The sequence below is a fragment of the Aeromonas sp. WP2-W18-CRE-05 genome, from assembly GCF_014168615.1.
In the GTDB taxonomy this organism is placed as follows: domain Bacteria; phylum Pseudomonadota; class Gammaproteobacteria; order Enterobacterales; family Aeromonadaceae; genus Aeromonas; species Aeromonas caviae.
Genome location: NZ_AP021917.1, coordinates 1,288,449 through 1,401,443, shown reverse-complemented (window position 1 = coordinate 1,401,443; position 112,995 = coordinate 1,288,449). Strand labels below are relative to the sequence as shown.

Sequence of the window (112,995 nt, the reverse complement as noted above, 5' to 3'; positions counted from 1 at the left end):
GCCGCTGGTGCTGTTCGGTGACGTCGCTGGCAATCTTGAATACCCGGGTCACCCGGCCCTGGTGCTTCACCGGGAAATAGGTCGCCTCCAGCCAACGCGTCTCCCCCTGCCGGTTCACGCGCTCGAAGGTGCCTGACTGCACCTCCCCCTGGGCCAGGCGGCGCCAGAACTGGCGATAGTCACCGGACTCCCCCCAGGCCCTTGGACAGAGCTGGCTGTGGGGCTGCCCAATCAGTTCGGCGGCACCATATCCCATCAGGGCCAGGAAAGGGGTGCTCGCCTCCTGGATGATCCCCTCCGGGCTGAAGATGACGGTGGCGGCACCCGCCTTGATCGCCTCTATGATGCCCTGCTCCTCGTCGAGCCGGGTCTGGCATGCCTGCAACTGCGCTTTGAGCTTCTGATTGAACATGACACTTCTTCCTCGTTGACCATCCCCATGGGCACCACCGCCTCACCCACAGAGGGTATCGGCACCGCCAGCGCCGACATAAGTGGTCGGACGACTGAAACGAATGGGGCGCGCAGTGTATAGAAAAGCGGCGATGCCGCCAAGGGCTCCCAGTACGCAGCCCTTGTGAAAGAGGATCAGCCCGGTGCAGAAAAAGAGGAGGCTAACGGGCAGGTACGCACTCGAGACAGGCAGGATTGCCAGCAAAGCCGAACCGTTCGTAGATAGCGCGCCCATCACTGCTGGCATGGAGCCACAGCTTGCCCAGTTGCTGCTCGCGGGCATACGCCACCATGGCCACCAGCAGGGCGTTCGCCATTCCCCGTCTGCGCCAGGCCGGCCGGGTGTAGATGTTGAGCAGGTACCCTTCCCGCCCCGCCAGATTGCCCGGGTAGGGCGGGCGCACGAAGAGTGCCAGGGTGGCGCACGCCACCACCTCGCCCTCCTCTTCCACCACCCAGCTACGGGCGCTGCCCTCTTCCTGCGCCTGAATGAAGTAGGCCTGCGTCGCCTCCCTGAGGACCGGATCCTCATCGGGCCGGGCAAGTTCCCCCACCTCACAAAAGAGCGCCATGCGCAGTGTCGTCAGGGCGGGAATATCGGCTGCCAGGGCCTCGCGAACCTTCATCTCTTCTCCTTTGCATTCCTTTCCCCCCCCCCTCAGTCAGGCAGGGCTCGTGTGCGGCCACCTTACGCCGGAGGCGAGCGACGGGCAAGGCGCCAGCTGTCGAGCCCCAGGGGGCCCGCCCCCCACACAGCCAGGGTCAGCAGCATCCAGCCCCACAACTGGTGATCGTGAAAGCCCCCCGCCCAGAGGGCCGGGTAGGAGATGACCGCCATGACGTTGAAGCCAAACAGCAGCAAGGCGACCGGACGGGTGAAGAGGCCCGCCAGCAGGAAGAGGGGCAGCAACAGCTCGGTCGCCGTGCCCGCATAGGCCGCCCACTGCCAGGGCAGCAGGGGCACCTGATATTCAAACTCGAACAGATAGAGGGTGCTGTCCCAGGCCGTGAACTTGAGCCAGCCGGATCGCAGAAAAATGGTGGCGACCCAGAGCCTGGCAAGCAGCAACAGGCCACCGCTGCACCAGGGCAAGATGCGTTCAACAAGGGGGCCAAGGGGCCTGGCAAGGGTTTGCGTTGTCATGGGGCAAGCTCCAGATCGACCAGCAGGTCGAGGGTGATGAGGGGGGCCAAGTGTTCGGCCATGGCGGGATCCTGAGCCAGCAGGCTGGCCAACGGCCTGCCCTGCAGGCAGCCTTGCAGCAGACGCCAGGCGGCGGCATCCAGGGGAATGGGGTCGACCCGGTGTCCGGGGCGTTTCTTGAGTGCCAGGGAGCAGACAGCATCCAGTTCCCTGACCGTCTCACCGCCGTGCAGGGCCATCTGCCAGAGCGCCAGCACCGGATGGGGGCTCTCCAGGAGTTGCAGATCGCAGGCAGGATGCAGCACCAGCCGCTCCCAGTGCTCAGGGGTCATGGCGGCAAGCCGCTCGGCGGGCCAGCGCCGCGTCTCTGGTGCAAGCAGCGAGACCCGCTCCAGCCCCCACTCGAAGCGGGCCAGATCCCCGAGCCAGGGCAACGCGGCCGTGGTGGGCAAGCGTGCCAGCCAGTCGCCAAAGCCCTCCCCGTAGTCCATGACGCTCCCCTCCTCCAGAGGTGCCGCCAGCACGAACCCTCGTGCCGCCGCCTCAAAGAAAGTCTCGCCAACCATGGCGCGTACCGCGGGGTAGCTGCTGGCGAGCACCTCAGTGAGGCCGAGGATGAAGTTGTTGCGATAGATCTGCAACAGGGCGTCGGGGGCAAAGCGCCCCGGCTGGATGTGCCCGAGGATGGCATCATCCTGGCCGAGCAGACCGCTCGCAAAAGCGCGTTGCAGGGAACCAAGCTCACACATGGGCGGCCTCCCCGAGCAGACCGCTCACAAAAGTACCTTGCGGGAAAACTAGCTCAGACATGGGCGGCCTCCCTGGATGGTTGCTGTGCTGCGCTCAGGATCTCGCTGGCACGCTGCGCCTCTCCCAGCAGCACCGGCAGCGGGGGGATCGCCAGATCCCATTCAATCAGGGTGGGGATGGCGCGCTGCTGGCAAACCTGCTCGTAGAGCGCCCAGACGGGCTCGGCCACGGGGGTGCTGTGGGTATCGATATAGAGGGGCCCCTGAGGCAGGTGCTTCTCGGTAAAACCGGCCAGGTGAATTTCGCCGACCGTGTCGAGGTCGATAGTCGCCAGATAGTCGTCCACCTCCAGGCCGTGATTGACCGCGCTCACATGGAGGTTGTTGAGATCGAGCAGGACGCCGCAGCCGCTGCGCCCAGCCAGCTCGGCCAGAAACTCGGCCTCCCCCATCTCCCCCGCCAGTTGCAGGTAGGAGGAGGGATTCTCGATGAGCAGTTGTCTGCCCAGTGTCTGCTGCACCCGATCTATCTTGTCGCTCATGTGCAAAAGAGCGGCCCGGGTGTAGGGCATGGGCAGCAGATCGTTGAAATAGCGCCCGCCGATGCTGCCCCAGCTCAGGTGCTCCGACACCCGCACCGGCGAGATGGCCGCCACCAGGGCCGCCAGCTGGCGCAGGTGCCCGGCATCGAGAGGATCGGCGGAGCCCAGCGACATGCCGACTCCGTGAAGGCTCACGGGGTAGTGCCTCGCAAGCTCCGCCAGCACCTCGAAGCCCTGGCTGTGGCGCTCGAAGTAGTTTTCGCTGTGTACCTCAAGCCAGCCCACTCCGGGCAGGGTGTGGCGGATCTCGTTGTAGTGCGGGGGGCGTAAACCGATACCGATCAAGGGGTTCATGGCTGGGCTCTCAATAGATAGGGCCATGATGTGGCGGGCGCCACACCATGGCATGCGGCTTACTTGGGTTGCAGGGACCCGCCAGCGAGCTTCTCGCACAGCCCCTTGGGCACCACCACGAAGGCATCCCCCTGGGCATCCATCTTGGCGGTGCCGGCGCAGGATCCGCCCTTGGTGGCGCAGTCGTTCTTGCCCGCCTTGACCACGCCGTAGCACTTCTCCTTGTCATCCGCAGCCATGGCCGGCGCGGCGATGAACTGGGCACCCAGGGCCAGCAGACCCGTCATGGCAGAGGCGATGGCAGTACTTTTTTTCACATTCATGTCTCTATTCCTTGTTGTCGAGAGTGATGTCTCCGGCGCATCTCATCCGGCTACGTTCAATAGAACCGGACGAGGGGGGAAAAGATTTCCCAAAAAACGGCATCAACTCGCTATTAACAAACAAGAAATCGGTAACCATCTGATTTAATGGAATAAGTTACGATAAAAAAAACAGGACGACGAGTGCCTCCCCCACGGTGCTCATGGCCGTTGACCCCGTCACTCGCCGTCCACCCCTTGTCTGCTTTGCACCCGAGGGGCCTATAGTGTCTTGAGTCCTTCCACCCAAAGGTGTCCCATGAACGCTCCTCGCCCTCCCAGATGCACCCTGTCGCTGCCCATCTTCATCCCGGGTCTGCTCTTCATCCTGGCGCTGCTGGCCATCTGCTCCCTAGCCCCGGAGGCCGCCGCCCGCTTCTTCGGCAGCGGCCAGAGCTGGATAGCCCAGCACTTCAGCTGGTTCTATGTGCTGGTGGTCGGCATGTTCCTGATCCTGCTGCTGGTGATCGCCTTCAGCCACTTTGGCAACATTCGCCTCGGGCCGGACGATGCCCGCCCGGAGTTCAGCTTCACCTCCTGGCTCGCCATGCTGTTCGCCGCCGGCATGGGGATAGGGCTCATGTATTTCGGGGTGGGCGAGCCCATGAGCCACTTCGTCTCCCCGCCCCAGGCGACGCCCCTGACCCAGGTGGCCGCCCGCGAGGCCATGGTCACCACCTTCTTCCACTGGGGCTTTCACGCCTGGGCCATCTACGCCATCGTCGGCCTGGTGCTGGCCTACTTCGGCTTTCGCTACAACCTGCCCCTGACCATCCGCTCCGGCCTCTATCCCATCTTCAAGGAGAAGATCCACGGGCCGCTCGGCCACGCGGTGGACGTCTTCGCCCTGGTGGGCACCATCTTCGGCATCGCCACCACCCTGGGCTATGGCGTGATGCAACTCTCGGCGGGGATCACCCGCCTCACCGGCATGGACACCTCGGGGGAGCTGTTTCGCTTCGGCCTCATCGGGGTCGTCATCACCCTCGCCGGCATCTCGGCGGTCACCGGTCTCGACAAGGGGGTGAAGCGCCTCTCCGAGCTCAACCTCTTTCTCGCCATCGTGCTCCTGCTGTTCGTGCTGGTGGCCGGCCCCACCCAGTACCTGCTGGGAGCCCTCTCGGAGAACATTGGCAACTATGTCTCCTCTTTAAGCCAGCTCACCTTCCGCACCTTCACCTACAGCGAGACCCGCCAGGCGGGCTGGTTCGGCAACTGGACCCTGCTCTACTGGGCCTGGTGGATCTCCTGGTCCCCCTTCGTCGGCCTCTTCATCGCCCGCATCTCCCGCGGACGCACCCTGCGCGAATTCATCCTCGGCGTCCTGTTCGTGCCCACCGCCTTCAACCTGCTCTGGATGACGGTGTTCGGCAATGCCGCCATCTGGGCCAGCCAGCATGAGGGGGGCACAAGCCTCATCGACTCGGTCGGCAACATCGACACCCTGCTGTTCAACTTCTTTGACCTCTTGCCGGGAGCGGACATCACCTCGGCCCTCGCGGTGATCCTCATCAGCGTCTTCTTCGTCACCTCCGCCGACTCGGGAGCCTTCGTCATCGACAACATCGCCACCCAGGGCAAAGAGGGCTCACCGATCTGGCAGCGCCTGTTCTGGGCTCTGCTGCTCGGGGTCACCGCGGGTACCCTGATGAGCACAGGGGGGCTGGCGGCACTCCAGTCCATGACCCTCATCGCCGCCCTGCCGTTTGCCTTCATCATGGTGCTGCTCTGCCTCGGACTCTGCCGCGGCCTTGTCGCGGACAAGGAGCACTCGGCCAGGCGCCTCTCCCCCGCCACTGACTTCTGGAACGGCAAGCAGTGGCGCACCCGGATGGATCACCTGCTGCGCCCCTCCACCGAGCAGGAGGCCCGCGCCTTTGTGGACAAGGTCGCCCTGCCCGCCCTGACGGCCCTGAGTCAGGAGTTCGCTGCCCGGGGCATCACCAGCCGGGTCGAAGAGGATGGGCCGGATCAGTGCCATCTGCTGGTGCCCCAGCAGGGTCGCCGGGACTTCTGCTACGGGGTGCGCATCGAGGCCCGCCCCGCCCCCGCCTTCAACCCCCTGGAGGCGGCCCACAACCACGATCCCGAGGCCCGCATCTTCGAGCCCATCACCTATTTTGCCGATGGACGTGCCGGTTACGACATCCAGTACCTGACCCGGGACGAGCTGAGTGCCGACGTCTTACGCCAGTACGAGCGCTATCTGGTGCTGAGCCAGGACGAGGGGCAGGATCTGCTGAGCAGCGCCCCCGAACATACCCAGCCAACCCAGGGAGAGTGATGACCAGGCAGGGATCAAGTCAGCTCCCCGCCCAGAGCTTATGGCCGGGCACACTGGCGGCGAGGGCGGCCCCCACCACCCATCACAACAGAGAAAGGGGCCCCAGGCCCCTTTCTCGTCACTGCCTCAACCAGCGTTGATTTCAGAGCCTCAACCGGCTCAGGTGGTTTTCACGCACTTCTGGATAAAGCTGTTCTTGGCCGCCCCGGCGAGCTTCTTGTCCGCTGCCGCCTTCTCGCACTGGGTCGCCTTGTCGGCGGCCCCGTCCGTCTTCACGCACTTTTGCACGAAGCTGTTCTTGGCCGCGCCGGCCAGCTTCTTGTCGGCGGCCGCTTTCTCGCACTGGCTCGCCTTGGCACTGGCGGAGGCATCCTTGACGCACTTGCCCACAAAGCTGGTCTTGGCGGCGCCCGCCAGCTTCTTCACCGCCGCCTGGGCCTCGCACTCTTGCTGCGCGCCAGAGGTCGCGCTCTGGGCTACCCCCATTCCCATGCCCATGACCGTCACGCACAGACTCAACACCATCAGGATCCGCTTCATATGTCACACTCCCATCGTTCTATCCTTTGTGGTTGGCCCCCACTCACGCGGGCCAAACGAGGCACCCTTGCCACGCTGCACTATAGTCCCCCTCCCCCGTGACAACAAAATGCCCCTTCCTTGCCGACAACCCCCTCCTTGCCCCCGCTCCGGCCACCCGGCACCTTCGCTCAATTGTTGAGCTGGCGCAAAAATCCAGTCATTCCCTTCAGTTGCGTCAACTTTTGACTGGTTTGCGTATGAGGCTTGAGGATATGCTGACCATTCGGCGCCTACTGCACCATTCGGGCCCCGCCCGCTGGTTAATGGAGCGCATTGGAAGCTGTAATCCAGGGGCGGTAGCGTATTTTCAGATACTCAGTCTAATTATCTCCAGTGCTGCATGATAAAAATCGGCTCGGCCGCATCAGTTTTTTCATATTGCACATTGTCTGGCTGAATTCGTAGATGAACACTCCATGATTTTGTTATTGTCCATCTGAAGTAAGAACTAATGATGTGCAAAGCCCACAAATAAACGAGATTCATTTTTATGGAACTTTAATATGTTACTAGAAAGTATTCCCCCCAGAGAGCAATCAGGAAGAGACTCTTTTTCTAGGTATCGAGCACAAGTACGTTCAGCAGCCATCGCAGCATTACAAGTTTTATCCGGTGGAGATTTCGATCGCATCTATTGTGATCTTCACGATGATATCGTGGTCAGGAAAAAAGATGGCAACAACGTTAAATACATTTTCTACCAAGTAAAAACCAGAGCAAAGAAAAACCAAAACTGGACTTTATTAGAAGTTTTTGGGATGAAAAAAAGAGGTGTCATATCCGCTGATGAAATAAAGAAAAGCTTTGTAGGTAAAATGTTGATTCACACTATCACTTTCAATCAGAACTGTAATTCTGTAATATTTCAAACAAATATAAACAATGAGGATGATATTGACAATCTACTTTCTGATATTGAAGATGGAAAATTCACCGGTAAATTTAGTAAAACTCTTCTTGAAAAATTCAATGACATTTATAAGGATGAATTAAAACTCCCTCTGTCTAACGAAGATATAAAGGCTCGACTATCAAAGTTGAAATTTGAAAATGACGTTTACCATCTAAAAGATGATGCCTCATTTTTTGGACCACTTGCAAGAGCGAAAATATATGAATACAGTGAGATAGATTTAACTCACACTGAATCTACAGACATAATAATAAAATTACTTGAGTTAATATCCACAAAATCCTCTGGAGTAATTCGCGAATTCAACTTCGAAGTGCGACACTCGCCTATGCCGCCTGACGGTACTCTTCGAATACCTTGACAGGCTGCCTGAATCCGAGACATTTCCGAGGTCGTAGGTTGAGCCACTGCTCCGCTCTCCTGACATCCTCGTCCGTGACCTCTCTCAGGTCTGTTCCCTTTGGGATAAACTGCCTCAACAGCCCATTGCTGTTCTCGTTCAGACCGCGCTCCCACGAAGAGTAAGGGTGCGCAAAGTAAGTCTCGGCACCCAGCGCTTCCTCTATCGCCTTGTGTTCGGCAAACTCGCCGCCGTTGTCAAAGGTGATGGTATGCACCTGCTCGATGTAGGGCGTTAACATCTCGATTATCGCATCCCGCACCACCCCAGCCTGTTTGCTCGCGACCCGCTTGACCAGATAGAGCCGGCTCTTGCGCTCCACCAGGGTGACCAGTGCACCTGTGCCTTGCTTGCCCAGCACCGTGTCCGCCTCCCAATCACCGAGCCGCTCCCGGCTATCGACGATAGCCGGCCGTTCATCAATAGAGCGGGCTTCCTTGATGGGAGAACGCAGGCTGCTCGCCCCCTTGCGGTAGCGCTTGTGGCCCTGGCGCAGATGGCGGTACAACTGGCCACCCCGGGCTTTGTCGGCGGCCACATGGCGGTATATCCACTCGTGACTCACCATGAGGCCTATCTGCTTGCCCACCGCGCTTATCTGCTCCGGGCTCCACCACCAGGCGAGTGTCAGCTCGACAAACTGGATGACATCGGCAGATAGCCGAGATTTGGCCGCACTGGCCCGTCGGTGGGTGGCGTGCTGATGCGCATTGTCTGGCTGGTAGCCCTGCGGCCCGGCGTTACGACGCAGCTCCCGGTAGAGGGTGGAGCGATGAACGCCAATGGCGCGTGCGGTGGCAAGGATGGACATCCCCTGTGCGCGAAGCACCGATAACTGGTATCGTTGCCCCTCGGTCAACTGCTGATAGCTCATGGTGATACTGCTTTTACTTTGGCGAGCAGAAGGGTACCACCAATCAGCAGTTGGCCACCTCTCGCCATTCATCCATGAGTGTCGCACTTATTATCTGAATTCCCGCTTCAGTATCTATAAATGACCTTCTACCATTACTCAGCCTATCTAAAGATGCCTATGAGCAAATTCTCAGAGGCGAAGATCCCCAAGCAATAAAATCATTATCAATAATACAAAGAACCTTATTATCATCTGGAGCTAGTTTAGATGATGTAACCTTCTGCTCAAAATGCAAGACTGAGTGGGATATATGGTATCGAAACATTCGACATAACATATCCGAACTTGAACTGAGATATATTATCAGTTCTGTAAGAGATATAATTAATGCTGTTTCCGCAAAAAATAACAATTCACTAACCGTATCACGCCTTCATGCACCATTAAAAAAATTTCATGCTCACTTAAAAAGTGAAGTCAGATTGTACGGGCTTACGGAAGAAATGTTGCTGGGAGCTGTTTTCTCTGAAATAATAAAAGGTGGCATATGAACTTTGAGAGTTTTTTCCATCGCCTCCAAAATAATGTCATAACACTGCCACTATCCTCCCAAGAAAAATCAGAACAGTACAACCTCCTTGACAACGAAGCATTATTTCAACTCCCACTTATAAGCATAATAATATTAGTGCTAGCTAAAGATAAGAGAAAGCCGAAGGTAGCCGAGGTTGGACAATTAGTTGGTGAATGTATTGAAAGTAGCTTTTTAGGATTTAAAGGATCAACCCAACATATTGGTTGGTCAGCCAATCTAAGAATTCGAACTGTAAAATCAATGAGCTTTTTAGAAAACGCCGGTTTGATTACTATCAATAATAGAAAAGATCGGTTGCATATAACAGAGCTGGGCAAGAAAGTTATTGATAGAGCTAATGCTTGGGATGAAAATCTTGAATATAACCTCAGCTTAATATCCCGTTCATACCGGAACATTTGTGTTTCACGCCAATTAGACTCGGAGTTAGAATGAAGCTCATAAAAATACAGATTTTCCCTAAGGGAAAAGATGGCTGGATATCTGAAGAGTTATTTTTCGGAGAGCACATAACTCAAATATATGGTCCGAATGGCAGTGGTAAGACACCAATAGTTCAATCTATTTCGTACTGCTTAGGTTATCCAAATGTTTTTAGAAATGATATATATGACCGATGCAACCATGCCATTTTGCATGTGGAAATTGAAGATAAGATATATCAATTTAAGAGATTTTATAGTAAAGAAGAAATACATATCCATGTTATTGAGCCGAATGGTGTAACGCAGACATTTTATGATGAAGCATCACATTCAGCATTTATCTTTGAATTGCTTGGCTTTAGTTTAAAACAGCTTGTAACCGTGCAAAGTAAAGCAACTCCACCATATTTCTCATCTCTTTTGCCCATCTTTTATTTAGATCAAGACGAAGGATACGGAAAATTATATTCCCCACCAAGTAACTTTATCAAAGATCAGTTTTCTGAAATGATAAGATTGGCATTCCGCCTTCCACCTAAAAATTCCGTGGATGAAAAAAAAGCAAGAAGAGCTCTAAAGGACAAGTTAGATAGATTAGATAGAGAACACCAAGATATATCCAGAAAATTAACTATCGAAAAAACAAAAACAATTTATATAACTAAACAACCAGAGGATTTAAGAAGAGAAATTCAAGGGTTTGAAAGTGAACTGGAACAATTAAAAAACGTTGGTAATAGCTATGATGACTCCATAAATATCTATGATAAAGTTATATCTAAATAACTGATCCCAATAGTGCTACACCTTCGCTGTGCCATAGCCATTCCCCGGGAAAGGAGACACGGTATCCATGAAGTGTTTCACTCGGGCCAGCAGGTTTGCCATCCCTCTGCATTGATGATTGCGCGTGATGGTTTCATGTAACTTGTGCCATAGCCGTTCTATGTGATTAACCCAAGGGCTGTAAACTGGCTGGAACACCAGGCAGAACTTGGGATTCTTCTTCAACCATCGCTCGGTCTGTTTGCTTTTGTGAATGATGTAGTTATCGAGGATCAACGTGATGGTTTTGGCTCGTCGGTAGTGGTGGCGCAGCTTTTCCAGCATGGCAATAAACAGCGATGAGTTTTTCTTGATCCCGCTGACGTAAAGTACCCTTCCGTTGCCTGCGTGGAGAACGCCTGCCAGATAATGCTTGGCATTCTGCCCCGGTGTGACAACCCGCTTTTGCTGCGCTCTGAACATCCAGTCGGCTCCTAATTTGGGATTGAGGTCTATATCGACTTCATCCTCATAAAACACCGGATTATCGGCATCACAGCGGGCCAGCGCGGCGTCGATATTCGCCATTTTTTCCTGATAGGCTGGGTCTTTTATCCGCAAGGTCGGCACGGGCCTGCGCCAGACAATGCCCATACGAGGTAACCATCGGCGGAGCGTGGAGGCTGCCACATTTAGCCCTGTTAACCGATTGATTTTTATAGCCAATAGTTCAGTACACCAACGGCTGCGCTGATAACCAAAATCTTGCGGAGAAAACTGCATGAGCAGCACCAGTAAGGTGACAATCTTGGCGATAGGTAAGACTGGGGCACGGCCAGCCGGTAAGGCTTCTAGCGCATCTATGCCTTCATCTCGATACCACCGAAGCCAACGACCGATGGTCGAGCGCGCAGCGCCGGTAAGGTGATGAACATCGGTGATCGTGCGTCCTTCATGTAACAGCAAGATGGCCATCAAGCGACGAGCATGTCCTTTATCACGGGTGGCATGGATGATTTTGTGAATGCGGCGCCGTTGTGGTCGTGGCAGAGGTGGTAGGATAGGCATCAACTCAGTCCTTTGGGTGTGGCTTGTTTTGTTTAGCGACTAATCAGATCGCACAAACTGGACTGAGTTCCCTTCCTCCGGTGATCTACTATTCGGAACAGCTATTTAGACATAAAAAAGAGATAATGTTTTTGGATGAGCAAATAGAAGTCATAACCCAGAGAGGTAATGGATTACAAAAAATCATCTCTGACATAAACACAGAGATAGAAACATTAAGTCTAAATGAAGGCGCCAGAAGAATATTTATTTCGTTTGATGAGATATGTGGATCGTCAAACTGCCAACTTTTTTCTCAAAGTTCAAATGCATATAGTAAAAACCTTCTCTATTTAAAAGATCAACTAAAAGATCTAGAAAGAAATAGAATCACAGAGTTATCGACTCTAGACATGTTGATAACATCCAAGGAAAATCTTGAGTGGTCAATAAAAACCATTGTCGAAGAGAGAAATGAATCAATAAACAAACCTGAATTAGCAACTTTAGTAGATGCTATATCTAGAATTAAAAATCAAGTGTTTGAACTTCAAGCCCAACTCAGTGAACTTGAAAACATTGAACGTATTGAAAGTATTCTCTTTGATAAGGTCACTGTGAGAAATAGGGTGTATGATGAATACAGAGGACTATCTGAAACTAAAAATAAACTACCTGAAATAATTAAAATAAGACTAAAGTTAAAAGATCTTTTTGTTTATTGGCTTGACTCAATACACACAACAAACATCAGCAAAGACATAACATACACGGATGAGTTTGTTCCTGTTTTAGGGGTCGAAACCATCACGCAACTAAAAGGAAGCACACGTATAAGAAGTGTGCTTGCATATCATGCTGCTTTAGTAGAGTTAATTTCCGAAGCAAGTAAAAAAAGCCTGCGCTTTATGATACTCGACACGCCAAAGCAACATGACATAGAAAACAAAGATTTAGACGGATATATAAAATCATTAAAAGCCCTCTCTAAAAAAAATAATATTCAAATAATTTTTTCCACAACTGAGTATCACTACTCTGGTGACCAGCATGATATGTGTACAGATCTAGTTATCACCTGACACCGGCCTCAAACCGGTGTCTTGTTTACGCTACTTTAGTGCGCACTTCCTTCGGTATCAATTTCAGACCCTTTTTGAACATGCTGTAGGGGGTTTGACCCTCCATCATCCTGCCCTGATGTGGCCGCTGGGTGTTGTAGTGATCCAGATAGCTGTCCAGGTCTGTCTGCATCTGCTCCACTGATTCATACCAGGTCGTCCTCCCCTTGATACGGAAGTGTTCATCCAGCAGGGTGCGATGTAGCCGCTCGATAAAGCCGTTGCTCTGCGGCCTGCGTACCTTGGTGGTCCGGTGCGCAATCCCCTCCAGTTGCAGGAACAGCTCGTAGGGGTGATGGTCAGGGCGCCCGCAGAACTCGCGCCCGTTGTCCGACAGGATGGTATAGACCCGCGCCTCGTGAGCCTCGAAGAACGGCAGGACCGTTTCGTTGAGCACATGGACCGAGGTCACCGGCAGCTTGCTGGTGTAGAGCCGTCCCCAGGCGTGGCGGCTGTAGCAGTCCAGTACGGTTTGCAGATACACCTTGCCCACCCCCTTGAGTGCGCCGACGAAGAAGGTGTCGACCGCCACCAGTTCCCCGGTGTAGTGAACCTCAATTTGGCGTTCGCGAAACTCGGGGCTGAAGCGCTCGAGCAGGCGGATCTGCTCGTCATTGAGCTCAATCGTCTGTTCCCTGTGGGTTTTCTCGAGGCGCAACAAGCGGTCATGCTTGGAGAGCAAGTCGTGCCGTTGCCATACGCCACGCACACCGCCCGCACTGACGTTGATGCCTTGCAGAGCCAGTTCTTGCGCGACCCGCAGCGGGCCATGGGTTGGTCTGGTGAGAGAGTAATCGAGGATGGCCTGTTCAATCTCGGGAGCGACCCGGTTGGGATGAGCGCCTTTACAGCCGGGGAGTTTGTCGAGCAAGCCCTCGGCGCCATAGGTCTGATAGTTACGGCGAATTTCGTAGAACTGCTGACGGCTGTAGCCGATGAGCTTGCAGGCTTTGCTGACGTTATTGAGCTCTTTGGCGAGCTCTAGCAGGCTGAGTTTACGACGTGCTACTTTCTCGTTGGTGGTCATACGGTGACTCCGGATAACACGGTAGGGGTACCGTTTTGTTATCCGGTTTGAAGCCGTATGACCACTCCCTTTTGTGGGCAACTGTCAGGTGAATACCATCTCCATACATGATATGGAATGGAACCCAAAATTCCCTGGAGAGGACCATTTAATGTTTCTTAAGAAAAATGACCATGTCGACATAAAGAGCTAGTGCTCAGAGCTAGTGATCACAAGACCCCGGTCACAAAGTCGAGCCCATAAAAGTCCTTAGCATAAAATCTAGATAAAATATAGGACACCCACCTTTTTGAGCCAGCCGTTACCTGGCTGGCTATATCTCTCATCACACACTGATCTTCCTGGAACCCGATAAATACCTTGTACACCAGCGACATTTACCCAGTGGGGTCGCGTGTTCAGACATGGCAATGCCTGACACCAAACAAATGCCAAGGGAGTAAAACGGGATCTATCGGATTAACAAGGTGGCTGATGGCATCGCCGCTGACCACAGTGCCGGGCAAACTGCTGGCAAAAAGGTGGGAGTCCCAATTTGGAAGTCCAAAAACCATCCCTCCCGGGATGGTTTTTTATTGGATGGCTAGCAAGGCGAGGGCCCTCTTACCACCGTCCCTGGGGTGGCTGCTGGTTGCGCGACTCCACCATGGCAATGAGTATGGCCATCAGGCTCGATATCAGCATCAGCCCAATGGCGATGGGAAACGTCACCAGGATGTAAGAGAAACGCCCGATCTCTGCCGCCGGAGAGTCCGAAAGCATGATCATTGGCAGGGGGAATACCAATAACAGGGCCAGGTAAAACATGATCCTGGCGATCATCAGGGGGGTTTTGAGGGACTGGGTCACTATTTTTCGGTACGGCCACATGATGGTTTGCTCCCTGCACTGTGGTGTTGTTGTTGTCGATAAGCCGCGCCGTCGAGGCATCTGCGGCCCTGCTCGTCCATGAAGGGTGTCAAGCAGTCCCCTGATTAGCAGCCACGGCAGACCGGGTCAACGGGCCACGGGGGGCCGGAAATGACCCACAGACAGGGTTGTGCTGCCAGGGGGCGAGCATAACAACGAGAGTGCAAATCAAATGTGCAAAAACGTCGCAGCAATCACTGTCGGCGCACTTTCTGCCAGCAGGTTGTGAGGCACAACCAAAACGGGGAGTTGCGCCGTGGGCTGCGCTGTGATCCCCCTCCCAGGCAGAGCGGTGCCCTGCGTGCGGCTCGGGTTCTCCGGCCTGGATGGCTTGGCTCTTGCTACTCAATCTGGCTACTCAATCTGACTAACCGGTCTGGCTGCACGGCCTTGATGGTGAGCCTTGATTACGCACGCTATACACGCACTCTGGCTACGCCGAGCCAGTGTGACTGCGCTAGTCGGTTGCAGGCCGATCGCCGGGCTGCTGCGCCCCCAGCAGCGTGGTGCCGTAGGAGTTGTCCACCGTGCAGCGCCACTGCCCGCCGGGCTCTTTGCGAAACACATAGGTAGCGCGCCGGGTTTCAGCAATCCACCCCTCTCCGCCCGGATATCGCAGCCGGGTCTCCATGATCACCAGGGCATTGTCTGCCCCCTCGATCACCTCCATGGCCCCCTGGGTCACCTCAAGCTGACCGTCAAAGTAATCGGAGATGGCAGTGAAGGCGCGGCGGATGGCGGGAATGCCGCGCACCACCATGCCGGGTTTGACCACCAGGGCGGCGTCTTCGGCGTAGAAGGCCATCAGGGCGTCGAAGTCGCGCCGGGAGATGGCGGCGTCACAGGTCTCGATCAGGGTGCGAAGGGGATGCGGGCTCATGCCGTGCTCCTTGTTTCAGGGGGATCTGGGCGGGCTACCCGCCCAATACCGGACATAAAAAATCCCCCGCTTTCGTGAAAAAGCGGGGGATCGTCAGCGTCTCATGACGGCTTAACCGAGCAGGAAGGCCTTGAGGCGGCCAAAGTCAGCGGGCAGATCGTGGGACAGGAGCGGCAGCGCGGCGTGCTTGGCGAGCGGGCCCGGCAGCGGTACATCCAGATTCAGGATCTCGTCCACCGACTCTTTGAACTTGGCCGGATGGGCGGTGCAGAGGAAGACCCCGACCTCGTCTTGCCCAAGCTGCTCGTTCAGCAGATCCCAGGCAATCGCCCCGTGGGGCTCGCACAGGTAATCCAGCTGATGCAGGCGCTGCAACGCATCCCGGGTCTGGGCATCATCACGCATCCCTGAGCCCAAGGTTTCCAGCGCCCAGCCCTTGCGACGGCACAGCTCTTCCACCCGCGGCCAGTTGTTGGGGCGGCTCACGTCCATGGCGTTCGACAGGGTCGCGACCGTCTGGTGCGGCTCCCACTGGCCGGTTTTCAGGTAGCGCGGCACGGTGTCGTTGGCGTTGGTGGCGGCGATAAAGCGCTTCACCGGCAGCCCCAGCGCCTTGGCGATGAGACCCGCAGTGAGGTTGCCGAAGTTGCCGGACGGCACGCTGATGACCGCCTTGGCGCGATCGGCTTTCGGCAACTGGGCCACGGCTTCGAAGTAGTAGCAAACCTGGGCCAGCAGGCGGCTGATGTTGATGGAGTTGGCGGAGTTGAGGCCGATGGCGGTCTTGAGCCCTTCATCGTCGAAGGCATCCTTGACCAGCGCCTGACAGGCATCGAAGTCACCGTCGATGGCGAGGGTGCGGATATTGCCGCCTAAGGTGCAGAAGAGCGCCTCCTGCAAGGGGCTTATCTTGCCCTTGGGGTAGAGGATCACCACTTCAATCCCCTCCAGGCCGAAGAAGGCGTGGGCCACGGCAGCGCCGGTGTCGCCGGAGGTGGCGGTGAGAATGGTGATCTTGTCATTGGTTCTGAACGCAGCCAGACACTGGGCCATGAAGCGGCCGCCGAAATCCTTGAACGCCAGGGTCGGGCCGTGGAACAGCTCCAGGGCATAGGTGCCATCTTTGAGCTTCACCAGGGGCGCCGGGAAGGTGAAAGCAGCGTCGATAAGCTCGCTCACCTTGGCAGCCGGTACTTCGTCACCCAGCAGGTGGCTCAGGATGCGGGCCGAGCGCTCGGCCAGCGGCAGATCCAGCAGGGCATCCACGTCGGCCAGCGGCTCCAGGGTCTCTGGGAAGAACAGCCCCTGCTCGCGGCCCAGCCCCTGACGCACCGCCTGCGCGAAGCTCACCTGTTCACTCTTGTCCTTGATGTTGTAAAGATTCATAGCTCGCTTCCTGTTACCCGTGCCCCGGCCATGTCCAGTTTGCAGACCCGGGCAAATCCATCTTCATTGCGCACGAAGTGCGCTTCCATCCACTCTTTCATGCGTTCGGCCTGGGCCAGATCCTTCATCACCACGAACACGGTGGGACCGGACCCCGAGATGCCGGTGGCCAGCGCCCCGTTCTGGGCCCCCTGGGCCCGCACCTCGTTGAAGCCTTCAATCAGGGCCGCGCGATAAGGCTCGGCGATGACGTCTTTCAGGACGCTGGCGGCCAGCCCTTCCTGGCGGCTGTAGCTGGCATGCACGAAGGCGGCCAGCCGGCGGCCATAGGTGAGGCAGTCCTGGCGGCGATACTGGGCCGGCAGGATGGCACGGGCGGCGGCGGTGGAGACCACGGTGCCCGGGTAGCAGACCACCCAGTACCACTCGTCAAACACCGGGATGCCCTGGCTGATGACGCCTCCCTCCTCCAGCACCAGCTGCATGCCGCCCAGATAACAGGGCGCCACGTTGTCGTAATGGACGGAGCCGGAGATCTTCCCTTCCATCTCCCCCATCAACAGCAGCAGGTCGTGTTCATTCAGGGGCGCACCGTGGAAGGCGTTCAGCCCTTCCAGCGCCGCCACCACGCTGCAGGCGCTCGATCCCAGACCCGAGCCTACCGGCAGGTTCTTCTCCAGTACCATTTCCAGCGGCTTGAGACCCAGGCCGCGCTTCTCCAGCGCCTCGCCATAGGCGACCCAGCAGTCGTGGAGGATGTTCTTTTTCGGGTCGTCCGGCAACTTGTGGGCGTAACGGCCCACGGAAGAGAGAGCGAAAGGCACCTCTGCCGATTTGACCTGGACGCGGTCACCCAGCAGGGAGCCATCCACGGGGGCGAGCGCCGCCCCCAGGACGTCAAAGCCCACACTCAGGTTGGCGCTGGAGGCCGGGGCATAGGCCACCACGCTACCGCCGATTTCTACATTCGGGTTCATCTCTGAACTCATGTTACAGCTCCTGCTTCCAGTTCTGGGTGCGCAGCACGTCGGCGAAGACACCGGCGGCGGTCACTTCGGTACCTGCGCCATAGCCGCGCAGTACCAGGGGGATGGGCTGGTAATAGGTGGAGAAGAAGGCGAGCGCGTTCTCCCCGTCTTTTACCTTGAACAGGGGCTCGTCACCACCCACCGCCTTGATGGCCACCTTGCACTTGCCACCCTCGATGGAGCCGACGTAACGCAGCACCTTGCCTTCACGCTGGGCCGCCGCGAACTGGTCGCGGAACCAGCCGTCGGCCTCGGGCAGGCGGGCCATGAAGGCCTCCACGTCGCCGCTCACGTCAAAGCCCGGCGGCAGTGCCTGCTCCACCTCCACATCGGAGAGCTCCAGCGCCATGCCGGCCTCGCGGGCCAGAATGAGCAGCTTGCGAGCCACGTCCATGCCGTTCAGGTCATCGCGGGGATCCGGCTCGGTGAAGCCGTTGCAGCGGGCGATCTGGGTAGCCTCAGAGAAGGCCATCCCCTCGTCCAGCTTGCCGAAGATGAAGGAGAGCGACCCGGACAGGATGCCGTCGAAGGCGCGCAGCTTGTCACCGGCCTTGATGAGGTTTTGCAGGTTCTCGATGACCGGCAGGCCCGCGCCCACGTTGGTCTCGTACAGGAACTTGCGACGGGTCTGGCGGGCGGTGCGGCGCAGCGCCTTGTAGTAATCCAGCGACCCGGTGTTGGCCTTCTTGTTCGGGGTGACCACGTGGAAACCGGCCCCGAGGAAATCGGCGTACTGGACGGCCACGGCTTCGCTCGAGGTGCAGTCGACGATCACCGGGTTGATGAGGTGGCTCTCTTCCACCAGCTTCTTCACCGCCTCCAGGCTGAAACTGCCTTGTGCTTCCACCAGCTGTTCACGCCAGTTGGCGAGGGCCAGACCATCCTTGTTGACCGCCATCTGGCGGCTGTTGGCGATGCCCACTACACGCAGGCCGGTGCCCTGCTCGGCCAGTACCGGCTGCTGGCGGGCAATCTGATCCACCAGGGCCGCACCGACGCCACCCACCCCGACCACGAAGAGATCGATGAACTGCTGGCTGCCAAAGAAGTTCTGGTGGCACGCCTTGATGGCTTCCGCCACCTTGCCGGAGCGCACGACCGCGGAGATGGAGCGCTCGCTCGACCCTTGCGCGATGGCGACGATGTTGATGGAGGCCTGGGCCAGGGAGGTGAAGAAGCGCGCCGCCATCCCCTTGGAGGTACGCATGCCATCGCCGATGAGGGAGATGATGGCCAGATCGGTCATGATCTCGAGCGGGTCCAGCAACTGGTTTTTGAACTCCAGCTCGAACTCGCGCTCCAGCACCTTGCGGGTCTTGTCGCTGTCGTAGCTGTGGATACAGAAGCTGACGCTGTACTCGGAGGACGACTGGGTGATCAGCACGATGCTGACCCCGGCGCGGGAGACGGCGGAGAAGATGCGACCGGCCATGCCCACCATGCCCTTCATGCCGGGACCGGAGACGTTGAACATGCACATGCCGGAGAGATCCGAGATGGCCTTCACCTTCAGATCGTCATCCCCCTGATCGACCCCGATGAGGGTACCCGGACCCTGAGGGTTGAAGCTGTTCTTGATGAGGCAGGGGATGTGGAACTGGGCCACGGGGGCGATGGTCTTCGGGTGCAGCACCTTGGCACCGAAGTAGGAGAGTTCCATCGCCTCTTTATAGGAGAGGGTTTTGAGCAGGTAAGCGTCCGGCACCAGGCGCGGGTCGCAGTTGTAGCAGCCCTCGACGTCGGTCCAGATCTCGCAGCACTCGGCATCGACGCAGGCGGCCAGCACGGCGGCGGAATAGTCGGAGCCGTTGCGGCCCAGCAGCACGGTTTCACCCTTGTCGCTGCCACCGGTGAAGCCCGGCATCAGGTAGAGACAGTCGGAACGCAGGCCCTTGGCGGCGAAGCGCAGGCGGGAGGCTTCGATGTCGACGTGCGCCTCCAGGTAGCCGCCGTCGGTCACCAGCAGCTGCTCCGGTACTATGATGTCCAGCTCAAGGCTGCGCACCCGCAGCAGTTCGTGCATGAAGGCGATGGAGAGGTTCTCGCCCCGGCTCAGGATACGGGCCTGGACGTTGTCCGGGCACAGCCCCAGCAGGCGAATGCCCTGCATCAGCCGCTCCACCTGATCCAGCTCGGCGGTGAGACGGGCCTGCAGCGCCTTGTCATCCAGCGCGGGATAGGCGGCTTTGAGCCCCGCCAGCAGGCGGGAGAAGATGCCGTTGATCTCGAACAGGGTACTGCTTGCATCCATGCCGCGACTGGTCTGCTCCACCAGGGCGACCAGGTGATTGGTCACCTTGGCCGGTGCCGACAGCACCAGGGCCACCTGGGATTGGCCGTGGGTATTCACCGCGATATCGGCAACCCGCAAGAAACGCTCTGCGTCGGCCAGTGACGACCCGCCAAATTTCAACACTCTCATCGCTATCTCCCTGTATTCCCTGCAAATTGATCTGCTAATAGGTCTAAAAACAATCCAACAAAAAAGGCCCGTACTGGGTGGGTACGGGCCTTTTTCTGATTTCTGTGCTTGTTCGTCAGCGCATCAACCGGCCCCAGTGCCACCTGTGGTGGTACCGGTAATAATGGTGGTGGTGATGATGTTGGTGAATAGCTGCATGACGAACACTCTTGAACGAATCTGGTTGTTAGCAATACCGCGCCCGGCGAGGGGCTGTCAACCTAAACCTCCTTGCCAAACTTGCGGGCAAGGTCTTTGCAGAGCAGATGGAGCATATTGAGATCCCGCTGCGGCAGCATGGGCACTCGGTCCATCACCCATTGATGTAGTTTTTCATCCTGCGAAACTCCGAGTTCACCAAGCAATTCTGCTGTTTTTGATTTCAGCACGCGAACCTGCCCGGCACTCTCGAAATTTTCTGCTACGTCCTGCTCGTCGCTCACTTTCTGGTCATCGAGCAGCGGACTCAGCTCATAGGCATACAGCATGATCGCCTGACCCAGGTTCAGGGACGGGTATGAGACCTTGAGAGGCAGGTAGCTGATGAGATCCACCTGGGCGAGCTGTTCGTTGGAGAGTCCGGACTCCTCGCAGCCAAACACGATGGCCACCTTCTCGAGGGAGGGCTTGGCCCGGATCTGGTCGCGAATGTCCGCCGGGGTGAGGTAGTGCTGGTAGCGGCCGCGCTGCCGGGCGGTGGTGGCGACCACCAGATCCATGTCCGCCAGGGCCTCTTCCAGGGTGTCGAAGGCTTGCGCATCCGTCAGGATCTCCTGCGCCCCGTGGGCAACCCAGCTCGCCTCCTCCTCTTCGTGCACCCGGCTCCCCACCAGTCGCATGGCATCGAAGCCCATGGTCTTCATGGCGCGGGCAGCAGCCCCCACGTTGGCGGCACGGGCGGGCGACACCAGCACAAAATAGAGTTTCATCGGGTTCTCTCCAGGATGGGGCCGACGCCGCGAACTGCGGCGAACCGTCGGCAAAACAGGGGCGCAATCTACCGTTTATCCCGAAATATTGCCACTTGAACAGATGTTTGGATGTTGCCATAGTGGCCTTGGACGCGAGTCCGCCGCCTCAGGGCACTGACGCCATGGGCCCGACAGTTCACAAGGAAGAGAGAGATGCAGCAGCCATTGGAGCAGGCGGTCGCCGAGACGATCCTGCAACGTTTTGAGTCGTTTTACAGCCGCTTTCTCGAGATAACCCAGGGCAGCAAGAGCCGTTTCGAGAACAGCGACTGGCTGGGGGTGCAGCTCGCCGGTCGAGAGCGCATCCGCCTCTATGATCACCATGTCGGCGCCACCACGGCTCAGATCAAACAGATGATGGGGGAGCAGCTGCCGACCCAGGCCCTGCTCAAGCAGGTGAAAGGCGCCTTCAGCGATCTCCTGCCCCGCTGCGAGAACTTCGAGGTGGCGGAGTCTTTCTTCAATTCCGTCTATCGCCGCATCTTCCGCCATCGCAACATCCGCGACGAGAACCTTTATATCCACCCCTTCGTGAGCCGGGGCGACAAGCCTGACCTGGGATCCTTGCTGCGTATCTATCGCACCGATCTCTCCCACCTGCCCCAGACCCTGAGCCAGCTGCTCGGGGATTACAGCTTCACCCTCCCTTTCGAAGACAAGCAGCGGGACATCATGGACATCCACCGCCATCTGGCAGAGAGCGGCCCGGCCATCCTGCACGAGGAGCCCTTCGCCATCGAGCTGCTCAGGGAGGTGTTCTATCGCAACAAGGGAGCCTATCTGGTGGGGCTCATCCGGGTGAAGGGAGAAGTCTATCCCTTCATCCTGCCCTTGCTCAGCACCGGTCAGAGCATCTATGTGGACACCGTCATCTTCGAGCCGGAGCTTGCTTCCATCGTGTTCGGCTTCGCCCGCGCCTACTTCATGGTCTATGCCCCGGTACCGGCGCTCTTTGTGGCCTTCCTTCGCCAGATCATGCCCCGCAAGCCGGACTATGAAATCTACAACGCCATCGGCTGCCAGAAACACGGCAAGACCGAGCTCTATCGCCACTACCAGCAGCACTTGGCCCAGAGCCGGGAGCAGTTCGTCATTGCGCCCGGCATCAAGGGGATGGTGATGAGCGTGTTCACCCTCCCCTCCTACGATGTGGTGTTCAAGGTGATAAAAGACGAGTTCACCCCGCCCAAGGAGGTGAGCCACGAGCAGGTGAAGGAGAAATACCGGCTGGTAAAACAGCACGATAGAGTGGGCCGCATGGCAGATACCCAGGAGTTCACCAACTTCGAATTTCCCCTCGATCGCATCTCGCCGGAGCTGTTGACCGAGCTCAAGGCGGTGGCGCCTTCTGCGCTTACCCTCACCGCCGACAAGCTGGTGATCAAACACCTCTACACCGAGCGCAAGATGATCCCCCTGAACCTCTATCTGGATCAGGCGGACGAACAGCAGACCCGCCTCGCCCTGGAGGAGTACGGCAACGCCATCCGCCAGCTCGCGGCGGCCAACATCTTCCCCGGCGACATGCTGTTCAAGAACTTCGGGGTGACTCGCCACGGCCGGGTGGTCTTCTATGACTACGACGAGATCTGCTACATGACGGAGTGCAACTTCCGCCAGATCCCGCCGCCGCGCTACCCGGAGGACGAGTGGAGCGCCGAACCCTGGTATTCGGTGGCACCCAACGACATCTTCCCGGAGGAGTTCGCCACCTTCCTGCTGCAAAAACCCCAGGTGCGGGAGATCATGATGCAGTTGCACAAGGAGCTCTTCGATGCCAACTACTGGAAGATGCTGCAGAGCAACATCAAGGAGGGGATGTTCGAGGATGTCTATCCCTACCGGCGCAAGAAGCGGTTTCGCTTCCAGCGAGGGGGATGACCCGACATCAGGCACAAAAAGGGACGCCATGGCGTCCCTTTTCACATTCTTATGCACGCTGGCGCAGGGGTCGCCTGCGACAGCCTTTGACGAGATTCCGGCTTATTTCACGGCGTCAAAGGTCAGCAAGGTGGCCTTGTCGGCATCCTTGAGTACCAGCTGTTTGCCGCTGATCTGGAAGCTCGCCACCTTCTCCAGGGTCTGCAGGTAGTTCATCTCCTTGCCGGCCAGATCCCCCGCACACATCATGCGCGTCGAACCCATGGCGCCCAGCGTCAACACGCCGTCACCCTGCTCTGTGATGCCGCCAAAGTAGCGGTTGCAGCCGCCCTTGCCCGCCACCTTGTCACCGGCGACCTGCAGGGTGAAGGTATCACCGCTCGCCCCTTGCAGTTGCCAGGTCGATGCCTGCAATTGTGCCAGCGTAGAGCCCGTAGTCATGGCGCAGCCTCCCAGGGCCAGAGCGGCCAGCAGGATCAGTTTGTTGTTCATCAGTTCACCTCGTGATGGAGCGTGTCGTAACGACACGGAGTGAGGGGCCTGTGTACCATGACTGCGGCGTCAATCAAAACTCTTTTATTGTGATCGGGGTTCCCTTTACTCCCCGCTGGCATGTGCCATGCTTGTAGTCCTGTTCGGACCCAGGGAGGGGAAACGAATGGTCAAGTCTCTCGTCATCGCCATGGCATCCAGCCTCGTCTTTTCGGCTCAGGCCGCCGACTGGAGTTTTCTCCAGACCGAATCGGACAACCCGCTCTACGTCAAAAGCTATTCCGGCATACTGCTCGGCAACCAGAGCCATCTTGGCGACAACTTCGACCTCTGGCTCATCAATACCGGCTACCAATACCCGCTTCAGGATGACATCAGCCTCTACATGGAGGCCGGCCCCGCCATCGGCCCCCAGAGCGGGCAGGCCGGCTTCAATATCAGCTCTGGGGTGCGCTATCGCCTCTCCCCGTCACTCAACATCGGCAGCCAGCTCAAGCAACTGGAGGTGAGCAAGGCCAGCACCCTGGTTGAGCTCAACAGCAGCCTGCTGGTGACACCCTCCCTGGCCATCACCGCCAATTACGGACTCAGTGCCTTCAGCACGGAACACTTTCTCACTCTGGGCGTGGGCTTCAACTTCTGAGGTTCAGAGGAGCCTGGCGCCGCTCACCAGCACACCGTTGAGGTCGGCGTAGACATAGTCGCCGGGCGCTATGGTCACTCCGGCAAAAGAGACCACGGTATCCAGCGTGCCCAGGCCCCGTTTTTCGGTCTTGACCGGGCAGGGGGCCAGGGCCTTGACACCCAGCGCCAGGGTCGCCAGCGTCCCCACATCCCGCACGGCACCATTGATGAGGATCCCCTCCCACCCCTGCTCCACCGCCTTGATGGCCAGCTGATCCCCGAGCAGCGCCCGACGCAGGGAGCCGCCCCCGTCGATCACCATCACCTTGCCATGGCCGGGACGGTTGACCAGCTCACGCACCAGGCTGTTGTCTTCAAAGCAGGAGAGGGTCACGGCCTCGCCGTAAAACAGCGTCTTGCCGCCATAGTCCTGAAACAGGGGGTCAGCGATCCTAAGGGCATCGCCATGTTCATCGCAAAGGTCGGGCAGCAGGTCCAGCATGATCATCATCCTTCCATGGAGTGAAATGTGTCCGCTCATTCTTTCATCATGTCGGGGCGCTGACAATCCACCGGCCGGGTGCCCTGTCCGGATGGCGGGGGGTCATGTCAGCCCAAAGGCCTGAACCGCCAGCGGGACGCAAGCGCCCCCAGATGACAGGGCGGCCCTTCCAGCAACACGGGCACCAGCCAGAGCTCTCCTTCACGCACCCAATAGAGGGCATTCTGGCCAAATCGGGCGGCCAGCCGGATCGCTTCTGGCAGCGAAAGCGGCAACAATAGCGACGCCTCCTGCCAGCGCTCATCCTCATCGCTCCCCCAGACCTCTCCCATGACGGGACACTCGCCCACTTGCCGGACAAGGGCTCGCTGGCGACGGGCATTGCGGCGCAGCCCCACCCACCGGCTGGCCGGGTTCCAGGCCGTGACAATGGCATAGGCTGGGCAGCTGGGAGGCGCAAAGGGGGCGATGAAGCACACTTTTCTGTAGTTTTCCCACAAAGTCATGTCAACCACATGTTACATCCCATTACATTTATTAAGGGCGAAAAAGCGGGTCAGCCCAAGTATGATGCAGCGAACTCGGGGATTGACTTATATCAAAGCTGAGTTAAAAAGTTGCTATCTGACGGCAAAGAGTGTTGTTATGCGCCTGTTAACTGATAAAATGCAGCAACTTTTGTAATGGACTACCTCTCCGGGCTTCTCTTGTTCAGACTTGTTGAGAGCCCATGTACGGCACAGGGATGCTTGCCGACATAGTTACCAAATTCGCGATGATTCGACCTGATATTCATACCCAGGATGACGTAATAAATTTTCAGGACCGGTCGGATAACGCCAAAGAGTGTTAAAATTTCGATAATTAACTGATAAGAATCTGGGAATACTCATGCAAACACCACATATTCTGATCGTCGAAGACGAGCTGGTCACCCGCAACACCCTCAAGAGCATCTTCGAAGCCGAAGGCTACATCGTGCTGGAAGCCAACAACGGTGACGAGATGCACCAGGCCCTGACCAGCCACACCATCAACCTGGTGATCATGGACATCAACCTGCCGGGCAAGAACGGCCTGCTGCTGGCGCGCGAGCTGCGTGAAGATGACAACATCGCCCTGATGTTCCTGACCGGTCGCGACAACGAAGTGGACAAGATCCTGGGGCTGGAGATCGGTGCAGATGACTACATCACCAAGCCGTTCAATCCCCGTGAACTGACCATCCGTGCCCGCAACCTGCTGAGCCGCACCATGAACGTGGCCGCCGGTGGCGAAGAGAAGAAGCTGGTGGAACGTTATCTGTTCAATGGCTGGGCCCTGGACATCAACAGCCGCGCCCTGGTCAGCCCGGCTGGCGACATGTTCAAGCTGCCCCGCTCCGAGTTCCGCGCCATGCTGCATTTCTGCGAGAACCCGGGCCAGATCCAGACCCGTGCCGAGCTGCTCAAGAAGATGACGGGCCGCGAACTCAAGCCCCACGACCGCACCGTGGACGTGACCATCCGCCGTATTCGCAAGCACTTCGAGAGCGTGGGCGACACCCCGGAGATCATCGCCACCATCCATGGCGAAGGCTATCGCTTCTGCGGCGAGCTGGAGCAGGAGTAATCTTCCCCACTCCCGAGTTGAAAAGGCGCCCTTTGGCGCCTTTTCCATGTCTGCAAGGCCGCCCCCCAGGCAACTTGCCCCCTCGAAAAATGCACAACAAAAAGCCCACTCGCAGGAGTGGGCTTTTTGTGTGAAGACTGGAGCGGGCAGCGGGAATCGAACCCGCATCATCAGCTTGGAAGGCTGAGGTAATAGCCATTATACGATGCCCGCTAGGCATCAAAACGTACTTGGTGTGATGGGGAATCCCCACGACAGACAGCCATCTGGCTGATATGGACAACGGCGCGTGCCGCTATCTGGAATGTGGAGCGGGTGATGGGAATCGAACCCACGTATGCAGCTTGGGAAGCTACCGTTCTACCATTGAACTACACCCGCGTCAGTGGCCTCTACTATATGCATTTTGCCGCCGAGCGCAATCACCGACCTCGCATTTTTTGCCATAAATCAAGCTGTTCGGCCAACTAATGAGCATGAAGCCGATTTTTCACACAATGATGTTCATCCGCCCGGTTCTGCAAGGTTGCCAAGCCGTGGGGGCGACGATAGTCTTGCGCCACTCGTTTGAGGAGGGTGGTAATGGACAAGAACAGACAGAAACATCTCTATGGCTGGTTGCGCAAACAATCGGGCCATGGTCGGCGCTGGATCGGCATCTCCATCGCCTTCGGGCTGGGTCAGGGCGTCCTGATGGTGATGCAGGCCTGGTTGCTGGCGACCCTGCTGCACGGTTTCATCATCGAAGGCTCCACGCCGGAGCACTCCGCCCCCCTCTTCATCAGTCTGTTGCTGGTGACCCTGACCAAGGCGGCCCTGGCCTATGGCCGCGAGGTGGCGAGTTTCAAGGCGGGCAGTGCGGTGCGCCAGGCCATCCGCGAGCTGGTGCTCACCCGCCTCGCCAGGCTCGGCCCTGCCTATATCCAGCGTCGCCCCGCCGGTAGCTGGGCCAGCCTGCTGCTCGAGCAGATCGAAGAGATGCAGGACTTCTTCTCCCGTTATCTGCCCCAGATGGCCATCGCCGTCTTTATTCCCCTGGTGATCCTGGTCTCCGTGTTCCCGGTCAACTGGGCGGCGGGCCTCATTCTGCTCGGCACGGCCCCCCTCATTCCCCTCTTCATGATCCTGGTAGGGGTGGGCGCCGCCGATGCCAACCGCCGCAACTTCCAGTCGCTGGCACGCCTCTCAGGTCACTTCCTCGATCGCCTGAAGGGGCTGCGCACCCTGCAGCTTTTCATGCGCACCCGGGCGGAAGGGGAGGCAATCCGCGATGCATCGGAAGATTTTCGCGAGCGCACCATGGAGGTGCTGCGCCTCGCCTTCCTGAGCACGGCCGTGCTGGAGTTCTTCGCCGCCATCGCGGTGGCCCTGGTGGCCGTCTACTTCGGTTTCTCCTACATCGATCACCTCAACTTTGGCAGCTATGGCGTCAAGGTCACCCTCTTTACCGGCCTGTTCGTGCTCTTCCTCGCCCCCGAGTTCTACGCGCCGCTGCGGGAACTCGGTGCCCACTATCACGCCAAGGCACAGGCCATTGGCGCCGCCGAACAACTGCTGGAATTTCTCGAAGCCGACGTGAGCGAACCCGCCTCCGGGACGCTCCCCTTCCATGCGGATGGCCCCGTCAAGGTAGAAGCCCGCAGCCTGGAAGTGCTGAGCGCCGAAGGCAAGGTGCTGGTCGGTCCCCTCGATTTCACGCTGGAAGCCGGCACGCGCACCGCCCTGGTCGGCATCAGCGGCGCGGGCAAGAGCTCCCTGGTCAATGCCCTGCTCGGTTTTGCCCCCTATCGCGGTTCCCTGTGCGTCAACGGAGTGGAGCTTCGTACCCTGGACATCAGCCAGTGGCGCCAGCAGCTAGGCTGGCTCTCCCAGAATCCCCAACTCTTCCACAGCTCCCTGCGGGACAACCTGCTGCTGGCCAGACCATCCGCCAGCGACGCCGAACTGGAAGCCGCGCTCAAGCGCGCCCAGGCCTGGGAGTTCGTCAATGAGAAAGGGCTGGACTATCGGGTCGGGGATCAGGCGGGCGGCCTCTCCGTCGGCCAGGCCCAGCGCATCGCCCTTGCCCGCACCCTGCTCAAGACGACCCAGATGATGGTGCTGGATGAACCCACTGCCAGCCTGGATCGCCATTCTGAGCGGGCCGTCATGAGCGCCCTCGAACAGGCCGCACAAGGTCAGACCCTGCTGATGATCACCCACCGCCTCGATCAGCTCAGCCAGATGGACAACATCCTGGTGCTGGCGCACGGCAAGCTGGTGGAGCAGGGACGTTTTGCCGCACTCGGCGAGGCCCAGGGCCCCTTCGCCCGCCTCCTGTCGCAATCCCAAGGTTTCGGAGACTCTCTCGATGACTGATCTATTGCCGTTCCTGCGCCTTTATCGCCAGCACTGGCTCAGCCTCTCCATCGGCCTCCTGCTGGCCCTGGTCACCCTGGTGGCCGGCATGGGCCTGCTCTCCCTCTCCGGCTGGTTCCTCTCCGCCGCCGCCGTCGCCGGGCTGGCGGTCGCCACCCGAGACACCTTCAACTACATGACCCCTGCGGGGGGCGTGCGTTTCTTCTCCATCGTGCGCACCGCCAGTCGCTGGGGCGAGCGGGTCGTGAGCCACGACGCCACCTTCCGGGTGCTGACCCGGCTGCGGGTCTGGTTCTGGCAAAAGCTCTCCCCTCTCTCCCCCGGCTCCCTTGCCGGTTTTCGCCAGGCTGACCTGCTCAACCGTCTGGTGGCCGACATCGACGCCATGGATCACGTCTATCTGCGCCTCATCACCCCCATTGGGGCGGCACTGCTGAGCTGCGCCGGGCTGGTATTCTTCCTCTCCTTCTTCGATGGTCGCCTGGCGCTGACGCTGGGAGCCATTCTGCTCTTTGGCATGCTGGCTTTGCCCCTGGTCTTCTATTTTGCCGGGCGCGCGCCGGGCCGCCAGCTCATCGCCGAGAAGTCCAACCTGCGTACCCGCATGGTGGACTATCTGGATGGCCAGGCCGAACTGCAGATGTTCGCCGCCGCTCCCGAGGCGCTCACCGGATTGCAGCAGGCGGAGCAGGCCCTGATCCGGGCCCAGGCCCGCATGGCCCGCGTCAGCGGCCTGGCCGCCTTCTCGGTGCAGTTGCTGAGCGGCTGGACTCTGACCCTGATGCTCTGGCTGGCTGGTCACGGCGTCGGTGGCAGTGCCCCTGACCCCATCACCGCACTCATGGTGTTCGCTACCCTGGCGAGCTTCGAGGCGCTGCTGCCGCTGGCCGGTGCCTTCCAGCACCTCTCCACCAGCCTCACCTCCGCCCGCCGTCTCAACGAGATCCTGCAAGAGGCCAAGGCGCCGGAGTGGGGAGCACAGCAAGCCCCCGCTGCCCGGGGTGCCGTACAGATAAGCGGCCTGCATTTCACCTATCCAGGCCAGGATGCTCCCGTGCTGCAAGGGTGCACCCTGCAACTGCATGCCGGGGAGAAGCTGGCGCTGCTGGGGCAGACCGGCTGTGGCAAGTCCACCCTGATGGGGTTGCTGACCCGGGAGTGGACGGCCCTATCGGGGGAGATCCTGCTCGATGGCAAGCCCCTCACCGATTACAGCGAAGAGGCGCTGCGCGCCTCCTGCTCCGTGGTGAGCCAGCGGGTCCACCTGTTTGCCGATACCCTGCGTGGCAACCTCACCCTGGCCGCCCCCGGAGCCAGCGACGAACGGCTCATCGAGGTGCTCACCCAAGTGGGGCTCAGGACTCTGCTCCACGATGAGGGTGAGCAGGCAGAACAGGGGCTGGATGCCTGGCTCGGGGATGGCGGGCGTCCGCTCTCCGGCGGGGAGCGCCGCCGCATCGGCATCGCCCGCGCCCTGCTCCACGATGCACCGCTCTGGCTGCTGGACGAGCCCACCGAAGGGCTCGATACCCAGACCGAACGGGAGATCATGGATCTGCTGCTGACCCTGGGGGCGGATCGCACCCTGCTGCTCATCTCCCACCGCCTGCTGGGGCTGGAACGGATGGACAGGGTAGCCCTGATGGAAGAGGGTCGCATCCGTCTGTGTGCCCCCCACCAGGAGCTGCTGGAAGATGATCACTACCGCAGCCTGCACCGACGACTGGCCCCCGCTTGATCCGGGGTCGTCTCGCTACAATCCATTGATATGGCTAAAAATGGGGCTGGTCGCCATCGGCGACTGCCCCCTATAATGGCCCACTCGCCACCCAACAAGATGCCGATATGAAACGCCTGATCCTGATGATGCCCCTGATTGCCTCCGGTTGCGCCGACTTCGCCTTCAACAGCAATCTGGACAAGGAAAACTTCGACGAGTACTTCAAGCCGGGGAGCGTGCGGATCTACGAGCAGAGCGAGCTCGCCGACCTCAACTACCTCTATCTCGGCACCGTCGAGGGGGAATCCTGCCAGAGCGATGCCAATCAGGCGGTGCCCAATGCCGGTGAAGCCCGCACCCTGGCCCGCCGCCGCGTGGCGGACATGGGGGGCAACGGCGTCAGCTTCGACAAGTGCGCCGAGTTCAGCGACGTGCCCGGCTGCCTGAAACAGGTGATCTGCTACGGGCAGGCGCTGAAAGTGGCCGAAGAGAAGTAAGTCCTGCCATGGCGATCGCCATCGTGCGACTCGGCAGCCCCCGCCTCGAGGATGAGGGGCTTCGCATCGGTACCGTGCGTCGCCCCCCTCGCGGCGTGCCCAAAGCGGCGTTCGCCAGCCAGGATTGGTACGACGTCTGGTTCCCCAATCTGGCCCCCAGCGCCGAGACCATGAAACTCGGTCAGACTGCCGACACCCCGGCCCGGTGGACCGCCTTCTGCAAGCAGTACAAGGCCGAGATGGCCGCCCCGGCCGCGAGGCACGATCTGGCCCTGCTGGCTGCCCTCTCCCACACCACCCATTTCTCGGTGGGGTGCTACTGCGAACAGGAGTCCCGCTGCCATCGCAGTGTGCTGAGGACCCTGCTGGCCGACGCGGGGGCATTGCTGCACTGAGCCCCGTCATGGATGAACACCCCACATGAGAAGAGGGCACCCCGGGGTGCCCTCTTCTTTATGATGTCGGCTAATGCGCATTCGATGACAGGGGAAGCGCCCCCCGTCGTCGCAGGGCCTGTTCCTCATCAGGGGTCATGCCTGGCAGCGGCCCCCGGGGGTTGCTGGCAAGCCATACCACCAGATCGTCAACCGTCTCCTCCAGAGGGCGAAAGTTCAGGCCATGGACGATGGCGGCCTCGGCGCTGATGGTGCCATACCCAGCATACTCGGGCAGCTCGTTTGGCAGCAGTGTGGGATAGCTTTGCCAGGGCGCCACCCCTACCGCCATCAGGTCACGCCAGGGAGCCCACTCGAGCTGCAAGGGGGTCACTGGCGTCAGCCGGGCAGTGAGGCGTTCCACCCAGTCGTTCAGTGCGATGCCGGGCTTGATCAGGTTGAAGCACCCAGCGAGTCGCTGCTCGGCAGCCCGCAGCACGAACTCGGCGCAGTCGCGCACATCCAGGTATTGCAGCCTGTCCTCCCCCAGCCCCGGCAAGAGCCAGGGCCCGCCCCGCTGCACCCGCCTCACCCACCAGGCAAGACGAGCGGTCGGGTCAAAGGGGCCGCAGAGCACGCCGGGGCGCAGGGTGCACAGGCGATCTCCCCAGCGGGCGCGATACACCGACTCGCACAGCACCTTGAGGGGGCCGTAGTCGGTGGGCGCTCCTGCTATCTCGTGCAAGGGGGCCGACTCATCCATGCCGGGTTGGGAAAAATCGCGATAGACACTGATGGTGGAAATGAAGATGAGCCGATCACAGCGCCCCAGCAGGGCGTCAGAGAGTCCTTCGGCCTGTTCGGGGCGATAGCAGCAGGTGTCGATGACCAGATCCCAGTGCCGCCCCTCGCCCCGCAAGGGGGCCAGGTCCCCGTCTCTGTCCCCGTGAAGCTGGGTCAGCTCCCGCCAATCCGGGTGCTGGCGGTGACCACGATTGAACAGCGTTACCTCGTGCCCCCAATCCAGTGCCAGCGTGGTCAGGTGGCGACCCAGAAAGCCGGTGCCGCCGATAATCAACAATTTCATCCCTGTCTCTCCTCTATGGCGCCCTCTCCTTGCAGCCCCTCCACGGGCAGCCGAAACGGCCATGGCCTGGCATGGTGAGCACACGTCCCAGGCACGCCCTGATGCCGCCAGGCATATCGTCATGGTGCGGGCAGCAGGCTCCTTGCCCGCTCCCCCGCCACCCCTTTTGCCGCCCCACCCTACGCAAGTTGGCACCAGGACACAGCCCCCGGGCACCGGGTCTGGGATCGGGATCACAGGGGCCGCGTCCTGGTGCTCCCCCTGCGTTTTCGGCGTGCCTGTGCTACATTGCCCGGGTTTTCAGCCAGGATCCGCCATGAAGTTCGATATAGATACCCTAGGGATCATCCGCTCTCCCTACAAGGAGAAGTTCGCCATACCCCGCCAGCCCGGTCTGGTCAGCGCGGCTCGCGCCCGCCTCGAACTGCTTCCTCCCTATGATCAGCCCGATGTGCTGCGCGGCATCGAGCAATTCTCCCATCTCTGGATCAGCTTCGTGTTTCACCAGACCATGGATCAGGGCTGGCACCCGACGGTGCGCCCGCCGCGCCTCGGCGGCAACGAGCGGGTCGGGGTCTTTGCCACCCGCTCCACCTTCCGCCCCAACCCCCTCGGCCTCTCCGTGGTCGAACTGCACGGGGTGGGACGTGAGCGCGGCAAGCTCTGGCTCGAGCTGGGCGCCGTGGACTTGCTCGACGGCACCCCCGTTGTCGACATCAAGCCCTATGTCCCCTATGCCGACAGCCTGCCCCACGCCCGTGGCGGTTTCGCCCCCGATGCCCCTACCCCGCCGCTGGCGGTGAGCTTCAGCGCACAGGCCGAGCAACAGCTCGCCCCCTGGCTCAAGGCCCACCCGGAGCTGCGTGAACTGGTGAGGGAGGTGCTGGCTCAGGATCCCCGCCCTGCTTACAAGAAGGGCAAGCCGGATGACAAGGTGTACGGCGTCAGATTGTTCGATGTGAACGTGCGATTTCAGATAAAAGAACCGCAATGTCAGGTACTGGCCATCGAACCCGCTTGAAAAAAGCCTCTCTGGCAGCATGAAAAAAGCCACCCTCCCGGGTGGCTTTTTTATGGGCAAAACAGGGTGCTCAGCGCCGCTGCAGCAGCAGGCTGCCGATGGAGTAACCGGCCCCAAAGGAGCAGAGCACCCCGCGAGCCCCGCTCGGCAGATCCTGGTTGAAGAGGTGGAAGGCGATGATGGAACCCGCCGAGCTGGTGTTGCCGTAGCGGTCGAGGATGACAGGCGCCTCCTGCTGGCTGGCGTCATGGCCCAGCAACTTTCGGCCGATGAACTGGTTCATGGTAAGGTTGGCCTGATGAAGCCAGAGCCGGCTCAAGCCATCGGCCGCCCATCCCTGCTCCGCCAGCTGGGAGGCTATCTGATCGCACACCAGGGGCAGCACCTCCTTGAACACCTTGCGCCCCTGCTGGCGGAACAGCTTGTCGTCGCCGTAGCGGGTGCGCGGGCTGAGCCGGTTCAGGAAGCCGAAGTTGTTGCGGATGTTGTTGGAGTACTGGGTCACCAGCTTGCTGGCCACCAGTTGCCAGGGGTTGGCCACCTGGCAATCGGCCTCCCGTTCCAGCAGCACGGCGGTACAGGCGTCGCCGAAGATGAAGTGACTGTCCCGATCGCGGAAGTTGAGGTGACCCGAGCAGATCTCCGGATTGACCACCAGCGCCAGCCGGGCGGTACCTGCCGCCAGCATGTCTGCGGCGGTCTTGATCCCGAAGGTGGCGGAAGAGCAGGCCACGTTCATGTCGAATGCCAGGCCGCTCGCGCCGAGATAGTGCTGCAATTCGATGGCCAGCGCCGGGTAGGGGCGCGGCATGTTGGAGGCAGCGACGATGACAAGATCGATCTCCCCCGGTTCACGACCGGCGGCAATCAGCGCCTGCTCGGCGGCCGCCACCGCCATCTCCACCATGATGGAAGGCTGATCGTCCGGGCGCTCCGCCATGAGCGGTTGCATGATGTCGGGATCCAGCACCCCCTCGCTGCTCACCAGATAGCGGCTCTTGATGCCGGAGGCCTTCTCGATGAACTCGCAGCTCGAGTGCTGTTTGGCAGGCAGCTGCCCTGCATCGATGGCGGAGGCGTTCTCCTCGTTGTAGAGATCCACGTACTGGTTGAAGGCCGCCACCAGCGCTTCATTGCTGACGGCAAAGGGAGGGGTATAGAGGCCTGAGCCACTGATTACGATAGAGGTCATCTTTGCTCCTGGCCGGGTGCAATCCCGGCTTGTCTGTTTTTTAGGGTTCAGAGGGTCACAGCTGGTCGATGGCCGCAGCCAGACCCGCCAGGGTCAGCGGGTGCATCCGCCCGCCGATCAATTCGTTCATCAACTTGATGGAGGGGTGCCACAGCCACTCCTGCCTTGGCAGCGGATTGACCCACACCATCTTGGGGAAATGTTGTTGCAGGCGCCCGAGCCACACCTGGCCGGGCTCCTCGTTCCAGTACTCTACGCTGCCACCTGGCCAGGTGATTTCATAGGGGCCCATCTTCGCATCCCCCACCACCATCACCCTGTAGTCGCTGCCGTAGGTGCGCAGCAGCCGCAAGGTATCGAACCGATCATCATGGCGCCTGGCATTGTCCTGCCAGACGAAGTCGTAGAGGCAGTTGTGAAAATAGAAGAACACCAGGTGCTTGAACTCGTGGCGCAGGGCCGAGAAGAGGCGCTGCACCTCGGCCACGTGGGCATCCATGGAGCCCCCCACGTCGAAGAAGACCAGCAGTTTGACCCCGTTGTGGCGCTCGGGCCGCAGTTTCACATCGAGCCAGCCTTGCCTGGCCGAGCTTTGGATGGTGTCGTCGAGATCCAGCTCGTCGGGATTGCCCCGGCGCACCCAGCGCCTGAGCTTGCGCAGGGCGAGCTGGATGGCGCGCTGCCCCAGGGGCGAGTCGTCACTGAAGTTGCGAAAGTGGCGCGCCTCCCACACCTTGGTCGCCCGCCCGTGCTGGCCCTCTCCCCCCATGCGGATCCCTTCCGGGTGATAGCCGCCGTGACCGAACGGGCTGCTGCCCCCGGTGCCGACCCACTTGTTGCCGCCGGCGTGGCGCGCTTTCTGCTCGCTTAGCCGCTGGTTGAGGGTCGCAAGCAGCTGGTCAAGCCCGCCGAGGGATTGGAGCAACGCCTTCTCCTCCGGGCTTAACAGTCGCTCGAACTCCTGGCGCAGCCAGTCGTCAGGCAGGCTCTCCGGCAACAGGGGGATGGCGGTCAATCCTTCGTAATACTCGGCGAAGGCGCGATCGAAGCGATCGTAGTGCGCCTCATCCTTCACCAGCAGGCAGCGGGATAGCTGGTAAAACTCGTCCATGTCGAGGCTGGCCAGTCTGGCTGCCAGCGCCCCGTGCAGGTCGAGCAACTCCCGCAGGCTGCAAGGAAGCTTGTGGCGGCGCAGGTGAAGGAAGAAGTCGATGAGCATTCAGCCGCCGCGGCGCGCCAGGAAGGCGAGCTTCTCGAAGAGGTGCAAGTCCTGCTCCGTCTTGAGCAGGGCACCGTAGAGTGCGGGCACCAGCTTGCCGGGCTCACGGGTGCGCAGGGCCTCGGGGGCGATATCGTCCGCCAACAGCAGCCGGATCCAGTCCAGCAGCTCGGAGGTGGACGGTTTTTTGCGCAGCCCCTCTACCGCACGCAGCTCAAAGAAGAGCGTCATCGCCTCGTCGAGCAGCCGCTCCTTGAGGTTTGGGTAGTGGAGCTTGACGATGGCCTGCATCTCGGCCTTGTCGGGGAAGCGGATGTAGTGGAAGAAACAGCGGCGCAGGAAGGCGTCCGGCAGCTCTTTTTCGTTGTTGGAGGTGATGATGACCACGGGGCGCTGGCGCGCCTTCACGCGCTCGCCGGTCTCGTAGACATCGAACTCCATCCGATCCAGCTCCAGCAGCAGATCGTTGGGAAACTCGATGTCCGCCTTGTCGATTTCATCGATGAGCAGCACTGGCCGCCGCTCTGCGCTGAAGGCCTGCCACAGCTTGCCCCGGCGGATGTAGTGGCCAATCTCCCCTACCCTGGGGTCACCGAGCTGGGAGTCTCGCAGCCGGGCGACGGCATCGTATTCGTAGAGCCCCTGCTGGGCCTTGGTGGTGGACTTGATGTGCCAGCTGATGAGCTCGGCGCCCAGAGATTTGGCTACCGCCTCCGCCAGCACTGTCTTGCCCGTACCGGGCTCACCCTTGATGAGCAGCGGCTTCTCCAGCACGATGGCGGCATCGACGGCCATCTTCAGTGCCTGTGATGCGAGATAGCGATCGCTTCCTGCAAATCCCATGAGATCCCTTCCATTGGATGCCCAGGCAGCGGGAGCCCCCTCGGCAAGAGAGAATAAGTTCTATATGTTGTAATAACATATTGTTATAACGATTCGTCACTTCTCATTCAGAAACCACAGGGTAATCTTGTTTCATCGCCTTAACAAACACAGGGATAGCACCATGAGCAAAATTTTTGAGGACAACAGCCAGACCATAGGCAACACCCCGCTTGTTCGTCTCAACCGTGTTACCAAGGGCCGCGTGCTGGCCAAGATCGAGAGCCGCAACCCGAGCTTCAGCGTCAAGTGCCGGATCGGTGCCAACCTCATCTGGGATGCCGAGAAACGCGGCGTGCTGACCAAGGGCAAGGAGATCATCGAGCCCACCAGCGGCAACACGGGCATTGCCCTGGCATTCGTGGCTGCGGCCCGCGGCTATCCCATCACCCTGACCATGCCGGCTACCATGAGCCTGGAGCGCCGCAAACTGCTCAAGGCCCTGGGTGCCAACCTGGTGCTGACCGAAGGCCCCCTCGGCATGAAGGGTGCCATTGCCAAGGCCAACGAGATCCTCGAATCCGAGCCGGGCAAGTACGTGCTGCTGCAACAGTTTGAAAACCCGGCCAACCCGGAAATCCACGAGCAGACCACTGGCCCCGAGATCTGGGACGCCACCGATGGCGAGGTGGATGTGTTCGTGGCGGGCGTCGGCACCGGCGGCACCATCACCGGGGTCTCCCGCTACATCAAGAAGACCAAGGGCAAGGCCATCGTCTCCGTGGCGGTCGAGCCCAGCGAATCCCCCGTCATCAGCCAGAAACTGGCGGGTGAAGAGATAAAGCCCGGTCCCCACAAGATCCAGGGCATCGGCGCCGGCTTCATCCCGGGCAACCTGGATTTGAGCCTGCTGGACCGCGTCGAGCAGGTGAGCAGTGACGAAGCCATCGAGATGGCCCGCCGCCTGATGGAAGAGGAAGGGATCCTGGCCGGTATCAGCTCCGGCGCTGCCGTGGTCGCTGCCAACCGTCTGGCCGAGCTGCCGGAGTTCGAAGGGAAAACGATTGTCGTCATCCTGCCGAGCGCCGCCGAGCGTTACCTCTCCAGCGCCCTCTTCGCCGGTGTGTTCAGCGAGCAGGAATTGCAGCAGTAGTTGATCAGCCAACACCAAAACGACGGCGCTCCTCGGAGCGCCGTTTTCATTATGCGCTAAACTCTCTAGCCACCAGTGCCACTCGGCCCCTTATTTTTTGGGGTAAAATAACAAACTTGGATATGACAAAAAAAGCAGACATTCTGTGATAAATCTCATATCCTGTGCGGCGTCACGAGGTGTTTGCTGGCAAGGTATCACAAGGTAACAAAGTGTTATTTTTCGTTATAAAATAATTTCAGGCCAGGCCTGACGCGGCTTGCAGCCTGATAGCGAAAAAATACCTGGCCACGACGCCGAATACTGCACAGAAAATTGACCTGGATTAAACCATTGCAGGTCTGATTTCGTTACTTTACAACATATCCATACTGACACGGTGAGACAGGAAGCCTCGTTGGCGACCATCTCTCCAAACAATATCAATAATATGGGGTGAAACCATGTACGAGAAGTCTGTTGTTATTACTGCTGAAAACGGCCTGCACACCCGTCCTGCAGCTCAGTTCGTGAAAGAAGCCAAAGAATTCCAAAGCGAGATCACTGTGGTCTCCGGTGGCAAATCCGCCAGCGCCAAGAGCCTGTTCAAGCTCCAGACCCTGGGTCTGACCAAAGGCACCAACGTGACCATCCAGGCTGACGGCCCGGACGCTCAGAAAGCCGTTGAGAAGCTGGTTGCCCTGATGGACGAGCTGGAGTAATCCAGCTTTATTCCTCCCCCACAGTCGTTTTAATAGGAAGGATTATGATATCTGGCATTCTTGCGTCCCCCGGTATCGCATTCGGCAAGGCGCTTCTTCTGAAAGAAGATGAAATCGTTATCAATCAGGGCAAGATTCCCGCCGAACAGATTGATGCCGAGATCAACCGCTTCCTCGAAGCCCGCACCAAGTCAGCCGCACAGCTGGAAGCCATCAAAGAGATGGCCGGTCGCACCTTCGGTGAAGAAAAAGAGGCCATCTTCGAAGGCCACATCATGCTGCTCGAAGATGAAGAGCTGGAAGGGGATATCAGATCCTTCATCAAAGAACACAAAGCCTCTGCCGACAGAGCCGTTCACGAGGTGATCGAACAGTACGCCAAGATGATGGCCGATCTGGATGACCCCTATCTGCGTGAGCGCGCCACCGACTTCCGTGACATCGGCACCCGTCTGGTCAAGAACGTACTGGGCATCGCCGTTGTCAACCTGAGCACCATCGACGAAGAGGTCATCCTGGTCGCCAAAGACCTGACCCCGTCTGAAACCGCTCAGATCAACCTGAAATACGTGCTGGGCTTCGTCACCGACATAGGTGGCCGTACCTCCCACACCTCCATCATGGCACGCTCCCTGGAGCTGCCGGCCGTCGTGGGCACCAACGACATCACCGAGCGCGTCAAGAACGGTGACATGCTGGTGCTGGATGCGATCAACAACCAGGTCATCATCAACCCGACCGCCGACCAGTTGAACGAAGCCAAGAAGTTCCAGGCCCAGTTCCAGGCAGAGAAGGACGAGCTGGCCAAGCTCAAAGACCTGCCTGCCATTACTCTGGATGGCCACCAGGTCGAAGTGTGCGCCAACATCGGGACCGTCAAGGATACCGAGGGTGCCATCCGCAACGGCGCCGAAGGCGTGGGTCTGTACCGTACCGAGTTCCTGTTCATGGACCGTGACGCGCTGCCGACCGAAGACGAGCAGTTCAAGGCTTACAAGGAAGTGGCCGAAGCCATGCCGGATCAACCGATCATTGTCCGTACCATGGACATCGGCGGCGACAAAGAACTGCCCTACATGAATTTCCCGAAAGAGATGAACCCCTTCCTGGGCTGGCGTGCCGTGCGTATCTTCTTCGATCGCACCGACATCATGCACGCCCAGCTGCGGGCCATCCTGCGTGCGTCTGCCTTCGGCAAACTGCGCATCATGTTCCCGATGATCATCTCCGTCGAAGAGTTCCGCAGCCTGAAGGCTACCGTGGAGACGCTGAAAGCCGAACTGCGTGCCGAAGGCAAAGCCTTTGATGAATCCATCGAAGTGGGTATCATGATTGAGACCCCGGCCGCGGCCGTGATGGCTCATCATCTGGCCAAGGAAGTGGATTTCTTCAGTATCGGTACCAACGACCTGACCCAGTACACCCTGGCTGTCGACCGTGGTAACGAGATGATTTCCGCCATGTACAACCCGCTGTCACCCTCCGTCCTGACCCTGATCAAGATGGTGATCGACGCTTCCCATGACAATGGCAAGTGGACCGGTATGTGCGGTGAACTGGCTGGTGACGAACGCGCCACCCTGCTGCTGCTGGGTATGGGTCTGGATGAGTTCTCCATGAGCGCCATCTCTGTACCGCGTATCAAGAAGCTTATCCGCAACACCAACTTCGAAGATGTGAAGGCCATGGCCGACCAGGCGCTGAGCTTTGCCACCGCCGCCGAAATCGAAGCGTGCGTAGATAACTTTATTAAGCAGAAGGCAGTCTGCTAAGATCGGCTGCAAACAGCGACAATCATCTCTAGGAGCTTTTACTATGGGTCTGTTCGACAAACTGAAGAAACTGGTTTCCGACGACAGTTCTGACACTGGCGGCATCGAAATCTTTGCTCCGCTGTCCGGCGAAATCGTCCCCATCGAAGATGTGCCTGACGTCGTCTTCGCCGAGAAGATCGTCGGCGACGGCATCGCCATCAAGCCAGCCGGCAACAAGATGGTTGCTCCGTGCGACGGCACCATCGGCAAAATCTTCGAGACCAACCACGCGTTCTCTCTGGAGTCCGACTCTGGTATCGAGCTGTTCGTTCACTTCGGTATCGACACCGTCGAGCTGAAGGGTGAAGGTTTCACCCGTATCGCTCAGGAAGGTCAACAGGTCAAGCGCGGTGACACCATCATCGAGTTCGATCTGGCCGTTCTGGAAGCTAAAGCCAAGTCTACCCTGACACCTGTGGTCATCTCCAACATGGACGAGATCAAAGAGCTGGTGAAAATGACTGGCGCCGTGACCGTGGGCGAAACCCCGGTGATCCGCATCAAGAAATAATGCGCCCTGGCCTGACGCCAGTGACCGCCAAAAACCGAAGCCTGGTGCTTCGGTTTTTTTTTTGCCCCTTCCATCTCCCGATACTCCATGGGCTCCCGCACAGGTCAGCATGACGGCAAACAGGCAGAAATGTTATCGAGATCAACACGGGCATAAGCAAGCCGAGTACCCTCAAGAGGGATACCTGCGGGTCCTTTGGCTCGATATGAGACGGGATGAAAAGAGATAAGCCGCTTAAGTGGCGAGGAGACAACGATGCTGAGAAATACCGAACAACGTTATGGCAGCCTGAGCATAGGGCTGCACTGGTTGACCCTGCTGCTGATGATCGCCGTCTACGGCCTGATGGAGTTCAGGGACATCTTCCCCAAGGGGTCGGCTGGCCGCGACCTGATGAAGGAGTTTCACTTCATGGTGGGTCTGCTGATCCTGGCGCTGGTGGTCGTGCGCCTGCTGGTGCGCGTGGGTAGCCCTTCACCGCGTATCGTGCCCGAGCTCTCCCCCCTGATGCTCACGCTGGCCAAGCTCGCCCACCTGGCGCTCTATGGCTTCCTGATCCTCACCCCGCTGCTGGGCTGGCTGCTGTTGAGCGCAGAGGGCAAGCCCATTCCCTTCTTCGGCCTGGCGCTCCCCGCCCTCATCGCCCCCGACGACGGCCTGAAGGGTACCATCAAGGAGCTGCACGAGACGCTGGCCAACATAGGCTATGCGCTGATTGCCCTGCACGCGGCGGCAGCCATCTACCACCACCATGTGCTCAAGGACAATACCCTGACCAATATGCTGCCCGAGCGCAAATAACCAGCGACGGGTTGCACACCAACAAAAAGGCCCCTGTGACAGGGGCCTTTTTGTTCATGGAGGGTCATGGGCGACACGTCGTCAGCCGGGCAACACTACCCGGCTTTCGCCGCCGCCGAGGGCCTCCACCCGCACCTGCACGCCGATCCGCTCCACCAGGGTCTGCACGTGGGAGATGACCCCGATCTGGCGGCCGGCCGCCTGCAGGGAGTCGAGACTGGAGAGCGCCAGATCCAGACTGTCGGGATCCAGGGTGCCAAACCCCTCATCGATAAAGAGCGATTCGACCTGGGTCTGGCGCGACGACAGGCTGGAGAGGGCCAGCGCCAGTGCCAGCGACACCAGGAAGCTCTCGCCGCCGGAGAGGGAGTCCACCGAGCGCACCTCGTCCCCCATGTCGAGATCCACCACCTGCAGCGCCAGATCGGTGCCGGGCACCCGCTCCAGTCGATAGCGAGGGGAGAGCTCGGCAAGCTGGGCGTTGGCCTCCAGCAGCAGCCGCTCCAGCGTGAGGCTCTGGGCGAAGGTACGCAGCTTGGCGCCGCTGGCCGAACCGATAAGGTCACAGAGCCGCTGCCAGTGATCCGCCACCCCCTGCTGGGCGGCCAGTTCCTCCTGCAGGGTGCCCGCCTTGAGGGCCGCCGCCTCCGCCTGTGCCAGCGTGCTCTTGCACTGGAACAGCTGCTCGTCGAGGGCGCGGCAGTGCGCCTCCAGCGCCGTCAGCCGGCTGTCGAGTTCCTGGGGCGCCAACGCGGCCAGCTCGGGGTGATGCTCGCGGTAACGATCCCGCTTGCTCTCCTCCAGCGCCAGCGCCCGCTGCCGCTCGGTCAAACGGGTACGCGCCTCGGCGCGGGCATCCTCCAGCGCCTGCAAGGCGGCGCGGCGCCCCTTGAGCTCATCCGGGCTCATGGCCAGCAGGCGGCGCAGATCATATTCGGCGATGCCGAGGCTGCTGGCGTGGGCAGCCCAGCGCCCCAGCACCTCCCGTCGCCGCCGGCTGCTCACCTGCTTCTCCTGCTCCAGATGGCTGAGACGGGTCTTGAGCTCGGTCTGGCGCTCGCGCAGGGTGCGGGCCGCCCCCTGCATCGTCTCCAGCTCGCTGGCCAGTTGTTGCAGCCGCTGCAGCCAGCGGCTCTCGACCAGGGCAATCTCCTCGCCCCCCAGGCAGGTGGCACGGCTGGTGACCAGCCCCTGCCGTTGCTGTTCATGCTCCTTGTAGTCGCGCTCGAGCTTGTGCAGCAGCTCACGCTGGGTCTGCAGGCGCGCCTCCTGAGCGCTCAGGGCCGGGGTGAGGCTGGCAATCTCGCCGGTCAGCCGCTCCCACTCGCTCTGACCGTGCAGCCAGGCCTCGCAGGCCCGCTGCCACTCGCGCCACTGCTGGCTGCCCAGCCACTGACGCCAGGGCTGGCCTCCCATCTGCTCGTCGAGCCGGCTGCCCCCCTGCTCAAGGCGCTGGCGCAGGGTCGTTTCCTGCTCGCCCATCGCATTCACCTCCCCTTCCAGAGCGATGCGCTGGCGATCGGCCTCCTGCCACTGCTGCTCGAACTGCTGGTGCTGGCTGGCCAGCTGACTCAGCTGCTGGCGCACGGCCTGCAACTGCTGCTGCCCCTGCTGGGCCTCGCGCAGTTGCTGCTGGCTGCGGGCCAGCCCCTGCTCCAGACTCTGGCCGCGACCGAGCAGGGTACTCATCAATTCGTTCCACTCGATCGGGCTCTGACGCAGCGGCAACGGATGGCCCAGCAGCTCGGCACCGCCCAGCTGCTGCCAGCGCTGGGTCAGCTGCTCGGCGCGCGTCTCCAGCTCAGGCAGATGCTGCTGGCGCACCGCCAGCTGGCGGGCCAGCTCCTGGCGCTCGCTCTCGCACTGAATGTATTGGTGATTGAGCCGCTCCCACTCAAGCTCCAAGCTGCGGACACGCTCCGCCAGTTGCCCCAGAATGCCCGCCACCTGTGGCTGGCTCTGGTGATAGGGGTGCTCCTCGGCGCCGCAGAGCGGGCAAGGTTCACCGTCGCGCAGGATGTGGCGATGCTGCTCGAAACTGGCGATGGCGCGGGACTGCTCCAGCGCGTGACGCGCCTCATCCCGTTGCAGGGCGAGCCGCTCGCGGGCCGGCGTCAGCTCGTCGCCGAGGATCGCCAGCTTGCCGAGCGCCTGCTCCAGCTGGGCGATCTCCTGCTGCAGGCGACCATGCTGCTCGCCGTGATTGCGGCCATAGTCGGCCAGCTCCAGCAGCTGGCGCAGCTGGCCCAGCTGCTCGGTCTGCCCTTGCCACTGCTCCTGCGCCTTGGCTAGACGCCCCTCCCACTGCTGCTCCTGCAGCTCGTGCTGTTGCTGCTGCAACCGCGCCTGCTCACGCTGCCAGTAGTCGCGCTCCTGCTGCCCCTGCTCCAGCTGGTGTTGCAACTGCCTGAGGGCGCGCAGCTTGTGTTCGCGCAGGGTGAGCAGTTGCTGCAGCCTGTCGGCATCCTCGGCCCAATCCTGCATGGCGGTGAGCAGGGGCTGCCACTGGCGGGCCACCGGCGCCAGCTCCTTGTGCTCCTCAAGCCAGGCACCCCACTGCTGGTGCTGGCCCTTGAGCTGCTCCACCTGCTGGCACTGCTGGCGCCAGCCCTGCTCCAGGGTGAGCTGCACCTCCCGCTCCTGCGCCCCCTCCTGCTGGATCTTCTGCAGTTGCTGCTGCTTTTCCCGAATGCGGGTGTCGAGCTCCTGCGCCCGTTTGAGTTCAGGCTGCAGGGCGCCCCACTCGCGCTCGGCGGCGATCTTCTCCGCCAGCAGTTGCTGTTCGGTGAGGGCGCTCTGCTGGGTCTTCTCCTCCAGCTTGCCAAGTTCAGGGCCAAGCTCGGCCAGCGCCTTCTCCTGCTGCTGCACCTCCAGGGTGAGGCGGGCCAGCTCGTCGTGATCGGCGCGGGCCACCTGGGCCTGCTCGGCGCGGGCGAACTCCTCCCGCTCGGGGGCGGCCGCACCGTGGGCAGCCTCCGCCGCGGCAAGGGCCGCTTCCCCCTCCTGACAGGCCTGCAACTGGGCGGCGATGCGGCCGTTGAGATCGCGCAAGTCCTGCATCAGCTGCTGTTGCTGCTGCTCGTGTTTGAGGCTGGTGGCAAGGCTTATCTGCTGGCTCACCCACTGCTCGCGGGTCGCCTCGTCCATCAGCGCCACGTCACCGAGCCGCTGGCTGATGGCAGCCAGTTTCTGCTGCTCCTCCCGCGCCCGCTCATGGGTCTGGACCGAAATAGCGGAGTAGAGCTCGGTGCCGGTCATCCGTTCGAGCAGGGCCGAACGCTCGTCGGCGCTCGACTTGAGGAAGGCGGCAAACTCCCCCTGCGGCAGGATGACGGCACGGCGAAACTGCTCCCAGGAGAGTCCCACCAGCTCGTCGATGCGATCCTGCAGCTCCCGCTTGCTGCCACTGAACACCTGGCCCGACGCCACGTCGGTCAGGCTGCGCTCCTGGGCCTGAAAGCGCCCCTCGGCACGGTTGCGAGCCCGGCGCACCGCCCAGCGGGCCAGCCAGACACGGCCGTCACAGCCGCGAAACTGCACCTCGGCAAAACCGCTGGCGTGGCCGCGGCTGAGGATGCCGCGCACGTCGTTGGCCTTGAGCTTCTCCTCGTCATCCATGCGACCCACTTCGGCCACGTTCTTGCGATTGGCGATAAAGCGCGGCATCTCGTCGTAGAGCGCCAGACAGATGGCATCGAGCAGGGTACTCTTGCCGGCGCCGGTATTGCCGGTGATGGCAAACAGGCCGGCGGCCCCCAGGGCGCCACCGGCAAAATCGATGGTGAATTGACTGGTCAGGCTGGCCAGATTCTCCCCTGACAGCGACAAGATTTTCATTGGCTGGACTCCTTCACCTTCTCCAGGATCTCTTCAAACGACGCCACCAGCGCGGCCTCCGGCTCCCCGTCGAACTGACGCTGATAGCAGAGGCGAAACACCTCGGTGGGGGAGAGCTCATCGAGCCGGCGCTGGCCGGCACCGTCCGCCAGCCCCTGGCCCGAGCCCTGATAGCTGGTCGTGATGCGGGCCAGGCGCACCGGCTTGTCGCCGATGGCGGCCAGCACGCGCTCGCGGATGCGGGCCTCGGGTTTGGGCAGCAGCAGCCGCACCTCGAGGAAGGGCTGCGCCTGCTGCGGGCAAGCGGGCAGCGCCAGCGCCTCGATGGCCTGGAGCGCCTCGTCGAGGCCGCTCTGGGGCAGGCGGATCATCTCCACCGCGCGGGGCACCGGGATCCGCTCAAGGCGGGCCAGTTTGCCCCCCTCAAACGTCACCTCCAGCACCTGATGGTTGTAGTTCGCCTCGGCCAGCGAGAGCGGCAGCGGCGAGCCGCTATAGTGCACTCCCTCGGCCGGGCTCTGGGCCAGGTGCAGATGACCCAGCGCCGTGTAGTCGGCAGCGGCAAACAGTTCGGCAGGCAGGGCATGCTGGTTGCCGCCGAGCACCCTCCGCTCGGAGAGCTCGGAGAGCTGGCCCGCCGCCAGATAGGCGTGACCCATGGCGATGAGGGCCTGATCCGGATGGCAGCGCGCACGCCCCTCGCTCAGCACCGCCTCATAGACCTGGCGTACCCCTTCGATGAGTCTGTCCTGCCCCTCCCTGAGCCCTTCCGGGCGCAGATCGCTGCTGCGCAGAAACGGCACGGCGGCGCACCAGGCGGCCACTTCGCCATCCTTGCCTCGCAGCGGCACCAGCAGGCGCTCGGTCTCGAGGCGCCCCTCGTCGTCCCGACTGATGCTGCCCACCAGATGCAGGTCGAAGGCCCGCAGCAGCTCGTGGGGGGCATCCAGCTTGGAGGGAGAGTCGTGGTTGCCGCCGATCAGCACCATCTCCAGTGCCGGGTGCTCGGCCCGCAGACGTGCCAGAAAGCGGTAGAGCTGCTGCCAGGCGCTGGCGGGAGGGTTGGCGGTATCGAACAGATCGCCCGCCACCAGCAGGGCGTCGATGTCGCGGGTCTTGATGGTGTCGGCCAGCCAGTCGAGGAAGGCGTCGTGTTCGAAGCGGCGGTCGTGGCCGTGAAGCTGATGACCGAGGTGCCAGTCGGCGGTGTGCAGGATCTTCATGGAAAACGGCTCGATAAGGAGAAGAGAGCGGGGGCGAGGGCGCCCCGGGATGGAGACAAGATGAGGATGGTGCCCCCCGTTTTCAACCGGGGCAGCCCCAGACGTCAGATTCAGACGGCTTGGTAATGCATCTGGTACTGAAGATGGCCGGTGAGGGGATCGGGCACCTCCCCCCCGATTTCAAAGCCGTGGCGGCGGTAGAAACGCACCGCCGGCTCGTTCTCCACGAAGACCCGGGTATGCAGCTCGGCACATCTGGATCTGGCTTCCTGCAACAGGGCGTGCCCCACCCCCCGCCCCTGCCTATCGGGGCGCACGAAGAGTGCAGTCAGGTAATCATCCACCAGCGCCATGAAGCCGAGCAGGTCCCCTCGCTCCTCGAACACCCAGATGCGGGCGTGATCGAGGTAGCGGGTACGCAGCTCCTCCTGAGCCTGCCACCAGCAGGAGGCATCGACGAAATCGTGGGCCTGCAGGGAGGCCAGGAGCCAGATTTCGACGATCTCTTCCATGTCTTCCGGCCGACTCTGTCTCAACATGGTCGCCTCCTTGTCAGCAATGTGAACACTCGCAGTCTAGGGGAGTTGGGCCCGCGCCCGGGGGAGCAAGGTGAGGCCCTGTGAGGTTGATCGCCCTTTATTTAGCGAGAATGATTGGCTGATCACAAAGCGCCTCTCTAGTACAATGCCCGCCGGACAATCTAGAGACCGAGGACGCCATGTGGTTTAAAAACCTGCAGATTTACCGCTTTACCCGCCCCTTCGACCTGACCGTTGAGCAGCTGGAAACCCAGCTGGAAGCCTGCGCCTTCACCCCGTGCGGCAGCCAGGACATCTCCCGGTTCGGGTGGGTCAAGCCCCTTGGCAAATTCGGCTCCACCCTGACCCACGCCGCCTCTGGCCACATCCTGCTGTGCGCTCGCAAGGAAGAGAAGATGCTGCCCGGTACCGTGGTCAAGGAGATGCTGGCGGAGAAGGTAGAGGCCATTGAATTCGAGCAGGGTCGCGCCCTCAAGAAGAAAGAGAAGGAGGCGCTGAAAGAGGAGATCATGCACACCCTGCTGCCCCGCGCCTTCAGCCGTACCAGCCAGACCTTCGCCTGGATAAACCCTGCCGACAACCTGATGGTGGTGGATGCAGGCTCCGCCAAGAAAGCGGACGATCTGCTGGCGCTCCTGCGCAAATCCATCGGCTCCCTGCCGGTGGTGCCGGTGGCCCTCAAGAACCCGCCCGAGATCACCATGACCGAGTGGCTCAACGAGGGCAACCTGCCCGCCACCTTCACCCTGGAGGACGAAGCCGAGCTGCGCAGCGCCATGGAGCACGGCGGCATCATCCGCTGCAAGCAGCAGGATCTGATGAGCGAGGAGATCAAGAATCACCTGGCCAACGACAAGCTGGTGACCAAGCTGGCCCTCAACTGGGGCGAAACCCTGAGCTTCGTGCTGGGGGACGATCTCTCCATCAAGCGTCTCAAGTTCAGCGAAGAGCTGCGCGAGCAGAACGACGACGTCACCAGCGAGGATCCCGCCGCCCGCCTGGACGCCGACTTCGCTCTGGTCACCGCCGAACTCTCCCAGTTCATCCCGGCCCTGTTTGCCGCCCTGGGTGGTGAAGAGCAGTCCATCTAAGCAAATTGGCTCAGCCTGATTGCAAAAAACCGCCTTCACGGCGGTTTTTTCATGTCTTCGGGCATTGTCACCACGGGCTGGACGCCTCTGGGGTAGCGCCGCCGCGCAATCCACTGACCCCATTGATTGCGGCAGCATGGCGCACTGCCCCGGCAGCATGACACCTCGCTAGAGTGCCCCCCTTTCCTGCAACAGTCGATGAAGTCGCTGCGCCAGGGTGCGGTAACCCTCGGCATTGAAATGCACCGCATCGGACTTCAGGGCCGCGTCTCGCAGCAACTCGCCGATGCTGTCGTTGTCCAGCACCAGTCCGTACTGCTCTGCCAGCTCCTCGTAGAGGGGGGCGCCATCGGCAAACAGGGATTTTCGGGGCACCCCGACAAGCAGGATCTGGGCCCCGCTCCCCTGCACCGCCTCTATCATGGCAGCGAGATTGGCCTTGAGGGCCGCCTCCCCGCTGCCACGCAGGATGTCGTTGCCCCCCTCCAGCAGGATGACCAGAGCGGGTCTGTGCCGGGCCAGCAACCCGGGCAGGCGGGCCCTGCCGGCCTGGCTCAGCTCTCCGGACACCCCGCCATTGACCACGGGATGGCCGCTCAGGTTCGCCAGCACGCTGGGGTAGCTTTGGGACGGGCTCACCCCGCGCCCCTCGGTCAGACTGTCCCCGAAGGCGAGCAGGGTCTCCCCCTGGGCCAGCGGTCTGAAGGTCGGCTCCCCGCAGGCCGCCAGCAACAGGCAGAGCAGCCCCGCCATGCAAGGTTTCGCCAGCGTCCCCCGGTGTGTCATGAGCGCCTCCTTGATAGTTTTGTAACCATATGAGTATTAAGACAAACTTTTAATCAAGCTCCAAGTGTGACACATTTCGGCAGGTGAACAAGAAACCGACAAGGAGCCTGTCATGTCCCTCAAACCCCTCGGCCTGCTGGTCGCCCTCGGCCTGCTTGGCGGCTGCGCCTCCCAGGATGGCTTTCACTATGTCCCTCCTCCCCAGACCCTGATCGCCCCGGAGGCGGCCAGCGGCTGGATTGACAAACCGGGCTGGCAGGGCCGTGACTTCATGGTGGCGGCGGCCAACCCGCTGGCGGTGGACGCGGGCTACCAGATCATCAAGGCGGGGGGCAGCGCCGTCGATGCAGCCATCGCCGTCCAGCTGGTGCTGACTCTGGTGGAGCCCCAATCCTCGGGTATCGGCGGCGGCTCCCTCATGCTGGTGTGGGACGGCAAGCAGGTGGCGGCGGTGGATGGCCGGGAGACAGCCCCCGCCGCTGCCACCGATCAGCTCTTCATGAAGGCGGGCAAACCCATGGCCTTCTATGAGGGGGTGGTGGGCGGGCGCTCCGTCGGCGCCCCCGGCACGGTGCGTGCCCTGGCCCTGGCCCACGAGCGCTATGGCAAGCTGCCCTGGGCCACGCTGTTCGAACCCGCCATCACTCTCGCGGAACAAGGGTTCGTGATAAGCCCCCGCCTCGCCACCCTGCTGGCAAAAGATCCCTATCTGGCCGGGGATCCGGACGCCCGTGCCTACTTCTATCAGGCGGACGGCACTCCCAAGACGGCAGGTACCCGGCTCACCAACCCGGCCCTGGCCAGGGTGCTGCGTACCCTGGCAAGCGATGGCCCCGACGCCTTCTATCGCGGCCCGCTGGCCGAGGCCATGGTGGCCAAGGTGCACGCCCACCCGACCAACCCCGGGGTACTGAGCGCCGCCGATCTCGCCAGCTACCGGGCCAAGCTGCGGGACGGGCTCTGCTTTGACTATCGCCAGAGCGAGATCTGCGGCTTCCCGACCCCCTCCTCCGGCACCCTGGCCCTTGGCCAGATCTTCGGCATGCTGGAGAGCCGGGACATGGCCGCCCTCAAACCGGTACAGGGGGAGCAGGGCCAACTGGCCGCCTCCAGCGAGGCCATTCACCTCTACAGCGAGGCGGCACGCCTCGCCTTCGCCGATCGCAACCAGTACGTGGCCGACGGCGACGTCGTCGACGTGCCGGTGACAGGACTGCTGGACAAGGGCTATCTGGCGCAGCGGGGACACCTTATCGGCAACCGCTCCATGGGCGTCGCCCAGCCCGGCAACCCGCCCCGGGCGCTGGCCAGGGGCCGGGACGCCACCCCGGAGCTGCCCTCCACCAGCCACATCTCCATCGTGGACAAGAACGGCATGGCGGTGGCCATGACCAGCTCCATCGAGGATGGCTTCGGCTCGCGGCTGATGGTCAACGGCTACCTGCTGAACAACCAGCTCACCGACTTCTCCTTCACCTCGGTGGACACCGCCGGCCTGCCGGTGGCCAATCGGGTGGAGCCCGGCAAGCGCCCCCGCTCCTCCATGTCGCCCCTGCTGGTGTTTGACAAGGCAAGCGGCGAGCTCGAGATGAGCCTGGGCTCCCCGGGAGGCTCGGCCATCATCAACTACGTGGGCAAGGCGCTGCTCGGCACCCAGGATTGGGGGCTCGACCTGCAGCAGGCCATCAACCTGCCCAATTTCGGCAGTCGCAACGGCCCCACCGAGCTGGAGCAGGGTCGCACGCCCGACGCAGTGGTTCAGGGGCTCAAAGCCAGAGGGCACGAGGTCCTGCTTAACGAGCAGACCTCCGGGCTGCAGGGCGTCCAGCGCCATGCCGGCGGCTGGCTGGGAGCCGCAGACCCCAGACGTGAGGGGGTCGCCAGGGGAGAGTGATGCCCCTTCAGCACCCTCGTTCACCATGGAGGAGGCCAGCCTCCTCCATGCCGTGTGCTCATAGGTGTTCTCCCTTGCCTCCCAATATCATCATCGATTGATTATTCCTGCCAATTTTTCTTTAACTGCACACTCTTTTCACCCAATCGCAATGCATGAAAGACGCTTTTCATTAAAACCAACGCAGAAACTGGAGCAGTGTTGCTCATGGCATATAAATGCATTACTTTTCAATAGAAACGGCATCTGTTGCCCTCAAGATTTCCCCTTGATACGGCCAACTTCTGTCTCTTTCGCCCCCTGCTCATTGACAGCTGCCCTCTTCGCCTTCGGGTGATCTGGTAGCCCCTGACTGCCATTAGCGAGGTGACGACATGGACCACTCACTCCCCCTTATCACCACCCTGGTAGGCGGCCTCGTGCTGGCCTACCTCTTCGGCATGCTGGCAAGCCGCCTGCGCATCTCCCCCATGGTGGGCTACCTCGCGGCCGGCGTGGTATGCGGCCCCTTTACGCCGGGCTATGTCGCCGATCTGCGGCTCGCCCCCGAGCTGGCCGAAATCGGCGTCATCCTGCTGATGTTTGGTGTCGGCCTGCACTTTTCCGTGAAAGACCTGCTGTCGGTGAAACACATCGCCATCCCGGGAGCCATCGTTCAGATAACCCTTGCGACCCTGCTCGGCCTTGGCCTCTCCCAACTGCTCGACTGGACCGTGACCGCCGGCCTGGTGTTTGGCCTGGCCCTCTCCACCGCCAGTACCGTGGTGCTGCTGCGCGCCCTGGAGAGTCGCGGCCAGCTCGACACCAACGAGGGACGCATCGCCATCGGCTGGCTCATCGTGGAGGATCTGGTGATGGTGCTGGCCCTGGTACTGCTCCCCATCCTCGCCAACCTGCAGCAGGGGGGCGAGGCACTGACCCCGGCCCAGGTGATGGCGGATATCGGCCTGACCCTGGCCAAGGTGGCTGCCTTCATCGCCCTGATGGTCATCGGCGGGCGACGCCTCATCCCCTGGCTGTTGGCCCGCACCGCCGCCACCGGCTCCCGCGAGCTGTTCACCCTGGCCGTCCTCTCCTGCTCCCTTGGCATCGCTTTTGGCGCCGTCAAGCTGTTTGGCGTCTCCTTTGCCCTCGGCGCCTTCTTCGCCGGCGTCGTGATGAACAGCTCCCATCTGAGCCACAAGGCGGCCAACGACACCCTGCCCCTGCAGGACGCCTTTGCCGTGCTCTTCTTCGTCTCCGTGGGCATGCTGTTCGACCCCGTCATCCTGCTGCGCGAGCCCCTGGCCGTGCTGGCCACCCTGTTCGTCATCGTGATCGGCAAATCGGTGGCCGCCTTCGCCATCGTGCGGCTCTTTGGCCACAGCCAGCGCACGGCGCTGACCATCTCCGCCAGCCTGGCCCAGGTGGGTGAGTTCTCCTTCATCCTGATGGGTCTCGGGGTCATGCTCGAACTGGTCCCCGGGGTCGCCCGGGATCTGGTGCTGGTCGGCGCCTGTTTCTCCATCGTGCTCAATCCGCTGGTCTTCAACCAGGTGGAGCGCTGGCTGAGGCGCCATCCCGAGCCACGCACCGATGAGTCACCTCACCTCTGCCCCTTGCAGGGCCATGTGGTGGTAGTGGGCGCCGACGAGATAGGTCAGCACCTCATCTGGCAGTTGCATGAACAAGGCAGGGAGATGGTGGTGATCGACACCGATGAGCGACTGCTGGCCCCTTGGCGCGCCATGGGGATCACCTGTCTGGCGGGCCATCCCATCCAGCAGGATCTGCTGACGGCGGCGCTGCCCAACGCCAGCTGGCTGCTGATCACCCTGGATGACAGCCTGCTGGCCGGTGAGATAGCCATCAGGGCGCAGGAATACGGCGCCCTGATGCGCATCGCCGCCTGTGCCCACCAGCACGAGGAGGTGCATCATCTGCGCGTGCGCGGCGTGCATCAGGTGGTCAAGAGCGAGGAGGAGGCTGCGCGGCGACTCTGTCACCTCGCCATGGAGATGGCCTGAAGCTCATCGGAAGTCACGAGTCCCCACGACGGGGCCAGACAGGAAGCCCGGGCCTGCTGCCCGGGCTTTTTGCATGACGGGGCGATACGGCCGTCCCCTCACAGCAGATCGTGCTTGTCCAGCAGGCGATAGAGGGTGGCCCGGGAGATGTCGAGCGTGCGGGCCACCTCCTCGAGCTGATCGGGGAAGCGGGCCAGCGTCCGTTGCAAGGCCTGACGCTCCGCCGCTTCGCGCACCGCCTTGAGCGAGCCGTCGAGCAGCAGGCTGTCCATGTTGGTCAGCTCCATGTCATCGGCTTCGATGAAGGGGCCGCTGCACATGACCGCCGCCCGCTGCACCCGGTTGCGCAGCTCCCTCACATTCCCCGGCCAGCCATAGGACTGCATGGCCTGGCGCGCCTTGCGGGTGAAGCTGAGCACCCGCCCGCCCCGCACTTCCGCCAGAATGTCATCGGCAAGGAGCTGGATGTCTTCCGCCCGCTCGCACAAGGCCGGGGTACGCAGGCGCACCACGTTGAGCCGGTAGTAGAGATCCATGCGAAAGCCGCCGCTGGCCACCGCCTGCTCCACATCGATATTGGTGGCCGCGATGATCCGCACATCCACACGACGCGACAGGTGGCTGCCCACCGCCTCTATGCACTGCTCCTGCAAGAAGCGCAGCAGGGTTGCCTGATCCTCCAGCGGCAGCTCCCCTATCTCGTCGAGAAACAGGGTGCCGCCATCGGCGGCCTCTATCTTGCCTATCTTGTGGTGCTGTGCCCCGGTGAAGGCCCCCTTGACGTGGCCGAACAGCTCGGACTGGATGAGCTGATGGGGCATGGCCCCGCAATTGACCGCCACGAAGGGGCTCTCCTCCCCGAACGTGCTGTAGTGCAGCTCCCGGGCCACCAGCTCCTTGCCCGTACCGCTCGGTCCCGTCACCAGTACGGGCAGGCGGCAATGCTGCAACCGCACGATCTGGTCGCGCAACTGGCGGATGGGGGCGCTCTCCCCCTGGATGAAACGCAGCTGGGGTTGCAGTCTGGGGCGGTGTCGCCGGATGAGGCGCGCCATCCCCAGGGCATGTCCCAGGCTGTGGGAGAGCCTGTCTCTGTCCAGGGGAAAGGTGTGAAAATCATGAAAACAGGCTGCCAGCAAATTGCGAAGGGCTTCGCTGGCGAGACAGTCCCGCTGGATGAGGCCGATCCACAAGGCGCCGGAGTGCTGCGCTATCAGGTTGTAGAGGGCTTCGTGCTGCTGATGCTCGATCACCACCAGCACCAGGGGATAGTCCTTTTCCTGCAGTTTTTTCTCTGCCACCACCAGGGAGCTTGCCTGCTCCACCTGCCACTCGCCTTGTTCCAGCAGGCTTTCCAGTACGGCACATGAATTGATGAGCAACAATGCCGTTTCTGTCATAGGGACAACTCCTTGTTATCACCACTGCACGAGGGAGTCTGACGCTGACGACTTATCCAGATAACTCCCTTTATCATCAAATGGCGTCGTTTAATATGGCCAGACGATGATAACTATAAACCATCCCGCCTTTAGACTGATGGCACCACAATATTGAGACGGCAAAAATATCGGTGAGAAAAAATAAACCCTTTGATAAATAAGCGCTTACTTGGCGACATAATATGTCGCTCTCAACATTGAGACATAAAAACAATCATATCAAATAAAAAACAGTTAAAAATCAAAATCTTGCCAATTGGCATGGTCGTTGCTCTCTCTAATAAGCCCTCCTGGCAGATGGAGACAGAACATGAAGACATATATTGCATTGGCAACATTTCCTTTTCTGGCATTTGCCACCCCCTCATTGGCACAAAACCGGGTCGATCTCGGTGCTCAGGCATTGAGCAATATTCGTGGTTCCATGGGCGTCAATATGGTTGCCGGCAATAACAACCAGCAAGGCAATCTTGCCGCCATCGCCATTTCGGGTCCGGCCGTCATTCAATTTGGCCAGCTGAATCAATCCACCACCAATCTGAACGGCAGCCAGAGCGTCGCCATCCTGGGCTCGGCCCTGAGCCAGAACCGGGGACTGGTCGGCATCAATCAGGGGGCGGGTGAGGGCAACCAGCAACTGAACGCCTTCGCCCTGTCCCTCGATGACAGCGGCCTGGGTGTCGTGACCGACATCAATCTCAGTTCCAGCGTCGCGAAGACCCCAGGGGGAAAGCCCCCCGCCAACACCACTACCAGCATCTATCTGGATGACACCGCCCTCACGGGCAGCAAGGGGGTCATTCAGGTGAACCAAGTCACGGGACAGGGAAACCAGTCAGTCAACATGGTTTCCCTGCCCCTGGCTGGCGCAGTAACGGCATCCCCATGATGCCGCAGGGATAGAGGGATAGGAAGCCAGGCCCGGGGGTATCAGCCGATGGGCATATCTTCCGCTGAAAGTTCAATGGAGAGACTCATTATGCGTGGACTTATTTATAGCTCATTAGCCGCCGCGGTCATCATGGCCATGTCGGGCACTGCATCCGCCGATTACCGCGGTGACAGAGATGAGACAGGGGCAACCTTGACCAAGAAGGTCAAGGCAGAAGTCGATGTGGAATACGAAGGCAGGGTCAATGTCGGCGGCTACATCAACGTCAACAAACTCGGCATGGCCGTCGTGGACAACCAGCAGTCCAGTTCCATGATAGGCACCGCCAATACAAGAACGGAGAACACGAGCAAGATCGACGGCTCGTTCAAGGGTGCATCCGGTAACATCGGCGCCAACGTCGCAGCCGGTGACTCCAACGTACAGGGCAACAGCGCTTCCCTGGCCGCCTATGACGAGGTCGATGCCGAGTTCATCATGGGTCGTGGTCAACAACAACACGGCGCCCCTGGCGGATCGTCGGATGCCGAGGTCTTCTCCACCCAGAGCGCCAGCAACAACTGGACGACCAATCACGGCCATCAGAACAAGGCCGGTGTGGGCGATGGGGCCTTCAAGGATGCCGCAGGCAACATCGGGGTCAACGTGACCTCGGGCTCGGGTAACGTCCAGGCCAACAACATGGCAGCCTCCGTGTCCACCGGCAACATGGCCGTGGCCACCGTGGCCAACAGCCAGAGCGTCTCCAAGAACATGACCGAAAACCAAAGCCTGAGTGCAACCAAGACGGTTGACAAGGCAGGTGTGTTCCTCGGTCTCAAGGCTTGGGGCGATTACGAGGGGGGCGGTACCGGTCATGATGTCAAGAAAGGACATGGCCACGACAATGACAACGACAGGTACGGCAACAACAACCCGAAAGATGATGGCAAGTTCGAGTTCAAGGAAGAGGGTGACATCAAGCTCAGTGGGTACGCCGTCGGGTATATTCCCGTGGTCAACACCTACACCAGCCGCGAAACCTTCAACCGGGCAACCATCGATGGCGGCGCCTTCAACGGTGCCGTGGGCAACATCGGGGTGAACGTCTCCTCGGGGACCAACAACCTGCAAGCGAACAATCTCTCGCTGGCCGCAGGGTTTGCCAAGTAAGTCGATGCGAGGGGGCCCTGTGCCCCCTTTTTCCCTGACACTGGAGGTCTGAATGCGCTGGCTGTTGCTGTTGCTGTGCTGTCCTGCCGTCTGGGCGGGCTCGGTGCCACTGGGGGAGCATCTCCCGGCGCTGGGGGATCTCAACAAACCGGTACAGAGCATTCTGGAGCGTCGGTACGCCAACATCGAGCGCCAACATACGGATTTCAGTTGCGGGGCCGCCGCCGTCGCCACCATCTTGCGCTACGCCTACGGCCATGCAACCAATGAACGCTGGGTCATGGATGGCATGCTTGCCATGGCAGACCCGGAGCAGGTCAAGCACTACGGCTTCTCCATGCTCGACATGAAGCAGTACCTGCAAATGCTCGGCATGCGGGTCAGAGGGTATCGACTGGGCGATGAAAAACTGCGCCAGGTGAGGGTGCCCACCATCGTCCTGCTCAACATTCGCGGCTATCAGCACTTTGCCGTGCTGCGGGCCATCGATCGCCATGATCGCGTCTATCTGGCAGACCCGGCCCTCGGCAACCGGGTGATCACGTTCAAGGAGTTCAAGGAGAGCTGGAACGGCATCCTCCTCGCCGTCATCGGCGCGGGCTATCGTCCCGATGCCCCCCTTGCCAACCCCTCTCCCCCGCTCTCTGTCAGAGGCAAGGATGGGCTCTTCGCCCCGGTCAATGAAACATCCCTGCTGGAATTCGGTTTTCAGCACAAAGAGCTAATGTGAGGTCATCATGAATACCCGACCCGCCCTATGCCTCCTCTGCAGCCTGGGTGGCATCGCCTCTCCGCTGCTGGCAGCACCGGACCCGCTGGCCCATCTGTCAGACCACTTTGCGCCCGAACTGGCGGACGGGGAGCTGGCCCACCTGCGCGGCCGCTATGTCAGCAGCCATGGCATCAGCTACTTCGGCATCGAGTTCATCTCGTCACTGACCACGGCCCAGGCCCAGCAGACGGCGGCCATGAACCTGGCGCTGAGCATTGTGCAAAACAAGCCCAAGCTGGATGTGCGCGTCAAGGATGAGGTCAAGCCCGCGGCCACGCCCGCCAAGGAGGCCCAGGTGCAGGGGGCCGGGCTGGTGCAGGTCGTTCAACTGGAGGGGAGCGGCAACAGCTCGGTCAACCAGGCCGGTATTGAACTGACCACCCCGACCATGACGGGACACCTGGTTCAGGCGGGCAGCTACGAGCACCAGGGCGATCTTGGCACCGCCACTTACCGGGTCTCGGGGAATTATGCCGGCTTGCAACTACACTCTTCCGACGGCCGGGTCCTGCTGGAGCAGAGCCTGCGCGGTACCGACTTCAGCCGGGGGCTGCTGCAGTTCAACAAGGTCAGGGGGGACGGTTTGCAGACGCTCAATCAGACCCGCATCTGGTTTTCGCGCTGAGAGCAGGTGAGTTCCCGGGGCTGAACTATAAGAAAGGATGATAAACAACAAGGACGTATCCCGATGAAACAGTCTCGCATGCTGTTGATTGCCCTCGCCCCCTTCGCCTGCTGGGGGGCCACGGCCGAGGAGGAGGCCCTGCAACAACAGCTGGATCTCCTGCGCCAGCAACTGATCCAGCAAAATCAGGCCCTTCATCAGCTCCAGGCCCGCCTGGAGGCCGTCAAGGCCGCCGGTGCCACGACGGCAACCACCGGGGTCGGAGCCGGGGCCGCCGTCGCCTCCACCCAGCAGGACGCCTCACGGCGCACGCCGGAAGTCGGCCGCAGCACCGAAGACCTGATGATCGAACAGCACAATGTGTTCGACCGCGCCCTGACCGTCGATGTGGGCCTCTCCTACCAGCACTACAACCGCAAGGATCTCGCCCTGCGCGGCTTCCTCGCCCTGGACGCCATCTTCCTTGGCGAAATCAACCTGGATCGGGTTCGCTCCGATCAGTGGACGGCGGATGTCATCACCCGCTACACCCTCAACGATCGCTGGCAACTGGAGCTGGCCCTCCCCTACATGTTCCGCAACACCAACTACCAGAGCACCGGCAAGGAGAACTCCAGCCGCGACTTCGAGGAGCAGAGCGTCAGCGATGGCGGTCTGGGGGATCTCAGCCTCGCCATCTACTACAGGGTCATGGCAGAGAGCGAGGATTGGCCGGATCTGGTGTGGAACTTCCGGGCCAAGGCGCCGACCGGCAAGGATCCTTACGGCATCGAGATCAACACCTCGGAATCGGGCAACCTGGTGACCCCCAAGGAGCTCGCCACCGGCAACGGGCTCTGGCAGCTCTCCACCGGCTTCTCCCTGGTCAAGACCATGGATCCCGCCATCCTGTTTGCCAGCCTCAACTATGGTCACAGCCTCAAGCAGGACTTTGACGATATCTCCTACCAGCCCGGCAACCAGCCCGGCAGCATCCAGCTGGGTGACTGGTATGAATATGGCCTGGGGGTCGCATTCGCCCTCAACGAACGCTTCAGCCTCTCCTTCAACATCAACCAGCGCGTCACCATGGAGTCCGAGCAGGGGTCCGAAGGCTTTGCCATGGAGAAGGTCACCGGCTCCGATGCCAACGCCGCCAGCTTTGGCATGGGGTCGACCTGGGCCATCACCGACAACCTCTCCATGGCGGTCAACTGGTCTGCCGGGCTCACCACGGATGCACCGGACTACACCATCGGGATCCGCTTCCCCTACCGCTTCTAGCCCCGTCAGGGCCCGGGCAGGTTGACGACAAAAAACGAGGGAGGCATAACGCCTCCCTCTTCTTGTTGACGCCAGCCTGCCTGGCGGGCCACCTTGTCATCACACCCCCAGGCGATCGCGCAGGGTGTACCAGGCGGCACCGGCGGCGGTGAAGGGGATGCGCAGCAGGCGGCCACCCGGGAAGGGGTAGTGCGGCAGCCTGGCGAACGCATCGAAGCGCTCCGCCTGACCGCTCAGCACTTCGGAGAGCAGCTTGCCCGCCAGATGGGTACAGGTGACGCCGTGGCCGCTGTAGCCCTGCATGTAGTAGATGTTGTGACCGATGCGGCCAAACTGAGGCAGGCGCGACAGGGTGAGCAGGAAGTTGCCGGTCCAGGTGTACTCCACCTTGACGTCTTTGAGCTGGGGGAAGGTCTTGAGCATCTTGGGGATGATCAACCGCTCGATGTCCGCCGGATCCCGCGCCCCGTAGACCACGCCGCCGCCATAGATGAGCCGGTGATCGCCGGAGGTGCGGTAGTAGTCGAGCAGGTAGTTGCAATCCTCCAGACAGTAGTTCTGTGGCAAGAGTGAACGGGCCCGCTCCTCTCCCAGCACCTCGGTGGCGATCACCTGGGTGCCGCAAGGCATGCTCTTGCCGGCGAGCTCGGGCACCAGATTGCCGAGGTAGGCGTTGCCGGCCACCACGATAAAGCGTGCCTTCACCGCCCCCTTGGCGGTCTTGACCAACGCCGGCTGACCCGGAGTAATGCTGGTGACGGCGGACTGCTCGAAGATAAGCCCCCCCTGCATGCGGATCGCTTCCGCCTCCCCCAGCGCCAGGTTGAGGGGATGGATATGGCCGCCGCTCTTGTCCAGCAGGGCGCCGACGTAACGATCGCTCGCGACCACCTCGCGCACCCCCTTGGCATCGAGCAGCTCCAGCTGGTCGTTGCCCCACTTCTCCCAGCGCGCCTTCTGCGCCTTGAGCTCGTGCAGCTGCTTCTCGGTCTCGGCGGCAAAGACCCCGCCCTCCTGCAGATCGCACTGGATGTTGTAGCGCTTGATCCGCTCGCGGATGATCTGGCCCCCCTCAAACAGCATGGAGCCGAGCAGCCTGGCCTGATCCGGCGGGCAGTTCGCTTCGATGGTGTCGATGTCGCGGCTGTAGGAGTTGACGATCTGGCCGCCGTTGCGGCCGCTGGCGCCAAAGCCGACTCGCGCGGCCTCCAGCACCACCACCTTGTACCCCTTCTCCACCAGATGCAGCGCACTGGAGAGGCCGGTATACCCCGCTCCGATGACGCAGACGTCGCACTCCAGCTGCTCGGTGAGCGTGGGATAGGGCGCGTGTTTGTTGGCACTGGCTGCGTAGTAACTCTTTACATGTTCGGTCATGATCCCTGTTTCCTTACCGGTTCGTTTCCAACACAACGGGTTGTTCACATTAAAAGCTGGCCGGGGTGTGAGCGCTGACGATGCGGCAGACCTGCCCCGAGGGATTGCTGAAACTGTGGGGCTCGCCGGTGTCGATGACATAACTGTCCCCGGCGCACAGTTCATAGGTCTGGCCGGCCAAGGTCAGCAGCACCGACCCTTCCAGCACGGTGCCCACCTCCTCCCCCTGATGCTTCACCACGCCGCCGGTGTCGGTGCCGGGGGCATAGGTCTCCAGCATGAAGCCGAGCTGGCGCCGATTGTTGCCGTTGTGCACCAGCTTCATGGAGACTCCCTGGCTGCCGAGCTCGATGAGCTGCTCCGCCTTGATCACCACGCTGGGCGTGCTCGCCACCTCCTCTTCGGCGAAGAAGCGCGACAACGGCAGCTCGTAGACGCTCAGCAGCTTTTGCAGGGAGGCCACCGAGGGGCTCACCTTGTTCTGCTCTATCATGCAGATGGCGCCGTGGGTCAGGCCGCTCAGCTCCGCCACCCGGCGCTGGGAGAGCCCTAGCTCCCTGCGGATCCGGGCGAGCCGCTCCCCCATGTTTCTCTCGTGCTCCGCCAGGGGGTTGTCCGTCATGGTCCGCCACCGGACCTCGCCACGGGATTGCTCCATCGCCCACCTCCTTCCATGGTCATTCGAATACCTGGGGCCGACTGGTCAATATAGTGAGTCAGGCACGTCAGCCCCGTTCACTATCCTGCACAACCCAGAGCGTTCATTATTTTGCACACCCTGCGCAATGAAAACCGCTACAATCGCGCTCACAGCCCCATTTCTAGCATGTGACGCCCAGTTCACTCAAATATATTTAACACTTGAAAAACATTTCGGCTCATTTTATGGTCGTTACGTGCTTATTATTCTATACGGCGGTGCCCACATAAACGCGCCACCCAGACCCACTATCGAGGCCCCTTACTTATGTCAGCATCACAACCTGCTCTCTCCCTGATCAAATCCCTGGCCTATGTCGACGGCCGCTGGTGCGAGTCCCTGGGCGGGCGCCGGTTCGAGGTCCTGAACCCGGCCACCGGCCAGGTCATCACCCAGGTGCCCGACATGGACGGGGAGGATACCCGCCTCGCCATCGCGGCGGCCCACGCGGCGCAACCCGCCTGGGCGGCCCTCACCGCCAAGGAGCGCAGCAGCAAACTCTACGCCTGGTTCGAGCGCATCATGGCCAACCAGGAGGAGCTCGCCCGCATCATGACCTGCGAGCAGGGCAAGCCGCTGGCGGAAGCCAAAGGAGAGGTGGCCTACGGCGCCAGCTTCATCCAGTGGTTCGCGGAAGAGGGCAAGCGTGCCTATGGCCGCACCATCCCCGGCTTCTCCGCCGATCGGCGCCTGGCCACCATCAAGCAGCCGGTGGGGGTCGTGGCCGCCATCACCCCCTGGAACTTCCCCATCGCCATGATCACCCGCAAGGCGGGTCCGGCGCTGGCCGCCGGTTGCACCATCGTCATCAAGCCCGCCGCCGAAACGCCCCTCTGCGCCCTGGCGCTGGCGGTACTGGCTGAGCAGGCGGGCATTCCTGCCGGGGTCATCAACATCGTCACCTCCCATCAGGCGAGCGCAGTGGGCAACGAGCTGTGCAGCAACCCCGTGGTGCGCAAGCTCTCCTTCACCGGCTCCACCCGCATCGGCAAACTGCTGATGCGCCAGTGCGCCGACACCATGAAGCGCCTCTCCCTGGAGCTTGGCGGCAACGCCCCCTTCATCGTCTTTGACGACGCCGACCTCGACGCCGCCGTGGCCGGGGCCCTGGCGTCCAAATACCGCAACGCCGGCCAGACCTGTGTCTGCGCCAACCGCATCCTGGTGCAGGCCAGCGTCTATGACGCCTTCGCCGAGAAGCTCGCCGCCGCGGTCAAGGCCTTCAAGGTGGGAGACGGCATGGGCGAGGGCGTCCAGATCGGGCCCCTCATCAACCCGGCCGCCGCCAGCAAGGTGGCCGAGCTGGTGCAGCAATCGGTCGCCGCCGGTGCCCGGGTGCTGGTGGGGGGCGACGCCCACCCCGCCGGTCCCCTCTTCTATCACCCCACCATCCTGACCGGGGTCACCCGGGGCAACCCCATTCTGGACGAGGAGATCTTCGGGCCCGTCGCGCCTCTGGTGCGCTTCGAGACGGAAGCCGAGGCCATTGCGCTTGCCAACGACACCCCCTATGGCCTGGCCGCCTACTTCTATGGCCGCGACATCGCCCGGGTGTGGCGGGTGGCCGAGGGGCTCGAATACGGCATGGTGGGGATCAACGAGGGGATCATCTCCACCGAACTGGCCCCCTTTGGCGGGATCAAGGAGTCGGGGCTGGGCCGGGAAGGGGCGGCCGAAGGGCTGGAGGAGTACCTGGAGACCAAATACCTCTGCTTTGGCGGCATTCGCTGAGGGGAGTGAAGGGGCAATCGCATCGTTAAAACAGATGCGTTATGACGCAGCCCATCGCTTTTACAGATAGAAAGAGGGGGTCGCCGGTCACGACCGAGCGCCTTGTGGGCCCTGAGGGCACGCCCGGGGCCCCCTTTTGCGAACAGGCCGCCCTGCCCGAGGGCAGTTGGCGGCACACATATGGCCAGATGGCACAGGAATAGCGGGGCCCATGCCCCTCAGGGAGGAAAGATGAGTCATTCAAGCAACAACCAGCAGTGGCAGGCCCGCCGCGAAGCGGCCGTGGTCCAGGGGGTCGGCACCCTGCTGCCGGTCTTCATCGACCGGGCGCACAACGCCGAGCTGTGGGACGTGGAGGGCAACCGCTACATCGACTTTGCCTCCGGCATCGCCGTGCTCAACACCGGCCACAACCACCCCAAGGTGGTGGCGGCGGTGCGCGAGCAGCTCGAGAAGTTCAGCCACACCTGCTTCCAGGTCACCCCCTACTCCGGCTATATCGAGCTGGCGGAGAAGTTGAATGCCCTGGTGCCCGGCCCCACCCCCAAGCGCACCCTCTTCCTCTCCACCGGCGCCGAGGCGGTGGAGAACGCCATCAAGATCGCCCGCGCCCACACCGGTCGCAGCGGCACCATCGCCTTCAAGGGGGGCTTCCACGGCCGCACCATGATGGGCATGGCCCTCACCGGCAAGGTGGTGCCCTACAAGACCGGCTTCGGCCCCTTCCCGGGGGAGGTCTATCACCTCCCCTTCCCCGCCGACTACCTGGGAGTGAGTGAAGACGATGCCCTGGCCGCGCTGGATCTCTGCTTCAGCGCCGACATCGAACCCACCCGGGTGGCCGCCATCATCATCGAGCCGGTGCAGGGGGAAGGGGGCTTCTACCCCGCCTCCGCCAGCTTCATGCAGCGCCTGCGCCAGGTGTGCGACCAGCACGGCATCCTGCTCATCTGCGACGAGATCCAGACCGGTTTCTGTCGCACCGGCAAGACCTTCGCCACCGAATACAGCGGTGTCGAACCCGACATCATGACGCTGGCCAAGAGCCTGGCCGGCGGCTTCCCGCTCTCTGCCGTGGTGGGCAAGAGCGAGGTGATGAACGCCGCCAAGCCCGGTGGCCTGGGGGGCACCTATGCGGGCTCCCCCATCGCCTGCGCCGCCGCCCTGGCGGTGCTGGAGGTGATCGAGGAGGAGCGCCTGAACCAGAAGGCCCTGGCCCAGGGGGAGCAGATCAAGGCACGCCTGCACCAGCTGGCGACACGGTTTGACTGCATCGGCAACATCCGTGGCCCCGGCGCCATGGTGGCCATGGAGCTGGTGAAGGAGGGGGATGCCGAAAGACCGGACCCGGATCTCACCAAGCGGCTGGTGGCCGAGGCAGGCAAGCGGGGGCTGGTGCTGCTGGCCTGCGGCGTGCGTGGCAACGTGATCCGTTTCCTCACCCCCCTGACCGCCCCGGCGGCCATCGTCGACGAGGGACTGGACCTGCTGGAGCAGGCCCTGTCCGCCTCCCTGGCCTGATCCGGAAGAGCGCGTTCGCCCACGTGCAAAAAAATGCGTTTTTGCTCCCTTGATATGCTTGTCAAGGGGGCATCACGAATGCACAATGCGCCGCCGTATTCAAGGACCGTCCGCTCATCGGAGCCCGGTTCTTTTTTTGCGCCAAACAAATCCATAACGAGGCCGGAACAGACCGGAAATGATAACGAGGTGGCACGCCATCTCACGACACCCGCTTCTTAGTGAGGAACTCCATGGGGCATATCATCGCTTTCCTGCCGGCCCGCGCCGGTCTGCGCCATCCGTCCGCATCCCGGACTGGCGCCCCCACCGTGCAGGATGACCTCACCGTCAGCCTGATCCCGTCAGCCAGCCTGCGGGGGATCGCCTGATGCACCCGCACCCCGCCGGTCTGAAAAAAAGCCTGAAACTCTGGCACGTGGTCATCATGGGGCTGGCCTATCTCACCCCCATGGCGGTGTTCGACACCTTCGGCATCGTCACCGAGATCACCGAAGGCCATGTGCCGACCGCCTACCTGCTCGCCCTCATCGGCATGCTGTTCACCGCCATGAGCTACGGCCATCTGGTGCGCAAGTTCCCCTCGGCAGGCTCCGCCTACACCTATGCCCAGAAGGTGTTCCACCCCTATGTGGGCTTCATGGTGGGCTGGGTCTCCCTGCTCGACTACATGTTCATGCCCATGATCAACATGTTGCTGGCCAAGATCTACATGGAGGCCCTCTTCCCCGGCGTGGCCCCCTGGACCTACATCCTGGCCCTGGCCGCCGTCATGACCTTCCTGAACCTGCGGGGCATCAAGCTGGTGGCGAACTTCAACAGCCTGATCGTCATCATGCAGTTCAGCATCATCGCCGTCTTCATCGGCCTCATCGCCTGGGGCGTGAGCCACGGCGAGGGCCTCGGCACGGTGGCGAGCAGCCGCCCCTTCTTCTCCGAGCAGATGCACATCAATCCCCTGCTGACCGGCGCCTCCATCCTCTGCCTGTCGTTCCTCGGGTTTGACGCCATCACCACCCTGTCGGAGGAGACCCCGAACGCGGATCGGGTGATCCCCCGGGCCATCGTGCTCACCGCCCTCATCGGCGGCGTGCTCTTCATCTCGGTCTCCTACTTCCTGCAGCTCTTCTTCCCGGACATCTCCCGCTTCCAGCAGCCGGATGCGGTGCTGCCGGAGATCGCCCTCTATGTGGGCGGCAAGCTGTTCCAGGCTGTGGTGCTGGTCTGCACCACGGTGGCGGTGCTCGCCTCGGGGCTCGCCTCCCACGCCGGGGTGTCGCGCCTGCTCTACGTGATGGGCCGGGATCGCGCCCTGCCGAGCCGCGTCTTCGGCTACATCCACCCCACCTGGCAGACCCCGGCTCTCAACGTGCTGCTGGTGGGCATGCTGGCCCTCTCGGCGGTGGCCTTCGATCTGGAGATGGCGCTGGCGCTCATCAACTTCGGCGCCCTGGTGGCCTTCACCTTCGTCAACCTGGCGGTGATTGCCCACTTCTATCTCAGGCTGGGTCACAACAAGACCCTGAAGGATCACCTGCTGTTCCTCGCCTTGCCCCTGTGCGGCGCCGCCTGCATCGGGGTGCTCTGGCTCAACCTGGAGCCAGCCTCCTTCGAGCTGGGGCTGATCTGGGCCGCCCTCGGTGCCATCTACCTGCTGCTGCGCCTCACCGTGTTCCGGGTCCGCCTCGGCCGCCCCGAGCAGGACGCCTCCTGAGCGAAACCGGCGCCCTCAGGGCGCCGGTTTCACATGGCGGCAAAGCAGGGCGCCAGCTGATGACAAGGTTGTCATCGACTTTCCGGCAGCGGTGGCGAAGTGATCGCTCACGGGGGGAACAAATTCCCCGCTGGCGGCCTTTTTCGCTTGTCTCCTCCCCCCCCTGAGGGCACAATACGGCGCCCCTTGAGAGCCGATGTTTCAACAACATCGGTTCTTTGCTTTTCTGGGGCACACCACCATTCACCAAGAGGCCGGCCATGTGCCGGAATTGATACCCAGATTGCCAAGCAATCTCCCGACGTTGTGAGGAAAAACATGGGGCATTTCACTGCTTTCCTGCCGGTCCCCGCCGGCGTGCGCCACGCATCTGTGCCACAGATGGGCGCCCCCTGTGTCCAGCGACGCGTTCCCGCGTCCCTGATCCCGTCCCATCTCGCCCACGGGGCCTGTGCAGAGGAGAAAGCGTGATGGCCGGTGCCAAGCTGCTCAAGACCCTCACCCTGTTCCAGGTCGTGGTGATGGGTCTGGCTTACCTCACGCCCATGGCGGTATTCGATACCTTCGCCATCGTCGGTGACATCACGGATGGTCGCGTGGCCACCGCCTACCTGCTGGCGCTCGGCGGCATCCTGCTGACCGCGTTCAGCTACGGCCACCTGGTGCGCCGCTTCCCGTCAGCAGGCTCCGCCTACACCTATGCCCAGAAGGTGTTCCACCCCTATGTGGGCTTCATGGTGGGCTGGTCTTCCCTGCTGGACTACATGTTCATGCCGATGATCAACATCCTGCTGGCCAAGATCTACCTGACCGCCATGTTCCCCACCGTGGAGCCCTGGATCTTCATCTTCGGTCTGGTGACCGTGATGACCTTCCTGAACCTGCGCGGCATCAAGCTGGTGGCGAACCTCAACGGCTTCATCGTCTTCATCCAGATCGCCATCATCGTCACCTTCCTCGGCCTCATCGCCTGGGGCCTGAGTCACGGTGAAGGGGCCGGCACCCTGATGAGCAGCCGTCCGTTCCATGTGGAGTCTGCCAGCATGCTGCCGCTGTTCACCGGCGCCACCATCCTCTGCTTCTCGTTCCTGGGCTTCGACGGCCTGAGCTCCCTCTCCGAAGAGACCCCGAATGCCGGCAAGGTGATCCCCCGCGCCATCGTGCTGACGGCCCTCATCGGCGGCATCATCTTCGTCACCGTCTCCTACAGCCTGCAGCTCTTCTTCCCGGATCTGGCCCGCTTCAAGGAGCCGGACGCCGTGCTGCCGGAGATCGCCCTCTACGTGGGTGGCACCCTGTTCCAGAGCGTGGTGCTGGTGTGCACCACCGCGGCCGTGCTCGCCTCCGGCATGGCGGCCCACGCCGGCGTGTCGCGCATCCTCTACGTGATGGGTCGCGATCGCATGATCCCGGAGCGGGTGTTCGGCTATATCCACCCCACCTGGCGCACCCCGGCCATCAACGTGCTGCTGGTGGGGGCCCTGGCCCTCTCCGCGGTCTCCTTCGATCTGGACATGGCCCTGGCCCTGGTGAACTTCGGCGCCCTGGTGGCCTTCACCTTCGTCAACCTCTCGGTGATCGGCCAGTTCTGGGTGCGCGAGAAGCGCAACAAGAGCCTCAAGGAGCACCTGCTGTTTCTGATGCTGCCGCTGCTGGGGGCCGCCACCATCGGCGCCCTCTGGATCAACCTGGAGCAGAGCTCCCTGGAGCTTGGCCTCATCTGGGCGGGGATCGGGGTCACCTACCTCTTCCTGCGCCTCGCCGTGTTCCGCATCCCCTTCCGTCAGTACGAGGAAGCGGCCGACGGCCAGTAAGCCATCTCGATCGCAAGATGCAAAGAGGGGAGCCCACGGGCTCCCCTCTCTTGTTTGCACGACGCATCGCCTTCTGCCGGGTTTCCCCTCAGTAGGTGCCCGTCTTGCGCAGCACGGCGCGGCCCGCCGCCTTGGCGGGATCGTCCACCACGTTCTCGACTCGCTGCTGGGTGTTCTTCGCCTTGTTGTAGGTCTCGCCCACACCGGCAGCCTCGGCGGCCTTGCGCTTGGCGTAGTCACCGGGATTGTCCACCGCATTCTCGACCCGCTGCTGGGTGTTCTTGACCTTGTAGTAGGCGTCATCCACGCCGGTGGCCTGGGCCGCCTTGCGCTTGGCATAGCCAGCGGGATCGTTGACCGCGTTGTCCACACGCTGTTTGGCGCTCTGCGCGGAGCAATGGCTGTTGACCCCGGTCGCGCTGTTGACGGCCGAGCCGATCGCCACGTCTTTGGAGCTGCAATCGGAGGGCAGCACGGCGGCATGAGAGGAGAGAGAGGCCATCGCCAGGGGCAGGAGAAGAAGGGACCAATGTTTCATGACAGACTCGCAATTACTGATTAAATGACGAGGCAGTCTACTCCCATTGACTGAGTGGCGGCACAGGATCCACCAGTGGATGGCACCCCGTCCGTCAGTTTCTAACGCATTCCTACATTCCACAGACCAATTCACTTAAAACAACAAAATAATCAGAATTAATCACTACCCTCCCATCTGACCCGCCAATCCCGAGCCCCCTGTCATCAAATCATCATCAAAGTGTCACTTTGTCATATTTCTGTCATAGAGCACTGCTGTAATGCGCCCGTCCAATTCAACGCAGACGTCCCAAGAGGCACCATGCAAAGCAAACCGTCATCCCCGCAGACCCGCGCTACCGGCCCCCTGTTCAACTGGCTCGCGGTGATCACCTTTGTTTACCTGATCCTGGTCGCCGTCGGGGCCGTCTCACACGGCTTTAAAGGGTTCTCCGGCGGCGCCGAGGGCGCGGCCCAGATCTTCGCCTTCGCCAACAACCCCTTCGTCGCCCTGCTGCTCGGCATCCTGGCCACCGCCCTGGTGCAATCCTCCAGTACCGTCACCTCGGTGATCGTCGGCCTGGTGGCGGGCGGCCTGCCCATGAGCATGGCCATCCCCATGGTGATGGGGGCCAACCTCGGTACCACCATCACCAACACCATCGTCTCCCTTGGCCATATCCGTGACAGGGGCGAGTTTCGCCGCGCCTTCGCCGCCGCCACCGTGCACGACTTCTTCAACCTGCTGGCGGTCTTCATCTTCCTGCCCCTGGAATTGATGTTCGGTCTGCTGCAAAAGAGTGCCGAGTGGCTGTCCGGTCTGCTGCTGGGCTCCGCCGACATGTCCATGAAGGGCATGGACTTCATGAAGCCCCTCATCTCCCCCTCCCTGGATCTCATCGACAGCGCCGTCGCCTTCCTGCCGGGCAAGGGCCCCGCCATCGCCACCATCGTCATCGGCATTCTGCTGATCCTCGGCTGCGTTACCGCCCTTGGCAAGGTGCTGCAACGGGTCATGGTGGGCCGTGCCAAGGAGCTGCTGCACAAGGCCCTGGGCCGTGGTCCCCTGACCGGCATCGCCTCCGGCACCCTGGTGACCGTCATGGTACAGTCCTCCTCCACCACCACCAGTCTGATGATCCCGCTGGCGGGCGGCGGCGTGTTCAACACCCGTCAGCTCTACCCCTTCACTCTGGGGGCCAACATCGGCACCACCATCACGGCCCTGCTGGCGGCCACCGCCATCAGCGGCGCCGGCGCCCAGCTGGCCTTGACCATCGCCTTCGTGCATGTGCTGTTCAACGTCTTCGCCGTGGCGCTCATCTATGGCGTGCCCTTCCTGCGGGAGCTGCCCATCAAGGCCGCCGAAACCCTGGCCCGGGTCGGCAGCGAGAACAAGCTGCTGGCGCTGGGTTACGTGGCCGGGCTCTTCTTCGCCCTGCCCGCCCTGATGATGGTGGCCGTCAAGTAAATCCGAACCGGGGGCATCATGCCCCCGGTGCCTTGCCCGTCCGGTCACACCCTCCGGCATCCCCCCTCGCCCTCCCTCCCCGGCTGGGATAAGATGCCCCTTCATTGCACTCTGATTTCAAGGAACAGGAAAACCCGATGAAATTCATTCTGATAGCCCTTCTTATCGCCGGCGCCGCCTACTACTTCTACTCCAGCAGCAACAACCGGAAGCTGGCGGAAGAGAACGTGCGCAAGGGGGCCGAGTTCCTCGCCAGCAACCAGGAAAAACCCCTGGTGACCACCACCGCCTCCGGCCTGCAGTACGAAGTGCTGACCCCGGGCACCGGCACCGTTCACCCCACCGCCACCAGCAAGGTAAAGGTGCACTACGAGGGCAAGCTGCTGGACGGCACCGTGTTCGACAGCTCCGTCGCCCGTGGCGAACCCATCGAGTTCGGCCTCAACCAGGTGATCAAGGGTTGGACCGAAGGGGTGCAACTGATGGTGGAAGGGGAGAAGACCCGCTTCTACATCCCCGCCAACCTGGCCTATGGCGATCGCGCCGCCGGCAAGATCCCGCCGGGCTCAGTCCTCATCTTCGACGTGGAGCTGCTGGGCATTCAATAAACTCGCCCGGGGCCCGCGTTGATCTTGGCGGTGGCGCTGCGGGGCATCCCGTCAGAGGCCACGTCCGACGGACCCTGATCACAACGCCGGCGCACTGCGCCGGCGTTGTCGTTTCTGCCCCGGACTCCCTCGCCCTGATGCCAGACTATCAACCAAAAGTGAAGAGTGCTTATCCATAAAGCCTGATTGTTAACCCATCAATAGGGGCAGATAATGACCACATCGTCAGCGGCATGTCGCCCTGGCCTCGGGTTGTCGGTGCGCCGCGCATCGGCACAACGCATATGGAGTCTGTCATGTCTATCGCCCCTGTCTGGTTCATCTCCCACGGCGCCCCGGATCTGGTCCTGCGCGATCAGCCCGCGACCCGGTTCCTGAAGCAACTGCGCCTCGAGGGTGCCAGAGGGCTGGTGGTGATCTCGGCCCACTGGTTCAGCCGAAGCGAGCTGCAGATCAACGTCGAGCCCAGCCCGGCCCTGATGTACGACTTCTACGGCTTCCCCGAGCCCCTCTACCAGATCCGCTGGCCCGCGACGAGCCCGCAATGGTTGCAGGAAGCGGTGAGCGATCAGCTGCTGCTGGCCGGCCTGCCCGCCACCCCGGTGCGCCGCGAGCTGGATCACGGGGTCTGGTCCCCCCTCTCCCTGATGGATCCGGACAGTGAACTCCCCCTGGTGCAGATCGCCATCCCGGCCAGCTTCACCCCGGCCCAGCTGTGGCAACTGGGGGAGGCATTGCAGGGGCTGCGCGAGCAAGGGATCGGCATCCTCGCCTCCGGCGCCATCACCCACAACCTGCGTGCCCTCGGGCCGGACGGCTCGCCGGTTCCCCAGTGGGCGAGCCAGTTTGCCCGCTGGCTGGAGCAGACCATGGCAGAGGGAGACAGGGGAGCGCTGGAAGAGTACCGGGCCCGGGCACCGGGCGCGGTGGAATCCCATCCCCATGACGATCACCTGCGCCCCCTGTTTGTGGCGCTCGGCGCGGCGGGGGCCGACAGACCGCGAAAGCTGCACGACAGCTGGGATTACGGCAGCCTCTACATGGGGGCCTACCAGTTCGGTTGAGGGCGGGGCGGCCAGGCCGCCCTGCTTGCCGTGCTCTCGCCGACGCGCGTGGAGAAATAGCGGACTCGTTATAGCCATTTTCCGGTAGAATGGCGGCCATTGGATGAGGCTTGGCAGGGATGGCTGTCGCGTCGGGTGGCTAGATGAACCTATATCGAACACTGATCCTGCTCTGTCTGCTCTGCCTTCAACCTGTGCAGGCCCTGACCCTGCACAGCCGCTACGATCCCGCCCCGCAGCCTCCCCGCTGGTCGGAGGCGGAGCTCGGATGGCTGCGCCAGCAGTCCCAACTGCGGGTCGGCATCCTGCAAGAGGACTACCGCCCCTTCACCATGATCGCTCGCCAGCGCGTCGAGGGGCTCAGTGCCGACTACATCGATCTGCTGGCCCGGATGCTGGACAAACCCGTTGCCCTGAGCGCCTTCCCCGACAAGGCGCACCTGCTCCGGGCCCTGGCACGGGGGGAGATACACCTCGCCAGCCTCGGCAATCTCACCCTGGCGGACAGTGACACCCGGGCGATCCGCCTGAGCAACCCCTATTTCAGCAGCCCCCTCGTCTTCTCCGTGCCCAGACGTTATCGGGGGGCACTGCTCACACCGGGACAGCGGGTAGCCGCCGTCCGGGATCAGATAGACAGGGCGCGCTTTGGCCGCTACTACCCCACTCTCACCCTGGTGACCTATCCCTCCAACATGGAGGCGTTCGATGCGGTCTTCTTCGGCCGCGACGACATCCTGCTGGGGGATGCCCACGCCACCCACTACCTCAACAGCGAGCGCTTCGACAACCTTCGCCAGCGGGGCGAGGCCCCGCCCGAGCTGGCGCCTGCCGAGTTCCGCTTTGCCGTCCCGGCCACCGAGCCCGCCCTGCTCAGCCTGGTCAACCGGGGGCTGGCGGCCATCGACGACCGGGCGCGCAACACCCTCTTCACCCAGTGGAACGGGCCCATCCGCGACATGAACGAGCGAAGCGCCGATCTCTATGATGCCGCCGAGCGGGCCTGGATGCGGCAAGCGCCCCCCATCAGGGTGTGGCTGATGGACAACCTCTACCCCTATGGCGCCCTGGATCATGACGGCCAGCTGGTCGGCATGACGGTGGACATGCTGGACAAGATCCGCACACGCACCGGCCTCACCTTCGAGTTCGTGCGGGCAGACTCCGAGGGTCAGCTGGCAAAAGCCATGCAGTCAGGCGCCATCGACCTCATCGGCGCCATCTCCCAGCAGGTGGCTGAACACTACGGGCTGCGCACCTCGGTGCCCTACGCCACCGACAACATCTATGTGATCCTCACCCGCCAGGAGGGACAAGGGATCGACACCATCCGGCGTCTGGCGGGCAAGGCGGTGGCGATGACGCGCCATGTGCCCCTCGCACAGAGACTGGAGGGCAGCCGCATCACCCAGGTGGAGAGCGCCGCAGAAGCGATGGAGGTGCTCGCCCAGGGACGGGTGGATGCCGCCATCGTGCCCCTCTATTTTGCCCGCCATGCGCTGGACAATGATCCCCAGAGCCCCCTGCGCATCGCCGGCCCCGCCGATGACGAGCCGATCCGGATGGGGTTTGCCAGCCTGCCCGGACAGGGGATGCTGATGGGGATCCTCGACAAGACCATCCTCGCCATCCCCCCCAACGAGCTCGCCATGATGAGTTACGAGTGGCGCAACCGCAAACTGCCGGTGCCCGGCTTCATGGATCGCCACGCCCACATCGTCTACCTGGTGTTCGTGGGGCTCCTCACCCTGGCGCTGGTGCTGCTCTATCGCAACCGCATGTTCAAGCGGATGGCCAGCGCCGAGCAGGCTTCCCGCCAGCAACTGGAGGCCCATGTCAGGTTCATCCGGGCACTGGGGGAGAGCCTGCCCCACCCCATCGTCGTGCGGGACAAGAGCGGCAAGGTGCTGCTGTGCAACAGCAAATACCTGACCCAGCTCGGCGCCGAGCCAAAGGCCATCCTGGGTCAGCCCTTCGCCCAGGGGCTGTCAGGGGTGCTCGATGCAGGCAGCATCGCCGTGCTGGAGCAGGACTTTGCCAGGGTATTGCAGGAGGGGCAGCCCATCTTTGCGGATCGCCTCTTCCATCACAGAGGCACCCAGAGCGACATCTATCACTGGATGGTGCCCTATTTCGACGGGGAGGGGGCCATCAGCGGGGTGATCGACGGCTGGATAGACATCACGGACCGCAAACGGCTGGAAGAGGCGCTGCGCGAGGCCAAACAGCAGGCCGACAGCGCCAGCCGCGCCAAGAGCGACTTCCTCGCCACCATGAGCCACGAGATCCGCACCCCCATGAACGCCATCCTCGGCATGCTGGAGCTGGCCACCGAGGATCCCGCTCTCAGCCGTCACAGCGGCGAGCTGCTGCGCATCGCCGCCGACTCCGCCAACGGCCTGCTGGATCTGCTGGGGGACAGCCTGGATATCGCCTCCATAGAGGCGGGCCAGATGACCCTGACGCCCACCCCCTGCGATCTCGCGCCCCTGCTCTCGTCCGTCACTCGGGTCTTTGCGGGCATGGCCGAGCAGAAGGGGCTGCTCTATGAGGTCAGGCTGCCCGACACCCCCATGCCAAGGGTGCTGATCGATCCCCTTCGCCTGCGCCAGATCCTCTTCAATCTCATCGGCAACGCCATCAAGTTCACCGAGCAGGGCCGGGTCGCCATCACCGCCACCCTGACCGGGGGCGAGCAGCCTCCTGTGCTGCACCTCACCATCACCGACACCGGAGCCGGCATTCCCGCGGACAAGCTGCCCAGGCTCTTCACCCCCTTCTATCGCGCCCACGGCCAGGGCCAGTTCCCCGGCAGCGGGCTGGGCCTCAATATCGCCCGCATCCTGTGCCAGATGATGGGGGGGGAGATAGCCGTTCACAGCCAGGTCGGCGAAGGCACCCGGCTCGAGATAAGGCTGCCCCTCACGCTCGCCCAGCAACCCCCCGCCCCGATCACGGCAATGCCGGCGCCCCAGCCCCACCAGGCTCAACCCCTCCCCCATCGGCTGCATATCCTGGTGGTCGATGACAATCACGCCAACCAGATCCTGCTGCGCCAGCAGATCAAGCATCTGGGACACGACGTCAGTGTACGCAGCAATGGCCTGGAGGCCCTGCGCGCCCTCGCCAGCCACCCCTTCGATCTGGTCATCACCGACTGCCAGATGCCGGTGATGGACGGCTTCGAGCTGACCCGCAACCTGCGTGCCCTTGGCCATGACCTGCCCGTCTGGGGCTTCACCGCCCATGCCCAGCCTCGCGAGCGGGAGCTTTGCCTCGCCGCCGGCATGAACGACTGCCTGTTCAAGCCCATCGGCCTCGCCCGTCTGCGCGCGGCGCTGGCCACCCTGGGGCCTGCGCCCTGAATACCGCCAGCCCTTCCTCCCGTCATGTCACACGGGCGCGGATGAGAATGCGTTGGCATTTGCGGCATAAAGGGTCGCCCACAGGGACAAGAGACAACGTGGACCAGCCATGGATACAAGGCCGGTGGCGGTTCGAGCCCCATAAAAAAACCGACACCAGGGTGTCGGTTTTTTATATCGGGAGGTGCGCCCTGCCTTCCTGTCACGCCAGTCTGGCGCCGGGTGAAGCGGGCGTCACGGGGAGGATCAGTAGAAGATCCGCTCCCCTCGCTCGCTCATCTTGAGCCAGACCGGCTTGGTGCTGGTCTTGCTCCAGATGCGGTGCAGGTAGCTGTAGAAACGGGCGCGATCCCGGCGAAACAGCATCACCGGGAAGGCGAGCAGACCCGCCATCAGGACGAAGATGCGGCGAAGGATTATCTGAGTCAGGGAGAAGGGATGAAACATGATGTAACGCCTCACTGGTAAGACCACTGAACAAAGATTACGCCAATCATTGTAGGATTACTACACCGACAGCGCCATTTTTTGATAAAAAATGGGGCTAAAAGCCTAAAAATGAAACCGGGTTACATTCTTTAACTAAAAAACAACAAAGGTGGCAAAACGCGGCCCCTGTTCCAGAGTTAACGAGGACTGGACCAGAACGGGGGAACACAGGATGAAACTTGCAGATGCGGTGCTGCTGGGGGCATTGGGCGTGCTCGCCTGGAGCCAGTGGCAGGAGTGGCGGCTCAATCGTGACGATGCCATCGACATCCCGTATCACGGGGTCCCCACCGCCAGCCTGTGGCAATGCGGTTTGCTGATAAAGGAGATGGCCGCACTGGCAGAACAGAGGGGCGAAGAGAGGTCCGGATCCAGGGGCGAGGCATTGGCCGAGATGGATCAGCATCTGCACAAGACGTGGCAACGGGAGGGTTGTTCACGGCTGACTGACATCCAATGAAGCATCATCCTGGGCCGCCATGGCGGATGGACAACGTCAGTGATGTGGATAACAGGGAGAAGATGGAGGCACGTTCCGGAGTCGAACCGGACTAAACGGATTTGCAATCCGCTGCATAACCGCTTTGCTAACGCGCCATGCTGACAAGGCATTGCCTTGAGAGTGATGTCCATGGTTGGTGCCATGGAGTATTGGAGCGGGAAACGAGACTCGAACTCGCGACCCCGACCTTGGCAAGGTCGTGCTCTACCAACTGAGCTATTCCCGCATGACTGCTTGCGTGCCAGTTGCCTGACAACGAGGCGCATTATACGTACCCCGAGCCCGGGCACAACCCTTTTTTCTCACTTTGAGCCCTTTCCCGTGCTGTTTGCTCACCCTTTAGACGCCTTGGTCGAAAATCCCCCCGCTCCCTGTGACCCGACGAGCGAATTTAAGATAAAGCCATTGAAATAGTTAGCCTTTAGTCAGAAACTCATCGCGCTTAGTAACTGGATTCTCAATTGAAAATCATGCGATGAAATGGAACTTCAGGCCTCGGGGGCTCAGACCGCAGCTGATGCTGGCTTTTTTCATGTTGGGCCTGGTGCCCTTCCTGGTCGTCACCCTGTTTTTCCTCTATAGCCACGGCAAGGATCTCACCACCCAGACCTCCAACCATCTGGTCTCGGTGCGCAACATCAAGAAAAACCAGCTGCAAGACTACTTCGGCAACCTCAAGGAGCAGATCATCAACTTCTCCCAGCAGGACTTTGCCGGCAACAGTATCGGTCGCTTCTACGGTTTCACCGGTGCCTTCGAGAAGCTCGGCACCACGCCGCAGGAGGCCCGTGCCCGCGCCCAGGCCCGCTATGTGCCGGGCTCCTGGGACAAGCTGCAACAGCCTGACAGTCAGGTGGAGATAGAGCCCTCCATCAGCGCCCTCATCCTGGCGGACGAGATGTATGGCCGCGTCCACCAGCGCTTCCATCGCGGCTACGCCGACATGGTGCGCAAATCCAACTACAGCGACATCTTCCTGGTCGACCTCAACGGTGACGTGGTCTACTCGGTCACCAAGCAGGCCAACTTCGCCACCAACCTGCTCTCGGGCCCCTACCAGTCCAGCGGTCTTGGCAACACCTTCGCCAAGATCAAGCGCCGCCTCGATGGCGGCCAGAAGCCCCAGCAGATCTTCGAGTTCACCGATTTTGGCCGCAACGAGCTGACCGGCCAGGTGGTCGCCTACCTCGCCGCCCCCGTGATGCAGTACGACTATGTGCGCGGCGTGGTCATCTTCGAGCTGCTGCCGGACAAGCTCAACCAGATCATGGCGGAGCGGGAGGGGCTCGGCGCAACCGGCGAGACCATTCTCATCGGCCCGGACAAGCGGATGCGCGCCAACGCCTGGCTCGCCCCCGAATTCAGCGTGGAGAACAGCTTCAGCCCCGACTTCCGACCGCTGCAGACCCCCCTCATCATCAAGGCCCTCTCCGGGGAGCAGGGGGTCGGCCCCTTCCTCTCCTACCACGATGACGAGGTGCTGGCCGCCTATACCCAGGTGAAGGTGTTCGATACCGAGTGGGCCTTCATCGCCGAGATCTCCACCAGCGAGGCCTATGCCCCCATCCGCCAGCTCGAGACCCTGGTGATCCTGCTGGGAGCTGGCTCACTGCTGCTGCTGATCCTCTTCTCCCGCTGGCTCTCCCACTCCATCACGGCGCCCCTGCGATCCCTCACCGCCGCCGCCGAACAGGTGGCGGACGGCGCCCTGGATCACCCCATCACCATCCCCCGCACCGACGATGACATCGACCGGCTGGCACAGGCATTTCGCCACATGCAGCGCTCGGTGAAGGACAAGATCGAGCTCATCGAACGCCAGACCCAGGAGCTGCAACAGCAGGTCAAGCTGACCCACAAGCAGAACCTCAGCCTGCAACAGGCGGACAAGCTCAAAGACGAGCTCCTGGCCAACACCTCCCACGAGCTGCGCACCCCCATCCACGGCATCAAGGGGATGGCCGAGTCCATGCTCGCCAGCCAGCAGGACTTGACCGAAGGGCAGCAGAAGCAGCTCGGTCTCATCATCAAGAGCGCCGACGGTCTGGCGCGCCTCGTGGACGACTTGCTCGACTACCACCAGATGCGCTACGGCCAGCTGGAGATCCACCCCCAGCCGGTCTCCTCCAAGGGGGTCATCCGGCTGGTGCTGGATCTCTGCCAGCACCTGGTACAGGCCAAGCCCCTCACCCTGGTGGACAAGAGCCCCGCCGAGCTGCCCCCTGTGCTGGCGGACGAGCAGCGCCTCGAGCAGGTGCTCTACAACCTGGTGGGCAACGCCATCAAGTACACCCCCCAGGGCAAGGTGGTGCTGAGCGCCCTGGTGGAGGGCAACTTCCTGCGCATCAAGGTGACCGACACCGGCATCGGCATCGCCAGGGAGCATCTGGAGCACATCTTCGAGCCCCTGGTGCAGATGAGCCCGGAAGTGAGCAAGCAGGGAGCGGGCCTCGGTCTCTCCATCACCCGCCAGCTGGTGCACCTGATGGGGGGGGAGCTGTTCGTGGAGAGCGAGCCGAGCGTCGGCTCCACCTTCGCCTTCACCCTGCCGCTGGCCAGCGGCAAGGCGGGCAGTCTGACCCTCGACAGCCGCCAGATAGAGCACCAGCTGGTGCGCCAGCAGCCCGTCATCCTGCCGGACTGGGAGAGCGAGGATCTGCCGCCCCCGCCGCAAGATGCCCCCGTCATCCTGGTGGTGGACGACGAGCCCATCAATTTGCACATACTGCGCCACCTGCTGCAGCCCTGCGGTTATCGCATCCTGCCCAGCAGCGACGGCCACGACGCCCTGACCAAGCTGGCTCAGGAGCCGGTGGATCTCATCCTGCTTGACGTGATGATGCCCACCCTCTCGGGCTTCGACGTCTGCCGCCGTCTGCGCCAGCAGCACCCCAAGGAGAAGCTGCCGGTGCTGCTGCTCACCGCCCTCAACCAGCCCAAGGAGATTGAAGAGGGTTTCAACGCCGGGGCCAACGACTATCTGGTGAAACCCTTCTGCAAGGAGGAGCTGTTCGCCCGGGTGAGGGCCCTGCTGGAGGCCAGCGCCGGGCGCGCCTCCCTGGTGGAGAACCGCCTGCTCAAACAGGAGATAGAGCACCGTCTGCTGCTCCAGGAGCAACTGCACCAGGATCAGGAGCGGCTCCTCGCCCTGCTTGGCGAGGGGGCCGACCCCATGGTCTTCCTCGATGAGCAAGGAGGGGTGCTGTTTGCCTCCCGGGCCCTGGCGCGCCTGCTGGGTCAGGAGCCGGAAGCCATGGAGGGGCAGATGCTGGACGAGTGGCTGGCCGCCCCGCTGGCAAGCCAGTGGCCCGACATGACCGCGCAGCCGGAGCGGGAGCTGGACTTCCTGGTGGCGGGCCAGCGAGACACCCTCAACGCCCGCGCCCTGCCCATCAACCTGGGGGGGCAGCACGCCTATGCGCTGACCCTTGGCACAGAACCGCGCCAGGACGACAATCGCATGGCTGCACTGGAGAACGCCCTCAAGAGCCTCTCTCGCCAGGCCATCATCGAGGATGGCCAGTTGCTGGGGGAACTGAGCCGGCTGGGAGGGGAGTTCAGGTCGCTGGCGGACGATCTCATTCGCCAGCAGGATGACGAACCTCTGCGCCGCGCCCTGGTGGACACCATGCGTCTCACCCTGGAGACCTGGCAGCAGAGCACCGGCAAGGGCAAGATAGTGCTGGCGGAGAAGAGCAAGCTGTGGCGGGTCTACATGGACCGCTCCAGTCCCCAGACCCGCACCCTCGACAAGTACCTGAACCTCGACACCCTGCCCAAGGCACCGCGCTGGAAGACGGTGGTGGCCAGCGCCGAGTACGTGCTCAAGCACTGCGCCCTGAACGAGGTGCAGCACCAGAGCCTGCACCAGAGCACCCAGCGCCTTCGCCAGCTCGCCAGCCGCAAGGCATGAGTCTCCAACCCGCAGCCACGTTGCTCTGATGATGACTGCGGGGTAGAAAACCAAGCACCAATGGCCAGCTCTGGACACATCTACTCGCAGGCTTTCTGCACCTCTCAGGGGGATCGCGATGGCTGAGCTCGCGGGGTCGGCAAGATGACCCTGCAGGTGCGGGCCCATGCCCCATCACCAGGTTGGTGATGACCCCGGGAGACCTGTCTGGGCCGGCAAGTGGCTAATCAGGTGAATGGACATTCGAGAGAATGGGTGAGGCTTCGCGACCCCGTGACCACAGACCCCAAATCGGAAAAGACATTGGGAGATGGCTGAGCCGGGGGATGGACAGAGATGAGATAGAAATGACAAACCCGCGGCGGACGCGGGCTTGAGGGGAATAAATGGCGGAGAGACAGGGATTCGAACCCTGGGTGGCATTGCTGCCACAATTGATTTCGAGTCAATCCCGTTCGGCCACTCCGGCATCTCTCCACGGGCACTCATATTGACCCAACCCTAGCCGGGAAATCAATGTAAATCTCGTTGCAGATCAGACGACTGGCGATAAAACCGCCATCCGGCGATCCCGCCCCTCCCAACGCCAGTGACTTTCACCCGGCAACGCCTCCTCGCTCACTGTCTCCACCCTGTACCCGGTTCCCGGCGGGTGAATACGGCGAGCCTGATGGGCCAGTAACACCCTGTGACGCGCTCGCCACCGCCCTCCCGGCAGTCATGGTGCCGGACTGGTAATCCCCGCGGGATTCGTTGACAATCTCTGCTCATTTTTTGGAAGGGAACCCGTCCCTCGCCCCAGCCGATAGGAACAACCATGCTCAACACTCGTATCGTCTCACTGCTGCTGGCCGCCGCCAGCCTCTGGGCCGCACCTGTCTGGTCCAACACCTATCCCCTGCCGCCAGCGGACAGCCGTCTCATCGGCGCCCTGGAAGATTACATCGTACAGCCTGGCGATCATCTGGAACTGGTCGGCAAGCATACCCGGACAGGCTTTCTGGCACTGCTCGAAGCCAATCCCGGCGTAGACCCCTATCTGCCCACCCCGGGCACCCGGCTCACTCTGCCGACCCAGATGCTGCTGCCCGACGTGCCGCGAGAAGGCATCGTCATCAACCTGCCTGAACTTCGCCTCTACTACTTCCCCAAGGGCAAGCAGGAGGTGATGGTGCTGCCCATCGGGATCGGTGACATCGGCCGCGAGACGCCGGAGATGACCACCACCGTCATTGCGAAAAATCCCAACCCGACCTGGGTGCCCGGCCCCATGGTCCGCAAGTCCTGGCTGGAGCAGAAGGGGATCGATCTGCCCGCCGTGGTCCCCCCCGGCCCCGACAATCCCCTCGGCAAGTTCGCCATGCGTCTTGGCTATGGCAACAAGGACTACCTCATCCACGGCACCAACAAGGATTTCGGGGTCGGTCTGCGAGTCAGCGCGGGTTGTATCCGGCTGCGCCCGGATGACATCGAAACCCTGTTTGGTCTTGTTCCCGTCGGCACCCCGGTCCGGGTCATCAACCAGCCGGTCAAGATGGCGGTGGAACCCGACGGTCGTCGCTGGCTGGAGGTACACTCCCCCCTCTCCCGCACCGAAGCGGAGATGGCACAGGGGGCGCCGCTGGTGCTCTCCCCCGAAGCCGAGCAGTTCATCGCCGCACCCGACATCGACAGTGCCCGGGTGACCGCCCTGCTCGAGCGCAAGAGCGGGCTGCCCAAACCCGTGAGCGGCTGAAGGCCTGACCACCATGAACAGAATCAGTCATGTGGTTTGCCTGTTGCTTCTGCTGCCTGGCTCCGCGGCGATGGCGGACATCCTCTGGATGCACAACGGCGATCGAGTGAGCGGGACCATAGAGGAGATCACGGACGAGCAGATCCGCATCAAGCCCGCCTACAGTCAGGTCATGACGGTCCCGCGCCACGCCATCAAACGATGGCGTCTGGACAAGCAGGAGAAACCCAAGCCGCTCACCAAGACGGGGATCCCCCTGCTGGACTCTCCTGACGAGGCCAATGCCTGGCTGCTGACAGGGAACGGGGATCTCAACATCAAGCTCAAGGAGAACACCAAGAAGACCAACAACGTCAATCTCAAGGTCTCCACCGAGTTTGCCAATCTGGACTGGCGTTACAGCCTGGATGGCGAGTACATCTACGAAACGGCGAACAACATCACCGACAGCCACGAATACAAGCTCAAACCCAAGCTCGACTTCTTCTTCGACGATCACTGGTTCCTGCGATCTTCCATCGACATCGATTACAACATGATCGATGCCGGCTATCTGGAGATTGACTATGCTTCCGGCCCCGGCTACCGCTTCTGGAATGACAGGCAACGCCGGCTGGAGCTCATTACCCAGCTCGGTCTGGAACGGGCCTATTTCAGGCCGGAGGTGTGGAGCAATTCCGACCTGTTTGACGACAGGATCATCAATTATCCCTTCGTCAGCCTGGGGTGGGACTACCGGCAGCCCTGGACCCTCTGGGAAGAAAAATTCGAGCTGTTTGGCAAGGGCAGTTATGAAAAATTCGTCGATCAACCCTCCCCCTACCTGACCAGAAAGCAGTCCGTCAGCGGTAGCCTGGGCCTCAGGTACTATTTCAACGATCACCTGCGCCTCTCCTGGTCAAGCGAACTGGATTGGGACGATGCCTGGCTCGACTACCACGGCCTGCACAGGGATGTGAGCGAGAAAGAGTGGCGTCACCTCATCACCCTGGGAGCGAGTTTCTGACCCGCCAGAAACGGCACAGGCCCACCGAAGTGGGCCTGTGTTCATGGACGCAAGACGAGCGCGTCAGAAATAGATCCGGGTGACCGACTCGATGACGCAGCCAGGGCGGCGGATCCCCTCGATCTCTATCTTGATTTCCTTGAGGAGCTCGATGCCACCCTTGATGGGCGTGACACGCGACAGCTTGGTACGGGCGCGGATATTGCTGTCCACCTTGATGGGGTAAGGGAAGCGGACCTGCTCCAGGCCGAAATTCACCACCATGCGAGCGGTCGGGAACTCCGGCGTGCTCTCGTCCACCGAACCGGTCAACTGGGGCAGCAGGGCCAGAGTCAGGAAGCCGTGGGCAATGGTGGTCTTGAAAGGAGACTCGGCCGCCGCACGCTCGGGATCGGTGTGGATCCACTGATGATCGCCGGTCACGGTCGCGAACTGGTTGATCAACGCCTGGGTGACCTGCAACCACTCACCCACATGGGTCTCTTCACCGATGCGGGTCTGCAACTCGGCATAGAGTGCCGCCGCTTCACCTTCGAGCTCCACCACGGGATCCTGCGCCAGGGCAGGCTGGCCATTCGCGACCTGGGTGACTCTGGCAGCCTCTTGCTGGCGGGCATCCTGGGACTCCCCCTGCAGATCCAGCACTCTTCCCAGCAAGGGGTGAAGGTGTGCCTTTTGCTGAAACTCACGCCAGTAGTCGCGGATCGCCGGAGAGAGCCAATCCTTGAGCTCAAAGGGGTGTTGCGCCAGAATTTCGCGCTTGTGCTTCAGAAAATCGACAACTTTCATTTACCGATCCCTATTCGATTCAAAGCCTGTAAAGAGGTCTAACCAGTCCTATTTTATGAAAGTTTCATCAGCAAGTACAAAAAAATCTCGGCGTACACCTGTACCAGGCGCGAGAGTGGTCACTAACATGCGAGCAAACACGGGCAGGAAAACGATTGAATGGAAGGCTGCAAACGAATCAACATCTGATCTGAAAAAGAGACGGGGCCCGTGTCGCCACTGAGCCCCGTCCTCGATCATCTCCCCTGGGCGGTCCACCAGCTCTTGCGCTGCCCATCGTCCAGGAAACTCCAGGCGAGGATCCGGCTCACCTTATTGCCTTGCGCCATGTCGAGCACGCGAACCTCCCGCGCCCCCACCCGAGCCAGCGCCTTTCGTGCGGCAGGCAGATTTTCCTTTTTCGACACCAGCGAGCTGAACCAGAGGCATTGGCTGGCAAACTCCTTGCTCTGCTCTATCATGGCCGCCAGAAACGCCGCCTCGCCTCCCTCGCACCAGAGCTCAGCCTTCTGACCGCCGAAATTGAGCACGGGCGCCCCGGCCACTGCCTGGCCCTTGCCCAGGTTGCGCAGCTTGCGTTCCGTCCCCTTGCTCGCTTCCGCCAGAGAAGCATGAAACGGCGGGTTGCACAGAGTCAGGGCAAAGTGCTCCTTCGGCCCCAGGATCCCGCGAAAGACATGCTTGGGGTTAACCTGATGACGGCATGTGATCTGGTTGCCCAATCCATTGCTGGTGGCCAGCAGGGTTGCCGCCTTCACCGACACAGGATCGATGTCTGAGCCCACGAAGCGCCAGCCATACTCCCGGGTGCCCAGCAAGGGATAGATGCAGTTGGCCCCGACACCGACATCCAGCACTCGAACCTGCTTGCCCGTCGGTACGCATCCCGCGCTCTCGGCCAGCAGATCCGCGGCTCGATGCAGGTAGTCTACCCGGCCCGGAATGGGCGGGCAGAGATAGCCGGGGGGCAGATCCCAATGCGCAATGCCATAGTGCAGTGCCAGCAATGCCCGGTTGAGCGTCTTGACGGCGGCCGGATCGGCAAAGTCCAGGGTTCGGGTGCCGTGCTCGTTGGTGAACACGAAAGGCGTCAACGCCGGGGTACGCTGGCAGAGCGCGTCGAAGTCGTAGGGTGCCTGATGGCGATTGCGCGGGTGCAATCCGGTTTTCTGCTGGGGTGTCATGCTGGACCTGCCGAGGATCAAGGGGGCCACACTATAGAGAGTCGACCAGGGAAAGTCTAAACGAGGGTCATAAAAAAACCGGGCCCTGAGGGCCCGGTTCAAGTGAGGTTGGAAAAACAGTCCGTACTGCGAGCCGTTTGTCCAGCCTGACTCAGATGTCTATCCGGCGTGCCTGCCAGAATTTGCTGCGCCAGTAACTGCTGTCGAGCTTGGAGCGTGTCACCCCGGCGCGGGTGGAGGCATGGATGAATTCGCCATTGCCGACATAGATGCCCACGTGATTGAGGCGGCGGTTGATCTTGAAGAAGACCAGGTCTCCTTCGACCAGATCCTGTTTGGAAACCCGGGTGCCTTCATGGACCTGGGAGCGGGTATCACGGGGTAATTCGATGCCGACGGCATTGCGGAACACTTCACGGGCGAAGGCGGAGCAATCGATGCCTCGCTGGCTGCTGCCTCCCATCCGGTAAGGAACGCCGCGCCACTCTTTGTATACGGTCAGGATTTCGTTGACGTCAGGGGTTGGTGAAACTTCGGGTTCAATCACGGGTTCCATCATGGAAACCTCGATCTTGCTCGCGACCTCGGGTTGGGGTGCCGATGCACAACCCACCATTCCGAGCGCGACCAGCAGTAGCATCAGGTGGCGCAATCCTTTATCCCCGCAAAAAGAGTGAAACTTGTTAAAATGCAGCCCGAAAGGGCAATTTATAAGGCAACAGCACCCGACTATATCCAAGAATTCTATCGAGGCAAGCGAAAATCCCAATCGACCTCACATTTTTGCAAGGAAATGCTCTGTTTAGCGCAATTTATGTGATCATGCCCAAACAATATACAATCTTGAAAGCATCGGTTTTGAGCGCATCAAACGGACTGTTATCGCTATTTCACCCCCATTTTTAAGTGAAATATTATGCTATCTGCGGATCTCTATTTGTTAAATACGGCAAGCGTCGATGCAGACCTGGTGATCAGGCTGGCATCCGAACTCGCCCCGGATGAACGCCATCACTGGCACGAGATCCACCAGGCGGGTCGCCAGCATGAGTACCTGCTCGGCCGGGTGCTGCTGCGCCGCCTGCTGGCCGAGCGACTCCATTGCCGGGCCGATGCCCTGACTTTTGGCATCGGTGCGCATGGCAAACCGACACTGCTCAGTCATCGCTGGCAGTTCAACCTCAGCCACAGCGGAGAGTGGCTGGTGATCGCCCTCTGTGAGGAGGGCCCCCTTGGGGTGGACATCGAGATGGGATTGCGTCACCGCCCCATACTGTCGTTGGCCAAACGCTTCTATGCGCCAAGCGAATTCCAATGGTTGAGCGCCCAACCCCGAGAGGAGCAACATTCGGCCTTCTATCGGCTATGGTCTCGCAAGGAAGCTGTGCTCAAGGCGCATGGCGACGGCATTGCCGCCGGACTCGACAAGATCAGCTTCCTTCCGGAGCAGGCATGGCAGCTCAATAATCACCTCGACAATCGCCACTATGAAATCCGTGACTGGCCCGCGGGCAGCGGATGGCTCAGCCTGGCTGCCCCGACCCGCCGGGTCGATGCCCATCTGCTGGATGCGCGCTTGAATTCCACCCCGCTGGACCCCATGTTGATCCACACCATTTTTCGAGAGTCAGCCTCATGATCGTCGACATCACCCCCCAGAACTTCCACGCAGAATTGCTCGATGCGTCCATGAAAAAGCCGGTCGTCATCTATTTCCACGCGCCCCAGATGCCGGAGTGCCAGGCCATGACCCCGCAAGTGGAAGCACTGGTCGGCCCGGCCAATGCGGCGGTGACCCTGGCCAAAGTCGACATGAACGACCCCCAGTTGCAACCTCTGGCCAGCCAGCTTGCCTTGCGCGCACTACCAGCACTGGTGCTGTTCCATCAGGGGCGCCCGGATGAACAGGCCATTCTGGAAGGGCCGCAGGATGAAGCCACATTGCGCCAGTATTTCGCCGCCTTTGCCCCCAAAGAGGAGGAGTTGCTGCTCGATCAGGCAAAGCAGGCGCTGGAGAACGGGCAAGCCGATGTGGCGCACACCCATCTTGGCCAGGCCCATCGCCTCGCCCCCGAGCGTCACGACATCACGCTCTGGCTGATACAGGCCGCGCTGGATCTCAATCTCCTTGACGAGGCGCAGAGCCTGCTCTCGACCATCCCCATGGTGGCACAGGATGATCATTACCAGACCCTGAGCTCCCGCCTCTCGCTGGCGCTGCAGGCCAGCGACAGTCCTGAGCTGCGCGCCCTGGAGCTGCGCCACGCTGAACAGCCTGATGACCATGCCCTCGCCCAGGAGCTGGCGGTGCTCTACAGCCAGGTTGGTAGACAAGAGGAGGCATTGGCCCTGTTGTTCACCATCCTCAAACGTGATCTCGCCTTTGGCGATGCCAAGAAGATCTATCTCGATGTGCTGGCAACCATGGGTGCGCACCCTGCAGCGCAGAGTTATCGTCGCAAGCTCTACAGCCTGCTCTATTGAGCGACAGGAAAATCAGATGAGGGGATGCCGATTCGTCGGCATTGCCTTGTCAGGCGGATATTAGCGGGAAAAAAAGCGGGTATTTGACGAATTTCAGGCAAAAAAAATGGCGCATTGAAATGCGCCATTTTTTCGCATGGATTACTTCTTGTAGGAAGTAGCCATGTTGTCGATGCGCTGGTTAGCACGCATAGCTTCTTGCTTGGCTTCTGCAACATCAGCAGCGATCTTGGACTGATCAGCACGAACAGCGCTAACATCTTGAGCCAGTTGGTCAACTTTGTTAGACAGATTCTGAACGGAAGTTTCCAGTTCGCTGGTGTTTGCACAACCGCCCAGCAGAGCGGACAGACCAACAACACCTACCAACAACATTTTTTTCATTTTTAAAAGCTCCCTTTAACTCGCCAGACGTTTAGCAAGCGGCGTGATTATGGCACAAAAAAATCATAGTTTGGATAGGCCTCATCACAGATAAATGCGTTAAAACCCTCATTTTTTTTTAGTTGCACACTTTCCGTACAAACTTTAAGCAAAAATGAGTGTCCCTGGATGAGGTTGGCACAAAGCGTAACCAAAATTCGGGCTTATTACAATTTCGTATGAGGCTCAGGCTGAACGTTCTGACAGCAATTGACGATATTGCACCAGATCTTCGATGGTCAGGACCGGCATCCGGTGCTGGCGACCGAAGGCCACCAGGTCCGGCAGCCTGGCCATGGAGCCATCTTCCTTGGTCAACTCGCACAATACTCCGTAAGGTTTGAGCCCGGCGAGCTGCATCAGATCGACGGTCGCTTCGGTGTGACCACGGCGGGTCAGCACCCCACCCGTGCGGGCGCGTAGCGGGAAGACATGGCCGGGTCGATGCAGATCGGAGGGCCGGGCGCCGTCGGCGATGGCCGCGCGGATGGTGGTGATGCGATCGGCGGCGGACACCCCGGTGGTCACCCCCTGCGCCGCTTCAATCGTCACGGTGAAGGCAGTCTGATAGTGGCTGGAGTTGGCCTCCACCATCATCGGCAGCTCGAGCTGGCGAACCCGCTCGTCGGTCAGACAGAGGCAGACGATGCCGGAGCACTCGCGGATCATCATGGCCATCTGCTCGTTGGTCATGGTTTCTGCGGCAAAGATGAGATCGCCTTCGTTCTCGCGATCTTCATCATCGGCCACCAGCACACCCTGACCGGCACGCAGGGCGGCCAGCGCGGCTTCGACGCGAGCAATGGGATCACCGAATTCACTGAGTAGAGACTGATTCATGGTAAGACTCCTAAAAAAGACAAGGACCAGAATCAGGGCATGGAAAGGCAGACAGAAGTAGCCATGCGGCGGCCAACCCGGCAGGGTCTGGCCAGCAATATCTGTCTTATCCTCTTTCATCCGGACTATGACCGTCGGCTCCGGCATCTCACCGGATCTGCTGACCCCGTCCCGGATGAATGCCGGGTCGGGCGCTCGCGGGCTCCCCGAGTCACATCGGGATACCGCCGGTGGGGAATTTCGCCCCGCCCTGAGAATAAGCGCAGACAGCCTAAAGAAAAAAGACGCAGGATGCCAGCCAAAAACCCATCAAAGACAAACCGGGTACTGGCTGCACGGCAATTTTCGCGCGAGCACCACCCGATACACGGCGCGCTGTCCTTTCTGATTTCGTTTGTGGCATAGTGCCAGCAAAAACGCGCGCGCCCGCGCAGACCGGGTGCCAACATCACAAACGGAATCATGACAGAGATGGAAAAGAAAATACTGCTGACCGATTGCCCCGACGCCAAGGGTCTCATCGCCAAGATCACCAACATCTGCTACAAGCACCAGCTCAACATCAACAAGAACGACGAGTTCGTGGATCACGAAAACGGCCGCTTCTTCATGCGCACCGAGCTGGAAGGGCGCTTCAACGACGAGACCCTGCTGGCCGACCTCGACGATGCCCTGCCTGCCGGCGCCCAGCGTCGTCTCGTCAAGGCGGGCAAGAAGCGCATCGTCATCCTGGTGACCAAGGAGACCCACTGCCTCGGCGACATCCTGATGAAGAACTATGCCGGCGCCCTGGACATGGACATCGTCGCGGTCATCGGCAACTACGACACCCTCGCCGAGCTGACCGGCAAGTTCGACATCCCCTTCCACTGCGTGAGCCACGAGGATCTGAGCCGCACCGAGCATGAGGAGCAAGTGCGCACGCTCATCGATGGCTACCAGCCGGATTACGTCATCCTGGCCAAATACATGCGTGTGCTGACCCCAAGCTTCGTGGAAGCCTATCCGCGCAAGATCATCAATATCCACCACTCCTTCCTGCCTGCCTTCATCGGCGCCCGCCCCTATCGTCAGGCCTTCGACCGCGGGGTCAAGCTGATTGGTGCCACCGCCCACTTCGTCACCGACGATCTGGATGAAGGCCCCATCGTCGAGCAGGACGTGATCCACGTCGATCACACCTTCAGTGCCGATGACATGGCCAAGGCCGGACGCGACGTGGAGAAATCCGTGCTGAGCCGGGCGCTGGAACTGGTGCTGAACGAGCGGGTCTTCGTCTACGGCAACAAGACCGTCGTGTTCAAATAAGCGGTTGCGCGCCCCCAGAAAAAAGGCTCCCGAGGGAGCCTTTTCATTGCGCGGCACTCACGGGTGCAGCGGCAGACCGTTGACGGTCACGGCCCCTTTGTCGAGCTTGAGCTCGGCCTGAAGCTGTGACTCCTGCGCCTTCAGATATCCCATGGCAGTGAATTGCTCCAGCATGGGGGCCAACTGGGGAACGGCCTGGCCCAGCTTCTCCCCAAGGTGGGCATGAAGCAGAGCGGAGAGTGCCTGCATCCCCTCCTCGCTGCCCATCAACTGTGCCAGGGTGGTGGGCGCCAGCTTGGCCTCCCCTTGCAGGCTGACAGGCTCACCGTTCAATCGCGCACTCAGATCCGCCAGTTCCAGTGTGGCCCCTCTCTGGAGCATCTTGTCCAGCGCTTCCTGGATGGCCGCTTCGTCCACCCGTTTGCTGCTGGCCTCCTGCAGCGTCTGATACCCCTCGAGATCCAGCCCCTTGAGGGAGAGATCCAGATTTCCCTGGGTCAGCGCGAGCCGGTCTTCCTCGCTCTCCATGTTGAGGGTCGCCACCTTCATCTGATAGCGAGTGGAGAGCGTCTGAAGATCGTCCCCCGCCAGCTCGGTGGCCGTGGTCAGCCCCTCCAGCGTGATCTTGACGTTCCCCGGCTGGGTCAGGGAGAAGGCCGTAAGGGTCGCATCGCTGCGGGGAGAGAGCCAGAGTCCGCTGATCTCGGCCATGTCGGCACTGCCCTTGAGATCCGCCAAGGCCAGATCTGTCTTGCTCTGGGCATCGTGGACCGTCATCCCCAGCCAGTGGGCGGTGAGATGGCCATTGCCGTCGAGATCCCCGCGATAGTCGCCGTTCAAGGGCAGGAAGGTGAACTCGTTGAGCCCCTCCTTGACCTTGAAGTCACTCACCCAGAAGCGGGAGCTGTTGCTCATGGTCCAGAGGCTGCTCGCCGATTCTGCCCCCAGTTGCCACTGCTGCATCCCCAGGGAGGTCAGAATGGGCGCCAGCGTGCCCTGTGCGGTATCAAGCTGGAGGTGACTCTTGATATAGAGCGGCAACAGGCGGCTGTTGAACGCGAACTGCATCTCGATGGGTTCGCTTCCCGCCAGCTGGGGATCAAAACTCGCCAGCGTCTGGGGCGGCACCACCACCTTGAGTACGCCGTCGCGGGTAAACAGATTCTCCGTCTCTGGGCTCCAGGTGACTTCGATCCCGCTCTCCTGCTGCGCCCTGGCGATCTGCTCGGCCAGGATCCGGTCGAACGTATTGCCCGTGTACCAGCAGGCGCCAAGCCCTCCCACCACCAACACGGCTCCGACGGCCAAGGCCACTTTTTTCTTCATCAGTTCTGTTTCTCCACAATGGTTCAATGGCGGGTGCATGGGCGCACTCTACGGGGAGGATGGGCATCAACACAAGCCAGACAACGGCTTGGGGTCCACGCTCTGGCTGTCACAGCAGGGGGCTGAACAGGTAAAAGATGTTCTCAAGCAATTTTTTGTACCAGGGGCGGGCACGCCACCTGGTCAGTGACATGGGGGTCGCCTCCAGCATGTAGCCCTGCACCAGCTGGTTCATCTCGGCGACAAACACCGGGTTGTCGATGAGCAGGGTGATCTCGAAATTGAGCCAGAGACTGCGCCGGTCGAGGTTGACCGTGCCCACCAGAGCGAAATCATCGTCCACCAGCACGCTCTTGGTGTGCAGCAGCCCGGCATCATAGCGATATATCTCCACTCCTGCCGCCAGCAGATCCTCCATGAAGGAGTTGCTGGCGTGGTTCGCCATCAGGGAGTCGTTGCGCGCAGGCAGCACCAGTTGCACCAGCACGCCGCGGGCCGCCGCCGAAGAGAGGGCCGCAGCCAGCGGATCGTCCGGCACGAAATAGGGGGTGGTCAGCACCAGATGGTGACGAGCCTGGTAGATGGCGAGCAGCAGGCTCTGCTGGATACAGTCACCACCGACGAAGGGGCCGGAGGGAATGAGCTGGGCCCGATAGTTGGTCTGTGGCCAGGCTTCCGGCTCATGTTGCAGACTGTCGAGCAGCCGCTCGCCGGTCTCCATCTCCCAGTCCCAGACGAAGGTGGACCACATCAACGGCACCACGGGGCCCTGCACCCGGATCATGATGTCGACCCACTGGCCGACCCCGGCATCCTGCTTGAAGAAACGGGGATCCACCATGTTCATGGAGCCGGTATAACCAACCTTGTCATCGATCACCACCAGCTTGCGGTGCATGCGCAAGTCCTGGCGCTGGAAGGGGATTCGCCAGGCGCCGACCGGCAACACTTCCACGACTTTAACGCCGGCGGCGCGCAAGGTTTTGGGCCAGGAGGAGCGGAAGAAGGTCTTGCTGCCGATGGAGTCGAGCAAAACACGACAATCCACGCCGCGTGCCGCCACCTCCATCAACGCCTCGCACACCTCGTCCACATCCCCGCCGGGGTGCCAGATGTAGAACTCCAGATAACAGGATTGGGAGGAGCCCCGGATGTCGCGCACTATCTCCTCTACGATGCTCTTCGGCTTGTGCAGCATAGTCATCCGGTTGCCCGAGAGCATGGGCATGGCCAAGCGCCCCTGGATCAGATCGTGGAGCGGGCGTGCCTTGCTGCCCACCTCGCAGCAGTGCTGGGGGAAGAGGCGCGCGAGCTGGCGGATCCAGATGGCGTAAGGACGGTACATTGCCTGGGCCCGCTCCGCCCGCTTGCGACCGAGGCGAATCTCGCCAAACAGCACGTAGAAACCGACCCCGGCGAAGGGGATGGCATAGATGAGGGCCAACCAGGCGAGGGATACCCCGATGGGACGTCGCTTCATCACCACCCGCAGGGAGATCCCTGCCACGATCACGGTGTGAAACAACAGCAACAACCAGCCGAGAAAGCGGGAAAACAGCAACTGAATGTCGTATTCCAGACCGTCGAGCAAGGCGACTCCTTGGTGTATTGGACAGATGGCACGGGCAGACCCCACAGGGTCGGGATGGTATGCTATGGGGCACACCCATTCTATCAGGTCGTTAGCATGATCCTGCAATCTATGCTGCTGAGTCTGGCCATGCTAGGTCAAGGCTCATATGACATCAATGAGCAGCAGATAAATCAGTACCTGCAGTCCCAGGTGCAAGTGGACAAACAGCTGGAATTGCCCGGCATCATCAAGGCCCATGTGCAACTCGAGCAGAGCGATGTGCAGATTGGTCGCCAGAGCCCGGATACCGCCAGGGTGTTTGGCAAAGGCAAGTTGAAAATCGCGCTCCCGGATCAGACCGAGTACGACGCGCGCCTCAACATGACCTATGAGGCGAGGCCCCGCTACGACAAGGCCAGGAGTGCGCTCTTCCTCGACAACATGAAGCTCATCGATTACAAGCTGGAACCTGCAGCGGCGGAACAGAAGTTTGGTTTCATGCTGAGGATGCTGCTGCAGAGCATGGAGAAACGGCTGGAGACCCAGCCTGTCTACAAGCTGGATGACAAGGATCCCAATCAGGCCTGGCTCAAGGAAAATCTGCTGGGGCTGGAGCTGTCACCAGGCAAGATCCACCTGCTGACCAAACCCCAATAAGACGTCAGTTGAAAACAGGCGCCTTCGCCTGACGCACCAGCAGCTCGATCTGGTAACCCTGTTCGTGCTGCTGGTGATAGAGAGAGTGGAGGGGCCCGTCGAGTTCATGCAGGGGAAGGTGGTCAAATCCCGCCTTGAGGTAGAAGGGTTTCTCGAACGGCAGGGCGTGACAGATCACGGGCTTGTCGGAAAGATCGCGGCAGGCATGCTGCAGCAAGCGGGACCCCAGCCCCAGGGACTGGTAGTGAGGGAGCAGACGAAAGCCGCACAAGTGGTAATAATCCTGTTCATCGCGCAGGCGCACCGCCCCCACCAGCCAGTGCGCGTCACGGACCACAAAAATCCGTTCTGCCAAATCCGGCACATAGTGGGAAAACGTCGTCTCGTAATAGTCTCTGATGAGGGAAAGATCCGCATCACAGTACTCTTCGAATCTGAGCTCCATCGCTCGCCTGCTTGTCATGCCCATTTCGCTCTGGCCATACCGACCCTCTCCTGCTCGCTCGCTGGCTCCACGAAGAGATCAGACCAGAGTGGAGCAACAGCAAGATAACACGCCTTTAACTTACAAAAAAGCCAATAACTCGATGGAAAAGACGAGGTTGCGATCATCAGCCCCTTGACGCCATGAGCCGCGCCCCTTGTCCTGAGTGAGCACTCAGGTGGGACGTCCCTCTGCCATCACATTTCCAGCCTCCCCTGTTCACGGGCACTTGTTCTGCGCCATCCCGAATGCTTTACTCAACGTGGCTAACGAGGCTTAAGGAGCAAGCCGTTGAAAGCATGGATGTTGCTGGGCATGATGCCGCTGTTTTCCCACGCAGCCCCGGCTCAGATACCGCCGCCGGCAGAGGTGGTGATCCTGACCCCGGAGACGGCTGTCTCCTCCCCGGTTCCCACGCCGCGTACCGTGGCGCTCACCACGGCGCCGCTCCCCTCCCCTGAACCCGCTAAGCCTGCAAGCCGTCAGATCCAGGTCTACAAGTCGGTACAAAAGAACGGGGTCATACGCTATTCCGACATGATACCGGAGCAGGGTCACTACGAACTGCTGCTGTTCAACGACTGCTATGCCTGCGATCCGGCGTCCAAGGTCAACTGGCACACGACAGGCCTCTTCCTCTATGACTACGCCAGCACCATACAGGCGGCAGCCAAGACTTATCAGGTCGAGCCTGCCCTCATCCGGGCGCTGATCCATGCCGAGTCCGCCTTCAATCCCCTGGCCGTCTCCCGCAAGGGCGCCATGGGACTGACCCAGCTGATGCCCGCCACTGCGCGCGAGCTCGGGGTCGGCAACGCCCTGCTGGCGGAGCAGAACATCTTTGGCGGGGTGAAATACCTGGCGGGTCTGCTCAAGCAGTATGACGGCAATGTGGCCCTGGCCACCGCCGCCTACAATGCAGGCGCCGGTGCGGTGCAAAAACACGGCGGCATACCGCCCTATGCCGAAACCCGGGCCTATGTGGAACGAGTCAAACTGCTGCATCAGCGCTACAAAGAGATGCTGAGCGCCAAGGGGCTGTGATCATGCCGCACCCTATCGTCAGCATGGCGCCCTGCCCGGTATTCCTTCAGGCATAAAAAAACACGCCCGGGGGCGTGTCGATACCACACGTTAACTAGCAACACATCACTCTTTCGTGGCGATCACACGATAGGCCAATGCACCCAGAATGGCACCGACAATGGGGGCAACCCAGAACAGCCAGAGCTGGCCCACGGCCCAGTCACCGACAAAAAGCGCCACGCCAGTGCTGCGCGCCGGGTTGACCGAGGTGTTGGTCACCGGGATGCTGATGAGGTGGATGAGGGTCAGGCACAGACCGATGGCGATGGGAGCAAACCCGGCCGGTGCACGGCTGTCGGTGGCGCCCATGATGACGAACAGGAAGAAACCGGTCATCACCACTTCACACACCAGTGCGGCCAGCAGGCTGTAACCGCCGGGGGAATGCTCGCCATAGCCGTTGGAAGCAAAGCCGGCGCTCACATCAAAACCCGCCTGTCCGCTGGCAATGACATAGAGCACGCCACCTGCCACGATCCCGCCAAGCACCTGGGCCACGATGTAGGGCAGCACGTTGGAGGCCGGGAAGCGACCACCGGCCCAGAGCCCGACGGTCACGGCCGGGTTCAGGTGGCAACCCGAGATATGACCGATGGCATAGGCCATGGTCAGCACAGTCAGGCCGAACGCCAGGGCGACGCCCAGCAGGCCGATCCCCACATTGGGGAAGGCGGCAGCCAGCACGGCGCTCCCGCAGCCCCCCAGCACCAGCCAGAAGGTTCCCATAAATTCAGCAGCAAAAGGTTTCACTCTTGTCTCTCCCATGATGACTAACACGCGAACCTGAAAGGCTCATACGGACACTGTTATTGAACAGGCGCCATATTATGGGAGTGTGGCGGAGCAAGACGAAACCGACCCGATTCATCGCGGATATGTGATGAATGTCACAAGTTATTGATAAAGTAGAAAGATATTCACCCGCTCGGTGCACTTCTCCATGGGAGTCCCATCGAGGGACGCGACAGATTGTGACCCGACCAGCGATTTTGCCAGCAGCTCCCCGCGCTCCCCTGCCAACACCAGAAGCCCTCCCCCGGGGATCAGCGATAACGGCCGCGCACCGATCCGCTGGCCCGCCCGGCCATGCGAATGAGGCTCTGACGGGTGTGGAAGTGGCAGAGCGCCACCCCGAGGGCATCCGCCGCATCCGCCTGGGGGGTGGCAGAGAGCTTGAGCAGATGAGTCACCATGTGCTGCACCTGCTCCTTGGCAGCGCCACCGGTGCCCACCACCGCCTGCTTGATCTGGGTGGCCGAATACTCGCTCACCGGCAGCAGGGCATTGACCGCCGCGACGATGGCACTTCCCCTGGCCTGGCCGAGCTTCAGGGCCGAGTCCGCGTTGCGCGCCATGAAGACCCGCTCGATGGCGAACTCGTCCGGCTTGAACTGGGTGATGATCTCGCTCACCCCGTCATAGACCTGCTTCAGGCGAGACGGCAGCTCCCCCAGATCGGTGCGGATGCAGCCCGATCCCAGGTATTCCGCCTTGCCCGCGACGATGCGAATGACCCCGTAACCGGTGATGCGCGAACCGGGATCGATCCCCAGAATGATGCTCATGAACGGAATACCCCGCCCACTGCGGTCAGCCATCTCATCTTCGACACCTTCTTCATTGCGATCTCTTGCCCTGCAGCTCTTGATGGCCGCCAAGATAACAAACCCGCCTTCGCTTGGCTCGCTCGCTGGCACCTTTCACGGCTGACTGCGCAAGGAGCCACCATCTCATACAGTGCTCTGGCTTCTCTGGCCAGTGATGCCTGCCGGTGTCACCAGCCCCTTGCCTCCGGGTCATCCCTTTGCCAGGGCGACGAGGCGCTCCGCCAGTCGATGACTTTGCAGGTAGCTCTCGACCAGCGCCCCGTCTGCCCGCCCGACGTCAATCTGCCCATACCAGTGCTCGAGCATGGCGACAAAGCCTCGGCTCGCCAGCACGGGCTGCCAGTCGCCCGGAGCCAGGGTCTGCACTGTGTTGTCTCGCGCAAGCAGGCCACGGGTGCAGTTCTCGATATGCAACGAGAGGTTGTCGCCATAGGCATCGATGCGCTCCTCGGTCATGCCGGCGCTGCGATTCATGCTGCCGCTCACCGCCACCTGCCCGCTCTGCCAGGCCACGCTCACCCCGGCCAGCAGTTCGGGCTGCTCACTGCTGCGTCGCAGCACCGCATGCAGCTCCCCGTCCGGCTCGCCGCCATAACAGCAGAGGCTGTCGAGCACATGGATACAGTCGTCGAACAGAAACTGGCGAGACGCCCCTGGCAGGGCGTGCCTGTGCTTTTGCCAATGGAGCTCGGTCAGCGGATGGCCACGTGCGGCGGCCATGGCGGGCAGATAGCGACGGTTGAAGCCCACAAACAGCGGGCAGTCCCTGGCGATGGCGAGATTGGCGAGCGCCTCCACCTCTCCTGCGTTGTCACACAGCGGCTTGTCCACAAAGGTGGGAATGCCAGCACGCAGGCACAGCTCCGCCAGTTTGCCGTGCACGGCGGTGGCAGCGTGGATCATCACCGCATCAGGTCGGCTCGCCAGCAGCGCATCGACCTCGGTAAAACACTCGCCAATCCGGTACTGGCGCGCCAGTTTGCCGAGCACCAAGGGACTCCGGGTACAGAGCAGCGGGGTGACTCGCTCGTCGTTTGCCAGCAGCGGCAGATAGGCCTTCCGGGCGATATCGCCAAGGCCAATCAGGGCAATGCGCATGGGCACTCCTCTCAAGGGGATAACCAGATAACTGCCTGCACGATCTCAGGATTTCCTTCGCAGATCCAGCCTTGGCGCCATCTCGCTCCAGGCGCCTTCTGGTGCAATGCGGCATCGCCCCGCGACACCCTGGCCACCTTCCTCCATCGAAGCGCCCCCCGACGGCGCGGCGCTTGAGCGGCAAACCGCGATAGCAAAACAGGCAGGGCGACAACTGTCGCCCTGCCTGTTACACCCGCACACACCGCCGCACTCGGGCGATTGGCGCTCTTCTCACGTCGAGTTACTCTGCCGATCCGGCCTGCTCTTTGGCATCACGCCACTTGCCAATCCTGGCGCCCAGCTCGGCGCAAAGCATGGCGCTGACCATGACACCTATCATCCGGGTCATATCCGACATCTCTGTTGCAACCGGAAGCAGGGGCACGATCAGGTTAAAAGCGATGAGCCCCATCACCAGCCCGAGCCCGCTGCCAATCTTTTCTCTTCGGGATCGCGTTGTTATCGCCATCTGATTGCTCCTGACCAAACCCTTTCGACAGTATTATCAAACAATGCGTTCAACAATGCTCTTGCAATGCTTCGCACTGCCTGTGCCCCGGTCTATAAACTGTTGTCAGACATATTTATCGACAATTAAATAACTGATCCCAATAGTGCTACACCTTCGCTGTGCCATAGCCATTCCCCGGGAAAGGAGACACGGTATCCATGAAGTGTTTCACTCGGGCCAGCAGGTTTGCCATCCCTCTGCATTGATGATTGCGCGTGATGGTTTCATGTAACTTGTGCCATAGCCGTTCTATGTGATTAACCCAAGGGCTGTAAACTGGCTGGAACACCAGGCAGAACTTGGGATTCTTCTTCAACCATCGCTCGGTCTGTTTGCTTTTGTGAATGATGTAGTTATCGAGGATCAACGTGATGGTTTTGGCTCGTCGGTAGTGGTGGCGCAGCTTTTCCAGCATGGCAATAAACAGCGATGAGTTTTTCTTGATCCCGCTGACGTAAAGTACCCTTCCGTTGCCTGCGTGGAGAACGCCTGCCAGATAATGCTTGGCATTCTGCCCCGGTGTGACAACCCGCTTTTGCTGCGCTCTGAACATCCAGTCGGCTCCTAATTTGGGATTGAGGTCTATATCGACTTCATCCTCATAAAACACCGGATTATCGGCATCACAGCGGGCCAGCGCGGCGTCGATATTCGCCATTTTTTCCTGATAGGCTGGGTCTTTTATCCGCAAGGTCGGCACGGGCCTGCGCCAGACAATGCCCATACGAGGTAACCATCGGCGGAGCGTGGAGGCTGCCACATTTAGCCCTGTTAACCGATTGATTTTTATAGCCAATAGTTCAGTACACCAACGGCTGCGCTGATAACCAAAATCTTGCGGAGAAAACTGCATGAGCAGCACCAGTAAGGTGACAATCTTGGCGATAGGTAAGACTGGGGCACGGCCAGCCGGTAAGGCTTCTAGCGCATCTATGCCTTCATCTCGATACCACCGAAGCCAACGACCGATGGTCGAGCGCGCAGCGCCGGTAAGGTGATGAACATCGGTGATCGTGCGTCCTTCATGTAACAGCAAGATGGCCATCAAGCGACGAGCATGTCCTTTATCACGGGTGGCATGGATGATTTTGTGAATGCGGCGCCGTTGTGGTCGTGGCAGAGGTGGTAGGATAGGCATCAACTCAGTCCTTTGGGTGTGGCTTGTTTTGTTTAGCGACTAATCAGATCGCACAAACTGGACTGAGTTCCCTTCCTCCGGTGATCTACTATTCGGAACAGCTATTTAATCCATTATATAAACGGGATGCCAGACGTTATTCTGCCCATGAACATTATTTCGCCAGCACTGTCAGTGGGGGCAACCACATACTTCCCCCAACAGTCCTCATCCTCAATAGCGATAATCGGCCTGCGCCTTTCACAAACCACAAGAGCGTCACAATAACCCTCTTTGTGTTCAGCGTCGGGGAGATGGGCAAAGATATTGGAAAGTTGATGTTTTTCCTATGGTTGCATCACTTTTCCACTCGCATGATCAGGCTCGTTTGGCTTATCATAGCCACTCGATACCTATTGAACCGCATAGATAATTGCCTCTTCTGACACTCAGGACATATCAGACACAGCCGCTTGCGAGAATGATCACGCCTGGCGCCGATATTAAACATCAGCCCGCGTTAATATCTTTAATGTCAGCAAGTGTCGATATTTCACTCCACCCGAAGACGCTTTTCTCTGGCCTCACTGGCATGTCTGAATCTCGCTATTAAATATAAATGGCAAGGAATCGCTATGGATAAATCGTTTCGTCTTGCACCTCTCAGCTGTGTATTGATTGCCGCCGTGGGTTGCAGCTCTCAGCAGATGCAGAATTTCAAATCCACGGTCAATGATATCGGCAAGGATTACGGCATGCCGGTGCTTTGTGGGGCTGGCATGATTGCAGGAGGGGCTGCGGGCTACGCCATCAACGGGAAAAAAGGGGCTGTCGCGGGGGTTGCCCTCGGTGGGGCGCTGGGCTGCGCGGCAGGCTATATGTGGCAGTCCAGGCTACAAGAGCTTGACCGGATAGCAAAGGAAGAGAATCTCAACATCGCGACCGAGAAACTGACCGTTGCCGAGCCAGCCGCAGTGACCGGTGTCCCTCAGGACGCCGGCCTTGTGGCCCAGATCCCCGATTCCGGCATGTTCTCGAGTGGTTCTGCCCAGCTCACAGAAAGCGGTCTGCGCGTGGTCACGAAACTGGCCCTGCTCTATGCCAAACCCGCAGCCGCAGACGCCTCGGATCAGCGCCGTATCCTCCTCGTCGGCCACAGTGACGCCACCGGCCCAGCAGAACTCAACCTGCGACTCTCCGAGCAACGTGCGCGAGCCGTCGGCAAGGTCCTGGTCGCATCGGGGATCCCGGCCTCTTCCATTTACTATCAAGGCGCAGGTTCGTCGCGTCCCATCGCAGACAACAGCGACCCCTTGCTTCGCGGTCAGAATCGCCGGGTCGAAATTGTGGAACTGGCGAACGAGCAGGCTCTGGTCATGCGGGCCCAATCCGAAGAGAACAACACCCGCTATCTGCGTTATGGCGCTTCCGATACCGCCAAACCGCGTGTGGCTGCCACCAAACCGGCGGCTCAGTCCACAAGCGGTTCAAGCAAGGTAGCGGCCACGTCGCAAACCGCCCCTCGCCAACCCGCCGCCAAGCAGAGCGCTGACACCAGCACGGCCAAGGCCCTGTCCAATGCCAAGGCCGCAGTGGACTTCGGCGGCAAGCCTGCCGGCACCTATCAATGGAACATGGCTCAGAACATCAAACCCAAGGCGAGTGGTTTTGCACTGATCAGCAGCGCATACGCAAGCGATATGCCGATGTCGAGCTGTGAGGCAGATAAGCCACGCAGTGCAGGCCAAGTACTGAGCATGGCAGACGACAAGCCTCTCCCGCGCCATGCCACCAAGGAGTACATGCCCGGCTATAACAATCGCGTCTGGGCCAATACCGTCAACGGCCACCTGGTGACTGTCTCTCCGGTTTCCATCTTGCGTGACAACGCCCAGGTCGATCGTCAACCGATCCTGCAAGTCGTTCAGGGTTACAAATCCTCGAATCAGAAGAAGCCCCAGACCCTCAAGGCGGTGGCCAACACCTATGAGGGCGAGAGTGAGGTGCTGTACCGCGTCTTCACCAGCGATCCCAAGGCGTCGGTGTCCTGCATGGACCTCGTGTTCAGCAAAGGCAACGCCAAGGTCAGCCAGGGAGCCCTGTTCTATCCGGCAGGTTCCGAGGCTTATGTGGCTTCGTACCTGCCCATTCCCGCCACCCATTCCAAATAAGAAAACGGAGAAACTTAGTGGAAGACTTTTCTTTGGCAGCGCTCAAGACGCTGATCCTCGCCAACCAGATGCTGACCGTTGGCATTGTTTCATTCCTCGTCAGCGCCGTGGTGGTGTGGCGGCATTGGGAGCATGTCTCCTACTTCCTGATCCGGGTATGGCACAGCCTGCCGCTGATCGGCACAGTGGCCCGTCTCGCCCGCAAGCCAGCCTCGGTCGATGGCGATGGCTGGATCAACCATGAAGTGACCCTGTCGAATGTGTACTACCGCGAATACAAGAAGCATTTAAAGGGGACAGATGCCTACAACGCCTCCCTCGACTACCTTGCCAAGGCAGGAGAGGCCGGCCGCTCCCCGCGCCCGGCGTGGGTGCTTGCTCTGGTGCTGGTGCTGGTGCTGGTCGAGGCAATGGGCTTTGCCTACGTGCTGGCAGGCTGGATGAACATGGATGCCTCCACCAATGACCGTCACCTGCTGGCAGCCGCGACGGCTCTGCTGCTCGCCGTTGCATCCGCATTCCTGGCTGAAGTGGCCGGACACTCCCTGCATCACAACAGCCTGATCGCCCGGGCGCGTCACTGGTGGCAAGGGGAAGAGCCCTCAAAACGCTCCCGTACCCTCAAGGCAAACAAGGCCATCAATCTGGAAGACTCCTTCTCGGACTCTGACAAACCTGACTACGAGCAGTTGCTGGCCCGCCTGAAAGACGTGAATTCAGGTGTCAGCCGCAAGTTTGTCTGGCTGATTGTCTGTGCTTCGTTTGTTGCCTGTATGGCAGTGGGCGCCTTCGTGGTGCGTTCAGCCACCCTCGACAGCATCGAAACCGAGATGGTCAACAACATGCGCGCCGAAACAACGGCACAGAGTGACAGCAGCATGGGGTCGCCGTTTGATCTGCCGGAAGAGTCTCAAGCCATCAACAACGAGGCGGAAGAGGCCACCATCGAAGACAAGATGCAGGCCATCCGTGAGGCCAGCCTGACCACCTACGTCATGCTGTCGCTCATTTACATCGCCATCCAGGGGATCAGCATCTGGCTTGCCAGCAAATACCACTTTGCGGGCACCCATTCCAAAACAGCCTGGCGTCTGACACACGAATACGCGACCGCCGAAGAGATGCTGGACGCGATGGACCAGCAACGCACCGCCATTGCCAGCCATGCCGATGACAAGCTCCGCCGCTTGCAGACCCTGTTGTCGAGCCGTGACCATACCAACTCGGGTGTGCTGGGGGCGCTGGAAGGGGAGAAATCCGCCCATCGCAATTTCCTGGCCTTTATCGAGTACAAGGCAGGCACCGTGCCACCCAAGCCGGCCCCTCAGCCGGCCCCCCAGGTCGCACCGGCAGCGCAAGCCGAGCCGGCACCCGCCGTACAACCGGCTGTTGCGCAGGCAAAGGCGGCTCTCCCGCCCACCACTGACGCCCCCGGCCAGACCGGCGCTGCCGTCAAGGCCGCCGATTTCCATGATGTCACTGGCCTGCCCGAAGAGAGTCTGGCAGCAGCCAGCCGCGCACTGGGGGTGGACGAAGCGCAGTTGCGTGATATCCGTGAACAGCAGATGGCCCTCAAGACCCTGGGCCTCTTTCCCACCAAGCAGAGTGCCTAATCGTGAAGATCACCCAGGTATTGCTACTGGCGTTGACGCTGCCTTGTGCAGCGTTGGCGGCCGAGCGTAACGACATACAGAGCTGCTATGAGCGCAATGGCTTGACCGACATCAAGCCTGCGGGCACCGGTCGCGAACTGGTGGTCATCATCGACCAGACCATTCCGATGCCTGACGATCTGCAACGCAGCAGTTGGGGGCAGATAGAGCGGTTCGTGCAGGCTGGTGATCGCGTCAAGCTCTATACCTTCTCCGCCTTCTTGCCTGGCGAATACCTTCGCCTGGCCTACGCGGGGCAACTGGATATGCCGCTGGAAGGGGAGATCCGGGACGATGTCAGCATGCGCAAATTGCGCGGCCTGGACACCTGCCTGACGACGCAGACCAAGGTCTTTCGTAACGGCTTTGGCAAACAGTTCGTGAAAGCACTGCGTGATGCCCGCCAGGACATCCCCAAGAGCGAAATCATGAACTCGCTGCGCAAGGTGGGTGACGATATGAAGGCCGAGCAAGGCGTCAATGACCGCGTCGTGTTCCTCATTTCGGACATGCTGGAGCACTCCGATTACACCAGCTTCTATGCCACCAACAAGATCAAGCAGCTCAATGTCGGTGACGAGCTCAAGCAGGCCAAGAGCAAGGGGCTGTTTGCCGATCTGCAAGGCGCTCGCGTCTACGTCACGGGCGCCGGGCTGGTGACCGACGCGGTGAAACACGCCTATCGTTCCGGCAAGACCATGGATGCACTCGGTGACTTCTGGTCACAGTACTTCGAGCACTCCCATGCCACCCTGGTGAACTTCGGTGCTCCCAGCCTGAGCACGGATTTGCAATAACCGTTACCTTCACAGGCAGAGCCCGCGCTTCTGCCCATCACACAAGGGCGACCAACTGGTCGCCCTTGCTATTTATTGCCAACGCTGCCCCCATTCGAGATATCGGCCAACCCGCCCCTTGGCATCAGGTTTGGTCATGCGAGCCAAAGGTGGGTCCCCATATTTGCCGACTCTTGTAAAAGATCCCCAAGGGGCGTCGTCATCTCCCCCCTTCTCCATGGACCGAGCAAGATAAGGTCTCTTTTTTATTTGGGACAGCCATCTTTGTGTACGGATTGTTCCATTGGAGGAACCATATCACCCACTCTGTTTCACTGATGCAAAAATAACCTGTTCAAGCAACACCCACGATGTCGCCGCATTGTGAGAGAGGGCCTGTTGACAAAGGACTGATAGCCCCTCTTCCCCAACCCGCCTTATCAGGACCGCCTTATCAGGACAGCCATCTTTTGGAGAAAGCCCTCACCCAGCGCCCAGCACAACTCGTCATCCAGCATGTGCGATGGCATTTGTGAAACTCGGGGGATTAAAGAGAATGTCTTGGCATCGATGACGCCAATTCAGATGCGATCACACCGGCGGGGAGCTGGCGCTATACCGGACGTTGTATGACGCGAGCGCCTTATCACCTTATCAGGACAGCCATCTTTTAGAGAAAGCCCTCATCCAGCGCCCAGCACAGCACAGCACAACTCGTCATCCAGCATTTGCGATGGCATTTGTGAAACTCGGGGGATTAAAAAGAATGTCTTGGCATCGATGACGCCAATTCAGATGCGATCACACCGGTGATGAGCTGGCGCTATACCGGACGTTGTTATGACACAAATATTCATCACTCAAAGGGATGGTTGATGACACCGTCGCTGGCCACAGTGCCAGGCAAACTGCTGACAATGCTCTTTGTCACCCACCACTCTGATGCCCTGGCGCCGAAACAGCGTCACTTGCTTGAGCCAGCGCACCTCGTCCAACCCCAGCCGCGCCAGGATGGGGCCAAGAGAAGCCGGGATATGGCCCCGTTTGTCCACTCGGATGGCGCGGCCTGTCCAGTCCACCAGCATCAGGTAATCCGCAAAGGCATATGGCAGGCTATCGGGTCGCGCGTCGTGCGCGAATGGCAACAGCAACGGCGGCAATGGGGCGGCGGACTGCTCGCCATCGAGACGCTGCTTGAGGCTGGTGTAATCGCTCTGTTCAGGCCGGTCGGACAATCCCGCTCGTATCGGATTGAGATCAACATAGGCCATGCAGGCCAGCAGGGCTGATTCGGTGAGCAGGGCCTGGCTCTTGAAGCGCCCTTCCCAAAAATGGCCCTTGCAACCATCTTCCCGATTGGCCTGCCGAGCCAGGTTTTCGTTGAGCAACCGCACAAACCAGCTGATGGAATGCAGGCGCTCCCGCCACTGTCCTATCAGTTGTTGCACCACAGCGAGTTCAGGCTCAATCAGGGATTCCCCCTGATACCAGCGTCGTACCAGCAGCGGCCACTGGAATAGCGCCGCCCAACGCTCGGCCACCTCCCGCTCGCTCCAATTGGCAGCGGTATCCGGCTCGACCTTGAGCACCAGGTGATAGTGATTGCTCATCACCGCATAGGCACACACACCGATGGCAAACAGTCGCGACAATTGGCCCAACCTGTCCACCACCCACTGGCGCCGATGCTCGTAACTCTGGCCGGAGTGGGCATCTTCCCCGCACAGAAACGCCCGCCGCACACAGCGACTGACCACATGGTAGTAAGGCGTATCCTGCAAACTGATTTGACGTGAACGGGCAATGGTCATGGCTCACCCCCTGGGCAGTGACACCTCAAGCCAAGTACAGGGCTACGCCGCTGTCAAAAAGGTGGGTGTCCTAGATTTCCCTGCTAGATTTCCCTGCTAGATTTCCCTGTTTGCCAAAGCGGGATATGGCTACAAAGCCACCTTCCAGTTCCATTTGCTGATCAAGTTCAAAAAACGATGAGATTCTGATGGTTACATCAGGTTAAGGCTCACCTTGACAGTTTCATTTGGCTTACTATAGCCACTCAGAACCTGTTGAACTGCGATGGGTTGCTGCCAGCGCGGGTCAAGGGAGCATATTGGAAGCTGTAATCCACGGGCGGTAGCGTCTTTTCGTTTTTATTTTCGTAGGTTGGCACAGAGCGCTGCGAAGTCCAACAGGCAAGTATTATTTCGCCAATAAAAGCGTGATAAGAATGGATATCGCAGATTGGTAATACGGGAATTCAGATAATAAGTGCGACACTCATGGATGAATGGCGAGAGGTGGCCAACTGCTGATTGGTGGTACCCTTCTGCTCGCCAAAGTAAAAGCAGTATCACCATGAGCTATCAGCAGTTGACCGAGGGGCAACGATACCAGTTATCGGTGCTTCGCGCACAGGGGATGTCCATCCTTGCCACCGCACGCGCCATTGGCGTTCATCGCTCCACCCTCTACCGGGAGCTGCGTCGTAACGCCGGGCCGCAGGGCTACCAGCCAGACAATGCGCATCAGCACGCCACCCACCGACGGGCCAGTGCGGCCAAATCTCGGCTATCTGCCGATGTCATCCAGTTTGTCGAGCTGACACTCGCCTGGTGGTGGAGCCCGGAGCAGATAAGCGCGGTGGGCAAGCAGATAGGCCTCATGGTGAGTCACGAGTGGATATACCGCCATGTGGCCGCCGACAAAGCCCGGGGTGGCCAGTTGTACCGCCATCTGCGCCAGGGCCACAAGCGCTACCGCAAGGGGGCGAGCAGCCTGCGTTCTCCCATCAAGGAAGCCCGCTCTATTGATGAACGGCCGGCTATCGTCGATAGCCGGGAGCGGCTCGGTGATTGGGAGGCGGACACGGTGCTGGGCAAGCAAGGCACAGGTGCACTGGTCACCCTGGTGGAGCGCAAGAGCCGGCTCTATCTGGTCAAGCGGGTCGCGAGCAAACAGGCTGGGGTGGTGCGGGATGCGATAATCGAGATGTTAACGCCCTACATCGAGCAGGTGCATACCATCACCTTTGACAACGGCGGCGAGTTTGCCGAACACAAGGCGATAGAGGAAGCGCTGGGTGCCGAGACTTACTTTGCGCACCCTTACTCTTCGTGGGAGCGCGGTCTGAACGAGAACAGCAATGGGCTGTTGAGGCAGTTTATCCCAAAGGGAACAGACCTGAGAGAGGTCACGGACGAGGATGTCAGGAGAGCGGAGCAGTGGCTCAACCTACGACCTCGGAAATGTCTCGGATTCAGGCAGCCTGTCAAGGTATTCGAAGAGTACCGTCAGGCGGCATAGGCGAGTGTCGCACTTCGAAGTTGAATTCGCGATACAACTTAAAGATACATTTTGCGGTAAACGTTAGGCTTCACTTCATTCATTACCAACCTACTATTTTTATCACAATATACGGGATAAGGTTATAAGGAGAATAATTTGAAAAACTGGAAGTCTAATCTGTTTTTTGTGATAGCTTTATTGTTGAGTGGTGCTCCACTATTTACTCAACTCTTTGGCACTGACTCTATTCGGGAGAAGAACTTAAGTGTCGCAGAGTGGCAAGAAGTAAATAATAAATTATCAGTTATTGAGTCTAATCTCAGAGACACGACTGCAGTACTAAAACAAAAAACAGTGGTTGATGGAGATCAATTACTTATAAAGAAGCTAGATGTCCGAGTTGAAAACATGGAAAATCTGTTCATTTCTAAAGCTGAAATAGCCGTTACTATTCCTCTGCTTAAGCGAGATATCGAGATGATGGGTAAAGAATTACAGTCATATAAAGAGTCTTTATCAACTACTAATAACTTTGTTATCGCACTTATAGGGGCGATCATCGCGCAGTTAGCTGCAGTATTCTTCTTTGTTCGTGAACGAAGCCCTAACAAGTCAATCTAGTCGACCACTGACGCGTCGGCTGATTGAAATGTTATGCGTATCAATTAATTTTAGAGAGGAACTGATGAGTAGAGAGCTTCGAGTACGTGCTCAGTTATTAAATCCTGAAACAGGAAGATTTATAAAGGCAATAGATGAACGAGATCTATCCGATTTTTTAGCTCTTATTGCTCCAAGTGATAATAGTCAAACAGTTTTTATTCCCGATATGACACCAGCCATTATTGAAGTAAAAAATCATGTAGAAAACTTATTAGAACTAAAAGAAAAAAAGGAGCTTTCTATAACTCACAGTGTTATATATAACCTTTGGAATAAAGCTAAGGTAGCTAAAAATGAAAGTATAAAAGAACAACTAAATATTGAAGTCATCAGAGAATCAGAAAAAGCTTTGAACCTGATACATACTCGTATCCCATCGTTAGAAAAAGACTATCTAAGTCCGATAGGTTCAGAGCAAGATTATGGATATGATCATAAGGTTGATTCCGCATTAGATTGTTCGGGAATTCAGATAATAAGTGCGACACTCATGGATGAATGGCGAGAGGTGGCCAACTGCTGATTGGTGGTACCCTTCTGCTCGCCAAAGTAAAAGCAGTATCACCATGAGCTATCAGCAGTTGACCGAGGGGCAACGATACCAGTTATCGGTGCTTCGCGCACAGGGGATGTCCATCCTTGCCACCGCACGCGCCATTGGCGTTCATCGCTCCACCCTCTACCGGGAGCTGCGTCGTAACGCCGGGCCGCAGGGCTACCAGCCAGACAATGCGCATCAGCACGCCACCCACCGACGGGCCAGTGCGGCCAAATCTCGGCTATCTGCCGATGTCATCCAGTTTGTCGAGCTGACACTCGCCTGGTGGTGGAGCCCGGAGCAGATAAGCGCGGTGGGCAAGCAGATAGGCCTCATGGTGAGTCACGAGTGGATATACCGCCATGTGGCCGCCGACAAAGCCCGGGGTGGCCAGTTGTACCGCCATCTGCGCCAGGGCCACAAGCGCTACCGCAAGGGGGCGAGCAGCCTGCGTTCTCCCATCAAGGAAGCCCGCTCTATTGATGAACGGCCGGCTATCGTCGATAGCCGGGAGCGGCTCGGTGATTGGGAGGCGGACACGGTGCTGGGCAAGCAAGGCACAGGTGCACTGGTCACCCTGGTGGAGCGCAAGAGCCGGCTCTATCTGGTCAAGCGGGTCGCGAGCAAACAGGCTGGGGTGGTGCGGGATGCGATAATCGAGATGTTAACGCCCTACATCGAGCAGGTGCATACCATCACCTTTGACAACGGCGGCGAGTTTGCCGAACACAAGGCGATAGAGGAAGCGCTGGGTGCCGAGACTTACTTTGCGCACCCTTACTCTTCGTGGGAGCGCGGTCTGAACGAGAACAGCAATGGGCTGTTGAGGCAGTTTATCCCAAAGGGAACAGACCTGAGAGAGGTCACGGACGAGGATGTCAGGAGAGCGGAGCAGTGGCTCAACCTACGACCTCGGAAATGTCTCGGATTCAGGCAGCCTGTCAAGGTATTCGAAGAGTACCGTCAGGCGGCATAGGCGAGTGTCGCACTTCGAAGTTGAATTCGCGGTTTACTCTCCGAAGTTCAGGTCTTTATTGAGATAGTTCTTTGCAATATTCATTCATCGGCAATAATTGACCCAGATCTCCTTCGAGAGCCGTCGATTGAAGCGCACTGTCAATCTATATATGATCTTTTAATAAAATGGCTTAGACATGAAGCATTAGTTAGAAAAAAACATGGTACACAAGCAATTAATATTGATGAAGCCTCATTCCTATATCAATGCTGTATAGAAAATGAACCATACTTTGAACCTAATGCTTTACTATTTTTCTTAGATATATCAATTACTCCATTTGATTTTATTAGACAAACAATTCTTTCAAATTCATATCAAGCTCTATGTGACAATAGAAATGATAGTTATCAAGCGCGCGTAACAGAATGGCGTAAACCTGATAACAAAAAAATAGAAAGAGCCCGTAAAATAATAAAAGTAATGCAGCAAATGGTTAGCGTACTAAGTCTTTTTGAAGCTATAGGAAATGGGAAGGTAGAATATTCTGACTCGGCAAATATATTTGATGAGCTGAAATTACTTATTAACAAATAAGCATAATTACTGCTATATACACAAAGGAGGTCGTGATTTCTGTCGAGCAAATAATATTTTTATTTGAAAAACACCTTGAATTGGTAAAGCTGGAAGTTGAGGTGTTTGGGGTTAACCCAACAGATTGTACAGAGCTAGTTATCACCTGATACCGACCCAAGACGAAGAGTGAGCGATAAAAAAGGCGACCATCCGGTCGCCTTTTTGTTTTCTATCGCTTTCCAATCAGGAAATATTACCGTGCCGGTCGCTTGGCACCATTTCCTTTGGCCGCTGGCTTACCGCCCTGAGTGGCGGGTTTGGCGCCCGGCTTGGCAGAGCCGGCACGGGTCGGGGTTTTGCCCTTATGGGCGGGTTTTCCGGCAGGTTTGCTTTTACCAGCATTCTGGCCCGCACTCTTACCTTCGCCTTGTGCGGCCGGTTTGCCGTTAGCCGCCCCTTTCTGCAGCTGGGAACCCACCGGCTTGCCGCCCGTCGGCTTGTTGCCCACCCCGTTACTGCGCTGATGGGTGATGGCACTGTGGCGGGTCAAGGCAGGTTTCAGGCCCTTGTTGCGGCTGCGCTCGGCCTTGGCTTCGCCGCGCCCTTCCGGCGGCACCAGGCAGTCGGGGCCGTTGCCGATGAGGTGGCCCTTGCCCATCTCCAGCAGGGCCTCGCGGATCATCGGCCAGCCGGCCGGATCGTGGTAGCGCAGCAGCGCCTTGTGCAGGCGACGGCGACGCTCCCCTTTCACCACGAACACGTCCCCGCCCTGGCGACTCACCTTGTGTAAGTATTCACCGGAACAGTATTGACACAGGAAAAATGAGACGATCGTCTCTTGATCCCACTTTCCTGCTTGCTTGATCCTGCTCCTTAGATACGCTCCCCCCATGAGCAAAAACACCATGCATTCCGCGGGAATGCCCACCACTCTGGAGCAGGCCAACGAGCTGATTTATAAGCTCCTCGACCGCATCGCCGAGCTGGAGGACCGCCTCAATCAGCACAGCGGCAACTCCTCCAAGCCGCCTTCCAGCGACGGCCCCGGTGCACCGCCGCCGGCCCGCAAGCGTCCGGCGTCCGGCAAGCAACGGGGGGCGCAGCCCGGTCACAAGGGACATCGCCGCGAGCGGCATCCGCTTGATGCCCGCCTGACCCTGGTCCCGCATTACCCTGCCGCCGATTGCGCTTGCTGTGGCGGGGACATGGTGGCCCATGCCAAACCCTATCAGGTTCATCAGGTGTTCGAGCTGCCCGAGGTGAGCTATCTCGTCACCGAACACCAACTGTATCGTGCGACCTGCTCACGGTGTATCGGCACGACCCAGGCCGCACTGCCAGACAACGTCAGCAGCAGCCAGATGGGGGCCAATCTGCTCAGCTACATCGCGCTGCAAAGCGGCCAGTTTCACCAGAGCGTCAGCCAGATACAGCAGCAGCTCAAACAGCATTTCGGCCTGAGTTTTAGCCGGGGCGCCATCAGTGAGGCGCAGGGGCGGGTGAGTGCCATGCTCACCCCGACCTACCAGGCCATCAAGCAGCAGGTGCAGACGGCCACCCACGTTCATGCCGATGAGACCCGGCATCAGCGGGGTGGAGAGCGCCGCTGGATGTGGCTGGCGCTGAGCAAGATAGCCGTCTGCTTCATGACGGCCTATGGCCGTGGTCAGGAGGCGGCCAAGCGGCTGCTGGGCGCCGAGTTTGACGGGGTGCTGGTGACCGACCAGTACGCCGGCTACCGGTTTATCGACGCCGACCAGCGGCAACTGTGCTGGGCCCACGTGGCCCGCAATCTCGCGGCCATCGCCGAGAGTAGCGAGCAGTGCAACCAGCCCATCGGTGCCCGGTTGGTCTTGCTGGCGGATGCGGTGTTTCGTACCCGGCACCGTTGGGAAAGCGGTGCGTTGAGCAAGCAGAAATACCTGCGCAGGCTCGCGCGTTACCGGCAAAGCTGGCGAAGCCAGTTGGAGCGCGGCGCCCTGTTGTGCAGCAAACGCTACCGTGGACGATGCCAGTTGCTGCTGCGGGATGACGAGATGCTGTGGCGGTTTATGACTGACGACGAAATAGCGCTGACCAACAACGAGGCGGAGCGGGCGCTGCGTGGCTATGTGCTCTGGCGCAAGGGTAGCTACGGCGTGTGGTCTCACCGGGGCGAGCTGTTTCGCCAGCGCATCCTGTCGTTGGTGGAGACCGGCAAGCGATTGGGCCGCTGCCCACAGGAGTGGTTGAGGGCCGTGGTCAGGGCGTGCATCGAGAAGACAGATTATCCCATCCCGGCAGAACTGATGCCGTCAACCCCGTCCTGGTGAATAGATACCACCTTGTTGAGGGGGTTTTTCTCGGTGTAATACATGGTGGTGGCGTTGGCGAGCGGCGACGGGTAGAAGTTCTGCACCTGATCGAGCTTGAAGCGGTTTGCTTTAATCCAGAGCGCCATGTTCACCATGTCTTCATCGGTGGTGCCCGGGTGGGCGGAGATGAAATAGGGGATCAGGTACTGCTGCTTGCCCGCCTCTTTGGAATACTTGTCGAACAGCTCCTTGAAGCTGTAGTAGCTGCCCATGCCCGGCTTCATCATCTTGGAGAGCGGGCCCTCTTCGGTGTGTTCCGGCGCGATCTTGAGGTAGCCGCCGACGTGGTACTTGGCCAGCTCCTTGATGTAGCGCGGATCTTCCACCGCGATGTCGTAACGCACGCCGGAGGCGATCAGGATCTTCTTGATGCCCTTGAGGTCGCGCGCCTTGCGATAGAGGTTGATGGTCGGGCTGTGGTCGGTGTCCATGTGCGGGCAGATGGTCGGCCAGACGCAGGAGGCGCGCCGACAGGTCTGCTCGGCCTTGGGGCTCTTGCAGCGGAGCTTGTACATGTTGGCGGTGGGGCCGCCCAGATCCGAGATGACGCCGGTAAAGCCCGGCACCTTGTCGCGGATCTCTTCGATTTCTTTCAGAATCGACTCTTCCGAGCGGCTCTGGATGATGCGCCCCTCGTGCTCGGTGATGGAGCAGAAGGAGCAGCCACCGAAGCAGCCGCGCATGATATTAACCGAGGTCTTGATCATGTCGTAGGCCGGGATCTTCTCGTTGCCATAGGCCGGGTGCGGCACCCGCTGGTAAGGCAGGCCGAACACCCCGTCCATCTCGTCGGTCTCGAGCGGGA

Annotated in this window: 98 protein-coding genes, 5 tRNA genes, 2 pseudogenes, 1 riboswitch and 1 other annotated feature (2 of these 107 running past the window's edge); of the genes and pseudogenes, 52 read left to right on the top strand and 53 right to left on the bottom strand. The window is 60.5% G+C overall.

From position 1 onward, the window contains the following. From H7R73_RS06835 to H7R73_RS06810, 6 genes are all read right to left on the bottom strand, one after another. Positions 1–412 carry the 5' end (the start) of a methyl-accepting chemotaxis protein gene (locus H7R73_RS06835; RefSeq protein WP_103260506.1) on the bottom strand. It extends 884 nt beyond the left edge of the window, so only the first 412 of its 1,296 coding nucleotides appear in the window; the start codon lies at positions 410–412; the stop codon falls past the left edge of the window. Positions 413–614: 202 nt separating this feature from the next. Beyond that, positions 615–1,079: a GNAT family N-acetyltransferase gene (locus H7R73_RS06830; protein WP_042864187.1), complete on the bottom strand. Its 465-nt coding sequence runs from the start codon at positions 1,077–1,079 to the stop codon at positions 615–617. Between the two features lie 62 nt (positions 1,080–1,141). Beyond that, positions 1,142–1,597, bottom strand: a complete 456-nt coding sequence (locus H7R73_RS06825) for a DoxX family protein (RefSeq protein ID WP_039039366.1) — start codon at positions 1,595–1,597, stop codon at positions 1,142–1,144. Continuing rightward, complete coding sequence (locus tag H7R73_RS06820; protein ID WP_103260507.1) at positions 1,594–2,346, bottom strand: HvfC/BufC N-terminal domain-containing protein; 753 nt, start codon at positions 2,344–2,346, stop codon at positions 1,594–1,596. Before H7R73_RS06820 ends, H7R73_RS06825 begins: the two co-directional genes overlap by 4 nt. A gap of 53 nt (positions 2,347–2,399) precedes the next feature. Beyond that, positions 2,400–3,242 carry an MNIO family bufferin maturase gene (gene bufB, locus H7R73_RS06815; RefSeq protein ID WP_103260508.1) on the bottom strand — a complete coding sequence of 281 codons (843 nt, stop codon included), beginning with the start codon at positions 3,240–3,242 and terminating at the stop codon, positions 2,400–2,402. Positions 3,243–3,301: 59 nt separating this feature from the next. After that, the gene (locus tag H7R73_RS06810) at positions 3,302–3,565 is read right to left on the bottom strand and encodes a BufA1 family periplasmic bufferin-type metallophore (protein ID WP_010673595.1); all 264 of its coding nucleotides are present in this window, start codon (positions 3,563–3,565) and stop codon (positions 3,302–3,304) included. A gap of 298 nt (positions 3,566–3,863) precedes the next feature. On the opposite strand from H7R73_RS06810, the gene H7R73_RS06805 reads away from it, so the two are divergent. After that, positions 3,864–5,888 (top strand): BCCT family transporter, encoded by a 2,025-nt coding sequence (locus H7R73_RS06805; RefSeq protein WP_103260509.1) that lies wholly within the window; start codon positions 3,864–3,866, stop codon positions 5,886–5,888. Positions 5,889–6,047: 159 nt separating this feature from the next. On the opposite strand, the gene H7R73_RS06800 is transcribed toward H7R73_RS06805, so the two are convergent. Next, positions 6,048–6,428, bottom strand: coding sequence for a hypothetical protein (locus H7R73_RS06800; protein ID WP_041214772.1), 381 nt, complete (start codon positions 6,426–6,428; stop codon positions 6,048–6,050). A gap of 545 nt (positions 6,429–6,973) precedes the next feature. Between H7R73_RS06800 and H7R73_RS06795 the strand changes: the two genes are divergently transcribed. Then, complete coding sequence (locus H7R73_RS06795; protein ID WP_182951571.1) at positions 6,974–7,744, top strand: dsDNA nuclease domain-containing protein; 771 nt, start codon at positions 6,974–6,976, stop codon at positions 7,742–7,744. On the opposite strand, the gene H7R73_RS06790 is transcribed toward H7R73_RS06795, so the two are convergent. Further along, positions 7,710–8,657, bottom strand: coding sequence for an IS30-like element ISAs2 family transposase (locus tag H7R73_RS06790; protein ID WP_019706001.1), 948 nt, complete (start codon positions 8,655–8,657; stop codon positions 7,710–7,712). The genes H7R73_RS06795 and H7R73_RS06790 overlap by 35 nt on opposite strands. Positions 8,658–9,186: 529 nt before the next feature. Between H7R73_RS06790 and H7R73_RS06785 the strand changes: the two genes are divergently transcribed. Together H7R73_RS06785 and H7R73_RS06780 are read left to right on the top strand one after the other, a co-directional pair. After that, positions 9,187–9,669 (top strand): hypothetical protein, encoded by a 483-nt coding sequence (locus tag H7R73_RS06785; protein WP_103260512.1) that lies wholly within the window; start codon positions 9,187–9,189, stop codon positions 9,667–9,669. Then, positions 9,666–10,445 carry an AAA family ATPase gene (locus H7R73_RS06780; RefSeq protein ID WP_182951570.1) on the top strand — a complete coding sequence of 260 codons (780 nt, stop codon included), beginning with the start codon at positions 9,666–9,668 and terminating at the stop codon, positions 10,443–10,445. Before H7R73_RS06785 ends, H7R73_RS06780 begins: the two co-directional genes overlap by 4 nt. A 15-nt stretch (positions 10,446–10,460) precedes the next feature. Here the strand turns inward: H7R73_RS06780 and H7R73_RS06775 are convergent, their stop codons facing one another. Further along, on the bottom strand, positions 10,461–11,492 hold the full coding sequence (locus tag H7R73_RS06775; protein ID WP_001809438.1) for an IS630-like element ISAhy2 family transposase: 1,032 nt from the start codon (positions 11,490–11,492) through the stop codon (positions 10,461–10,463). A 125-nt stretch (positions 11,493–11,617) separates the two neighbouring features. Here H7R73_RS06775 and H7R73_RS06770 point away from each other — a divergent pair, with 125 nt between their 5' ends. Then, on the top strand, positions 11,618–12,553 hold the full coding sequence (locus H7R73_RS06770) for a hypothetical protein (protein ID WP_182951569.1): 936 nt from the start codon (positions 11,618–11,620) through the stop codon (positions 12,551–12,553). A 25-nt stretch (positions 12,554–12,578) separates the two neighbouring features. On the opposite strand, the gene H7R73_RS06765 is transcribed toward H7R73_RS06770, so the two are convergent. The 7 genes from H7R73_RS06765 to H7R73_RS06735 all read right to left on the bottom strand — a co-directional run bounded on the left by H7R73_RS06765 (position 12,579) and on the right by H7R73_RS06735 (position 21,212). Next, a complete protein-coding gene (locus H7R73_RS06765) occupies positions 12,579–13,619 on the bottom strand; it encodes an IS481-like element ISAs19 family transposase (protein ID WP_101613896.1) in 1,041 nt (346 codons plus the stop codon). 603 nt (positions 13,620–14,222) lie between these two features. Beyond that, complete coding sequence (locus tag H7R73_RS06760) at positions 14,223–14,489, bottom strand: hypothetical protein (protein WP_041214771.1); 267 nt, start codon at positions 14,487–14,489, stop codon at positions 14,223–14,225. Positions 14,490–14,985: 496 nt separating this feature from the next. Next, positions 14,986–15,408, bottom strand: coding sequence for a YybH family protein (locus tag H7R73_RS06755; protein ID WP_103260514.1), 423 nt, complete (start codon positions 15,406–15,408; stop codon positions 14,986–14,988). A 111-nt stretch (positions 15,409–15,519) separates the two neighbouring features. Further along, a complete protein-coding gene (gene thrC, locus H7R73_RS06750) occupies positions 15,520–16,794 on the bottom strand; it encodes a threonine synthase (protein ID WP_103260515.1) in 1,275 nt (424 codons plus the stop codon). After that, positions 16,791–17,771, bottom strand: a complete 981-nt coding sequence (thrB, locus tag H7R73_RS06745; protein WP_010673589.1) for a homoserine kinase — start codon at positions 17,769–17,771, stop codon at positions 16,791–16,793. The genes thrC and thrB overlap by 4 nt, the downstream gene beginning before the upstream one ends. A 13-nt stretch (positions 17,772–17,784) precedes the next feature. After that, positions 17,785–20,244, bottom strand: a complete 2,460-nt coding sequence (gene thrA / locus H7R73_RS06740; RefSeq protein WP_103260516.1) for a bifunctional aspartate kinase/homoserine dehydrogenase I — start codon at positions 20,242–20,244, stop codon at positions 17,785–17,787. Positions 20,245–20,301: 57 nt separating this feature from the next. Further along, positions 20,302–20,435, bottom strand: a sequence feature (Thr leader region). A gap of 69 nt (positions 20,436–20,504) precedes the next feature. Further along, a complete protein-coding gene (locus H7R73_RS06735; protein WP_039039357.1) occupies positions 20,505–21,212 on the bottom strand; it encodes a tRNA/rRNA methyltransferase in 708 nt (235 codons plus the stop codon). Between the two features lie 195 nt (positions 21,213–21,407). Between H7R73_RS06735 and aceK the strand changes: the two genes are divergently transcribed. Next, positions 21,408–23,135 carry a bifunctional isocitrate dehydrogenase kinase/phosphatase gene (aceK, locus tag H7R73_RS06730; protein ID WP_010673586.1) on the top strand — a complete coding sequence of 576 codons (1,728 nt, stop codon included), beginning with the start codon at positions 21,408–21,410 and terminating at the stop codon, positions 23,133–23,135. 102 nt (positions 23,136–23,237) lie between these two features. On the opposite strand, the gene H7R73_RS06725 is transcribed toward aceK, so the two are convergent. Further along, positions 23,238–23,627, bottom strand: a complete 390-nt coding sequence (locus H7R73_RS06725) for an META domain-containing protein (RefSeq protein WP_039039356.1) — start codon at positions 23,625–23,627, stop codon at positions 23,238–23,240. A gap of 166 nt (positions 23,628–23,793) precedes the next feature. On the opposite strand from H7R73_RS06725, the gene H7R73_RS06720 reads away from it, so the two are divergent. Next, positions 23,794–24,270: a hypothetical protein gene (locus H7R73_RS06720; RefSeq protein ID WP_103260517.1), complete on the top strand. Its 477-nt coding sequence runs from the start codon at positions 23,794–23,796 to the stop codon at positions 24,268–24,270. A gap of 3 nt (positions 24,271–24,273) precedes the next feature. On the opposite strand, the gene H7R73_RS06715 is transcribed toward H7R73_RS06720, so the two are convergent. Together H7R73_RS06715 and H7R73_RS06710 are read right to left on the bottom strand one after the other, a co-directional pair. Then, positions 24,274–24,753: a putative 4-hydroxy-4-methyl-2-oxoglutarate aldolase gene (locus H7R73_RS06715; protein WP_103261167.1), complete on the bottom strand. Its 480-nt coding sequence runs from the start codon at positions 24,751–24,753 to the stop codon at positions 24,274–24,276. 107 nt (positions 24,754–24,860) lie between these two features. Continuing rightward, positions 24,861–25,259 carry a DUF3293 domain-containing protein gene (locus tag H7R73_RS06710; protein ID WP_103260518.1) on the bottom strand — a complete coding sequence of 133 codons (399 nt, stop codon included), beginning with the start codon at positions 25,257–25,259 and terminating at the stop codon, positions 24,861–24,863. Between the two features lie 385 nt (positions 25,260–25,644). On the opposite strand from H7R73_RS06710, the gene arcA reads away from it, so the two are divergent. Next, on the top strand, positions 25,645–26,364 hold the full coding sequence (arcA, locus tag H7R73_RS06705; protein ID WP_010673581.1) for a two-component system response regulator ArcA: 720 nt from the start codon (positions 25,645–25,647) through the stop codon (positions 26,362–26,364). 138 nt (positions 26,365–26,502) lie between these two features. On the opposite strand, the gene H7R73_RS06700 is transcribed toward arcA, so the two are convergent. Beyond that, positions 26,503–26,577 (bottom strand) — tRNA-Gly (locus H7R73_RS06700). 94 nt (positions 26,578–26,671) lie between these two features. Continuing rightward, positions 26,672–26,745, bottom strand: a tRNA-Gly gene (locus H7R73_RS06695). Positions 26,746–26,946: 201 nt separating this feature from the next. Between H7R73_RS06695 and cydD the strand changes: the two genes are divergently transcribed. The 4 genes from cydD to H7R73_RS06675 all read left to right on the top strand — a co-directional run bounded on the left by cydD (position 26,947) and on the right by H7R73_RS06675 (position 31,334). Continuing rightward, the gene (gene cydD / locus H7R73_RS06690; protein WP_042864200.1) at positions 26,947–28,722 is read left to right on the top strand and encodes a heme ABC transporter permease/ATP-binding protein CydD; all 1,776 of its coding nucleotides are present in this window, start codon (positions 26,947–26,949) and stop codon (positions 28,720–28,722) included. Beyond that, complete coding sequence (gene cydC / locus H7R73_RS06685) at positions 28,715–30,460, top strand: heme ABC transporter ATP-binding protein/permease CydC (protein ID WP_103260588.1); 1,746 nt, start codon at positions 28,715–28,717, stop codon at positions 30,458–30,460. The genes cydD and cydC overlap by 8 nt, the downstream gene beginning before the upstream one ends. 107 nt (positions 30,461–30,567) lie before the next feature. Beyond that, positions 30,568–30,939, top strand: coding sequence for an Rcs stress response system protein RcsF (rcsF, locus tag H7R73_RS06680; protein WP_010673578.1), 372 nt, complete (start codon positions 30,568–30,570; stop codon positions 30,937–30,939). An 8-nt stretch (positions 30,940–30,947) separates the two neighbouring features. Further along, a complete protein-coding gene (locus H7R73_RS06675; protein WP_103260589.1) occupies positions 30,948–31,334 on the top strand; it encodes a DUF488 domain-containing protein in 387 nt (128 codons plus the stop codon). Between the two features lie 70 nt (positions 31,335–31,404). On the opposite strand, the gene H7R73_RS06670 is transcribed toward H7R73_RS06675, so the two are convergent. Beyond that, entirely contained in the window at positions 31,405–32,400 is a 996-nt protein-coding gene (locus tag H7R73_RS06670; RefSeq protein WP_103260590.1) for an NAD-dependent epimerase/dehydratase family protein, read from the bottom strand. Positions 32,401–32,716: 316 nt separating this feature from the next. On the opposite strand from H7R73_RS06670, the gene tsaA reads away from it, so the two are divergent. Continuing rightward, positions 32,717–33,421, top strand: coding sequence for a tRNA (N6-threonylcarbamoyladenosine(37)-N6)-methyltransferase TrmO (gene tsaA / locus H7R73_RS06665; protein ID WP_041214760.1), 705 nt, complete (start codon positions 32,717–32,719; stop codon positions 33,419–33,421). Between the two features lie 70 nt (positions 33,422–33,491). Here tsaA and H7R73_RS06660 read toward each other — a convergent pair whose 3' ends face one another. The 3 genes from H7R73_RS06660 to H7R73_RS06650 are packed head-to-tail and all read right to left on the bottom strand — an operon-like array spanning position 33,492 to position 36,675. Next, a complete protein-coding gene (locus H7R73_RS06660; protein WP_039039348.1) occupies positions 33,492–34,613 on the bottom strand; it encodes a beta-ketoacyl-ACP synthase III in 1,122 nt (373 codons plus the stop codon). 55 nt (positions 34,614–34,668) lie between these two features. Further along, the gene (locus H7R73_RS06655) at positions 34,669–35,832 is read right to left on the bottom strand and encodes a vWA domain-containing protein (RefSeq protein ID WP_103260591.1); all 1,164 of its coding nucleotides are present in this window, start codon (positions 35,830–35,832) and stop codon (positions 34,669–34,671) included. Then, positions 35,833–36,675 carry an AAA family ATPase gene (locus H7R73_RS06650; RefSeq protein ID WP_103260592.1) on the bottom strand — a complete coding sequence of 281 codons (843 nt, stop codon included), beginning with the start codon at positions 36,673–36,675 and terminating at the stop codon, positions 35,833–35,835. Between the two features lie 163 nt (positions 36,676–36,838). Here H7R73_RS06650 and cysK point away from each other — a divergent pair, with 163 nt between their 5' ends. The 5 genes from cysK to H7R73_RS06625 all read left to right on the top strand — a co-directional run bounded on the left by cysK (position 36,839) and on the right by H7R73_RS06625 (position 41,634). Next, on the top strand, positions 36,839–37,807 hold the full coding sequence (gene cysK, locus H7R73_RS06645) for a cysteine synthase A (protein WP_041213300.1): 969 nt from the start codon (positions 36,839–36,841) through the stop codon (positions 37,805–37,807). Positions 37,808–38,250: 443 nt separating this feature from the next. Then, positions 38,251–38,508: an HPr family phosphocarrier protein gene (locus tag H7R73_RS06640; protein WP_005303128.1), complete on the top strand. Its 258-nt coding sequence runs from the start codon at positions 38,251–38,253 to the stop codon at positions 38,506–38,508. Between the two features lie 44 nt (positions 38,509–38,552). Further along, positions 38,553–40,280, top strand: a complete 1,728-nt coding sequence (ptsI, locus tag H7R73_RS06635) for a phosphoenolpyruvate-protein phosphotransferase PtsI (RefSeq protein ID WP_041213301.1) — start codon at positions 38,553–38,555, stop codon at positions 40,278–40,280. A gap of 43 nt (positions 40,281–40,323) precedes the next feature. Continuing rightward, a complete protein-coding gene (crr, locus tag H7R73_RS06630; RefSeq protein WP_010673569.1) occupies positions 40,324–40,833 on the top strand; it encodes a PTS glucose transporter subunit IIA in 510 nt (169 codons plus the stop codon). A gap of 255 nt (positions 40,834–41,088) precedes the next feature. Beyond that, complete coding sequence (locus H7R73_RS06625) at positions 41,089–41,634, top strand: cytochrome b (RefSeq protein ID WP_103260593.1); 546 nt, start codon at positions 41,089–41,091, stop codon at positions 41,632–41,634. A gap of 81 nt (positions 41,635–41,715) precedes the next feature. Here the strand turns inward: H7R73_RS06625 and H7R73_RS06620 are convergent, their stop codons facing one another. The 3 genes from H7R73_RS06620 to H7R73_RS06610 form a co-directional block, all read right to left on the bottom strand. Further along, on the bottom strand, positions 41,716–45,471 hold the full coding sequence (locus H7R73_RS06620; RefSeq protein WP_103260594.1) for an AAA family ATPase: 3,756 nt from the start codon (positions 45,469–45,471) through the stop codon (positions 41,716–41,718). Continuing rightward, on the bottom strand, positions 45,468–46,694 hold the full coding sequence (locus tag H7R73_RS06615; protein ID WP_103260595.1) for an exonuclease SbcCD subunit D C-terminal domain-containing protein: 1,227 nt from the start codon (positions 46,692–46,694) through the stop codon (positions 45,468–45,470). The genes H7R73_RS06620 and H7R73_RS06615 overlap by 4 nt, the downstream gene beginning before the upstream one ends. Positions 46,695–46,804: 110 nt before the next feature. After that, the gene (locus tag H7R73_RS06610; RefSeq protein WP_182951568.1) at positions 46,805–47,233 is read right to left on the bottom strand and encodes a GNAT family N-acetyltransferase; all 429 of its coding nucleotides are present in this window, start codon (positions 47,231–47,233) and stop codon (positions 46,805–46,807) included. A 179-nt stretch (positions 47,234–47,412) separates the two neighbouring features. Here H7R73_RS06610 and rdgC point away from each other — a divergent pair, with 179 nt between their 5' ends. Further along, positions 47,413–48,324 carry a recombination-associated protein RdgC gene (rdgC, locus tag H7R73_RS06605; protein ID WP_103260596.1) on the top strand — a complete coding sequence of 304 codons (912 nt, stop codon included), beginning with the start codon at positions 47,413–47,415 and terminating at the stop codon, positions 48,322–48,324. Between the two features lie 168 nt (positions 48,325–48,492). Here the strand turns inward: rdgC and H7R73_RS06600 are convergent, their stop codons facing one another. Beyond that, positions 48,493–49,110, bottom strand: coding sequence for a GDSL-type esterase/lipase family protein (locus H7R73_RS06600; protein ID WP_103260597.1), 618 nt, complete (start codon positions 49,108–49,110; stop codon positions 48,493–48,495). Between the two features lie 112 nt (positions 49,111–49,222). On the opposite strand from H7R73_RS06600, the gene ggt reads away from it, so the two are divergent. Together ggt and ybaL are read left to right on the top strand one after the other, a co-directional pair. Continuing rightward, positions 49,223–51,004: a gamma-glutamyltransferase gene (gene ggt, locus H7R73_RS06595; RefSeq protein ID WP_182951567.1), complete on the top strand. Its 1,782-nt coding sequence runs from the start codon at positions 49,223–49,225 to the stop codon at positions 51,002–51,004. 374 nt (positions 51,005–51,378) lie between these two features. Next, positions 51,379–53,010, top strand: coding sequence for a YbaL family putative K(+) efflux transporter (gene ybaL, locus H7R73_RS06590; RefSeq protein WP_039039338.1), 1,632 nt, complete (start codon positions 51,379–51,381; stop codon positions 53,008–53,010). 98 nt (positions 53,011–53,108) lie between these two features. On the opposite strand, the gene H7R73_RS06585 is transcribed toward ybaL, so the two are convergent. Next, positions 53,109–54,410, bottom strand: coding sequence for a sigma-54 dependent transcriptional regulator (locus H7R73_RS06585; RefSeq protein ID WP_042864209.1), 1,302 nt, complete (start codon positions 54,408–54,410; stop codon positions 53,109–53,111). 352 nt (positions 54,411–54,762) lie between these two features. Here H7R73_RS06585 and H7R73_RS06580 point away from each other — a divergent pair, with 352 nt between their 5' ends. From H7R73_RS06580 to H7R73_RS06560, 5 genes are all read left to right on the top strand, one after another. Continuing rightward, positions 54,763–55,341, top strand: a complete 579-nt coding sequence (locus H7R73_RS06580; RefSeq protein WP_223302574.1) for a hypothetical protein — start codon at positions 54,763–54,765, stop codon at positions 55,339–55,341. Positions 55,342–55,536: 195 nt separating this feature from the next. Next, entirely contained in the window at positions 55,537–56,496 is a 960-nt protein-coding gene (locus H7R73_RS06575; RefSeq protein WP_010673558.1) for a hypothetical protein, read from the top strand. Between the two features lie 52 nt (positions 56,497–56,548). Further along, positions 56,549–57,226 (top strand): C39 family peptidase, encoded by a 678-nt coding sequence (locus tag H7R73_RS06570; RefSeq protein WP_039039335.1) that lies wholly within the window; start codon positions 56,549–56,551, stop codon positions 57,224–57,226. A gap of 7 nt (positions 57,227–57,233) precedes the next feature. Beyond that, a complete protein-coding gene (locus tag H7R73_RS06565; RefSeq protein ID WP_039039334.1) occupies positions 57,234–57,893 on the top strand; it encodes a hypothetical protein in 660 nt (219 codons plus the stop codon). Between the two features lie 63 nt (positions 57,894–57,956). Continuing rightward, positions 57,957–59,156 carry a transporter gene (locus H7R73_RS06560; protein ID WP_039039333.1) on the top strand — a complete coding sequence of 400 codons (1,200 nt, stop codon included), beginning with the start codon at positions 57,957–57,959 and terminating at the stop codon, positions 59,154–59,156. Between the two features lie 99 nt (positions 59,157–59,255). Here H7R73_RS06560 and H7R73_RS06555 read toward each other — a convergent pair whose 3' ends face one another. Beyond that, complete coding sequence (locus H7R73_RS06555; protein ID WP_103260599.1) at positions 59,256–60,533, bottom strand: NAD(P)/FAD-dependent oxidoreductase; 1,278 nt, start codon at positions 60,531–60,533, stop codon at positions 59,256–59,258. A gap of 49 nt (positions 60,534–60,582) precedes the next feature. Beyond that, positions 60,583–61,191 (bottom strand): HTH-type transcriptional regulator PuuR, encoded by a 609-nt coding sequence (gene puuR / locus H7R73_RS06550; protein WP_029314011.1) that lies wholly within the window; start codon positions 61,189–61,191, stop codon positions 60,583–60,585. A gap of 309 nt (positions 61,192–61,500) precedes the next feature. Between puuR and H7R73_RS06545 the strand changes: the two genes are divergently transcribed. From H7R73_RS06545 to H7R73_RS06525, 5 genes are all read left to right on the top strand, one after another. Further along, positions 61,501–62,964: an NAD-dependent succinate-semialdehyde dehydrogenase gene (locus H7R73_RS06545; protein WP_010673552.1), complete on the top strand. Its 1,464-nt coding sequence runs from the start codon at positions 61,501–61,503 to the stop codon at positions 62,962–62,964. 231 nt (positions 62,965–63,195) lie between these two features. Then, positions 63,196–64,485, top strand: a complete 1,290-nt coding sequence (gene gabT, locus H7R73_RS06540; protein ID WP_103260601.1) for a 4-aminobutyrate--2-oxoglutarate transaminase — start codon at positions 63,196–63,198, stop codon at positions 64,483–64,485. Between the two features lie 233 nt (positions 64,486–64,718). After that, a complete protein-coding gene (locus tag H7R73_RS06535) occupies positions 64,719–64,856 on the top strand; it encodes a hypothetical protein (RefSeq protein WP_164882979.1) in 138 nt (45 codons plus the stop codon). Then, a complete protein-coding gene (locus tag H7R73_RS06530; protein ID WP_041214747.1) occupies positions 64,856–66,199 on the top strand; it encodes an APC family permease in 1,344 nt (447 codons plus the stop codon). The genes H7R73_RS06535 and H7R73_RS06530 overlap by 1 nt, the downstream gene beginning before the upstream one ends. A gap of 470 nt (positions 66,200–66,669) precedes the next feature. Beyond that, positions 66,670–68,013 (top strand): APC family permease, encoded by a 1,344-nt coding sequence (locus H7R73_RS06525; RefSeq protein ID WP_103260602.1) that lies wholly within the window; start codon positions 66,670–66,672, stop codon positions 68,011–68,013. Between the two features lie 88 nt (positions 68,014–68,101). On the opposite strand, the gene H7R73_RS06520 is transcribed toward H7R73_RS06525, so the two are convergent. Next, positions 68,102–68,551, bottom strand: a complete 450-nt coding sequence (locus tag H7R73_RS06520; protein ID WP_158657346.1) for a hypothetical protein — start codon at positions 68,549–68,551, stop codon at positions 68,102–68,104. 303 nt (positions 68,552–68,854) lie between these two features. Here H7R73_RS06520 and H7R73_RS06515 point away from each other — a divergent pair, with 303 nt between their 5' ends. From H7R73_RS06515 to H7R73_RS06500, 4 genes are all read left to right on the top strand, one after another. Beyond that, a complete protein-coding gene (locus H7R73_RS06515) occupies positions 68,855–70,003 on the top strand; it encodes a Na/Pi symporter (RefSeq protein WP_041214746.1) in 1,149 nt (382 codons plus the stop codon). Positions 70,004–70,140: 137 nt separating this feature from the next. After that, complete coding sequence (locus H7R73_RS06510; RefSeq protein WP_010673545.1) at positions 70,141–70,611, top strand: FKBP-type peptidyl-prolyl cis-trans isomerase; 471 nt, start codon at positions 70,141–70,143, stop codon at positions 70,609–70,611. A 296-nt stretch (positions 70,612–70,907) separates the two neighbouring features. Beyond that, positions 70,908–71,675 (top strand): DODA-type extradiol aromatic ring-opening family dioxygenase, encoded by a 768-nt coding sequence (locus H7R73_RS06505; protein WP_010673544.1) that lies wholly within the window; start codon positions 70,908–70,910, stop codon positions 71,673–71,675. 143 nt (positions 71,676–71,818) lie between these two features. Further along, complete coding sequence (locus tag H7R73_RS06500) at positions 71,819–75,040, top strand: ATP-binding protein (protein ID WP_103260604.1); 3,222 nt, start codon at positions 71,819–71,821, stop codon at positions 75,038–75,040. 246 nt (positions 75,041–75,286) lie between these two features. On the opposite strand, the gene H7R73_RS06495 is transcribed toward H7R73_RS06500, so the two are convergent. Next, positions 75,287–75,487: a YbfA family protein gene (locus tag H7R73_RS06495; RefSeq protein ID WP_010673543.1), complete on the bottom strand. Its 201-nt coding sequence runs from the start codon at positions 75,485–75,487 to the stop codon at positions 75,287–75,289. Between the two features lie 214 nt (positions 75,488–75,701). On the opposite strand from H7R73_RS06495, the gene H7R73_RS06490 reads away from it, so the two are divergent. After that, positions 75,702–75,989: a hypothetical protein gene (locus H7R73_RS06490; RefSeq protein ID WP_103260605.1), complete on the top strand. Its 288-nt coding sequence runs from the start codon at positions 75,702–75,704 to the stop codon at positions 75,987–75,989. A 63-nt stretch (positions 75,990–76,052) separates the two neighbouring features. On the opposite strand, the gene H7R73_RS06485 is transcribed toward H7R73_RS06490, so the two are convergent. Together H7R73_RS06485 and H7R73_RS06480 are read right to left on the bottom strand one after the other, a co-directional pair. Further along, positions 76,053–76,126 (bottom strand) — tRNA-Cys (locus H7R73_RS06485). A gap of 55 nt (positions 76,127–76,181) precedes the next feature. Beyond that, positions 76,182–76,257: transfer RNA gene (locus tag H7R73_RS06480), tRNA-Gly, on the bottom strand. Between the two features lie 249 nt (positions 76,258–76,506). Here H7R73_RS06480 and H7R73_RS06475 point away from each other — a divergent pair. After that, positions 76,507–79,944: a hybrid sensor histidine kinase/response regulator gene (locus H7R73_RS06475; RefSeq protein ID WP_048208103.1), complete on the top strand. Its 3,438-nt coding sequence runs from the start codon at positions 76,507–76,509 to the stop codon at positions 79,942–79,944. 387 nt (positions 79,945–80,331) lie between these two features. On the opposite strand, the gene H7R73_RS06470 is transcribed toward H7R73_RS06475, so the two are convergent. After that, positions 80,332–80,421, bottom strand: a tRNA-Ser gene (locus H7R73_RS06470). A 340-nt stretch (positions 80,422–80,761) separates the two neighbouring features. On the opposite strand from H7R73_RS06470, the gene H7R73_RS06465 reads away from it, so the two are divergent. Together H7R73_RS06465 and H7R73_RS06460 are read left to right on the top strand one after the other, a co-directional pair. Beyond that, positions 80,762–81,679, top strand: coding sequence for a L,D-transpeptidase family protein (locus H7R73_RS06465; RefSeq protein ID WP_042878776.1), 918 nt, complete (start codon positions 80,762–80,764; stop codon positions 81,677–81,679). A gap of 13 nt (positions 81,680–81,692) precedes the next feature. Continuing rightward, complete coding sequence (locus H7R73_RS06460; protein ID WP_103260606.1) at positions 81,693–82,685, top strand: DUF481 domain-containing protein; 993 nt, start codon at positions 81,693–81,695, stop codon at positions 82,683–82,685. A 63-nt stretch (positions 82,686–82,748) separates the two neighbouring features. Here H7R73_RS06460 and H7R73_RS06455 read toward each other — a convergent pair whose 3' ends face one another. The 3 genes from H7R73_RS06455 to H7R73_RS06445 all read right to left on the bottom strand — a co-directional run bounded on the left by H7R73_RS06455 (position 82,749) and on the right by H7R73_RS06445 (position 85,298). Next, positions 82,749–83,474, bottom strand: a complete 726-nt coding sequence (locus H7R73_RS06455; RefSeq protein ID WP_010673529.1) for a MaoC family dehydratase — start codon at positions 83,472–83,474, stop codon at positions 82,749–82,751. A 236-nt stretch (positions 83,475–83,710) separates the two neighbouring features. Then, positions 83,711–84,658, bottom strand: a complete 948-nt coding sequence (gene rlmF / locus H7R73_RS06450) for a 23S rRNA (adenine(1618)-N(6))-methyltransferase RlmF (RefSeq protein ID WP_103260607.1) — start codon at positions 84,656–84,658, stop codon at positions 83,711–83,713. Positions 84,659–84,809: 151 nt separating this feature from the next. Further along, positions 84,810–85,298 (bottom strand): C40 family peptidase, encoded by a 489-nt coding sequence (locus H7R73_RS06445; protein WP_039039319.1) that lies wholly within the window; start codon positions 85,296–85,298, stop codon positions 84,810–84,812. 276 nt (positions 85,299–85,574) lie between these two features. Here H7R73_RS06445 and H7R73_RS06440 point away from each other — a divergent pair, with 276 nt between their 5' ends. Next, complete coding sequence (locus H7R73_RS06440) at positions 85,575–86,297, top strand: 4'-phosphopantetheinyl transferase family protein (RefSeq protein WP_182951566.1); 723 nt, start codon at positions 85,575–85,577, stop codon at positions 86,295–86,297. After that, positions 86,294–87,142, top strand: a complete 849-nt coding sequence (locus H7R73_RS06435) for a tetratricopeptide repeat protein (RefSeq protein ID WP_041214740.1) — start codon at positions 86,294–86,296, stop codon at positions 87,140–87,142. Before H7R73_RS06440 ends, H7R73_RS06435 begins: the two co-directional genes overlap by 4 nt. Positions 87,143–87,283: 141 nt before the next feature. Here the strand turns inward: H7R73_RS06435 and H7R73_RS06430 are convergent, their stop codons facing one another. Then, complete coding sequence (locus H7R73_RS06430; protein ID WP_010634682.1) at positions 87,284–87,526, bottom strand: Lpp/OprI family alanine-zipper lipoprotein; 243 nt, start codon at positions 87,524–87,526, stop codon at positions 87,284–87,286. Between the two features lie 225 nt (positions 87,527–87,751). Then, entirely contained in the window at positions 87,752–88,405 is a 654-nt protein-coding gene (gene ribB / locus H7R73_RS06425) for a 3,4-dihydroxy-2-butanone-4-phosphate synthase (RefSeq protein WP_010673523.1), read from the bottom strand. Positions 88,406–88,509: 104 nt separating this feature from the next. Then, positions 88,510–88,667: riboswitch (FMN riboswitch) on the bottom strand. Positions 88,668–88,876: 209 nt separating this feature from the next. Between ribB and purU the strand changes: the two genes are divergently transcribed. Continuing rightward, positions 88,877–89,713: a formyltetrahydrofolate deformylase gene (purU, locus tag H7R73_RS06420; protein WP_029313992.1), complete on the top strand. Its 837-nt coding sequence runs from the start codon at positions 88,877–88,879 to the stop codon at positions 89,711–89,713. 57 nt (positions 89,714–89,770) lie between these two features. Here purU and H7R73_RS06415 read toward each other — a convergent pair whose 3' ends face one another. Both H7R73_RS06415 and cls read right to left on the bottom strand, forming a co-directional pair. Then, positions 89,771–91,039, bottom strand: a complete 1,269-nt coding sequence (locus H7R73_RS06415) for a DUF945 family protein (RefSeq protein ID WP_103260609.1) — start codon at positions 91,037–91,039, stop codon at positions 89,771–89,773. A gap of 109 nt (positions 91,040–91,148) precedes the next feature. Next, on the bottom strand, positions 91,149–92,630 hold the full coding sequence (gene cls / locus H7R73_RS06410; protein WP_103260610.1) for a cardiolipin synthase: 1,482 nt from the start codon (positions 92,628–92,630) through the stop codon (positions 91,149–91,151). A gap of 96 nt (positions 92,631–92,726) precedes the next feature. Here cls and H7R73_RS06405 point away from each other — a divergent pair, with 96 nt between their 5' ends. Next, on the top strand, positions 92,727–93,269 hold the full coding sequence (locus tag H7R73_RS06405; protein ID WP_029313991.1) for a DUF1439 domain-containing protein: 543 nt from the start codon (positions 92,727–92,729) through the stop codon (positions 93,267–93,269). Between the two features lie 4 nt (positions 93,270–93,273). On the opposite strand, the gene H7R73_RS06400 is transcribed toward H7R73_RS06405, so the two are convergent. Next, positions 93,274–93,714 (bottom strand): GNAT family N-acetyltransferase, encoded by a 441-nt coding sequence (locus H7R73_RS06400; RefSeq protein ID WP_010673518.1) that lies wholly within the window; start codon positions 93,712–93,714, stop codon positions 93,274–93,276. Between the two features lie 342 nt (positions 93,715–94,056). Between H7R73_RS06400 and H7R73_RS06395 the strand changes: the two genes are divergently transcribed. Beyond that, positions 94,057–94,797, top strand: coding sequence for a lytic transglycosylase domain-containing protein (locus tag H7R73_RS06395; protein WP_182951724.1), 741 nt, complete (start codon positions 94,057–94,059; stop codon positions 94,795–94,797). Between the two features lie 105 nt (positions 94,798–94,902). Here the strand turns inward: H7R73_RS06395 and aqpZ are convergent, their stop codons facing one another. The 5 genes from aqpZ to H7R73_RS06370 form a co-directional block, all read right to left on the bottom strand. Beyond that, entirely contained in the window at positions 94,903–95,589 is a 687-nt protein-coding gene (aqpZ, locus tag H7R73_RS06390) for an aquaporin Z (protein WP_010673516.1), read from the bottom strand. 293 nt (positions 95,590–95,882) lie between these two features. Further along, positions 95,883–96,404, bottom strand: a complete 522-nt coding sequence (gene ruvC, locus H7R73_RS06385) for a crossover junction endodeoxyribonuclease RuvC (RefSeq protein ID WP_010673515.1) — start codon at positions 96,402–96,404, stop codon at positions 95,883–95,885. Between the two features lie 231 nt (positions 96,405–96,635). Then, positions 96,636–97,544: a Gfo/Idh/MocA family protein gene (locus tag H7R73_RS06380; RefSeq protein WP_103260611.1), complete on the bottom strand. Its 909-nt coding sequence runs from the start codon at positions 97,542–97,544 to the stop codon at positions 96,636–96,638. Positions 97,545–97,827: 283 nt separating this feature from the next. After that, on the bottom strand, positions 97,828–98,055 hold the full coding sequence (locus tag H7R73_RS06375; RefSeq protein WP_042864222.1) for a hypothetical protein: 228 nt from the start codon (positions 98,053–98,055) through the stop codon (positions 97,828–97,830). A gap of 148 nt (positions 98,056–98,203) precedes the next feature. Then, the gene (locus H7R73_RS06370) at positions 98,204–99,235 is read right to left on the bottom strand and encodes an IS630-like element ISAhy2 family transposase (RefSeq protein ID WP_001809438.1); all 1,032 of its coding nucleotides are present in this window, start codon (positions 99,233–99,235) and stop codon (positions 98,204–98,206) included. 614 nt (positions 99,236–99,849) lie between these two features. Here H7R73_RS06370 and H7R73_RS06365 point away from each other — a divergent pair. From H7R73_RS06365 to H7R73_RS06355, 3 genes are read left to right on the top strand one after another with little or no spacing between them, the layout of a single operon-like run. Continuing rightward, entirely contained in the window at positions 99,850–101,385 is a 1,536-nt protein-coding gene (locus H7R73_RS06365) for an OmpA family protein (protein ID WP_103260612.1), read from the top strand. Positions 101,386–101,402: 17 nt separating this feature from the next. Beyond that, complete coding sequence (locus H7R73_RS06360) at positions 101,403–102,998, top strand: hypothetical protein (RefSeq protein ID WP_042017297.1); 1,596 nt, start codon at positions 101,403–101,405, stop codon at positions 102,996–102,998. Between the two features lie 2 nt (positions 102,999–103,000). Then, the gene (locus H7R73_RS06355; RefSeq protein ID WP_042017295.1) at positions 103,001–103,834 is read left to right on the top strand and encodes a hypothetical protein; all 834 of its coding nucleotides are present in this window, start codon (positions 103,001–103,003) and stop codon (positions 103,832–103,834) included. Between the two features lie 839 nt (positions 103,835–104,673). On the opposite strand, the gene H7R73_RS06350 is transcribed toward H7R73_RS06355, so the two are convergent. Then, positions 104,674–105,624: a transposase gene (locus H7R73_RS06350; protein ID WP_103260613.1), complete on the bottom strand. Its 951-nt coding sequence runs from the start codon at positions 105,622–105,624 to the stop codon at positions 104,674–104,676. 544 nt (positions 105,625–106,168) lie between these two features. Here H7R73_RS06350 and H7R73_RS06345 point away from each other — a divergent pair. From H7R73_RS06345 to H7R73_RS06330, 4 genes are all read left to right on the top strand, one after another. Further along, positions 106,169–107,116 (top strand): IS30-like element ISAs2 family transposase, encoded by a 948-nt coding sequence (locus H7R73_RS06345; protein ID WP_019706001.1) that lies wholly within the window; start codon positions 106,169–106,171, stop codon positions 107,114–107,116. A 138-nt stretch (positions 107,117–107,254) separates the two neighbouring features. Continuing rightward, complete coding sequence (locus tag H7R73_RS06340) at positions 107,255–107,719, top strand: hypothetical protein (protein ID WP_103260614.1); 465 nt, start codon at positions 107,255–107,257, stop codon at positions 107,717–107,719. A gap of 64 nt (positions 107,720–107,783) precedes the next feature. Further along, positions 107,784–108,284, top strand: coding sequence for a hypothetical protein (locus H7R73_RS06335; RefSeq protein WP_182951565.1), 501 nt, complete (start codon positions 107,784–107,786; stop codon positions 108,282–108,284). 43 nt (positions 108,285–108,327) lie between these two features. After that, on the top strand, positions 108,328–109,275 hold the full coding sequence (locus tag H7R73_RS06330; RefSeq protein ID WP_019706001.1) for an IS30-like element ISAs2 family transposase: 948 nt from the start codon (positions 108,328–108,330) through the stop codon (positions 109,273–109,275). Positions 109,276–110,089: 814 nt separating this feature from the next. Here H7R73_RS06330 and H7R73_RS06325 read toward each other — a convergent pair. Then, a pseudogene (locus H7R73_RS06325) lies at positions 110,090–110,626 on the bottom strand (DUF3362 domain-containing protein); the annotation flags it as partial. A 100-nt stretch (positions 110,627–110,726) separates the two neighbouring features. Between H7R73_RS06325 and H7R73_RS06320 the strand changes: the two are divergent. Continuing rightward, on the top strand, positions 110,727–112,148 hold the full coding sequence (locus tag H7R73_RS06320; RefSeq protein ID WP_043155065.1) for an IS66-like element ISKpn15 family transposase: 1,422 nt from the start codon (positions 110,727–110,729) through the stop codon (positions 112,146–112,148). A gap of 8 nt (positions 112,149–112,156) precedes the next feature. Here the strand turns inward: H7R73_RS06320 and H7R73_RS06315 are convergent. After that, a pseudogene (locus H7R73_RS06315) lies at positions 112,157–112,995 on the bottom strand (YgiQ family radical SAM protein); its annotated part runs 1,006 nt beyond the window's last position; the annotation flags it as partial.

Bases quoted from the DNA above. Each gene is read 5' to 3' on its own strand.
- H7R73_RS06830 (WP_042864187.1), bottom strand. From the start codon at position 1,079: ATGAAGGTTCGCGAGGCCCTGGCAGCCGATATTCCCGCCCTGACGACA.
- H7R73_RS06825 (WP_039039366.1), bottom strand. From the start codon at position 1,597: ATGACAACGCAAACCCTTGCCAGGCCCCTTGGCCCCCTTGTTGAACGC.
- H7R73_RS06820 (WP_103260507.1), bottom strand. From the start codon at position 2,346: ATGTGTGAGCTTGGTTCCCTGCAACGCGCTTTTGCGAGCGGTCTGCTC.
- bufB (WP_103260508.1), bottom strand. From the start codon at position 3,242: ATGAACCCCTTGATCGGTATCGGTTTACGCCCCCCGCACTACAACGAG.
- H7R73_RS06810 (WP_010673595.1), bottom strand. From the start codon at position 3,565: ATGAATGTGAAAAAAAGTACTGCCATCGCCTCTGCCATGACGGGTCTG.
- H7R73_RS06805 (WP_103260509.1), top strand. From the start codon at position 3,864: ATGAACGCTCCTCGCCCTCCCAGATGCACCCTGTCGCTGCCCATCTTC.
- H7R73_RS06800 (WP_041214772.1), bottom strand. From the start codon at position 6,428: ATGAAGCGGATCCTGATGGTGTTGAGTCTGTGCGTGACGGTCATGGGC.
- H7R73_RS06795 (WP_182951571.1), top strand. From the start codon at position 6,974: ATGTTACTAGAAAGTATTCCCCCCAGAGAGCAATCAGGAAGAGACTCT.
- H7R73_RS06790 (WP_019706001.1), bottom strand. From the start codon at position 8,657: ATGAGCTATCAGCAGTTGACCGAGGGGCAACGATACCAGTTATCGGTG.
- H7R73_RS06785 (WP_103260512.1), top strand. From the start codon at position 9,187: ATGAACTTTGAGAGTTTTTTCCATCGCCTCCAAAATAATGTCATAACA.
- H7R73_RS06780 (WP_182951570.1), top strand. From the start codon at position 9,666: ATGAAGCTCATAAAAATACAGATTTTCCCTAAGGGAAAAGATGGCTGG.
- H7R73_RS06775 (WP_001809438.1), bottom strand. From the start codon at position 11,492: ATGCCTATCCTACCACCTCTGCCACGACCACAACGGCGCCGCATTCAC.
- H7R73_RS06770 (WP_182951569.1), top strand. From the start codon at position 11,618: ATGTTTTTGGATGAGCAAATAGAAGTCATAACCCAGAGAGGTAATGGA.
- H7R73_RS06765 (WP_101613896.1), bottom strand. From the start codon at position 13,619: ATGACCACCAACGAGAAAGTAGCACGTCGTAAACTCAGCCTGCTAGAG.
- H7R73_RS06760 (WP_041214771.1), bottom strand. From the start codon at position 14,489: ATGTGGCCGTACCGAAAAATAGTGACCCAGTCCCTCAAAACCCCCCTG.
- H7R73_RS06755 (WP_103260514.1), bottom strand. From the start codon at position 15,408: ATGAGCCCGCATCCCCTTCGCACCCTGATCGAGACCTGTGACGCCGCC.
- thrC (WP_103260515.1), bottom strand. From the start codon at position 16,794: ATGAATCTTTACAACATCAAGGACAAGAGTGAACAGGTGAGCTTCGCG.
- thrB (WP_010673589.1), bottom strand. From the start codon at position 17,771: ATGAACCCGAATGTAGAAATCGGCGGTAGCGTGGTGGCCTATGCCCCG.
- thrA (WP_103260516.1), bottom strand. From the start codon at position 20,244: ATGAGAGTGTTGAAATTTGGCGGGTCGTCACTGGCCGACGCAGAGCGT.
- H7R73_RS06735 (WP_039039357.1), bottom strand. From the start codon at position 21,212: ATGAAACTCTATTTTGTGCTGGTGTCGCCCGCCCGTGCCGCCAACGTG.
- aceK (WP_010673586.1), top strand. From the start codon at position 21,408: ATGCAGCAGCCATTGGAGCAGGCGGTCGCCGAGACGATCCTGCAACGT.
- H7R73_RS06725 (WP_039039356.1), bottom strand. From the start codon at position 23,627: ATGAACAACAAACTGATCCTGCTGGCCGCTCTGGCCCTGGGAGGCTGC.
- H7R73_RS06720 (WP_103260517.1), top strand. From the start codon at position 23,794: ATGGTCAAGTCTCTCGTCATCGCCATGGCATCCAGCCTCGTCTTTTCG.
- H7R73_RS06715 (WP_103261167.1), bottom strand. From the start codon at position 24,753: ATGCTGGACCTGCTGCCCGACCTTTGCGATGAACATGGCGATGCCCTT.
- H7R73_RS06710 (WP_103260518.1), bottom strand. From the start codon at position 25,259: ATGACTTTGTGGGAAAACTACAGAAAAGTGTGCTTCATCGCCCCCTTT.
- arcA (WP_010673581.1), top strand. From the start codon at position 25,645: ATGCAAACACCACATATTCTGATCGTCGAAGACGAGCTGGTCACCCGC.
- cydD (WP_042864200.1), top strand. From the start codon at position 26,947: ATGGACAAGAACAGACAGAAACATCTCTATGGCTGGTTGCGCAAACAA.
- cydC (WP_103260588.1), top strand. From the start codon at position 28,715: ATGACTGATCTATTGCCGTTCCTGCGCCTTTATCGCCAGCACTGGCTC.
- rcsF (WP_010673578.1), top strand. From the start codon at position 30,568: ATGAAACGCCTGATCCTGATGATGCCCCTGATTGCCTCCGGTTGCGCC.
- H7R73_RS06675 (WP_103260589.1), top strand. From the start codon at position 30,948: ATGGCGATCGCCATCGTGCGACTCGGCAGCCCCCGCCTCGAGGATGAG.
- H7R73_RS06670 (WP_103260590.1), bottom strand. From the start codon at position 32,400: ATGAAATTGTTGATTATCGGCGGCACCGGCTTTCTGGGTCGCCACCTG.
- tsaA (WP_041214760.1), top strand. From the start codon at position 32,717: ATGAAGTTCGATATAGATACCCTAGGGATCATCCGCTCTCCCTACAAG.
- H7R73_RS06660 (WP_039039348.1), bottom strand. From the start codon at position 34,613: ATGACCTCTATCGTAATCAGTGGCTCAGGCCTCTATACCCCTCCCTTT.
- H7R73_RS06655 (WP_103260591.1), bottom strand. From the start codon at position 35,832: ATGCTCATCGACTTCTTCCTTCACCTGCGCCGCCACAAGCTTCCTTGC.
- H7R73_RS06650 (WP_103260592.1), bottom strand. From the start codon at position 36,675: ATGGGATTTGCAGGAAGCGATCGCTATCTCGCATCACAGGCACTGAAG.
- cysK (WP_041213300.1), top strand. From the start codon at position 36,839: ATGAGCAAAATTTTTGAGGACAACAGCCAGACCATAGGCAACACCCCG.
- H7R73_RS06640 (WP_005303128.1), top strand. From the start codon at position 38,251: ATGTACGAGAAGTCTGTTGTTATTACTGCTGAAAACGGCCTGCACACC.
- ptsI (WP_041213301.1), top strand. From the start codon at position 38,553: ATGATATCTGGCATTCTTGCGTCCCCCGGTATCGCATTCGGCAAGGCG.
- crr (WP_010673569.1), top strand. From the start codon at position 40,324: ATGGGTCTGTTCGACAAACTGAAGAAACTGGTTTCCGACGACAGTTCT.
- H7R73_RS06625 (WP_103260593.1), top strand. From the start codon at position 41,089: ATGCTGAGAAATACCGAACAACGTTATGGCAGCCTGAGCATAGGGCTG.
- H7R73_RS06620 (WP_103260594.1), bottom strand. From the start codon at position 45,471: ATGAAAATCTTGTCGCTGTCAGGGGAGAATCTGGCCAGCCTGACCAGT.
- H7R73_RS06615 (WP_103260595.1), bottom strand. From the start codon at position 46,694: ATGAAGATCCTGCACACCGCCGACTGGCACCTCGGTCATCAGCTTCAC.
- H7R73_RS06610 (WP_182951568.1), bottom strand. From the start codon at position 47,233: ATGTTGAGACAGAGTCGGCCGGAAGACATGGAAGAGATCGTCGAAATC.
- rdgC (WP_103260596.1), top strand. From the start codon at position 47,413: ATGTGGTTTAAAAACCTGCAGATTTACCGCTTTACCCGCCCCTTCGAC.
- H7R73_RS06600 (WP_103260597.1), bottom strand. From the start codon at position 49,110: ATGACACACCGGGGGACGCTGGCGAAACCTTGCATGGCGGGGCTGCTC.
- ggt (WP_182951567.1), top strand. From the start codon at position 49,223: ATGTCCCTCAAACCCCTCGGCCTGCTGGTCGCCCTCGGCCTGCTTGGC.
- ybaL (WP_039039338.1), top strand. From the start codon at position 51,379: ATGGACCACTCACTCCCCCTTATCACCACCCTGGTAGGCGGCCTCGTG.
- H7R73_RS06585 (WP_042864209.1), bottom strand. From the start codon at position 54,410: ATGACAGAAACGGCATTGTTGCTCATCAATTCATGTGCCGTACTGGAA.
- H7R73_RS06580 (WP_223302574.1), top strand. From the start codon at position 54,763: ATGAAGACATATATTGCATTGGCAACATTTCCTTTTCTGGCATTTGCC.
- H7R73_RS06570 (WP_039039335.1), top strand. From the start codon at position 56,549: ATGCGCTGGCTGTTGCTGTTGCTGTGCTGTCCTGCCGTCTGGGCGGGC.
- H7R73_RS06565 (WP_039039334.1), top strand. From the start codon at position 57,234: ATGAATACCCGACCCGCCCTATGCCTCCTCTGCAGCCTGGGTGGCATC.
- H7R73_RS06560 (WP_039039333.1), top strand. From the start codon at position 57,957: ATGAAACAGTCTCGCATGCTGTTGATTGCCCTCGCCCCCTTCGCCTGC.
- H7R73_RS06555 (WP_103260599.1), bottom strand. From the start codon at position 60,533: ATGACCGAACATGTAAAGAGTTACTACGCAGCCAGTGCCAACAAACAC.
- puuR (WP_029314011.1), bottom strand. From the start codon at position 61,191: ATGGAGCAATCCCGTGGCGAGGTCCGGTGGCGGACCATGACGGACAAC.
- H7R73_RS06545 (WP_010673552.1), top strand. From the start codon at position 61,501: ATGTCAGCATCACAACCTGCTCTCTCCCTGATCAAATCCCTGGCCTAT.
- gabT (WP_103260601.1), top strand. From the start codon at position 63,196: ATGAGTCATTCAAGCAACAACCAGCAGTGGCAGGCCCGCCGCGAAGCG.
- H7R73_RS06535 (WP_164882979.1), top strand. From the start codon at position 64,719: ATGGGGCATATCATCGCTTTCCTGCCGGCCCGCGCCGGTCTGCGCCAT.
- H7R73_RS06530 (WP_041214747.1), top strand. From the start codon at position 64,856: ATGCACCCGCACCCCGCCGGTCTGAAAAAAAGCCTGAAACTCTGGCAC.
- H7R73_RS06525 (WP_103260602.1), top strand. From the start codon at position 66,670: ATGGCCGGTGCCAAGCTGCTCAAGACCCTCACCCTGTTCCAGGTCGTG.
- H7R73_RS06520 (WP_158657346.1), bottom strand. From the start codon at position 68,551: ATGAAACATTGGTCCCTTCTTCTCCTGCCCCTGGCGATGGCCTCTCTC.
- H7R73_RS06515 (WP_041214746.1), top strand. From the start codon at position 68,855: ATGCAAAGCAAACCGTCATCCCCGCAGACCCGCGCTACCGGCCCCCTG.
- H7R73_RS06510 (WP_010673545.1), top strand. From the start codon at position 70,141: ATGAAATTCATTCTGATAGCCCTTCTTATCGCCGGCGCCGCCTACTAC.
- H7R73_RS06505 (WP_010673544.1), top strand. From the start codon at position 70,908: ATGTCTATCGCCCCTGTCTGGTTCATCTCCCACGGCGCCCCGGATCTG.
- H7R73_RS06500 (WP_103260604.1), top strand. From the start codon at position 71,819: ATGAACCTATATCGAACACTGATCCTGCTCTGTCTGCTCTGCCTTCAA.
- H7R73_RS06495 (WP_010673543.1), bottom strand. From the start codon at position 75,487: ATGTTTCATCCCTTCTCCCTGACTCAGATAATCCTTCGCCGCATCTTC.
- H7R73_RS06490 (WP_103260605.1), top strand. From the start codon at position 75,702: ATGAAACTTGCAGATGCGGTGCTGCTGGGGGCATTGGGCGTGCTCGCC.
- H7R73_RS06475 (WP_048208103.1), top strand. From the start codon at position 76,507: ATGAAATGGAACTTCAGGCCTCGGGGGCTCAGACCGCAGCTGATGCTG.
- H7R73_RS06465 (WP_042878776.1), top strand. From the start codon at position 80,762: ATGCTCAACACTCGTATCGTCTCACTGCTGCTGGCCGCCGCCAGCCTC.
- H7R73_RS06460 (WP_103260606.1), top strand. From the start codon at position 81,693: ATGAACAGAATCAGTCATGTGGTTTGCCTGTTGCTTCTGCTGCCTGGC.
- H7R73_RS06455 (WP_010673529.1), bottom strand. From the start codon at position 83,474: ATGAAAGTTGTCGATTTTCTGAAGCACAAGCGCGAAATTCTGGCGCAA.
- rlmF (WP_103260607.1), bottom strand. From the start codon at position 84,658: ATGACACCCCAGCAGAAAACCGGATTGCACCCGCGCAATCGCCATCAG.
- H7R73_RS06445 (WP_039039319.1), bottom strand. From the start codon at position 85,298: ATGCTACTGCTGGTCGCGCTCGGAATGGTGGGTTGTGCATCGGCACCC.
- H7R73_RS06440 (WP_182951566.1), top strand. From the start codon at position 85,575: ATGCTATCTGCGGATCTCTATTTGTTAAATACGGCAAGCGTCGATGCA.
- H7R73_RS06435 (WP_041214740.1), top strand. From the start codon at position 86,294: ATGATCGTCGACATCACCCCCCAGAACTTCCACGCAGAATTGCTCGAT.
- H7R73_RS06430 (WP_010634682.1), bottom strand. From the start codon at position 87,526: ATGAAAAAAATGTTGTTGGTAGGTGTTGTTGGTCTGTCCGCTCTGCTG.
- ribB (WP_010673523.1), bottom strand. From the start codon at position 88,405: ATGAATCAGTCTCTACTCAGTGAATTCGGTGATCCCATTGCTCGCGTC.
- purU (WP_029313992.1), top strand. From the start codon at position 88,877: ATGGAAAAGAAAATACTGCTGACCGATTGCCCCGACGCCAAGGGTCTC.
- H7R73_RS06415 (WP_103260609.1), bottom strand. From the start codon at position 91,039: ATGAAGAAAAAAGTGGCCTTGGCCGTCGGAGCCGTGTTGGTGGTGGGA.
- H7R73_RS06405 (WP_029313991.1), top strand. From the start codon at position 92,727: ATGATCCTGCAATCTATGCTGCTGAGTCTGGCCATGCTAGGTCAAGGC.
- H7R73_RS06400 (WP_010673518.1), bottom strand. From the start codon at position 93,714: ATGGAGCTCAGATTCGAAGAGTACTGTGATGCGGATCTTTCCCTCATC.
- H7R73_RS06395 (WP_182951724.1), top strand. From the start codon at position 94,057: ATGTTGCTGGGCATGATGCCGCTGTTTTCCCACGCAGCCCCGGCTCAG.
- ruvC (WP_010673515.1), bottom strand. From the start codon at position 96,404: ATGAGCATCATTCTGGGGATCGATCCCGGTTCGCGCATCACCGGTTAC.
- H7R73_RS06380 (WP_103260611.1), bottom strand. From the start codon at position 97,544: ATGCGCATTGCCCTGATTGGCCTTGGCGATATCGCCCGGAAGGCCTAT.
- H7R73_RS06375 (WP_042864222.1), bottom strand. From the start codon at position 98,055: ATGGCGATAACAACGCGATCCCGAAGAGAAAAGATTGGCAGCGGGCTC.
- H7R73_RS06370 (WP_001809438.1), bottom strand. From the start codon at position 99,235: ATGCCTATCCTACCACCTCTGCCACGACCACAACGGCGCCGCATTCAC.
- H7R73_RS06365 (WP_103260612.1), top strand. From the start codon at position 99,850: ATGGATAAATCGTTTCGTCTTGCACCTCTCAGCTGTGTATTGATTGCC.
- H7R73_RS06350 (WP_103260613.1), bottom strand. From the start codon at position 105,624: ATGACCATTGCCCGTTCACGTCAAATCAGTTTGCAGGATACGCCTTAC.
- H7R73_RS06345 (WP_019706001.1), top strand. From the start codon at position 106,169: ATGAGCTATCAGCAGTTGACCGAGGGGCAACGATACCAGTTATCGGTG.
- H7R73_RS06335 (WP_182951565.1), top strand. From the start codon at position 107,784: ATGAGTAGAGAGCTTCGAGTACGTGCTCAGTTATTAAATCCTGAAACA.
- H7R73_RS06330 (WP_019706001.1), top strand. From the start codon at position 108,328: ATGAGCTATCAGCAGTTGACCGAGGGGCAACGATACCAGTTATCGGTG.
- H7R73_RS06320 (WP_043155065.1), top strand. From the start codon at position 110,727: ATGAGCAAAAACACCATGCATTCCGCGGGAATGCCCACCACTCTGGAG.